Annotated in this window: 79 protein-coding genes, 3 tRNA genes and 1 pseudogene (1 of these 83 running past the window's edge); 33 read left to right on the plus strand and 50 right to left on the minus strand. The window is 65.4% G+C overall.

The annotated features are described in order from the left end of the window. Positions 1-688, plus strand: partial view of a DNA glycosylase AlkZ-like family protein gene (locus E3T47_RS05330; RefSeq protein ID WP_479684276.1) — the 3' portion only. It extends 26 nt beyond the left edge of the window; 688 of the gene's 714 nt are visible here — the last part of the coding sequence; the start codon falls outside the window, past its left edge; its stop codon occupies positions 686-688. 26 nt (positions 689-714) lie between these two features. After that, positions 715-1,758 carry an FUSC family protein gene (locus tag E3T47_RS05335; protein ID WP_134554931.1) on the plus strand — a complete coding sequence of 348 codons (1,044 nt, stop codon included), beginning with the start codon at positions 715-717 and terminating at the stop codon, positions 1,756-1,758. Between the two features lies 1 nt (position 1,759). On the opposite strand, the gene E3T47_RS05340 is transcribed toward E3T47_RS05335, so the two are convergent. The 4 genes from E3T47_RS05340 to E3T47_RS05355 all read right to left on the minus strand — a co-directional run bounded on the left by E3T47_RS05340 (position 1,760) and on the right by E3T47_RS05355 (position 6,769). Then, complete coding sequence (locus E3T47_RS05340; RefSeq protein ID WP_134554933.1) at positions 1,760-2,506, minus strand: amino acid ABC transporter ATP-binding protein; 747 nt, start codon at positions 2,504-2,506, stop codon at positions 1,760-1,762. Continuing rightward, positions 2,503-3,966, minus strand: a complete 1,464-nt coding sequence (locus E3T47_RS05345) for an amino acid ABC transporter substrate-binding protein/permease (RefSeq protein ID WP_134554935.1) — start codon at positions 3,964-3,966, stop codon at positions 2,503-2,505. The genes E3T47_RS05340 and E3T47_RS05345 overlap by 4 nt, the downstream gene beginning before the upstream one ends. 369 nt (positions 3,967-4,335) lie before the next feature. Further along, entirely contained in the window at positions 4,336-5,400 is a 1,065-nt protein-coding gene (locus tag E3T47_RS05350) for an NAD(P)H-dependent flavin oxidoreductase (protein ID WP_174844637.1), read from the minus strand. A gap of 808 nt (positions 5,401-6,208) precedes the next feature. Beyond that, positions 6,209-6,769, minus strand: coding sequence for a YceI family protein (locus tag E3T47_RS05355; protein WP_166805619.1), 561 nt, complete (start codon positions 6,767-6,769; stop codon positions 6,209-6,211). A gap of 194 nt (positions 6,770-6,963) precedes the next feature. Between E3T47_RS05355 and E3T47_RS05360 the strand changes: the two genes are divergently transcribed. From E3T47_RS05360 to E3T47_RS05380, 5 genes are all read left to right on the plus strand, one after another. After that, positions 6,964-7,764 (plus strand): oxygenase MpaB family protein, encoded by an 801-nt coding sequence (locus E3T47_RS05360; RefSeq protein WP_338419375.1) that lies wholly within the window; start codon positions 6,964-6,966, stop codon positions 7,762-7,764. Positions 7,765-7,774: 10 nt separating this feature from the next. Next, entirely contained in the window at positions 7,775-8,260 is a 486-nt protein-coding gene (locus E3T47_RS05365; RefSeq protein WP_134554937.1) for an Lrp/AsnC family transcriptional regulator, read from the plus strand. Between the two features lie 110 nt (positions 8,261-8,370). Next, positions 8,371-9,513 carry a pyruvate dehydrogenase (acetyl-transferring) E1 component subunit alpha gene (pdhA, locus tag E3T47_RS05370; protein ID WP_134554939.1) on the plus strand — a complete coding sequence of 381 codons (1,143 nt, stop codon included), beginning with the start codon at positions 8,371-8,373 and terminating at the stop codon, positions 9,511-9,513. Continuing rightward, positions 9,510-10,529: an alpha-ketoacid dehydrogenase subunit beta gene (locus E3T47_RS05375; RefSeq protein WP_134554940.1), complete on the plus strand. Its 1,020-nt coding sequence runs from the start codon at positions 9,510-9,512 to the stop codon at positions 10,527-10,529. The genes pdhA and E3T47_RS05375 overlap by 4 nt, the downstream gene beginning before the upstream one ends. Further along, positions 10,529-12,007, plus strand: coding sequence for a dihydrolipoamide acetyltransferase family protein (locus E3T47_RS05380; protein WP_134554942.1), 1,479 nt, complete (start codon positions 10,529-10,531; stop codon positions 12,005-12,007). The genes E3T47_RS05375 and E3T47_RS05380 overlap by 1 nt, the downstream gene beginning before the upstream one ends. 106 nt (positions 12,008-12,113) lie before the next feature. On the opposite strand, the gene E3T47_RS15795 is transcribed toward E3T47_RS05380, so the two are convergent. Then, a complete protein-coding gene (locus E3T47_RS15795) occupies positions 12,114-12,269 on the minus strand; it encodes a hypothetical protein (RefSeq protein ID WP_166805620.1) in 156 nt (51 codons plus the stop codon). Between the two features lie 125 nt (positions 12,270-12,394). Between E3T47_RS15795 and E3T47_RS05385 the strand changes: the two genes are divergently transcribed. Beyond that, positions 12,395-13,777 carry a DUF2079 domain-containing protein gene (locus E3T47_RS05385; RefSeq protein WP_134554944.1) on the plus strand — a complete coding sequence of 461 codons (1,383 nt, stop codon included), beginning with the start codon at positions 12,395-12,397 and terminating at the stop codon, positions 13,775-13,777. Positions 13,778-14,022: 245 nt separating this feature from the next. Next, positions 14,023-14,232: a PLDc N-terminal domain-containing protein gene (locus tag E3T47_RS15800; protein WP_166805621.1), complete on the plus strand. Its 210-nt coding sequence runs from the start codon at positions 14,023-14,025 to the stop codon at positions 14,230-14,232. 6 nt (positions 14,233-14,238) lie between these two features. Here the strand turns inward: E3T47_RS15800 and E3T47_RS05395 are convergent, their stop codons facing one another. From E3T47_RS05395 to glgX, 5 genes are read right to left on the minus strand one after another with little or no spacing between them, the layout of a single operon-like run. Then, positions 14,239-14,985: an enoyl-CoA hydratase/isomerase family protein gene (locus E3T47_RS05395; protein ID WP_134554948.1), complete on the minus strand. Its 747-nt coding sequence runs from the start codon at positions 14,983-14,985 to the stop codon at positions 14,239-14,241. Beyond that, the gene (locus tag E3T47_RS05400; RefSeq protein WP_134554950.1) at positions 14,982-15,497 is read right to left on the minus strand and encodes a hypothetical protein; all 516 of its coding nucleotides are present in this window, start codon (positions 15,495-15,497) and stop codon (positions 14,982-14,984) included. Before E3T47_RS05400 ends, E3T47_RS05395 begins: the two co-directional genes overlap by 4 nt. A 5-nt stretch (positions 15,498-15,502) precedes the next feature. Further along, positions 15,503-17,287, minus strand: coding sequence for a malto-oligosyltrehalose trehalohydrolase (gene treZ / locus E3T47_RS05405; protein ID WP_134554952.1), 1,785 nt, complete (start codon positions 17,285-17,287; stop codon positions 15,503-15,505). Next, positions 17,284-19,680, minus strand: a complete 2,397-nt coding sequence (gene treY / locus E3T47_RS05410) for a malto-oligosyltrehalose synthase (protein ID WP_134555128.1) — start codon at positions 19,678-19,680, stop codon at positions 17,284-17,286. The genes treZ and treY overlap by 4 nt, the downstream gene beginning before the upstream one ends. A 46-nt stretch (positions 19,681-19,726) precedes the next feature. Then, positions 19,727-21,913, minus strand: a complete 2,187-nt coding sequence (gene glgX, locus E3T47_RS05415) for a glycogen debranching protein GlgX (RefSeq protein ID WP_134554954.1) — start codon at positions 21,911-21,913, stop codon at positions 19,727-19,729. Positions 21,914-22,119: 206 nt separating this feature from the next. On the opposite strand from glgX, the gene E3T47_RS05420 reads away from it, so the two are divergent. Beyond that, positions 22,120-22,518, plus strand: coding sequence for a hypothetical protein (locus E3T47_RS05420; protein WP_134554956.1), 399 nt, complete (start codon positions 22,120-22,122; stop codon positions 22,516-22,518). 370 nt (positions 22,519-22,888) lie between these two features. Here E3T47_RS05420 and E3T47_RS05430 read toward each other — a convergent pair whose 3' ends face one another. The 13 genes from E3T47_RS05430 to rplU all read right to left on the minus strand — a co-directional run bounded on the left by E3T47_RS05430 (position 22,889) and on the right by rplU (position 32,135). Beyond that, positions 22,889-23,287, minus strand: a complete 399-nt coding sequence (locus E3T47_RS05430) for a YchJ family protein (RefSeq protein WP_134554958.1) — start codon at positions 23,285-23,287, stop codon at positions 22,889-22,891. A 45-nt stretch (positions 23,288-23,332) separates the two neighbouring features. Continuing rightward, positions 23,333-23,677 (minus strand): histone-like nucleoid-structuring protein Lsr2, encoded by a 345-nt coding sequence (locus E3T47_RS05435; protein WP_134554960.1) that lies wholly within the window; start codon positions 23,675-23,677, stop codon positions 23,333-23,335. A gap of 283 nt (positions 23,678-23,960) precedes the next feature. Then, positions 23,961-24,033, minus strand: a tRNA-Ala gene (locus E3T47_RS05440). A gap of 73 nt (positions 24,034-24,106) precedes the next feature. Further along, the gene (rsfS, locus tag E3T47_RS05445) at positions 24,107-24,520 is read right to left on the minus strand and encodes a ribosome silencing factor (RefSeq protein WP_134554962.1); all 414 of its coding nucleotides are present in this window, start codon (positions 24,518-24,520) and stop codon (positions 24,107-24,109) included. A gap of 124 nt (positions 24,521-24,644) precedes the next feature. Beyond that, positions 24,645-25,742 carry a hypothetical protein gene (locus E3T47_RS05450; RefSeq protein ID WP_134554964.1) on the minus strand — a complete coding sequence of 366 codons (1,098 nt, stop codon included), beginning with the start codon at positions 25,740-25,742 and terminating at the stop codon, positions 24,645-24,647. Continuing rightward, positions 25,739-26,332: a nicotinate-nucleotide adenylyltransferase gene (gene nadD, locus E3T47_RS05455; protein WP_134554966.1), complete on the minus strand. Its 594-nt coding sequence runs from the start codon at positions 26,330-26,332 to the stop codon at positions 25,739-25,741. Before nadD ends, E3T47_RS05450 begins: the two co-directional genes overlap by 4 nt. Positions 26,333-26,347: 15 nt before the next feature. Continuing rightward, positions 26,348-26,554 carry a hypothetical protein gene (locus E3T47_RS05460; RefSeq protein ID WP_134554968.1) on the minus strand — a complete coding sequence of 69 codons (207 nt, stop codon included), beginning with the start codon at positions 26,552-26,554 and terminating at the stop codon, positions 26,348-26,350. 119 nt (positions 26,555-26,673) lie between these two features. Further along, positions 26,674-27,942, minus strand: coding sequence for a glutamate-5-semialdehyde dehydrogenase (locus E3T47_RS05465; RefSeq protein WP_134554970.1), 1,269 nt, complete (start codon positions 27,940-27,942; stop codon positions 26,674-26,676). A gap of 47 nt (positions 27,943-27,989) precedes the next feature. Then, positions 27,990-28,796, minus strand: a complete 807-nt coding sequence (gene proB / locus E3T47_RS05470; RefSeq protein WP_134554972.1) for a glutamate 5-kinase — start codon at positions 28,794-28,796, stop codon at positions 27,990-27,992. A gap of 142 nt (positions 28,797-28,938) precedes the next feature. Continuing rightward, positions 28,939-29,745: a glutamate 5-kinase gene (gene proB, locus E3T47_RS05475; RefSeq protein WP_134554974.1), complete on the minus strand. Its 807-nt coding sequence runs from the start codon at positions 29,743-29,745 to the stop codon at positions 28,939-28,941. Further along, positions 29,742-31,388 carry a GTPase ObgE gene (gene obgE / locus E3T47_RS05480; RefSeq protein WP_134554976.1) on the minus strand — a complete coding sequence of 549 codons (1,647 nt, stop codon included), beginning with the start codon at positions 31,386-31,388 and terminating at the stop codon, positions 29,742-29,744. Before obgE ends, proB (E3T47_RS05475) begins: the two co-directional genes overlap by 4 nt. A 162-nt stretch (positions 31,389-31,550) precedes the next feature. Beyond that, positions 31,551-31,808, minus strand: a complete 258-nt coding sequence (rpmA, locus tag E3T47_RS05485; RefSeq protein WP_035836705.1) for a 50S ribosomal protein L27 — start codon at positions 31,806-31,808, stop codon at positions 31,551-31,553. An 18-nt stretch (positions 31,809-31,826) separates the two neighbouring features. Next, positions 31,827-32,135, minus strand: coding sequence for a 50S ribosomal protein L21 (gene rplU / locus E3T47_RS05490; RefSeq protein ID WP_092450786.1), 309 nt, complete (start codon positions 32,133-32,135; stop codon positions 31,827-31,829). Between the two features lie 260 nt (positions 32,136-32,395). Between rplU and E3T47_RS05495 the strand changes: the two genes are divergently transcribed. Next, the gene (locus tag E3T47_RS05495) at positions 32,396-32,668 is read left to right on the plus strand and encodes a DUF4031 domain-containing protein (protein ID WP_134554978.1); all 273 of its coding nucleotides are present in this window, start codon (positions 32,396-32,398) and stop codon (positions 32,666-32,668) included. Positions 32,669-32,687: 19 nt separating this feature from the next. On the opposite strand, the gene E3T47_RS05500 is transcribed toward E3T47_RS05495, so the two are convergent. The 4 genes from E3T47_RS05500 to E3T47_RS05515 are packed head-to-tail and all read right to left on the minus strand — an operon-like array spanning position 32,688 to position 39,028. Further along, positions 32,688-34,172, minus strand: coding sequence for a hypothetical protein (locus E3T47_RS05500; RefSeq protein ID WP_134554980.1), 1,485 nt, complete (start codon positions 34,170-34,172; stop codon positions 32,688-32,690). Further along, positions 34,162-34,941 (minus strand): TIGR03943 family putative permease subunit, encoded by a 780-nt coding sequence (locus tag E3T47_RS05505; protein WP_134554982.1) that lies wholly within the window; start codon positions 34,939-34,941, stop codon positions 34,162-34,164. Before E3T47_RS05505 ends, E3T47_RS05500 begins: the two co-directional genes overlap by 11 nt. Beyond that, a complete protein-coding gene (locus E3T47_RS05510; RefSeq protein WP_241981954.1) occupies positions 34,931-36,010 on the minus strand; it encodes a permease in 1,080 nt (359 codons plus the stop codon). Before E3T47_RS05510 ends, E3T47_RS05505 begins: the two co-directional genes overlap by 11 nt. A 15-nt stretch (positions 36,011-36,025) precedes the next feature. Further along, positions 36,026-39,028 (minus strand): Rne/Rng family ribonuclease, encoded by a 3,003-nt coding sequence (locus E3T47_RS05515; RefSeq protein WP_241981976.1) that lies wholly within the window; start codon positions 39,026-39,028, stop codon positions 36,026-36,028. Between the two features lie 330 nt (positions 39,029-39,358). Here E3T47_RS05515 and E3T47_RS05520 point away from each other — a divergent pair, with 330 nt between their 5' ends. Then, a complete protein-coding gene (locus tag E3T47_RS05520) occupies positions 39,359-39,958 on the plus strand; it encodes a vitamin K epoxide reductase family protein (protein WP_241981956.1) in 600 nt (199 codons plus the stop codon). Positions 39,959-40,041: 83 nt separating this feature from the next. On the opposite strand, the gene ndk is transcribed toward E3T47_RS05520, so the two are convergent. The 4 genes from ndk to ileS form a co-directional block, all read right to left on the minus strand. Further along, positions 40,042-40,464, minus strand: coding sequence for a nucleoside-diphosphate kinase (gene ndk / locus E3T47_RS05525; RefSeq protein WP_134554986.1), 423 nt, complete (start codon positions 40,462-40,464; stop codon positions 40,042-40,044). Next, entirely contained in the window at positions 40,461-40,823 is a 363-nt protein-coding gene (locus E3T47_RS05530; protein WP_166805622.1) for a DUF4233 domain-containing protein, read from the minus strand. Before E3T47_RS05530 ends, ndk begins: the two co-directional genes overlap by 4 nt. Next, a complete protein-coding gene (locus E3T47_RS05535) occupies positions 40,820-42,190 on the minus strand; it encodes a bifunctional folylpolyglutamate synthase/dihydrofolate synthase (RefSeq protein WP_134555133.1) in 1,371 nt (456 codons plus the stop codon). Before E3T47_RS05535 ends, E3T47_RS05530 begins: the two co-directional genes overlap by 4 nt. 85 nt (positions 42,191-42,275) lie before the next feature. Then, entirely contained in the window at positions 42,276-45,686 is a 3,411-nt protein-coding gene (gene ileS / locus E3T47_RS05540) for an isoleucine--tRNA ligase (RefSeq protein WP_241981977.1), read from the minus strand. A gap of 271 nt (positions 45,687-45,957) precedes the next feature. On the opposite strand from ileS, the gene E3T47_RS05545 reads away from it, so the two are divergent. The 7 genes from E3T47_RS05545 (at position 45,958) to E3T47_RS05575 (ending at position 54,536) form a co-directional block, all read left to right on the plus strand. Further along, entirely contained in the window at positions 45,958-47,622 is a 1,665-nt protein-coding gene (locus E3T47_RS05545; protein ID WP_422386468.1) for an ABC transporter substrate-binding protein, read from the plus strand. Then, a complete protein-coding gene (locus E3T47_RS05550; RefSeq protein WP_198416589.1) occupies positions 47,607-48,572 on the plus strand; it encodes an ABC transporter permease in 966 nt (321 codons plus the stop codon). The genes E3T47_RS05545 and E3T47_RS05550 overlap by 16 nt, the downstream gene beginning before the upstream one ends. Further along, positions 48,569-49,429, plus strand: coding sequence for an ABC transporter permease (locus E3T47_RS05555; protein WP_134554992.1), 861 nt, complete (start codon positions 48,569-48,571; stop codon positions 49,427-49,429). The genes E3T47_RS05550 and E3T47_RS05555 overlap by 4 nt, the downstream gene beginning before the upstream one ends. Further along, the gene (locus tag E3T47_RS05560; RefSeq protein WP_134554994.1) at positions 49,426-51,087 is read left to right on the plus strand and encodes a dipeptide ABC transporter ATP-binding protein; all 1,662 of its coding nucleotides are present in this window, start codon (positions 49,426-49,428) and stop codon (positions 51,085-51,087) included. Before E3T47_RS05555 ends, E3T47_RS05560 begins: the two co-directional genes overlap by 4 nt. A 126-nt stretch (positions 51,088-51,213) precedes the next feature. After that, the gene (valS, locus tag E3T47_RS05565; RefSeq protein ID WP_174844638.1) at positions 51,214-53,808 is read left to right on the plus strand and encodes a valine--tRNA ligase; all 2,595 of its coding nucleotides are present in this window, start codon (positions 51,214-51,216) and stop codon (positions 53,806-53,808) included. Between the two features lie 8 nt (positions 53,809-53,816). Continuing rightward, the gene (locus tag E3T47_RS05570; protein ID WP_134554998.1) at positions 53,817-54,263 is read left to right on the plus strand and encodes a GNAT family N-acetyltransferase; all 447 of its coding nucleotides are present in this window, start codon (positions 53,817-53,819) and stop codon (positions 54,261-54,263) included. A gap of 3 nt (positions 54,264-54,266) precedes the next feature. Beyond that, a complete protein-coding gene (locus E3T47_RS05575; RefSeq protein ID WP_134555000.1) occupies positions 54,267-54,536 on the plus strand; it encodes a hypothetical protein in 270 nt (89 codons plus the stop codon). Between the two features lie 39 nt (positions 54,537-54,575). Here the strand turns inward: E3T47_RS05575 and E3T47_RS05580 are convergent, their stop codons facing one another. Next, positions 54,576-55,409, minus strand: coding sequence for a class I SAM-dependent methyltransferase (locus tag E3T47_RS05580; RefSeq protein WP_134555002.1), 834 nt, complete (start codon positions 55,407-55,409; stop codon positions 54,576-54,578). A 59-nt stretch (positions 55,410-55,468) separates the two neighbouring features. Between E3T47_RS05580 and E3T47_RS05585 the strand changes: the two genes are divergently transcribed. Then, positions 55,469-57,532 carry a M3 family metallopeptidase gene (locus tag E3T47_RS05585; RefSeq protein ID WP_134555004.1) on the plus strand — a complete coding sequence of 688 codons (2,064 nt, stop codon included), beginning with the start codon at positions 55,469-55,471 and terminating at the stop codon, positions 57,530-57,532. 178 nt (positions 57,533-57,710) lie between these two features. Then, complete coding sequence (locus E3T47_RS05590; RefSeq protein ID WP_134555005.1) at positions 57,711-58,481, plus strand: hypothetical protein; 771 nt, start codon at positions 57,711-57,713, stop codon at positions 58,479-58,481. Positions 58,482-58,936: 455 nt separating this feature from the next. Here the strand turns inward: E3T47_RS05590 and clpX are convergent, their stop codons facing one another. The 5 genes from clpX to E3T47_RS05615 all read right to left on the minus strand — a co-directional run bounded on the left by clpX (position 58,937) and on the right by E3T47_RS05615 (position 63,349). Beyond that, complete coding sequence (clpX, locus tag E3T47_RS05595; RefSeq protein WP_134555007.1) at positions 58,937-60,214, minus strand: ATP-dependent Clp protease ATP-binding subunit ClpX; 1,278 nt, start codon at positions 60,212-60,214, stop codon at positions 58,937-58,939. 133 nt (positions 60,215-60,347) lie between these two features. Continuing rightward, positions 60,348-61,031: an ATP-dependent Clp protease proteolytic subunit gene (locus E3T47_RS05600; protein WP_134555009.1), complete on the minus strand. Its 684-nt coding sequence runs from the start codon at positions 61,029-61,031 to the stop codon at positions 60,348-60,350. Positions 61,032-61,058: 27 nt separating this feature from the next. Beyond that, complete coding sequence (locus tag E3T47_RS05605; RefSeq protein ID WP_134555011.1) at positions 61,059-61,661, minus strand: ATP-dependent Clp protease proteolytic subunit; 603 nt, start codon at positions 61,659-61,661, stop codon at positions 61,059-61,061. Between the two features lie 164 nt (positions 61,662-61,825). Beyond that, positions 61,826-63,232 (minus strand): trigger factor, encoded by a 1,407-nt coding sequence (tig, locus tag E3T47_RS05610; RefSeq protein ID WP_166805623.1) that lies wholly within the window; start codon positions 63,230-63,232, stop codon positions 61,826-61,828. Between the two features lie 43 nt (positions 63,233-63,275). Then, positions 63,276-63,349: transfer RNA gene (locus E3T47_RS05615), tRNA-Pro, on the minus strand. 184 nt (positions 63,350-63,533) lie between these two features. Between E3T47_RS05615 and E3T47_RS05620 the strand changes: the two genes are divergently transcribed. The 4 genes from E3T47_RS05620 to E3T47_RS05635 all read left to right on the plus strand — a co-directional run bounded on the left by E3T47_RS05620 (position 63,534) and on the right by E3T47_RS05635 (position 66,106). Beyond that, a tRNA-Gly gene (locus E3T47_RS05620) sits at positions 63,534-63,604 on the plus strand. 172 nt (positions 63,605-63,776) lie between these two features. Further along, positions 63,777-64,370 (plus strand): SipW-dependent-type signal peptide-containing protein, encoded by a 594-nt coding sequence (locus E3T47_RS05625; RefSeq protein WP_166805624.1) that lies wholly within the window; start codon positions 63,777-63,779, stop codon positions 64,368-64,370. Between the two features lie 34 nt (positions 64,371-64,404). Next, a complete protein-coding gene (locus tag E3T47_RS05630) occupies positions 64,405-65,043 on the plus strand; it encodes a hypothetical protein (RefSeq protein WP_134555015.1) in 639 nt (212 codons plus the stop codon). A gap of 4 nt (positions 65,044-65,047) precedes the next feature. Next, the gene (locus E3T47_RS05635) at positions 65,048-66,106 is read left to right on the plus strand and encodes a signal peptidase I (protein WP_134555017.1); all 1,059 of its coding nucleotides are present in this window, start codon (positions 65,048-65,050) and stop codon (positions 66,104-66,106) included. Here the strand turns inward: E3T47_RS05635 and E3T47_RS16760 are convergent. The 7 genes and pseudogenes from E3T47_RS16760 to E3T47_RS05660 form a co-directional block, all read right to left on the minus strand. After that, on the minus strand, positions 66,033-66,269 hold the full coding sequence (locus tag E3T47_RS16760; RefSeq protein ID WP_422386469.1) for a multicopper oxidase domain-containing protein: 237 nt from the start codon (positions 66,267-66,269) through the stop codon (positions 66,033-66,035). The genes E3T47_RS05635 and E3T47_RS16760 overlap by 74 nt on opposite strands. Next, the gene (locus E3T47_RS16290; protein ID WP_241981958.1) at positions 66,269-66,868 is read right to left on the minus strand and encodes a cupredoxin domain-containing protein; all 600 of its coding nucleotides are present in this window, start codon (positions 66,866-66,868) and stop codon (positions 66,269-66,271) included. The genes E3T47_RS16760 and E3T47_RS16290 overlap by 1 nt, the downstream gene beginning before the upstream one ends. Further along, positions 66,869-67,141, minus strand: a pseudogene (locus E3T47_RS16295) (multicopper oxidase domain-containing protein); the annotation flags it as partial. Between the two features lie 91 nt (positions 67,142-67,232). Further along, entirely contained in the window at positions 67,233-67,388 is a 156-nt protein-coding gene (locus E3T47_RS16300) for a hypothetical protein (protein WP_174844639.1), read from the minus strand. A gap of 61 nt (positions 67,389-67,449) precedes the next feature. Continuing rightward, positions 67,450-68,445, minus strand: coding sequence for an Fpg/Nei family DNA glycosylase (locus E3T47_RS05650; RefSeq protein WP_134555019.1), 996 nt, complete (start codon positions 68,443-68,445; stop codon positions 67,450-67,452). A 6-nt stretch (positions 68,446-68,451) separates the two neighbouring features. Then, a complete protein-coding gene (locus tag E3T47_RS05655) occupies positions 68,452-68,949 on the minus strand; it encodes a ribose-5-phosphate isomerase (protein ID WP_134555021.1) in 498 nt (165 codons plus the stop codon). A 13-nt stretch (positions 68,950-68,962) separates the two neighbouring features. Next, a complete protein-coding gene (locus E3T47_RS05660) occupies positions 68,963-69,592 on the minus strand; it encodes a mycothiol-dependent nitroreductase Rv2466c family protein (RefSeq protein ID WP_134555023.1) in 630 nt (209 codons plus the stop codon). 161 nt (positions 69,593-69,753) lie between these two features. Between E3T47_RS05660 and E3T47_RS05665 the strand changes: the two genes are divergently transcribed. Both E3T47_RS05665 and E3T47_RS05670 read left to right on the plus strand, forming a co-directional pair. Continuing rightward, the gene (locus E3T47_RS05665) at positions 69,754-71,328 is read left to right on the plus strand and encodes an MFS transporter (protein ID WP_134555025.1); all 1,575 of its coding nucleotides are present in this window, start codon (positions 69,754-69,756) and stop codon (positions 71,326-71,328) included. A 111-nt stretch (positions 71,329-71,439) separates the two neighbouring features. Next, positions 71,440-73,002 (plus strand): SDR family NAD(P)-dependent oxidoreductase, encoded by a 1,563-nt coding sequence (locus E3T47_RS05670; protein WP_134555027.1) that lies wholly within the window; start codon positions 71,440-71,442, stop codon positions 73,000-73,002. A gap of 81 nt (positions 73,003-73,083) precedes the next feature. Here the strand turns inward: E3T47_RS05670 and E3T47_RS15805 are convergent, their stop codons facing one another. Then, positions 73,084-73,254: a hypothetical protein gene (locus E3T47_RS15805; RefSeq protein ID WP_166805625.1), complete on the minus strand. Its 171-nt coding sequence runs from the start codon at positions 73,252-73,254 to the stop codon at positions 73,084-73,086. 113 nt (positions 73,255-73,367) lie between these two features. Between E3T47_RS15805 and E3T47_RS05675 the strand changes: the two genes are divergently transcribed. Next, a complete protein-coding gene (locus E3T47_RS05675) occupies positions 73,368-73,673 on the plus strand; it encodes a hypothetical protein (protein WP_134555029.1) in 306 nt (101 codons plus the stop codon). On the opposite strand, the gene E3T47_RS05680 is transcribed toward E3T47_RS05675, so the two are convergent. Next, positions 73,656-74,669: a DUF2332 domain-containing protein gene (locus E3T47_RS05680; protein ID WP_134555031.1), complete on the minus strand. Its 1,014-nt coding sequence runs from the start codon at positions 74,667-74,669 to the stop codon at positions 73,656-73,658. The genes E3T47_RS05675 and E3T47_RS05680 overlap by 18 nt on opposite strands. A gap of 135 nt (positions 74,670-74,804) precedes the next feature. On the opposite strand from E3T47_RS05680, the gene pepN reads away from it, so the two are divergent. The 5 genes from pepN (at position 74,805) to E3T47_RS05705 (ending at position 81,336) form a co-directional block, all read left to right on the plus strand. Continuing rightward, positions 74,805-77,351, plus strand: a complete 2,547-nt coding sequence (pepN, locus tag E3T47_RS05685; protein WP_134555033.1) for an aminopeptidase N — start codon at positions 74,805-74,807, stop codon at positions 77,349-77,351. Between the two features lie 215 nt (positions 77,352-77,566). Then, positions 77,567-78,691 carry a mechanosensitive ion channel family protein gene (locus E3T47_RS05690; protein ID WP_134555035.1) on the plus strand — a complete coding sequence of 375 codons (1,125 nt, stop codon included), beginning with the start codon at positions 77,567-77,569 and terminating at the stop codon, positions 78,689-78,691. A gap of 83 nt (positions 78,692-78,774) precedes the next feature. Next, entirely contained in the window at positions 78,775-79,182 is a 408-nt protein-coding gene (locus E3T47_RS05695; protein ID WP_277871809.1) for a globin, read from the plus strand. Between the two features lie 237 nt (positions 79,183-79,419). Then, positions 79,420-80,475 (plus strand): LLM class flavin-dependent oxidoreductase, encoded by a 1,056-nt coding sequence (locus E3T47_RS05700; protein WP_134555037.1) that lies wholly within the window; start codon positions 79,420-79,422, stop codon positions 80,473-80,475. A 147-nt stretch (positions 80,476-80,622) separates the two neighbouring features. Next, positions 80,623-81,336 carry a class I SAM-dependent methyltransferase gene (locus E3T47_RS05705; RefSeq protein WP_241981960.1) on the plus strand — a complete coding sequence of 238 codons (714 nt, stop codon included), beginning with the start codon at positions 80,623-80,625 and terminating at the stop codon, positions 81,334-81,336. 166 nt (positions 81,337-81,502) lie between these two features. Here the strand turns inward: E3T47_RS05705 and E3T47_RS05710 are convergent, their stop codons facing one another. From E3T47_RS05710 to E3T47_RS05725, 4 genes are all read right to left on the minus strand, one after another. Continuing rightward, positions 81,503-82,177 (minus strand): hypothetical protein, encoded by a 675-nt coding sequence (locus tag E3T47_RS05710; RefSeq protein WP_134555040.1) that lies wholly within the window; start codon positions 82,175-82,177, stop codon positions 81,503-81,505. A gap of 116 nt (positions 82,178-82,293) precedes the next feature. Continuing rightward, positions 82,294-82,941, minus strand: coding sequence for an FMN-dependent NADH-azoreductase (locus E3T47_RS05715; protein ID WP_134555042.1), 648 nt, complete (start codon positions 82,939-82,941; stop codon positions 82,294-82,296). 113 nt (positions 82,942-83,054) lie between these two features. Then, positions 83,055-84,605, minus strand: a complete 1,551-nt coding sequence (locus E3T47_RS05720; protein ID WP_134555044.1) for an APC family permease — start codon at positions 84,603-84,605, stop codon at positions 83,055-83,057. 5 nt (positions 84,606-84,610) lie between these two features. Continuing rightward, entirely contained in the window at positions 84,611-85,057 is a 447-nt protein-coding gene (locus tag E3T47_RS05725) for a universal stress protein (protein ID WP_134555046.1), read from the minus strand. Positions 85,058-85,214 lie beyond the last annotated feature (157 nt).

Below are 85,214 nucleotides of genomic sequence, written 5' to 3' on the forward strand. Positions count from 1 at the left end.
CCACACGATCGCCCACCTCGCCCTGACCGGCACCCTGTGCTGGGGCCGGCAGGTCGGCACTCAGCAGGGCCTGGTGTTGGTCGATAAATGGGTGCTGAACCCGCGCCGGCTCGAGCGCGACGACGCGCTCGGCGAGTTCGTGTACCGCTATTTTCGCGGCCACGGGCCAGCGACACTGGTCGATTTCGCCTGGTGGTCGCAGCTCACGGTCGCCGACGCGAAAATCGGGCTGGCCGTGGCCCGAAGCAGGCTCACCGAGGTGCGGGTCGATTGTGCGGCGTATTTCCTGGCCGCCGAAACAGCGGATGCCGCCCTGGTACCGACGAGGCCGCGCCAACGCACGCCCGTTCTCGCGCTGCCCGGGTTTGACGAGTACCTGCTTGGGTATCGCGATCGAAGCTTCGTGATCTCCGGCGTGGATATCGTGCGGGTCGCACCCGGGCTGAACGGCATATTCCTGCCCCTCGTGGTCACGAACGGCCGCATCGTCGGCACCTGGCGCAAGAAGACCACGGCGTCGGGAGTCACCGACGAGGCCGCACTGTTCGAAGACCCCACAACGGCGGCAGCCCGGACGCGAGCCGGGAAAGCCCGGCGCGGCTTCGATCGGGCCGTGCAGGACTACGCCCGGTTTGTCGGCGTGCCGTATCGACAGACGGAGAAACCGGCCGCGCCGGCATCCGTTTGACCCCCAGCGCGGGTTAGCCTTGACCAGTGATCCTAACCTCGGCCCTGCGCATCTCCACACGACTTCCGGTGCTGCACGTCGTCAAAATGGCCGTTGCCGTGGCCCTGGCCTGGCTGGCCTCACAGTTGCTGCTGCCGAGTGAGCTGCCGATCTTCGCCGCGATCGCCGCCCTGCTCGTCGTGCAGCCCAGCGTAAACCAGACCCTCGGGCGCGCGATCGAACGCACCGCGGGGGTCATCGGGGGTGTCCTTATTGCCTCGACGATCGGATTCTTCCTCGGCCAGTCCAGCTGGGTGGTGCTCGGCACGATCGTGGTGAGCATCCTCGTGGCGTGGGCGCTGCGCCTGTCCCCGGTGTCGGCGAGCCAGATTCCGATCAGCGCCATGCTCGTGCTCGCCCTCGGAGCCACGACGCCCGGGTACGCTCTCGACCGCATCTTCGAGACGTTCATCGGCGCGGGGATCGCCCTGGTCATCAACGCGCTCATCGTTCCCCCAGTGCTGATCGCGCCGGCGCGGGACGCAGTGGGCTTGCTGGCGCGTGAGTTGGCCGACACCTTCGACCGCATCGCACGGGCGCTGCGCACCCCGCAGAGCCCGATCGACCTGATGGAGCTCATGATCAAAGCCCGCCTGCTGCGCCCCATGCTCGCGTCGGTGGAGAAGGCCATCGTGCAGGCGGAGGAGAGCCTCATGCTCAACCCGCGCAAGGCCCGACTGCGCATGGCACTCGACGCCGACCACGACATGATCGAACGGCTGCCGACGCTCGTCACCCGCGCCATCGGCATGACCCGGGCCCTGCACGACCACTATGACGTGTCCCTGCAGTACGAGCCGAGCGTGCAGGCCTTCTCCCGGGAACTCGCCCGGGCCGCCCACGACCTGGCACTGCTGGCCCGCGAGGCGGGCGACCCCACGGTCGTCCCTGAGCCACCGGCCGCCGACGTATTAGCCCTGACCGCGCCGCTGCGCATCGTTACGCCGCACCCGGACCACTGGATTTTGATCGGCTCCCTCATGGAAGACCTGCGCCGGGTGCGCGAGGAAATCGTGGGCGACCGCGCCTGAGCTAGAGCACCTTGGAGAGGAAGTCCTGGGTGCGTTCCTGCTGTGGGTTGCCAAACAGCTCGGCCGGGGTGCCCTCTTCGACGATGAGCCCGTCGGCCATGAAGATGACCCGGTCGGCGACCTCGCGAGCGAAACCCATCTCGTGGGTGACGACGACCATGGTCATGCCATCGGCAGCGAGATCGCGAATGACCTGCAGCACTTCGCCGACCATCTCCGGATCGAGGGCGCTCGTGGCCTCGTCGAATAGCATGATGTCGGGGTTCACCGCCAGCGACCGGGCGATGGCGACGCGCTGCTTCTGACCGCCGGAGAGCTGGGCGGGGCGGGCATCCGCTTTGTCGGCGAGGCCCACCCGGTCGAGCAGTTTGACGGCGGTGGCGCGGGCATCCGCCTTGGATTCCTTCTTCAACTCAACCGGAGCCAACATGATGTTCTGCAACACCGTCATGTGCGGAAACAGGTTGAAGTGCTGAAAAACCATGCCGATGTGCTGCCGCACCTCGTTGAGGTCGACGGTCTTGTCGCCGAGGTTGAAGCCGTCGACGATGACCGTGCCGGCGCTGAGCTCGTCGAGCTTGTTCAGGCAGCGCAGAAAGGTGGACTTGCCTGAGCCGGACGGGCCGATGACACAGACGACCTCGCCCTCCATGATCTCGACATTGAGGCCTTTGAGTACCTCGTTGGAGCCGAACGACTTGCGTAACCCCTTGACGCTGACTTTACTGTCGACACTGGTCTTGCTCATTTGTTGAACCTCTTGTCAAGCTTGTTGGAGAGCATGGTGAGCAGGTTGATGACGATGAAGTACAGCGCGGCAACTATCAGCAGGGTCTCACCGGTGCGAAAGTTCGAGGCGTAAATCTGCTGGCCCTGATAGGTGAGCTCGGCGAAGCCGATCACGGCCAGCAGTGACGTGTCTTTCAGGGTCATCACAAATTGGTTGATGAACGATGGCGTCATGATTTTCACGGCCTGCGGCAGAACCACGCGGCGCATGGTCGTGGCGTAACCGAGGCCGAGGCTGCGGCCGGCCTCGGTCTGGCCCGGGTCGACCGACTGAATACCACCGCGCACGATCTCGGTCATGTAGGCACCGGCGTTGAGGCTCAGGGTGAGTACACCCGCAGTGAGCACGTCGATCGACTGCCCGGTGAGTTGTGGCAGCCCGAAGTAGAAGAAAAAGGCTTGCACGAGCAGCGGAGTTCCGCGAAAAATGCTGACGTAGGCGCTGGCTATGCCGCGCAGCACGCGGCTCTCGGAGACCTTGAAGAAGCCGAACATCACGCCGAGTACCAGGGCGATGAGAATCGACAGCCCGGTCGCCAGCAGAGTTAGGCCGAGACCCTTCATGAGCGCCGGCAGGCTGTCGCTCAGCAGGCCGAAGAAGCTCGTATCGTTGGACGTCGCTGGGGCATCGAGGTATTTGTCGAGAATGTCCTGGTATTCGCCGCCGCTCTTCAGCTCGGCCAGGCCAGTGTTGAACGCGGCGAGCAGTTCGGGGTTCTGGCCCTTGTTGACAGCGAAACCGTAGGAGCTGCCCTGTTCCTTCTCCGTCACGGACTTGAGGCCGTTGTTCTGGTTTATGCCGTAGGCGAGAACCGGATAGTCGTCGAAGACCGCGACGGAGTTGCCGGCCTTGACGTCGTCGTACATCGTGGCCGAATCGGCGAGGGCCTTGACGGTGAAGTGGTATTCGTCCTTGATCGAGTTGGCGAAGGTCTCTCCCTCACTGCCCCGTTTGGCGACGACGGTTTCGCCGTCCAGGTCGGAGTATCCGGTGATTTCGGTGTTGTCTTCGGCGACGGCCATCTGCACGCCGGAGTCGAAGTACGGGTCGGAGAAGTCGAAGATGAGCTCACGCTCATCGGTGATCGACATGCCGGCGATGACGCCGTCAACCTGGTTGGACTGCAGGGCTTGCAGCGCCGCGTCGAAGCCGAGGGACTTGATCTCCACGGAGAAACCCTGGTTCTCGGCTATATCGCGAATAAGGTCCATGTCGATGCCAGTCAGTTCACCGTCTTCGCGATACTCAAACGGCGCAAAGGTGGTGTCGGTGCCGATGACGTACGTTTCGCCGGTGACAGCGGCGCTGGGCTGCCTGGCTGCTGCGGCATTGACGCCGACAAAGCCTCCGGCGAGGGCCAGCAGCGCCGTGACGGCGACCGTGAATTTGCCCGCCCGGAACGTAACTATATTGCGCAAAAGAGAACCATTTCTTGTCGTGCGATCTGACCGGCTAGCCGGCCAGCGGGATGTTTCACGCCCATCGACGCTGGTCTACCGGAGAACGGATGCTGCACACCCTGTCGAAAGAGCCTACCTTGGGGTGCGCGCCCCGGTTGTGACACGGCAGACCCGATAGACACGCATGGCACCCATCGACAGCGATGTCCGCAATTTCATCGAAACGGTCGCTAGCCCGACGCGGCGACGTGACGCAGTCAAGCTCCTGCAGATCATGGCGCGGGTCACGGGAGAAGAACCGCGCATGTGGCGACCCTCGATCATCGGCTGCGGAGAATACCAGCACCAAGACGCGAGCGGTGTGCCCGACGACTCCGATACGGCTCGTTACGAGACGACGGCGGCGTGCGTGTCGGCCCAGAGGGCATTGAGCACGGTCGCGACCGGCCCCGAGCGCGCTTCTCGGAAGCCCGTGCCAGCCCACAGGGCCAGCGCGTCTGCATCGCCGCGGCGGGCGGCATCCGCTCGCAGCCCCTTGGTGAGGTGATGCACCTGCGGATACTCGTGGGGCACGCTGGCATCGTGGGCGGTGATGAAGGCGTTCCGCAGGCTGCGGGCCGGGCGGCCCGAGAAAGCCCGGGTGATAACCGTCTCGGTGAAGCGGGGGTCGACGAGGGCGCCTTGGTGGGCCGGGTTCGCGCCCGACTCGTCGGTGCGCAGCAGGGCAGTGCCAAGCTGTACGGCGTCGGTTCCGGCGGCGAGTAAGGAGGCGATCTGTCCGCCAGAGTGGATTCCGCCCGCCGCGATCAGCGGAAGCGTCACCGTCTCGCGAATCGCGATCAACAACTCACCCAGTGCCAGGGTGCCCGGCTCGCCCGTCGAGTTGAAGGTCGCGCGGTGCCCACCGGCTTCTGGCCCTTGCACGCAGAGCGCGTCCACGCCACGGTCGACCGCGGCCAATGCTTCGGGCACGGAGGTGACAGTGGCGATCAGGAACAACCCAGCGGCGTGCATACGCTGCACAGCGTCGTCCGAAGGCAGACCGAAGGTGAACGAGACCACCGGCACCCGGTGGTCGATGACGACGGCGACCTTCTCGACGAACCAGTCGTCGTCTGTTTCGTCGATCTCGCCGAACTCTGCGGCGGGGAACTCGCTGGCCAGCGTGCCGGCGTAGGTCTCGACTGCGGCGCGGTCGGTCAGGGCTGGCTGCGGAATAAACAGGTTGACGCCGAACGCGCGCTGGGTACGCCGCTGCACTTCGACGATCTGCTCGACCAAAGTTTGCGGAGACTTGTAACCGCCCGCCAAAAAACCCAGCCCTCCCGAATCACACACGGCTACCGCGAGGTTTGGCGTCGACGCACCGCCAGCCATCGGTGCCGCGATCATCGGAATGTCGAGGTCAGATAGGGAAAAGATAAGGACTCCTCGCGCCGATAATACGGTCATCTAATCGTTGTAGTCACGCTCTAATGGAGTGATTCTGCCCATTTGTGCGGTGAATCCTCACGGGTACCTCGGCCAGGCCAACGCCCTGTGCCGCCCCGCAATCGGTCACCCCACCACCTTAGGCGCTCGTCTTCACCGTCGTCAGGTAGCCAGCCTGGGTGGCTGTCACTGTGACCGTCATTCGATCGGTTCGGTTCGCCCCGGTGAGCACATAAGCCGCACTTGTCGCTCCCGACACGGATATTGCGCCGCGGAACCACTAGGAAAGCCAGGGCCGCATCGGGAGTCCACGAGCCGGGCACCGCGACCAGCTGCTGACCGACTCGTGCCACACCGCTAGTGGTCGGAGTCGGACCGATCAATTTGCCCGGCCCGACCAGTAGAGGTGCAACGCTAGTTTTGCTGACCGTGGCGTTGCCGACTTTCGTACCGGTTACCGTGACCGTGATCGTTGCGCCCAGGTGCGCCGCAGTCAGCACGTACGCGGGTGTGGACGCCGACGCGATCGGTGCAACGGTCGGGCCGAGGAAATGCCGTAGAGGAATGACCCGGCGCCTACGAAACGTCGTTCGGCTCCCCGCACCCGATGTGCCCCTGTGGGACTACTTCGCCGCGACAAAGGCCCACCCCCGGGTCGAAACCTAGGCGCCGAACTATCAGGATCCCGGTCGTACCGACCCGGACTGCTCCGAGCTGCGCCGACGCCTTACAGAGTCGATGCTCCTCATCCCGGTCACGGACCTTGAACAAGAGCAGGGCCCCACCGAAGTGGGGCCCTGCTCGTCAAGCCATGAAAGCGAACTGCGGGTTACGCGTTGAGCGCGGCCTGCAGTTCAAGGGTGATGGTGACCTTGTCGCCGAGCAGCATGCCGCCGGTTTCGAGGGCGGCGTTGTAGGTGAGGCCGAAGTCTTCGCGGTTGACCTCGGTCTTGGCCGTGGCACCGAACTTGTAGTTGCCGTAGGGGTCCTGGCCGAAGCCGCCGAATTCGAATTCGAAGGTGGCCGGCTTGGTGACGCCCTTGATGGTGATGTTGCCGTCGACGAGGTACTCGCCCTTGACTTCACGCGCACCGGTCGACGCGAAGTCGATTGTCGGGTAGGTCTCGGCGTCGAAGAAATCTCCGGTGCGAAGGTGACCGTCGCGGTTAGGCTCGTTGGTGTTGATCGAGACAACCTTGGCGGAGGCGGTGACAGACGTCTCGAGCGGGTTTTCGCCGGTCACGAAGGTGGCGTCGAAGTCTTCAAAAGTGCCCTTGACCTTGCTGATGACGATGTGACGAATGCTGAAGCTCACGGAACTGTGGGTCTTGTCGATGGTCCAGGTTCCGGCCTTGTAGCCCGGGATGCTCGTTGCGATGGTCTCGCTCATAGAAATACTCCTCAAGTGTGTGGGCCCAGGAATTGACGCCCTCGGATACATGCAAGCGCATAGAAGACCGTCGTATTCCCCAAAAACCCAATATTCATGTGCCCCTGTTCGGGCGTCGGGCCGCGGCCTAAACCCAGCCCAACCGAATAAGCTCAGATTGTCACGGAGTTCTGCATGTTCATTGGGAGGTAGCTGTGAGCGGATCCGGTTCGCGTGCACGCATGCAGGGGGTCGCGGGCGAGGGAATCCTCATCGCAGCCGGGGGTCGCGCTATCCTGCTTCAGCTGGCCAATCCGGCCATCGGACACGGCGTCGCCGACCACAGCCATTTCGCCGACAGGCCGCTCGACCGGCTGGACGGCACGCTCAGCTACGTCTACGCGACCGTGTTCGGGAACGCAGACCTGGCCGCCCGGATGGCCGCCCGCGTCAATCACGCACACGGTCCGGTGCATTCGGCCGGTACAACCCCCGAATACAACGCCTTCACCCCCGAACTGCAACTCTGGGTCGCCGCCACGCTCTACGAATCGGCCACCCACCTGCACGGACTGCTCTACGGCCCGCTCGACGACGAAACGGCCGATGCGGTCTACCGCGAGTATTCCCGCCTGGGCACGTCGCTGCAGGTTCCGCCGGAACTCTGGCCGGCCGACCGCAGCGCCTTTCGCCATTATTGGGACGAACAGCTCGCCCTTCTTCGAACGGATGCCGCTACTCGCGCCGTAGCGCACGACCTGCTGCACTCACGGACCGCACCGCTCTGGTATCGCGCCGCCCTGCCCCTGGCCCGCCTGATGACCGCCGGCCTGCTACCCCCACACGTTCGGGTGCTGTTCGACCTCCCCTGGTCGACGCTGCGCCAGCGGCGCTTCAACCGGGTGATGAGCGCCATCCGTTTGATCTATCCGCGCCTGCCGCGCCTGATCCGACACTGGCCCAAGAATCATTACCTGCGCGCCCTGAACGCTGCTGCCCCCGCGCCGGTAGTGTGAGAGTCCAATGATGCAGCCGCAGACTCCCCATCCCGGGCTCGACAGCACGGACCGCCAGATCATCGCCGAGCTCAGCCGCGATGGGCGGCTCTCGATGCGCCAACTGGCCCTGCAGGTGCATATCTCCCGCACCGCCGCCCATACCCGGGTGCAGAAACTGATCAGCCACGGCGTGATCACCGGCTTCGGCGCCCAGACCGACCATAAGGCTCTCGGGCTCAACGTGTCTGCGCTCGTCGTCGTGAAGATCGGCGATGTGGCCTGGGGCGAGATCGCCGCGCAGCTGGCCGAACTCCCCTTCGTCGAGAAGGCCCAGGCCGTCAGCGGTGACATCGACATCATCCTCACGGTGAGCGCCCCCGACCACGAACAGCTCAGCCAGGCCATTCTGCGCGATATCCACACCATGCCCGGGGTAATCTCGACCCGCTCGCACCTCATTCTCGACGAGATCAGCGGGCACGCACCCGGCGCCACCCCGGACGCCTGGCACTGACAGGCCATTCAAACCGGCTGTTTGGCCGCCGTCTGGCAACGGATCGGCCAATCGTTCACAACTGCGAAAAAGCGCGACGCGCGGCCTGAAAAGGGGCGCACCATTGCGTCATGAGCCTCAATGTCGAGAGCACGCCGCTGACCGCCGTGCTGGCACCCCCACCCCTGCGTTTGATCGACGACACCGGTCACGCGGTTGCCGAAAGCGAGGGCGGCGGCTTCACCATGCCGGCCGTGGATACGCTCCTCGACCTCTACCGCCAGATGTTTCTAGCCCGCCGGTTCGACGTGCAGGTCACCGCCCTCACCCGGCAGGGCCGCCTTGCCACCTACCCCTCCGCCCTCGGCCAGGAAGCCTGCGAGATCGCCGCCGTCGCTGCGCTCTCCCCGCAGGATTGGCTGTTTCCGACCTACCGCGACAGCATCGCGTTGCTGACCCGGGGCGTCGAGCCGAAGGATATCCTCGCCTCGTTCCGCGGCGACTGGCACAGCGGCTACGACTATCCCAAGCACCGCATCGCCCCGCAGGCCACGCCGCTCGCCACCCAGGCGCTTCACGCCGTGGGACTGGCCACAGCGTCGAAGCTTAAACGCGACGACACCGTGGCCCTCACTCTGCTCGGCGACGGCGCCACGAGCGAGGGCGACGCCCACGAGGCGTTCAACTTCGCGGCGGTGTGGCAGGCTCCCGTGGTCTTCGTGGTGCAGAACAACCAGTTTGCGATCAGTGTTCCGCTCGACAAACAGATGGCCTGCCGCACGATCGCCGACAAGGCGATCGGTTACGGCATGCCCGGCTACTACGTCGACGGCAACGACGTCGCCGCCATGTACGCCGTCATCTCCGCAGCCATGGATCGCGCCCGCAGCGGCGGCGGCCCCACCCTGATCGAGGGGCTCACCTACCGCATCGAAGCCCACACCAACTCGGATGACCCCACTCGCTACCGCAAGACCGCCGACGTCGACCTGTGGCGTAGCCGCGACCCCATCGAGCGCCTGGAGACGTATCTCGTGGCGCAGGGTGCCCTCTCCGACGAGATGCGCGCGTCCATCGCGGCTGCGGCCGAGAAACTCGCGGCGACCACCCGAGACTGCATGACCGAGCAGGCGGTCATCGATCCGCTCGAGCTGTTCGAGCACGTCTACGCCACCCCCCGAACCGCCCTGGCCGAGCAACGCGCCTTCCTGGCGGCCGAACTCGACGTCGACGCCGCGGCATCCGCTGGTGAGAGCGAAGGGAGCACCCGATGACCCGGCAGCAGACCCACGCGACCGACATCGTCGTGCGCGCGCCAGAAAGCCTCACGATCGCCGCCGCGCTCAACGCGGCCATCCGCGACGCGATGGTCGATGACCCGACCGTGGTTCTGTTCGGCGAAGACGTCGGACCGCTCGGCGGTGTGTTTCGCGTCACCGACGGGCTCTACGCCGAATTCGGCGAAACCCGGGTGAGCGACTCGCCGCTGGCCGAGGCGGGCATTGTGGGTACCGCGATCGGCATGGCCATGTACGGCCTGCGCCCGGTGGTCGAGATGCAGTTTGATGCGTTCAGTTACCCGGCATTCCAGCAGATCGTGTCCCATGTGGCGAAGATGCGCAACCGCACGCGCGGCAAGATCCCGCTGCCGATCGTCATTCGTATTCCCTACGCTGGCGACATCGGCGGGGTCGAACACCACTCCGATTCCTCCGAGGCCTACTGGACGGCGACGCCCGGACTGACCGTGGTAAGCCCGTCGAACCCGGCCGACGCCTATTCGATGCTGCGCGAGGCGATCGCGAGCGACGATCCGGTCATTTTCATGGAGCCCAAGAGCCGGTACTGGAGCAAGGCAGCCCTCACACTGCCGGTGCAGACCGAGCCACTCAATCGCGCTGTCGTGCTGCGGGACGGCACCGATGTCACGCTCATCGCCTACGGGCCGACCGTGAAGACCGCACTCTCCACGGCGGACCGGGCCACGGTCGAAGGACTCTCGATCGAGGTCGTCGACCTGCGTTCGCTCTCGCCGTTCGATGACGAGACGGTGGGGGCATCCGTTCGAAAGACCGGCCGGGCCGCGATCGTGCACGAGGCCGCCCAGTTCGGCGGCTACGGCGCCGAGGTCGCCGCCCGCCTCACCGAACGCAACTTCTTCTACCTGGCCGCACCCATCCTCCGCATCACCGGCTTCGACATTCCGTACCCGTCGCCCAAACTCGAGGAGTACTTCCTGCCGACCCCCGACCGCATTCTCACCGCGCTCGCCACCTGGGAGTGGTCCTGATGAGCCACGAATTTCTGCTGCCGGACCTCGGTGAAGGCCTGACCGAGGCCGAGATCGTGGCATGGCTGGTCGCTCCCGGTGACACGATCGCCATCGACCAGGCCGTGGTCGAGGTCGAATCGGCCAAGTCCATCGTGGAGTTGCCCTCGCCGTACGGTGGGGTCGTGGCGAGCCTGTTCGGTGAGCCCGGCCAGGTCATCCACGCCGGGCAGGTTCTGTTGACAGTGACCGATGCCGGATCAGAGGTCGCGCCCGCCGCTACGGACGTTCCGGTCGCCGCCGCGACCGCCGCCGCCCCGACTACCGCCGTCCCGACCGAAGGTTCCGGCGCCGTTCTCGTGGGCTACGGCACCACCGAGAGCACTCGACCGGAGCGCAAGGTGGCCGCCGGGCGGTTCGGCGGCGCGGGCGCTGGTGCTCCCGTCCAGCAAGCGGATGCGCCGGTTCGGCCAGCCTCTGTTCCAGTCAACCACCCCGCCGAGCCGGCGGCATCCGGTTCGAGGATCAGTCTCGACCCTGCCCGCCGCTCCCCCGTCGTGTCGCCGATCGTGCGTCGACTCGCGCGCGACAACGGCTTTGACGCGAGCACGCTGGTCGGCAGCGGCCTAAACGACCTGGTGCTGCGCAGCGACGTCGAGGGGCACATCCGTGCGCTGACCAGCTCAGCGCCAGTAGCCGCACCGCCGACCGCACCGCCGACCGCACTGCCGACCGCACTGCCGACCGCGACGACCGCCACGCCACCGGCCAGCACAGCGCCGGCTGCCAGGCAACCCGCCGACGTGAGCGCCGACATCCGCATTCCCATGACCGGGCTGCGCAAGGTCGTCTCCCAGCGGTTGATGACATCGCGGCGGGAGATTCCCGAGGCCACGATCTGGCTCGATGTCGACGCGACCGCGCTGTTCGCGGCCCGCGACCAGTTGTTGCGCACGACCGGCGAGCAGTTCGGCGTGACGGCCCTGATCGCGCGCTTCGTGGTGGCCGGTTTGCGGCTGTACCCGGTGCTCAACTCCTCAGTTGATACCGCGAGCCAGGAGATTCTGCAGCACGGGGCCGTAAACCTCGGCATTGCCGCGCAAACCTCGCGCGGTCTGATGGTGCCCGTCATCCACGGCGCGCACACGATGAGCACTCGCCAATTGCGTGATGCCCTCGCGGCCCTGGTGGCGCAGTCCCCCGACGGAACGTTCGCGCCGAGCGTGCTCACCGGCGGAACCTTCACCCTGAACAACTTCGGATCGCTCGGCGTCGACGGTTCGGCAGCGATCATCAACCACCCGGAGGTAGCGATCCTCGGCATCGGACGCATGATCGAACGGCCCTGGGTGGTCGATCACGAACTCGCGGTGCGCACCGTCGTGGAGCTGTCGATGGTGTTTGATCACCGCGTCTGCGACGGCGGAACCGCCGCCGGGTTCCTCACCTATGTGGCCCGCTGCATTGAAAACCCGGTCACCCTCCTGGCCGACCTCTAAGAGGCAGCGCAGAAAGCAAAACACCCTCGCCCTGGGCGGGATAGGAGGGTATTCAGCCCTCGCTGACATGGTTCGTGAAGATGATGGGACTGGTTGTGAGGTGCCGTCAGACGCCAGCGGCGGCGCCCGAGCCGACGCGCACACTGGTGTGGTCGCATCCGGAGCATTTGAGCAGGTAGACGGGAAGCGAGTTGCGCTCGGCGTGGGCCGGATTAGGGGTGAGTCGGGCTTGCGAACGGCAGAACGGGCAAGTGAGTGTCATGGGATCTCCGAGCGTGCAATTGTCAGTGGCATATATGTAGAGTGCACCGCTGCCAGTCGGCGAAACAGGGCCAAAGGTCCTGTACTGCTGCAGGATGAAGGCACCCCGTGCGTTAGCGTGGTCGCATGTGGGGATATGGCGGCGGGCAGCTACGGCCTCTCCTGCTGCCGGCCGGGGTCGGACTCCTCACGACCACTCTGTACACCGTTTTCTCTGCGCTGCAGTGGCGCAGTTTCGCCGCACCCTCGTGGGACCTCGGCATCTTCACCCAGCTCGCCCGGCAGTACGCGGCGCTCGAGGCGCCGATCGTCACGATCAAGGGCGAGGGGTTCAACCTGCTCGGTGACCACTTTCATCCGCTTCTGGTGGTGCTCGGGCCGGTTTTCATGGGGTTTCCGCACGCTTTCACCCTGCTCTCGGTACAGAACGCACTGTTCGGGCTCGCCGCGGCGGCCCTGACCTACGGTGCCATTCGGCTGCTCGGCCCGCTCACCGGCACGCTGTTCGGGCTTGCGTTCGCGTTCAGTTGGGGACTGCAGGGCGCGGTGGAGGCGCAGTTCCATGAGATCGCCTTCGCCGTGCCGCTGCTGGCTCTGTCGCTGACCGCTTTTCTGCTGCGCAAGTGGGTGGCCTGCCTGCTGTGGGCGATACCGCTCGTGTTCGTGAAGGAAGACCTCGGACTCACGGTGGCCGCCCTCGGCATCGTGCTGGCCGTGCGCAGCCGGCAGCCGCTCGGAGTGTGGCTGGCCGTCTGGGGCGTCGGCTGGTTCGCGCTGGCCAGCCTGATGATTCTGCCGCTGCTCAACCCGAACGGGGCCTGGGCCTATTCGAGCAGTATCGACCTTCTGGGTATTCTCACTGACCCGGTCGCGCTGCTGAAGCCGCAGAAGGGCATGACGCTGGCCCTGCTCCTCGTCGCCACCGGCGTCATCGCGGTGCGGTCGCCGCTCGCGCTCGTGCTGCTGCCGACGCTGGCCTGGCGGTTCCTGTCCGACAATTCCGGCTATTGGGGTCCCACCTGGCAGTACAGCGCCGTGCTCATGCCAATCGCTTTCGCCGCAGCCCTCGACGGCATCGCTCTCGTGCGCAGCAGTCAGCGGCGCTGGCTTCGCGACTACGGGCGGCAGGCGGCATCCGGTTCGATTGTCGCCGCGCTCGTGCTCGCCACGACGCTGCCGCTGTTCAAGCTGACGGATGTCCCGGCCAATTTTTCGACGGATCGCGCCGCTGCGGCGACCGCCGCCCTCGGGGTTGTGCCGGATGGTGCTTTAGTCGAGTCGGATATCGGGCTCATGAATTATCTCGTGGAACGAACGGATGTTTACTGGCTCGGCAACCAGAATCCACTCCCGGACTATCTGGTGATCGACCTAATGGCCGGCGGCCTGCCCAGCGAGTGGACCTCGGCCACGATCGTGGCGGAGGCGCTGCATCCCGGAGCCTCGTTCACGACGATCTACGCCGCCGGCGGCTACGAGGTGACTCGTCTGACCTCCTCGACTCGCTGACCCATTGCCCGTGCGTTCCAGGCCCGGAACGTGGGCCCATGATAGAAACCAGGCCCGCCTTCGTCAGGGGGGTCAGGGGGTCGCCGATTAGGACTCGTCGGTGGCTGGCTGTTCGACCTCGGTTGTCGGCGCTCGCGCAACCACTGGCTCCGCCTCGACGATCCATTTCTGGGCGAGCGAAAACGGCCCCACGTAGCACCGAGTCCCGGCGTCTGCGAGACTGGGCGCAACGTGGGGAAAAAATCATGGACTGGGCTTCAGTAGTCATTGGCGGCTTGATACTCGTACTCGTAGTGATCGTGGCCCTCTGGGTTCTGATGTCACTGTTCAGAGCACCACTCGAGGGCACCGAACGCGCCATCTGGCTGCTCATCATCCTGGCGTTCCCGGTGGTCGGCGCGTTCATCTGGTTGTCCTGGGGTCAGGACTCCGTGGCGCGACGCCCCCGGAGCTAAGCCGGCTCAGCGCTTGCGACGGGCGAGGAAGGCATCCATTCGGGTGAACTTGGCCTCGGATTCGAACAAAATCGACTGGGCCGTGTTGTCGACGAGCGGATGCGACGCGCGCGGCGCGTGGAACACTTCCTTGGCGAGACGGGTCGCGAGCGGGTCCTGCGCGGCGATGCGGTCGGCCAGGGCGTGCGCGGCGGCGAGCAGGTCGTCGGGGTCGTGTACCTCGGTGACCAGGTGCACGGCCAGGCACTCCGGGGCGCTCAGAATACGCCCGGCGAGGATGATCTCCTTGGCCACCGGCTCGCCGACGAGCTCGGCCAGGCGCCAGAGCGCGCCGGCGGCGGGCAGGATACCGAGCGCCGTCTCGGGATTTCCGAGCCGCGCGCTCGTCGACGCGATGCGAAAGTCGGCCGCGTAGGCGAGCTCGGCGCCGCCACCGAGCGCCCAGCCGTCGATTGCAGCGATGACCGGCATTGGCAGCTTCGCGATGCGGGAGAACAGCCCGGAGTTGATGCCGAGCAGTGCGTCATCGCGCCGACGTTCCCGCAACTGGGCGATGTCGGCACCCGAGGCGAAGACCCCGTTCGCGCCGCTGATGATGAGGATGCGCGGCTGCTGCTCGAGTTCGGCGCACACCGCGTGGAGCTCGTCGATCATGATCTGGTCGATCGCATTGCGCACGTCGGCTCGGTTGAGCTCAACGTGTACCCGGTCGGCGCGACGTTCGATCGTCAGGGTGGTGGGGGTCGTGGTCATTCTGGGCCGTCTCCGTTGAGGTCGAGGTCGGGTGGCGATCCGGGTATCCCCGCCGGGAACACTCGCTTGTAGCTGCGGCCATCAGGCAGGGTCACCGTTCGGCTGATCAGGTTACCGCGTCGTACCTGCAGGTAGATGGCCTGGGCGCTCACACCACGTGCGGCGGCCGCCTCAACAACCGACAATCCGGGAAGGTCGGTGGGCACGCTGCTCGGCCGCACCGATCGCTTGCGGCCCGCTTCCAGGCGGGCACTGATCTCCCCGTCGGTGCCACCCCAGCGCCATTTGGCCGCCGGCGCCTTGAGACCGGTGGCAGCGGCGATCTCGTCCCACGAATTCTTCGCTGCGACAGCGTCGCGCACGGCAGCGAGCGTGGCCGGATCCTGCTCGAGGGCCGCCTGCAGTGAGCGGATGCCGCGCAGCCGTTCCAGGGGCGGGCCGCCGGCATCCGCTTGCAGCGTAAGAAGCAGTTGGAGCGCGGCGATCGTCGTCGGCGACAGAAACGATTGCATGCGTGCTATCTTGCCAGACGCGATCCGGCGAGCACGACGACGGAATGCGGTGCCAACAGCACAGCATTCGGCAGCCGACCCTGCACGGCGTCGCCGCTGGCCGCGAAGGACAGCACGATCTCTCCACCGCCGGCCGGAATACGGGCCGACTGGGTACCCAGATTGATCAGGACCTGGGAGCTTCCTCGGTGCAACCGCAACCAGCCCTCGCCCGCGTCGAATTCCACGGCGATCTCGTCGAACCGGGGGTCGGTGAAGTCTGGATGACGTCGGCGCAACGCGGTCAAGTCGCGGTAGAACGCTAGCAGTCGGGCAGGGCCGGGCTCGGCCAGTTCACTCCAATCGAGTTTGGAGCGGGTGAACGTCTGCTCGTCCTGTGGGTCGGGAACCTGCGCCGGATCCCAGCCCATCCTGGCGAACTCGTTGATGCGGCCAATGGCAGTGGCAGCGCCGAGCTCAGGCTCCGGATGCGAGGTGAAGAACTGCCACGGCGTGTTGGCTCCCCACTCTTCGCCCATGAACAGCATCGGAGTGTATGGACCGAGCAGGGTCAACGCGGCAGCAATCGCCAGCTGGCCGATGTCGAGCTGGGCACTGAGCCGATCACCGACGGCGCGATTACCGATCTGGTCGTGATTCTGGGAGGCCACGACCAGCCGCCAGGTCGGCATCCGCTCGAGGTCGATTCGTCGCCCGTGGGTGCGTTCACGAAAGCTCGAATAGGTGCCGTCGTGGAAGAACCCGTGGGTGAGAACCTTGGCGAGGGCGTCAAGGGGCTCGAAATCGGCGTAGTAGCCGGTGGTTTCGCCGGTGAGCGCGACGTGCACGGCGTGGTGGAAGTCGTCACTCCACTGCGCGTCGAGGCCGTAGCCGTTGGCCTCGCGCGGCGTCACGAGCCGGGGGTCGTTAAGATCGGACTCGGCGATCAACGTGCGGTGCCGCCCGGTTTCCGCACTGAGCGCGGCGACCTCGGCGGCGAGCTGCTCGAGCAGGTGGGTGGCGCTCGTATCGCGCAGGGCGTGCACGGCGTCGAGGCGCAAGCCGTCGACATGATAGTCGCCGAGCCACATCAGCGCGTTGTCGAGGATATAACGCCGAACCGGGTCGGAGTGCGGACCGTCGAGATTGAGGGAGGAACCCCAGGTGTTTCCGACGGCCTCACTCAGGTAGGGGCCGAACTGTGGCAGGTAGTTGCCGCTCGGCCCCAAGTGGTTGTAGACCACGTCCTGAATAACACCAATGCCCCGCTCGTGGCAGGCATCGACGAAATCCTGGTAGGCGGCCGGGCCGCCATAGCCTTCGTGCACGGCATACCAGAGCACGCCGTCGTAGCCCCAGTTGTGCGTGCCGTTGAACGCGTTCACCGGCAGCAGTTCGACAAAATCGACGCCAATCGACTGCAGGTGGTCGAGCCGGCTGGCGGCCGCTTCGAGGGTACCCTCGGGCGTGAAGGTTCCCAAGTGCAGCTCGTAGATGATGGCGCCGGCCAGCTGGCGGCCGGTGAAGCCGCCGTCGCGCCAGACGTGAGCGGAGGCGTCGAAGGTACGTGAGAGAGCGTGCACCCCGGCCGGTTGACGGCGCGACCGGGGGTCGGCAAACGGCCCACGCCCGTCAACGATGAACCCGTAATCGACATCGGCGGTCCACCCGCCCGTACCGGCGGGGCGAGCGGATGCCGGCAGCTCCCACCACCCGTCATCTCGCGCCGCGAGGTCGAGCCGATCGTGGCCCAGCTGCAGCTGCACCTCGTGCGCGTCCGGCGCCCAGACGGCAAATTTCTGATCGTTCATGCGTGTCGTCCTCTGGGAGTCGAAAACGTGCGAATGGAATGTCGATCTTCGTCGTCAACAGCAACCAGCAGCGCCACCGGGTAGCGTGCCAGCACGTCGGCGACCCGCAGGCTCGGACCATCGAAACGATTCCGGGTGAGCACGTCGACATAGCCACGACCTGCAACACCGATCGTGGCGTCGCCCCAGCCGCTGCCGGCCAGCAGCCCGATTGGCAACCGGGTGGCCAGAGTGATCGCACCCCCGCGATCGAACGCCACCACGTGGCCCGCCGCGCCCCCAAAGGCGGGCACCGGTGCATACCGGGTGAAGAGGCCTGGCCGGTCGCGCCGCAGCCGCAGGGCCCGGGCGGTGACCAGCAGCTTGGCGGCGCCGGTCTCGTCGATGGGCGGGAGCCATCCGCTGTCAATGCGGGCGAGCAGGTCGCGGCGCTGCTCGTAGTCGACCGGACGACGGTTGTCCGGGTCGACGAGCGAGGTCTCCCACAGTTCGCTGCCCTGGTAGACGTCGGGAATACCCGGCATGGTCAGCTGCAATAGTTTCAGCGATAGTGAGTTGCTCCACCCGGCTTGCTGCACCCGGCGGATGAACCCGGTGATCAGGTCGTGGGTCGGCCCGGCTTCGACGGCGGCCGTGGCCAGCTGCTCGAGTCTGTACTCAAAATCGGCGTTCTGCTGGGTCCAGGTGGTGGAGGTGCCAGCCTCTCGGGCCGCCTTGAGCGCGTAGGCCGCGACCCTCTCTCGGCTGGCGGGCCCGGTGCCCACGATCGCCTGCCAGAGCAAGTTCTCGAACGGCGCATCGTCGAGCGGATGCCGTGCCCGCAGCTGCTCCAGCGTGCTCTCCCACTCGGCGGGGACCTCGGCCAGCACCGAGATGCGCGCGCGCACGTCTTCGCCACGCTTGGTGTCGTGGGTCGACAGGGTCGTCATGGACTGCGGAAACCCCGCCAGCCGAATGCGTTGTCGATCATGGAACTCGGCAACCGTCACCGCGAACTCGGCGGGATCGGCACCAACCTCGTTGAGCGAGGTCAGCCGGCTATACCGGTAGTAGGCGCGGTCCTCGACGCCCTTGGCCATGACCATGCCCGAGGTCTGTTGAAAGCGCACTGCGGCCGGATGCCCCGGGTCGCTCAGCAGGGGCAGCAGCCGGTCGATCTCAGCCGCAAGCTTCGGGCGGTTGGCGGCCGATCGGCGCGCCGCCTCCTGCAGCTGGTCGAGCCCCAACGGCAGGTAGGAGCGGTAGACCGGAAACCAGGCCAGCAGGTCGGAGAGGGCATCGACAGTGGCCTCTCCAATGGACTCGGAGCTCGTGGCGTTCTCCCCCGCACTATTCGGCACGAGCCGCGCGATGCGCCGTACCTCGGATTGCAGGATGCCTTCGGTCACGTCGCGTTTATTGCGATAGACCAGATTCGCCCAGGTGATTGCCGGGTCGCCGTGCAGCCGAGCCTCGAGGGCATCGAGGGCCCTCTGGCCGGACGGATCGACGAGAACCCTGTCGACGTCGCCGAGAGCGTCATAGCCGGTCGTGCCGGCGGTCGCCCAACTCGTCGGCAGCTGCTCCGGCCCCTCGAGAATCTTCTCGACCAGCACGTAAGCCCCGTTGGTGGCCCGGCGCAACGCGTCGAGGTAGCCGGCCGGGTCGGAGAGCCCGTCAGGATGGTCGACCCTCAGACCCTGCACGAGGCCGTCCTGCACCCAGCGCACGATTTCGCGGTGCGACTCATCGAACACCCAGGGCACCTCAACGCGAATGCCGGCGAGGCTGTTCACCGCGAAGAATCGGCGATAGTTCAACTCCGCGTCGGCCCGCCGCCAGTTGACGAGTTGATAGTACTGCCGCTCGTGCACCTCGGCTGGGCTTGCGCCGTCGTCGGCGGAGCCGGCGGCGATCGGAAACCGGTTGGAAAAGTAGCGCAACTCGCCGTCGATGAGTTTCAACCGGTCGAGCTCGCCGGGCCCGTCGCCGCCTTCATCGTCACCGAGTACGGGAATGCGAACCTTCCCCTGACCGAACGCCCAGTCCACGTCGAAGGCTTCGGCGTAGCGCGACTGCTGGCCGTTCTGCAGCAGGTCCCACCACCACGAGTTGTGCTGCGGTGTCGCTATACCCACGTGATTGGGCACGATGTCGACGAGCACACCGCGGCTGGCCCGGTGCGCCGCCGCGGCGAGCCGATCCAGGGCCTTTGCCCCGCCCCGTGCAGGGTCGACGAGGGAGTGGTCGACGACGTCGTACCCGTGATCCGATCCGGGTTCAGCCTTCAATAACGGCGACAGATAGACCCAGTCGGCACCGAGATCGCTAACGTAGCCGACGATGCCCGCGGCCGCATCGAGGTCGAAGCCTGCCGTGATCTGCAGGCGGTAGGTGGAAAGCGGCACGGCCACGGGCCCCGTCGCCGGTAGATCAATATCGAGAGTCACCGGCCGGGCCTCAGCTCATGCCCGGGAGGGTGATCAAGCCGGTGTTCCCCGCCAGGGAAGCTGCGACAGAGTGATCCGGCGCCGCTTCGGGTTCGTGATAAGCGCGCAACACGACGAGGGAACGACCAGCCACGGTCTGGATGGCTCCCGCCGGGCGCGCGATGGAATCAGCTCCCTCACCGGCGGTGTCGACCACGATCTCCCACGCCGGGGCATACTCGTCTGGCGGTAGGGAGAATTCGACGTCCTCGGGGTCGGCGTTGAACAGGAGCAGGAAGTTGACGTCTGTGACGTCCTGGCCTCGCGCGTCGCGCTCTCGAATTCCGTTGCCGTTGAGAAATTTGGCGACCGTGCGGGCGAGGCTTTCGTCCCAGTCATCCGACGCCATCGGTTCTCCATCGGTGTTGAGCCAAACGATGTCGGGCAACGACTCGCCGGCCACGCGTTTGCCGGGTCGGCCGTCGAAGAAACGACTTCGTCGAAACGTCGGGTGCTCACGGCGCAGGCGAGAGACTGCCGCCGTGAATTCGATCAGCGGTACATCGGCATCGTCCCAGTGCACCCAGGTCAGCTCGGAATCTTGCGCGTAGGTGTTGTTATTGCCAAGCTGGGTGCGTCCCAACTCGTCGCCGTGCAACAGCATCGGCACCCCCTGCGACAGCAGCAGGGTCGCAATGAAGTTGCGCGCCTGCCGGGCGCGCAGACCCCGAATCTTGGGGTCGTCGCTGTGCCCCTCAGCACCGGAGTTCCACGATCGGTTGTGGGACTCGCCGTCCTGATTATCTTCGCCGTTGGCATCGTTATGCTTTTCGTTATACGAGACGAGATCGGCAATGGTGAAGCCGTCGTGGGCGGTGACGAAGTTGATCGACGCCATCGGGCGGCGCCCAGAGTGTTCGTACAGGTCGGCCGATCCGGCCACGCGGGAGGCGAATTCGCCGAGGGTAGACGGCTCCCCCCGCCAGAAATCCCGCACGGTGTCGCGGTATTTACCGTTCCACTCCGACCACTGGGAGGGGAAATTCCCGACCTGGTACCCGCCGGGGCCGACGTCCCACGGCTCGGCGATGAGCTTGACCTGCGAGACGATGGGGTCTTGCTGCACGAGCTCGAAGAAGGTCGAGAGCTTGTCGACCTCGTAGAGGTCGCGGGCCAGGGCCGACGCGAGGTCGAACCGAAAGCCGTCGACGTGCATCTCGAGCACCCAGTAGCGCAGCGAGTCCATGATGAGCTGCAGCACGTGCGGGTGCCGCACGTTCAGAGTGTTACCGGTGCCCGTGTAGTCCATGTAGTAGCGCTTGTCGTCGTCCACCAGGCGGTAATAGGCCTCATTGTCGATGCCCTTGAACGATAGGGTCGGCCCCATGTGATTGCCCTCGGCGGTGTGGTTGTAGACCACGTCGAGAATGACTTCGATGCCGGCAGCGTGCAGGCTGCGCACCATGTTCTTGAATTCCTGCACCTGCTGGCCGAGGTCGCCGGTGGACGAATACGCGTTGTGCGGCGCGAAGAATCCGATGGTGTTGTAACCCCAATAGTTGTTGAGGCCCTGTTCCACGAGAGTGCCGTCGTTGACGAACTGGTGCACCGGCATCAGCTCGATGGCGGTCACGCCGAGCTTCTGCAGGTGGTCGATGACCGACGGATGCGCCAGACCCGCATAGGTGCCCCGCTGAGTCTCGGGCACGGATAGTTGCAGCTTGGTGAGGCCCTTGACGTGTGCCTCATAAATGAACGACTCGCTGTACGGCGTACGCAACGACCGGTCACCAGTCCAGTCGAAGAAGGGGTTGACGACCACGCCGAGCATCATGTGCGCGGCCGAGTCCTCGTCGTTCGGCGAGTCGGGGTCGTCGAAATCGTAGGAGAACAATGACGGATCCCAGTCGATGGCGCCGGTGGTCGCCTTGGCGTAGGGGTCGAGCAGCAGCTTGTTCGGGTTGAGCCGGTTGCCGACCGCCGGGTTGTAGTCGCCGTGCACCCGATAGCCGTAGCGCTGGCCCGGCTGCACGAGCGGCAGGTAGCAATGCCAGATATAAGCGGATGACTCTCGCACCTCGATGCGCGTCTCACTGCCGTCTTCGTCGATGAGACACAGCTCGACGCGGTGGGCGGCTTCGCTGAACAGGGCGAAGTTGGTTCCGCTCCCGTCGAACGTTGCGCCGAGGGGGTAGGCGGTTCCGGGCCAGGTTTCCATGAGACTCCTCGAGAAGAAGATGGGACACGGTCAGATGCGACGACAAGAGCACGCTGGGACGTATGACCGAATCGCGCTTGAGAATACGCTACAGGCATCCACCGCCAGTTCCGGTCACCGGGCATCCGCCCGGCCCGGCGAGATCGCCCGGCCCTGTAAGAATGGACCGAGGTGCCATCGGTGGTACCACGATGACAGGAGTCACCATGACAGAATCTGAGCTCATTGGCCACTGGGTCAAGGCGCGCGCACACATCATCGCGTCCCAGGCCGCCCCGACCTTTCTGCTGACCGCCATCGTTGGCTTCCTCGCTCTCGGCCTTCCCACCGCCGACCTGACCGTGCGCATCGCGGCGGCGGGGATCTTGCTGGCGTCGGGAATCTTCGGCGCGCTCGCACAAATTGCCGCCGCAAACGAGGGGCTCGCCGTCATCGCCGACCTGCACGCTCTGGAGGCACCCGGGTCACTCACCCGGTGCATCGTTGCCATGGCCCCGTGGGTGAACGTCGTACGCTACGTCACCCCCGCCATTTTCGTCATCGTCTACGTCGCCCTGCTGGCTTCGCTCTTCTTCAGCGCCCCGGCACCGCACTTCGGCCGCTGAGGCGGGCCTGACGGAAACGGGTCGCAACGGCGTCAGGCAGAGCTGGATACCCGGCCGTCGCGGCGAGCACGCCACCAGGCCCAGGCCCGCGTCACGATGCGCTTGAGGAATGCTCCCAGCCGCCGGGCAGACCGACACCCAGGTGGTAGGCGAAGAGCAGATATGGATGCCCGTCGACCCAAGTACGAGCACGACGGAGAACACGACGCACCGGATGCCGCGGGTCGCTGCCGCTGGCCATATCTCGGGACAGGTGCTCAGACCTGTCCCAGCATGTTTTCGGAGAGCTCGCCTCCCAGCGACACTGCTTACGACGGCATTGGTGGCGACTGACTCGGCCTAACCGGCCGCTGAGCAATACGCCCGAACCCTAAGCCGCCGAAGTATCCGGTGCAGCATCGAGGTAATACCACCGACGGTCGGCCTTGAGAAAGCGGCTGACTTCATGCTGCCATCCCGCGATACCGTCTTCACGATAATGCGCAATGAATTCCACGACGCCTTCCTTATCGAGTAAACCGCCGTGTTCGGTGCGCACGATATCGAGCCGGCGCCACATTATAGTCGTGTCCAGTTCGAGAGCCTTCGGCCTGGTGAGCGGATGCCACGTATTCAGCAGATACTGCCCGTCACCGCGGGCAAAAGCGCTATACCGAGACCGCATAAGCCACTCGGCCGTTGGCGGTAGGGCACTTCCGCTATGAAAGCGTCCGCAGCACGCAGAATAGGTGTCCCCGCCTAGGCAGGGACACCGTTGATCCTGATTCATCGTGCTAAGTGGCGCAGTGCGTGGAAGGCTGGAACGCGAAGGGCTCTACTTGGCCTGGGCGTTGGCATACGCTTCACGCACGGTGCCCGCGATGCGCCCGCGATCGGACACCTGGACGCCGTTGGCAGCGGCCCAAGCCCGGATAGCCTGCAGTTCGGCCCGGTCTGAACCGGCGGAACTGGCGGCACGCGGTTTAGTGGGGACATAACCCACTCGCCGGGAAACAGTTGTATACGGCTTCATTGCGGCCCGAAATTCAGCGAGATTCTCGGCCGACAGGTCAATCTCGTACGAGTCTCCCTCAAAAGCGTAGGAAACGGTTGCTCCTGACCCATTCTCGATAACGGCGCCGTCCAGGTCGTCCAGTAGTTGAACCGTGGTTTTCTTCATTCTGAGATTCTCCAATGAGGTGTCGAATACATTCGGGATGGATACATTCGCTGGTGGCATTAGCCACTAACGAATTATCGCTGGCCAAACCGCTTTCCGATACCCGCCACGCGGTATTTATTCTGCATTTACCCTCCGGCGCCGCTGGAGGCCGTGCCACGGCTCGTGCGCGGAACTCACCGATGTTTCTAAGGAAAGAACCGACGACCGATAAAAATACCTGGGAAACAGGTCGAGCACAAAAAAAATAACCCCGACATCGTCGGGGTTATTCTAGTTCTAGTGGATCCGAGGGGATTCGAACCCCTGACCCCCTGCATGCCATGCAGGTGCGCTACCAGCTGCGCCACGGACCCAGATTGTTGTTCCGAATCTCCCCGAAACAACTTTGTTAGCTTACAACACAGAATGTGATCTGCGAAACCGAAGCTACTCCGCTGCCTCGTCTGAGACGTCTTTCGGCGCAACTTCGGCCGTCACTTTGGACGGGATGCCGGTCGGGATCACCGGGCAGTCCTTCCACAAACGCTCGAGGGAGTAGTACTGACGCTCTTCCTCGTGGAAAACGTGTACGACGAGGTCACCGAAGTCCACGAGCACCCATCGGCCGGCAGCGCGTCCCTCACGGCGCAGCGGCTTGTAACCGGCCTCGATCAGCTTGTCTTCGATCTCACCAGCGATCGCGACGACGTTGCGCTCGGAGCGTCCCGTGACGATGAAAAAGATATCGGCCAGGGGAAGCGGGTTCGAGACGTCGAGGGCGACCAGGTCTTCTCCTCCCTTCGAGTCGGCGGCGGCGACGGCGATGGCGAGCAGATCGAGGGCGTGAGGCGAAGTGGTCATGAATGAATCCTTGAGATTGTGCCGTGGGGCGCTAGCGCACGTGCGGAGATGATCGGGGGAACAAGGGTAGGCGAGCCAAACGGGCCCGCGAAGTGAAAGTGCGTGGGGCAGATACCGGAAGCCACTAGTAAGCGCCCGACAGGTAGCCAATGACGAACAGCGCCAGAACGCTGACGGCCAGAGCAGCCGTTGCGATGACCAGGATCATCGGAAGCGACGCGCGTTGTTTCTTCGGCGGAGTCAACATGCCCCGCGTCGAAGCGTGGGTGCTCACCGCACGACTGGCGCTGACCGGAGCCGAGTCCCCGCCTAGCTGATCGGCGTCGAGCTGGTCCATCATGTGGTCCATTTCCGACGAATCAAACAGATTCGGGTGGGCACCGGTGGAACCTAGACTGCGCGGCAAGTCGAATGACCCGGTGATCATGATCTCGCCGGTGTTGGAGATGGGACTCGCGCTGCTGAGCTGGTGCGGGATGGATGGCAAAATCAGCGCGTTCGTGGTGGTGGGGATGCCACCGGCACCGATACCGCGATTGATCAGTTCATCGAGTGATTGGTCGGGCTGCGGTGCTTCGGCCCGAGGGGAATCCGAGTCGACCGACCAGTGCCCGATGGGCGGTGTCCAGGCGGCATTCCCACCGGTCGGCGCCGCGTCGGAGCGGGTCGGTTCGGCCGGGATCGGTTCGGCCGCGATCGGTTCGGCATACATCTGCTCGGATTCGACGATCGGAGCAGCGGCGGGCGTGCTGGGTTCGGGCTCGATCAGCTCCGCCTCGATCAGCTCGGCATCAGCAGTTGCGGCAGGTTCAATATCGGCGGGTTCAATATCAGCGGATCCAATATCAGCAGGTGCAGCCTCAGGCTCCGTTGATGGCTCGCGCGCTTGCAGGGCGCGCAGTTCCCGGCGGCTCAGGGTGTGGGGCGTCGACACGGACCCCGGCGAGGCAGGCTCCGCGGGCTCCGCCGCTTCGGGAGCCACGGACTCGGTCCGCTTCAGGGATGCGTCCGGCTCCGGAATCGTGTGGTGGCTGCTCGATCGTCGTGATGACGGGGTGTGTGCCGAGGTACCCAGGGATGCCGGACGCAGCGCTGCGGGCGCGAGCACCGGAACATCCAGGGTGGGAATTGCCTCGTGGGCGTCGGAAGCGTGTACGCCCTGGTCGCGGGCGAGTTCGCGCGCTTGACGTCGGCTGAGCGGCTGAGGGTCTCCCAACGTCATGCCACACTCCGATACAGATGGTGCTTTGAGATGTACTGGACGACCCCGTCGGGGACCAGATACCAGACCGGGAATCCCCGATTGACCCGTGCCCGGCAGTCAGTGGACGAAATGGCCAGTGCCGGGACTTCCAGTAAGCTTACGTCCTGGTTCGGCAAACCCGAAACGCTCAGCTCATGGCCCGGACGACTCACAGCGACGAAGTGCGCCAGCTGCCAGAGCTCGTGCACGTCTTTCCAGCCGAGAATCTGGGTGATCGCATCCGCTCCGGTGATGAAAAAGAGCTCAGCGTCCGGACGTTCCTCGTGCAGGTCACGCAGCGTATCGATCGTGTAGGTCGGACCGACCCGGTCGATATCAACCCGACTCACGGTGAACCGGGGATTGGACGCGGTCGCGATGACGGCCATCAGATAGCGATGTTCACCACGGGTCACGCCGCTCTTCTGCCACGGCTGCCCGGTCGGCACGAAGATGACCTCGTCGAGGTCAAAACTCTGGGCCACCTCACTGGCGGCGACGAGGTGCCCGTGATGAATGGGGTCGAACGTTCCACCCATCACGCCGATGCGAGGACGCCGAACTGTCACGTTGAGATCAGTTTTCTAGTGGCCACCGGTAGTGGAAGTGCCACCGTGCGCGGCGGCGTAGGCGTCGGCCTTGCCGCTGTGGCGGTTGGCGACGTCGCGAAAGCTCCACAGCACGGCACCGAGCGCGAGGAACAGCACGGCCGCGACCATCGGGTAGACGATGAGCGGCAATGGCAGGGCGATGTGCTCGACCTCGGTCAGCACGGCACTCAGAAAAGACATCGGTTCTCCATTCACGGGCCGCACCGGTCAGGGGCGGCTTGAGGTGGCTGCGACGGCTCGCGGGCCTAACGACTCACGCCGTAGCCTCAGTCTAGTCGGAGCCCGGCCGTTGACCGGACCTAGATCCGCACCTGTCCGGTGCCGCGCACGATCCATTTTGTGCTGGTCAGCTCTGGCAAACCCATCGGTCCGCGGGCGTGCAGCTTTTGGGTGGAGATACCCACTTCGGCGCCGAAACCGAATTCGCCGCCGTCGGTGAACCGGGTCGACGCATTGACCATGACCGCGGCCGAGTCAACCTCGTTCAAGAAACGCTCGGCGTTCTGCAGGTCGTTGGTGATGATCGACTCGGTGTGCCCGGTGGAATAGCGCCGAATATGGGCGATGGCCTCGTCGAGCGAATCCACGATCGCCACCGAGATGTCGAGGCTCATGTATTCCGTGCCCCAGTCTTCATCGGTCGCCGGGACAGCGGCCGGATAGAGCGCCCGCGTGCGAGCATCCGCATGAATCGTGACACCGGATGCCGCGAGCCGCGCCAGTACGTCGGGAAGCAGCCGTTCGGCGGCGCTCCGGTGCACGAGCAGGGTTTCGAGGGCGTTACAGACGCTCGGCCGGTGGGTCTTGGAGTTGTGCACGATATCGATCGCCCACTGTTTTGTCGCCGACTGATCGAGGAAGACATGCACGACGCCGGCACCGGTTTCGATGACCGGCACCGCAGACTCGGTTACGACGGTCTGGATGAGGTTGGCGCTTCCCCTGGGAATGAGCACGTCGACGTAGCCGCGAGCCTTCATGAGCTCGGTGGCTCCGGCACGGCCAAAGGGATCGATGGTCTGCACACAGTCGGGGTTGAGTCCGGCGTCGACGAGGGACGCCTGCACGAGATCGATGAGCACACGGTTGCTGTTCTCAGCAGCGGAGCCGCCGCGAAGCACAACGGCGTTGCCGCTCTTGAGCGCGAGCGCAGCGAGGTCGACGGTGACGTTAGGACGAGCCTCATAGATGACGCCGATGACACCGAAAGGAACACGCACCTGGCTGATCTTGATGCCATTGGGCAGGCTGCTGCCGCGCACGACCTGGCCCACCGGGTCGGTGAGCAGGGCGACCTGATCGACGGAGTCGGCGAGGGCGATAATGCGGGGCGCATCGAGCTTCAGACGGTCGAGCAGGCCGGCGGTGAGACCGTTGGTGGCGCCCGAAGTGAGGTCGACCTGGTTGGCCGCGACGATCTTGTCGATGTGGTCGCGCAGCGACTGGGCGATCAGTTTGAGTGCCTTGTTCTTCACCACGGTCGGTGCCGAGGCGAGCGACAGGGAGGCAGTACGAGCGGCCTCGAGGGTGGGTGTGAGCTGGGCGACATCGTTCAATGACTGCAACATGCCCTCCAGTTTACCGGAGAGCATGTCGCAGGACTATTTCGGCTTATTCAAGGCAGGCGAGGGGCCGATGGTGCGGTCGATGGTTCGAACCAGGTTCCGACCGGTTCGCCGCGTAGGGCTTCGGCGACCAATCCGGTGGCGGTCACGAGTACGGCCGTGCCGGCCTGGGCGGCGATCCGGGCAGCCGAAATCTTGGTGCTCGCTCCCCCGGTGCCGACACCATTGACCTTGGTCGCGCCGAACTCCATGCCGACCAGCGGATCACCTGAGACGACAAGGCTGATGCGCTCGGCGCCGGGCAGGTGCGGCGGGCGGGTGTAGAGGGCGTCGACGTCGCTCAGCAGCACGAGCAGGTCGGCGCCGATCAGGATGGCGACGAGCGCGGCCAACCGGTCGTTGTCACCGAAGCGAATCTCGTGCGTTGCCACCGTGTCGTTCTCGTTCACGATCGGCAGGATACGAAGCGCCATCAGGCGTTCCATTGCCCGTTGGGCGTTTCCGCGGTGGGTGGCGTTGTCGAGGTCACTCGCGGTGAGCAGCACCTGGCCGGCGACGATGTCATACCGGTCGAGGCTGTCCTGGTAGCGAAAGATCAGCAGATTCTGGCCGACGGATGCCGCCGCCTGCTGGGTGGCCAGGTCGGTCGGTCGTTCCTGCAGCTGCAGGTACGGCATGCCGATCGCGATCGCGCCCGATGACACCAGGATGACTTCGGTTCCGCGACCATGCGCTTGGGCGAGGGCGTCGACGAGCGGTGCGATCTGCCCGGCGTTCTCCCCGCTGATCGACGAGGAACCCACCTTGACGACGATGCGCGCCGCCGTCCGAACGACGTGCTGTGATTGCGCCCTCATCGGCGGATGCTTCTTCGGCTGACGACACTCATGCGAAAACAATTGACGACGTACAACCCCACAAGCAACTGGCCCTCCGGCACGAATTCTGGACGCTTACTGCGACCACCGGCAGTTTAGCGCAGCCCACCCGCACCGCCGATCAGAGCAGCGCGTGACGCTCTGCGCTGGCAGTCGGTTCGAACCAGGTACCCACGTGCTCGCCGCGGAGGGCGGCAGCAGCCAGTTCCGTCGACGTGACCAGAACGGCCGTGCCGGCCCTGGTGGCGAGACGAGCGGCGACGACTTTGGTGCTCGCTCCCCCGGTGCCGACACCGGTTGCTCCGCTGGAGCTGAATTCGAAACCATCGAGCGGGTCGTCGGCAGCGATGAAATCGAGTTTCTCCGCCCCCGGCAGGTGCGGCGGCTTGGTGTAGAGCGCATCAACGTCGCTGAGCATGATCAGCAGGTCCGCGTGGATGAGCGTCGCGACGAGGGCCGCGAGGCGATCGTTACTGCCAAAGCGCAAACCGTAGACGGCCACCGTGTCGTTCTCGTTGACGACGGGCAGGATGCGCAGGTCCAGCAGGCGTTCGAGCGCACGCCGGGTGTTACTGCGGTGCGGTTCATTGAGTGCGTCGCCCTCGGTCAACAGCACAGTACCGGCCGCGATGCCGTAACGGTCCAGGCTTTCCTGGTACCGAAAGATCAACACGTTCTGCCCGACAGCGGCAGCGGCCTGTTGGGTGGCGACGTCGCTGGGTCGTTCCTCCAGGTTGAGGAACGGCATGCCGGTGGCGACGGCACCCGAAGAAATCAGTACGACCTCGGTGCCGCGACCGTACGCCTCAGCCAGGGCATCAACGAGGGGGGTGATCTGGTCGGAGTTCTCGCCACTAATCGACGAGGAACCGACTTTCACGACGACGCGTTTCGCGCCAGCCACGTTGTCTCTGGCTAAGCCACTCACCTCTCTATTTCTTCCGTTGCGTCGTTGCCAGCTTCAGCTTCAGCTTCAGCTTCAGCTTCAGCGTCGCGCGCTGCGGCAGCAACTCCCCCATTGGCCGTCAGCTCCACGTCGGCGAGGCGCACGTCGTCGTTGTATTCTTCTTCACCGGTCTGCCACATGCCTGCTTCGCGCTCACGGATGAGCTCCGCTCGGGCGGAGGACTTGGCGTCCATCCGGCCGAAGTACTCTTCGCGGCGTTCGTTGCTGGTGCGGCGTTTGGGTTCGTCGAGGCGGGAGTCGGTGCCGCGCGGAGCGGTAATGAGCTCCGCGGTCGAGGTGAGGGTGGGCTCCCAATCGAACACGACACCGTGGCCGGGGCCGATGATGACGGTCGAGCCTGCAATGGCGCCCGACTTGTAGAGCGCGTTCTCGATACCGAGTTTGGCGAGGCGGTCGGCGAGGAAGCCGACGGCCTCGTCGTTGGTGAAGTCGGTCTGCTGAATCCAACGTTCCGGCTTCGTGCCCAGAATACGGTAAATGTTGCCGAAGGTGCCGCCCTCGACCTTGATCACGAATCCGCCCTCGTCAACGGCCTTGGGGCGGATGATGATACGCGGCTTCTTCGCTTCGGCTGCCGCAGTCTCGGCGCGGCCTCGTTCCACGACCTCGGCAAGGGCATAGTTGAGCTGCTTGAGGCCTTCGTGGGTGACGCTGGAGATCTCGAACACCCGATATCCGCGCGCTTCGAGGTCGGCCTTGACGAACGCGGCCAGGTCGCGCCCTTCGGGCACATCGATCTTGTTCAAGGCGATGAGCTGAGAGCGTTGCAGCAGCGGCTTCTGGCCATCGGGTACCGGGTAGGCGTCGAGTTCGCCGAGAATGACGTCGAGGTCGCTGATCGGGTCGCGGCCGGGCTCGAGCGTGGCGCAGTCCAAAACGTGCAGCAGGGCGGTGCAGCGTTCGACATGACGCAGGAATTCGAGACCGAGGCCTTTACCCTCACTCGCGCCCTCGATCAGGCCGGGCACGTCGGCTATGGTGTAGCGCGACTCACCCGACTCGACGACGCCGAGGTTGGGGTGCAGCGTAGTGAAGGGGTAATCGGCGATCTTGGGCCGGGCGGCGCTCATTGCGGCGATGAGGCTGGACTTGCCGGCGGAGGGATATCCCACGAGCGCGACATCCGCGACGGTCTTGAGCTCGAGGTAGACATCGCCTTCCCAGCCGAGCGTGCCGAGCAGAGCGAACCCTGGGGCCTTACGCTTGGTCGACGCGAGGGCGGCGTTGCCGAGGCCGCCCTGGCCGCCGGGAGCGACGATGAGACGCAAGCCGGGTTCGTCCATATCGAGGAGCTGGTTGCCCTCCACGTCTTTCACCACGGTACCGATGGGCACCATGAGCTCGCGCATCTCACCGTTGTGGCCGTTGCGGTGGTCGCCCATTCCCGGGCCGCCGTTGTCGGAGCTGCGGTGCGGTGAACGGTGGTAGCCGAGCAGGGTCGTCGTGCTCGGATCGGCGACGAGAACGAGGTCGCCGCCACCACCACCGTTACCGCCGTCGGGGCCGGCGAGGGGTTTGAACTTCTCGCGCTTGACCGAAACGCATCCGTTTCCTCCATTGCCCGCTCGTAAATGCAGCGTCACGTGGTCAACGAATGTGGCCATGGAGTGCCCCTTTCAGGTGGCGCAAAAAATGCTTCAAAACACGGTGCTATGAAACGAATGCGATAAAACAACTGGATCGTGCAGAAAACTTTCGACGGACAAACACGTCAGGGCGGACCGAAGCCCGCCCTGACGCTGCACGAAGTGCTGTGCTGTGGAAACCTACTCGGCAGCCACCACGATGTTGATGACCTTGCGGCCACCCTTGGCACCGAACTGCACTGAGCCGGCTTCGAGGGCGAAGAGCGTGTCGTCGCCGCCACGGCCGACGTTGACGCCGGGGTGGAAGTGCGTGCCGCGCTGACGAACGATGATCTCGCCCGCGCCGACAACCTGACCGCCGAAGCGCTTTACGCCGAGGCGCTGAGCGTTGGAGTCACGACCGTTGCGAGTGGAACTCGCACCTTTTTTGTGTGCCATCTGTCTATCTCCTCAGGCCTAGGCGATGCCGGTAACCTGAACGCGAGTGAGCTCCTGACGGTGCCCCTGACGCTTCTTGTACCCGGTCTTGTTCTTGAATTTCTGGATGACGATCTTCGGACCGCGAAGGTTGTTCAAAACCTCGGCCGTGACCTTGATCTTGGCCAGCGACGCACCGTCAGAGGTGATCTTGTCGCCGTCGACGAGAAGCACGGCGGCCAGCTCGACGTTGCCGTCCTTGTCAGCCTTGATTCGGTCCATCGTCACGATGGTACCGACCTCTACCTTCTCCTGCCGCCCTCCGGCGCGCACAACTGCGTAAACCACTTTACGTACCAATCTCTGGGGAGCCCCAAAGGCTCCGAATCTGGAAATTTGCTGCATGGCACGAACCGGTTGGTTCAGCGCACTCAGAAAATCATGGCATTTGCGTTGATTTTGCCTAACGCACACCAAGGGTTGACTTTACCTGATCTGCTACCCCCGGTCAAACCAACGGCACGGCGTGTCTGAACCGCTTATGGATGAATCACAGGGGAAAAAAGTCACCTGCGACTCAGCCACGGTGCGGCTCGTAGACTTCGATCATGGCGATACTTATCGATCAGCCTAGCTGGCTGGCGCACGGAACGGTGTGGTCCCACCTCGTGAGCGACTCAAATCTGGACGAATTGCACGCTTTCGCAATCGCCGCCGACATTCCTCGACGCGGTTTCGACCTCGACCACTACGACGTGCCTGAAGCCCGCTACGCCGACCTCGTCGCCGCCGGTGCCCTGCCAGTGAGCTTTCGCGAGATGATCGTGCGGCTACGCTCCAGCGGCCTGCGCGTGAGTGCTCGTGAACGGCGTGGGCGGTAGCGCTCCTGCGGGAACAGATTCATTGCCAGGTGGCGTTGAAACCGACCACACTGCGGCGCACCTCGCCGGTCGCCATGTTGACGAACAGCGTGGTGGCATCCGTTGACTGGGTATTGACGGGATAGCCATCGGAGCGTTCGGTCTCGCGGTTGGGCACGATCTGCACGGCCAGGAACTGGTTGTTCGGCGAGAGTTCGAAACCGACGATCGTTTCCACAGCGGATGCCGGCGCGTAGACGGTGCGCGCCGCACCGCCCTGCACGAGCGAGAGATACTGGCGCACGGTACCGGTGGCCGCGTCGAACTCGGCGACGCGCTGCACGTAGCTGTCGGTGTCCGTGCTGTCTGCTCCCCCGGCGAGGAATCGCAGTTCTGCGGTGTATCGGGTGGTGCCGGGCACACTCTGCGGCACAATGATGGACTCGGCACCCTGCGAGAGGTCGAGCACGTACTGACGGTCGCGGTCGGAGACGGCGACGCGAACCCCGTCGGGCGCGAACGCGGTGAGGTTGGCGAATTGCCCGAGCGGGACCAACGGATCGAACTGCGGTTCGTTTTCGAGCGGGTTGCCGCCGGACTGGTCGAGTGGATTGATCAGCACCAGGGTCGAGTCGTACTGCTGCGCGACAATGTCGGCGCCGCCGGCCAGAAAGCCCCAGGTCGTGACGCTGAGCGGATCGCCCTCGCGCGAGCGGACCGCCGTGGACACATTGGTACGCAGGTCGAGCACGAACAGTACGTTGTCATAGTGCGGGCCGGCGGCATCCGCTGCGCTGTCGAAGCGAAAGCCGAGCAGGGACTGGCCGGGCGCGGCCTGCAGGTCGTGCACGAGGCCGACGCCGGGCAGGTTGAGGGCTTCGGCGCTGCCGTCGGAGTCGACGCGGTAGAGCCCATTGGTGGGATCGGAGCTGCCCGGATCGGAGGTGACCGTGACGACGGCGAGTTCGCTGCCGATCGGCACGAAATCCTGAATGTTCGGGGTGGTGAACACCACGTCGGTTTCGGTGGAACCGGTTGTGGTGCGCAGAATGCGGTCGGCGGCGCGTGCACCGGCGTCCGTGGACGGTGCTGCCCGGCTGACGTAGTACAGCGAGGGCTCGCTCGTGCTGAATTTTGCGCTGAGGGTCGATTCTCGGTCGATGGCCGACCCGGTGATGCCCCGCACGGAGACGGAATAGTCGGTGTTGTAGGCGAGCGGCTGGGGAAAGACGATCACGACCGAGTTTGCGCTCGTTGTGACATGGAAGCTCGCGGCGGGCTCGATGCTGACCTGCTCGGGCGTGACATCCACGAGTTGACGGTTCGTCGCGAGCACCAGGCGCGCGTTGGCTGACGAGACCACGGCGGTCGTGTCGACGTCGACGGCGGTGAGCCGCGGGCCGCTGCCCAGGTTCACGGCGACGAGGGCGAGACACGCTGCGACCAGGGCGCCGATGAGGACCCACAGAGATCGGCGGAACGGTCGCAGGCCTGCCGGATCCTCCGCAACCCGCTCAGTAGACATACGGGTCATTCGGCTGGTCGACCGGAAGGATCTCGACCGGGGTGATCGCGAGCGGGTCGCTTGCCATGGCGCTCGCGCTCACATCGAACCGGCCGGTGACCTGCACCCAGTCGTCGACCTCATACTCGGATTGCCAGCCCGGCAGATAGACGGGAACGCCGATCGGCTGGGCGTCGACGGCGCAGCAGGTCACCACGAAGCGGGCGACGTAGAACACGTTCTCCGGGTCCTGGGCATCGGGCGTCACAAATCCGATCACCTGAGCGGTCTTGTCAGAGTAGAACGCGGGATCGGAGGATCGCTCGAGCAGGGATACCCACTCCCGCACGGTGAGCTGCTCGAAATCTCCCGTGCCGATGAGCGCCGCAGCCTGGTCGGCGTCATCGTCGGTGCCGAGTCCGCCGGAGTTTACCTCGCGCTGGGTGGCGGTCGCGCTGGTCAGAGTGGTAGGCGGAACGACGACCATGGCAACGCCCATGACCAGCAGCAGCAGCACGCCCACCCCCGTCAGAGTCGTCTCGACGGGTCCGGTGTGCTCGACCTCGAAATCGCGTCGACGGGCGAACCCTGCGCTCACGAGCACGAGCCCGATGACGGCCATGATGCTCGTGAAGACGAAGTAACGTGGGTGAATGTACAGGCCAAGCTGGCCGCTCAGGCCCAGCCAGAGGGTCGCCACGACGACCACGAGGCTGAGTACGACCCCCTGCCAGCGTTCGGCCCAATAGCGCAGGGCTACGGCCGGCCGCCCCTTTCGACTAAGCGACATAGTTCACCAGCAAACCGAGCGCCGCACTCATCAGGCCCACCACGACGGTGATCTGCAGGAGGGTGCGGCTCGTGAAGGTCGTGCGCATGAGGGCGAGCATCTTGACGTCGATCAGGGCGCCGAACACCAGGAACGCCACGATGCCGCCGGGCAGGAACGTGCTGCCGAAGGACAGCACGAAGAACGCGTCGACGTTGGAGCAGATCGCCACGATGAAGGCGAGGGCCATCATGGCGAGCACCGACCAGACCGGGTTGCTGCCGAGGGCGAGCAGCACCGACCGCGGTACGAACACCTGGGTGAGTGCGGCGACGGCGGAACCGATGAACAGGGCCGGCATGATGACGGACGTTTCGCGAATGAAGATCTCGGTGGTGCGGCTGGACCGGCTCTCGCCACCGTGCTGGTGGCTGTGCCCCTGCCCATCGTGGCCGCTCGTCGAACCTGTCGCGCAAGCCGCCGCGAACCTGGTCGCCAGCAGGTTCTGCGGGTCTGGGTGCTTGCTGAACAACCAGCCCACCACGTTGGCGATGAGGAAACCGCCGAGCAGGCGGGCCACCAGGATGTGGCCGTCCCATCCGAAGGCCTGGTGCGTGGTGATGATGGTGATCGGGTTCAGGATGGGCGCGGCGAGCAGGAAAGTGATCGATTCGGAGACGGTGAAGCCGCCGACCATGAATCCGCGAGCGAGCGGCACGTTGCCGCATTCACAAACCGGAAAGAACATGCCGAGTAGCGAGATCGAGGCGCGCCGCAGTAGCGGGTTGCGCGGTAGATGCCGGGCGAGCACGCCGTGTGGCAGCCAGACCTGTACGACCGCTGAGAGCAGGATGCCAAGAAAGACGAAGGGCACCGATTCGATGATGACGCTGATCGCGAGGGTGAGGGTGTCCTGCACGCGGTCCGGCAGCTGGAAATCGCCCAGCTGGTCGTCGACGAAAGCCGGCGAGAGGGCCCGCACGACGAAAACGCCGAGCACCACCGACACCCCTGCGGTGAGGCCGAGGGGCCACCGCCAAAGGAGAGGGTGCTGCCCGCCGATTGCGCTACCGTCTAACTTGCTTCTCACGCCTGGTCCGGAGCCCTAGTCGCCGTGCGGCGCCTGACTGGTTCCGGACGTGGCCGGCGCAGCTGATGACGTGCCGGTCGCGGTCAGGATGGGCTGGCCCGTGGACCCGCCGGCCGTCGTGACGCGGCGGCTGCGCGCGCGTCCCTGGCCGGGAAGTTTCGGTTCGGGCAGCGCGTCGAGCACGGAGTCCAACAGCTGGTCGGTCACCTGCTTGCTGGGGCGCCGTGCGGTGCGCGTCGACTTCTTCACCGGAATATCGAGGATATCGACGGACTCCGAGTTCCCGGTGGCCGGCACCGGTGTTATCTGTGTCGTCGGCGCCGCCTGCACTGCAGGCGCGCCCGCCGCGAGGGTGCTGCGCCCGCCGCGGGTGCGGGGCGCGGCATTCGCTTCTGCGCGGGCGAGGTGCTCGCCAGCCTGTTGGCTGCTGACAGCAGCGGATGCCGCTGGCGCGGCTTGTTCGGCGCTGGCCTGTTCCGTGCTGGCCTGTTCCGTGCTGGCCTGGCGGGCGCGCGCCTGTTCGGAACGCGACTGCTGGCCGCGACCGTTCTGGCCGCGTGAACGCGTCTGGCGGCCGCGAGAACGCTCGGTGCCGACCCGATCGATACTGACCGGCTCAGGACTGCCCTGATCGGTACTGCCCTGATTGGTACTGCCCAGATCGGGACTGACCGGATCGGTACTGACCGGTTCGATACTGACCGGATCGATACTGACCGGATCGGTACTGACCGGTTCGATGCTGCCCTGACCGGTACTGCCCAGATCGGTACTGTCGGGCTCAGGACTACCCTGATCGGCACTGACCGGCTCGGTGTTCGTGGGTGCGGCGGCAAACGGCGGGACCGGCGCGGCGTCGGAATCCGCTGCCCGGGTATCAGCAGCCGGAACGATTGCGATGGAACCGGTGCGGGTGATCGTGCGGGCGGCGATCAGTGCGAGGGCCTGCTTGGCGTCCTCGGTGATTCCGTGGGTGCCCTGGCCGGTTTTTGGTGCGTCGGACCCGCCGTTGCCGCCAAAGTGGGCGTCACGGTTGCCAGCATCACGCTGACCCGAGTTGTCGCGGGTATTGCCGAATCCGTTGCTGCCGGACCCGTTGCTACCGCTCTTGACGCGCGGGCGACGTTCCTGCGGCGGCTGCGCGGTCTGGCGGTGCTTCACGACCGGGTCGTGGTGCACGATGATGCCGCGGCCGGCGCAGGCCTCACAGTTCTCGCTGAACGATTCCAGCAGGCCCAGGCCGAGCTTCTTGCGGGTCATCTGCACGAGTCCGAGCGAGGTGACCTCCGCCACCTGGTGCTTGGTGCGATCGCGGCTGAGGCACTCGATCAGGCGCCGTGACACGAGGTCGCGGTTGCTCTCGAGCACCATGTCGATGAAGTCGACCACGATGATGCCGCCGATATCGCGCAGGCGTAGCTGGCGCACGATCTCTTCGGCCGCTTCAAGGTTGTTCTTGGTGACGGTCTCTTCGAGGTTTCCGCCGCTGCCGACGAATTTGCCCGTGTTGACGTCGACGACGGTCATGGCCTCGGTGCGGTCGATCACGAGGGATCCGCCGGACGGCAGCCAGACCTTGCGGTCGAGGGCCTTTTCGATCTGTTCCGAGATGCGGAACTCGTCGAAGGCATCGACCTCGCCCTCGTAGGTTTCCACCCGCTCCAGCAGGTCGGGAGCGACCTGGCTGAGATAGTTCTCAATGGTGGAGCGCACGTCGGGGCCGGCCACGACCATCCGCTGGAAATCTTCGTTGAAGACGTCGCGCACGATTTTGACCAGCAGGTCGGGCTCGCTGTGCACTTCGGCCGGCGCTTGGGCCGACTCGACCTGCTCGGCGATGTTCGCCCACTGCAGGCGCAGCCGGTTGACGTCGACGGCGAGTTGCTCGTCGGTGGCGCCCTCGGCGGCGGTGCGCACGATGACTCCCACGTTGTCGGGCAGAACCTCCTTGAGGATCTTCTTCAGGCGAGCACGCTCGGTGTCGGGGAGCTTGCGGCTGATGCCGTTCATCGATCCGTTGGGCACGTAGACCAGGTAGCGGCCGGGCAGGGAGACCTGGCTGGTGAGGCGGGCACCCTTGTGACCGATCGGGTCCTTGGTCACCTGCACGAGCACCTTGTCGCCGGGCTTGAGCGCGAGCTCGATGCGACGGGCCTGGTTGCTGCTGCCGGAGTTCTCGGCGGCGGCGTCCCAGTCGACCTCACCGGAGTAAAGCACAGCATTGCGGCCGCGTCCGATGTCGACGAAAGCGGCTTCCATGCTTGGGAGCACGTTCTGTACCCGGCCGAGGTAGACGTTGCCGATGAGCGAAGCGTCCTGGTTCTTGGCTACGTAGTGCTCGACCAGCACGCCGTCTTCGAGCACACCGATCTGGATCTTGTTGTGCTTGGCGCGCACGACCATGAGCCGGTCAACGGACTCACGGCGGGCGAGGAACTCGGCCTCCGTGATGACCGGGCGGCGGCGACCGGCGTCACGCCCGTCGCGGCGACGCTGCTTCTTCGCTTCGAGCCTCGTGGATCCCTTGATGCGCTGGGGTTCAGTGATCAGTTCGGGTTCACGCGGGGCGCGCACCTTGACGACCGTGTTGGCTGGGTCGTCGGTTCCCGATCGGTTCTCGTCGCCGGTGCGACGACGGGCGCGGCGACGAACGGTCGTCGCCTCCACGTCGTCGTCGTCGTCGAGAGGGTGCTGCTGCAACGAGCGGATGGCGGTGCGCGCCGGCATGGGCAGAATCTCCGGAGCCTGGAACAGCAGGGAGAACGACGGGCGCATCGGTGCTTCGGCCGGGTCAGTTCTCTGACCGCCGGGAGTGGCGTCGATCATCTGCTGGGCTCCGGTGACGTTGTTGTATTCCGCGATGGTCACCTTCGCGGGTGCCGACGGAGCATCGGCCACCGGCACAGCGGGCGCCTCGATCGCCGGTTGCACGGTCGGTACCGTGACCGGCGTCTTCCGAGTTGATTTGCGAGTGCCGAACAGGCTCTTGCGTTTCTTGTTTTCGTTGTCTTCCACCATCACTGGTGCGCTCCTTGACCGCTGTGGGTGACCGCGCCACCCACCGGTTACTCTCTCGTGCGAGGACTTCACCTTCGTGACAACCCCGCGAATTTTTTACTGCGGCAACCGGCTTTGTCCCCCGGCATCAGTCGAAACTGGTGCCAGTCGAAACTGTGCTCGGGGACTGTGCTCTGGCTGCAAATACTTCGGGTCGTGGGACCCTAATTCCGGGCGACTGTTGCCCGGGCAAGCTTGTTTGGCGTCTGCTTGAGCGCGGCTCAACGACTACGAATGATTATCGCATGTAATCGCACAGAGCCACGCCGACCGCGTGGCATAATCGCAAGAGTGCCACAGACAGAGCGTTCTCAGCGTATAACCGGCCTAGCTGTTTTTCTGATCGTCGCCGGAATTATCGCATTCGCAGCGGCCTTCGCCCTCACGCTGGACAAGATCCACCTGTTGGAAGACCCGAAGGCGCAATTGAGTTGCAGCTTCAGCGTACTGATCGGCTGCGCGACCAATCTCTCCTCCCCGCAGGGCGCCGTCTTCGGTTTTCCAAACCCGCTGATCGGCCTCGCCGCCTGGAGCGTGGTCATCACGATCGGCGTCGCCATACTGGCCGGGGCCCGATTCGCCCGCTGGTTCTGGGTCGGCCTCAACGTCGGCATGCTCGGCGCCATCGTCTTCGTGATCTGGCTCATCGGCCAGAGCATTTTCGTGCTCGACGTGCTCTGCCCATGGTGCATGGTGACCTGGGCGGTGACCATTCCGGCCTTTTTAGCGGTGACCTTCTTCAACTTCAAGGTCGGCAATCTGCCGGGTGGGGCATCCGTTCGCCGCCTGGCCGCTGGAGCCTATTCGTGGACGTTCGTCATCACGATCGTTTGCTACATCGTGTTCTTCATCGTGGCCCAGGTGAACATGGACGTACTGAACCGTCTCTAGCGCGTCGCGCAGGATTTGCGCCCATGCGCGGGAGTTGTGCGCCTCCCGCGCAGCGACGCGCCTCCCGCGCAGCCCAAAAACGCTCAGTCGAACCAGAGGGCAAGCTCTCGCGCGGCGGATTCGGGTGAGTCCGAGCCGTGCACGAGGTTCTGCTGCACCTTGGAACCCCAATCGCGACCGAGGTCGCCGCGGATGGTGCCGGGCGCGGCGGTCGTAGGGTCGGTGGTGCCGGCCAGGGCACGGAAGCCCTCGATGACCCGGTTGCCCGCAACGCGGAACGCGACGATGGGACCGCTCTCCATGAATTCGACGAGGGGCTCATAGAACGGCTTGCCCTCGTGCTCTGCGTAATGCGCTGCGAGCAACGAGCGGTCAGGTTCGACGAGCTTCACATCGACGAGGGAAAAGCCCTTGGCCTCGATGCGGCGCAGAATCTCACCGGTCAGGTTGCGGGCAACCCCGTCGGGCTTGACCAAGACGAGGGTTTCTTCGATCGGGGTGTTCATTCAATCTCCTTTTGATGATCTATTCGGGAGCCGGTGATCATGCAGTAGGTCCACATGGCGGCAAACAGGGCGCCGACAAAGAACATGGCCGGGGTGATGAACCCGGTAGCGATGATGACCGCCTGCAGCAGCCAGCCGATCGCATACGACCAGCGATAGCGGAGCAGGGGGATCAGGGCGACCATGGCGAGGCAGAGCAGCACGCCGCCGATGACCACGGCAAGCCGTGAGACCGGGCCGGGCTCGGTCGCCACGGACACGAGGCCCAGGGTGACGACGGCCCCTAGGAACACGACGATGGTCTCGAAGCCGAGCAGGATGGTGGCGAGGCTGCGTTTGACCGAGCGCGGGCCCCTCACTTTTCCATCCACTCGCCGGCGGCGGCAAGCGTGATCGCTTCGCCGACGAGCACGATGGACCCGGTGACCAGCACGGCACGCTTGGGTGCCTCGGCGGCCCACTCACGGGCGCTGTCGAGGGCGCCCGCCGTATCGTCGAAGCGGAAGGTGACCTGGTCGCTGGTCCACTCGGCGATATTGTCGGCGAGGTCGTCCATGCGCACGGCACGCTCGGAGTGGGGCTCGGTAACGTAGAACCGATCTACCTGGGGGGCGAGAGCGGCGATGATGCCCTGGGCGTCCTTATCGGCCAGGATTCCGACGACCACGGCGACTTCATCGAAATCGAAGTACGCTTCGAGCGCGGCGGCGAGGGCTGCGGCACCGTGCGGATTGTGCGCGGCGTCCACGAGCACCGTCGGCTCGATGCCGACGAGCTGCAGGCGACCGGGTGAGGTCGCCGTGCCGAGGCCCTCGGCAAGCAGGTCGCCGACCAGGGCCTGACTGCCCGCGCCGAGGAATGACTCGACGACGGCGATGGCCAGTGCTGCATTCTGGGCCTGGTGGGTACCGTACAGCGGCAGGAACAACTCGTTGTAGGTGCCGGCGAGGCCGCGCACCGAGATGACCTGGCCGCCGACCGCGACGGTGCTCGAGAGCAATTCGAAGCCCTCGTTCTCGCGGACGAGCGTCGACTCGCTCAGTTCGGCTGCACGGTCGAGTTCCGCCTGCACCTCCGGGCTCTGGGCTGCGGAGACCACGGATGCCGCCGGCTTGATGATGCCGCTCTTGGTGCGGGCGATCTCGGCGACGGTGTTGCCGAGGCGCAGAGTATGGTCGAGGGCGATCGGTGTGAACACGGCGACCTGCCCGTCAGCGACGTTGGTGGAATCCCACTCACCGCCCATGCCGACCTCGATCACGGCCACATCCACCGGCGCATCGGCGAAACACGCGAAGGCGAGCACGGTGAGGGCTTCGAAAAAGGTCAGGGGCACCTCGCCGGCGGCTTTGAGTTCTTCGTCGACGAGCCCCAGGTACGGTTGGATATCGGCCCAGTTGGCGGCCAAGATCTGGTCGCTGATCGGTTCGCCGTCAATGACGATGCGTTCGTTCAACCGCACGAGGTGCGGGCTGGTCAGCAGGCCGGTGCGCAGACCGTAGGCCCGCACGATGCTCTCAACCAGGCGGCTCGTGCTGGTCTTGCCGTTGGTGCCGGCCACGTGAATGATCGGGTACGAGCTCTGCGGGTCGCCGAGAAAGTCCAGCGCCCGGCGGGTGGGCGCGAGGCGTGGCTGCGGTTGGGCCTCCCCCACCCGCTGCAGCAGTTCGGCGAAGACGGCGTCCCCGGCCTCGCGAAATGCGTCGAGCGGGGCCGGCTGGTTCATCGGCTCCTCGTCGTCGCCGCGCCCGGTGATGTTCTTCCAGTCCGCCGTGTCGTCGGCGGAATTATCGTTCGTGGGGGTGTTGTTTTCAGACAAGGATGGCTCCGTTCACGCGTGCGACGGCCACGATGACGGCGCCCAGATTGACATAGTGGTCGGCTTCGAATCGGACGTAGTGTTCGACGGGGGCTCCGACGCGCGCTTCCAGCCACTCCGACGGCAATGCGGCGGCGAATTCGCCGGTCGACGGGCGGTGCGTGGTGAAACTCGTGGCGAGGGTCTCGGCCGCTACATCGACCCCTCGCGCGAGGTCGAAGGAATCGGCATCCGCTTCGCTTTGGAAGACCAGATCCAAGCGGATGCGGTCGCTCACCTGAAAGCCCGCCGATTTGCGGGTGTCCTGCACTGCTCGAATGAGGTCGCGGGCGAAGCCCTCGGCCTCGAGCTTGGGCGTGGTGTTCGTGGCGAGCAGCGCGAAACCGCCGGCGGGCAGCAGCGCGAGGGCGGCTGCCCCGCCGCCGGCGTCGCTGTTGGCTTCTAGGGTCAGCTCGAATTCACTCGGTTCGAGGGCGATACCCCCGGCCGTGACGATTCCGTCAATCTCACTCCAGTCGCCGGCGCGAGCGGCCATGATGACCTGCTGCACCTGCTTGCCGAGGCGAGGTCCGGCCGCTCGGGCGTTCACGACGAGCTTGCTCGTGACGCCGTAGGCCGACGCGCTGTCATCTTCGAGCTCGATCAGGGTCACCGTTTTCACGTTGAGCTCATCGCTGAGAATGCCAACGAACGATGCCAGAGTTGAGCTCTTGCCGGTGACGACGGTGAGGTTGGTCAGCGGCAGGCGCACACGCAGGCCGGCCTGCTTGCGGAGCGAGAGCACGGTGCTGCTGATCAGGCGCACCTGGTCCATCGCGGTGACGAGCTCGTCGTCGGCCGGGAAGAGGGTTGCATCTGGCCAGTCTTCGAGGTGCACACTGCGGCCGCCGGTGAGGCCTTGCCAGATGCGCTCTGTAACGAGTGGCAGCAGCGGAGCGGTGACCCGGCAGACGGTTTCGAGAACGGTGTAAAGGGTGTCGAACGCTTCGTGGGCGGTCGCCCCCTCGGCGGCGCCGCCCCAGAACCGGTCGCGTGACCGGCGCACGTACCAGTTGGTGAGTACGTCGGCGAAGTCACGCAGGCGCGCGGCGGCGACGGTACTGTCGAGGACTTCGAGGTCGTTCGTGACGCCGACGATGAGGTCGCGGGTCTTAGCGAGCAGGTAGCGGTCGAGTACGTCGGTGGAATCGGTGCGCCAAGTGGCGTCGTAGCCCGTCCCGCCGGTGGTGGAACCCGAGGCGTTGGCATAGAGCGAGAAGAAGTAGTACGTGCTCCATAGCGGCAGCATGACCTGCCGGGCGCTCTCGCGGATGCCCTCCTCCGTTACGACGAGGTTTCCGCCGCGCAGCACCGGAGAGCTCATCAGGAACCAGCGCATGGCATCGGCACCGTCGCGGTCGAACACCTCGTTGACGTCGGGGTAGTTGCGCAGCGATTTGCTCATCTTCTGGCCGTCATTGCCGAGCACGATGCCGTGGCTGACCACGTTCTTGAACGCCGGTCGGTCGAACAGGGCGGTGGAGAGCACGTGCAGCAGGTAGAACCAGCCGCGCGTCTGCCCGATATATTCCACGATGAAATCGGCCGGGTTGTGTGCTTCGAACCACTCCCGGTTCTCAAACGGATAATGCACCTGTGCGAACGGCATCGAGCCGGAGTCGAACCAGACGTCCAGCACGTCGGTGATGCGACGCATTGTGGACTGGCCGGTGGGGTCGTCAGGGTTCGGGCGGGTGAGTTCGTCGATGTACGGGCGGTGCAGATCGGTCGGGCGCACTCCGAAGTCGGCGGCCAACTCGTCGAGCGAGCCGTAGACATCGGTTCGAGGATAATCGGGGTTGTCGCTCTTCCAGACCGGGATGGGGGAACCCCAGTAGCGGTTGCGGCTGATGGACCAGTCGCGGGCATTGCCGATCCACTTGCCGAACTGGCCGTCTTTCACGTTCTCCGGAACCCAGTTCACCTCCTGGTTGAGTTCGACCATGCGCGGGCGAAAGTCGGTGACTCGCACGAACCAGCTCGATACGGCCTTGTAGATGAGCGGGTTGCGGCAGCGCCAGCAGTGCGGATAGGAGTGCTCGTAACTGGCCTGGCGAATGAGGCGACCGTTGGCCTTGAGCAGCGCGGTGAGCGGCTTGTTGGCATCACTCCAGAGTTGGCCGGCCACTTCGGGAATGTCGCTGAGAAACTTTCCGCCGTCGTCGAGCGAGAGGATGACCGGGATTCCGGCGGCCTCACACACCTTCTGGTCCTCCTCGCCGTAGGCGGGAGCCTGGTGCACGATGCCGGTACCGTCGCTCGTGGTGACGTAGTCGGCCACAAGGATGCGCCAGGCGTTCTGGGTGCCCCAGACCGCTTCGTCGGCGTAGTGGTCGAACAGGCGGTCGTAGCTGACTCCCTCGAGTTCGCTGCCGAGAATGGTGCGCGACACGGCAGCGGATGCCTCGGCTGCGCTCTCGTAACCCAGGTCCTTGGCGTAGTTGCCGACCAGGTCGATTGCGAGGAGGTATTCGGCTCCGAGTACTTCAGCAGACGCCGAGGTTCCCTCGCGCAGTACTTCGGCGTCCGGGGTGCCGTTCGGGCCGGCCGGCACGACGGCGTAAACGATCTCGGGGCCCACGGCGAGCGCGAAGTTCGTCGGAAGGGTCCACGGGGTCGTGGTCCAGGCGAGGGCGCGCACGGCGGTGAGTCCGAGCGCTTCGGCCCTGGTGCCGATCAGCGGAAAGGTGACCGTGACGGTCTGGTCCTGGCGCATCTTGTAGACGTCGTCGTCCATGCGCAGTTCGTGGTTGGAGAGCGGGGTCTGGTCGCGCCAGCAGTAGGGCAGCACCCGGTAGCCCTCATAGGCGAGGCCCTTGGTGTGCAACTGCTTGAACGCCCAGATCACCGACTCCATGAAGGTGATGTCGAGGGTCTTGTAATCGTCCTCGAAGTCGACCCAGCGGGCTTGGCGGGTGACGTACTCTTCCCAGTCCTTGGTGTATTCGAGCACCGACTCGCGGGCGACCGCGTTGAACGCCGCGAGGCCCATCTCTTCGATCTGGCTCTTATCGGTGATACCGAGCTTGCGTTCGGCTTCGAGCTCAGCCGGCAGGCCGTGAGTGTCCCAGCCGAACCTGCGGTGCACCTGCTTGCCGCGCATGGTCTGAAACCTCGGGAACAGGTCTTTGGCGTAGCCGGTGAGCAGGTGGCCGTAGTGCGGGAGTCCGTTGGCGAACGGCGGCCCGTCGTAGAAGGTCCATTCCTCGGCGCCGTCACGCTGGTCGATCGACGCCTGAAAGGTGTCGTCGTTCTTCCAGAACTCGAGTACCTCGGATTCGAGGGCGGGAAAGTTCGGGGACGGAACGATGGCCGCGTCGGGCGCGCCGTGGGGGGTCGTGTTGCGGCTCTTGGGGTACAAAATGCTTCTCCTGCCGGGACGGGTCACTGGGGCCCTGCTCCACGAGGACGAACGATTCTGTGGAAATCGCCGCGGTACCACCTCGCTTGCCGCCCGAAACCGCCAGGCGACCGCTTGTTCAAAGGCTGTGACGGGCCCGACCCGTTCGGTTCTACTGGAATGTCCACCCGAGGACAGACATTCGTTCTTCCGAAGACTTCCCGGTGATGGCCGGGTCACTGTCATTCCATCTAATCGTACCGGATGAATGCGCGCCGTAGCCTAACGTTGAGGGGTGAAGAATCAACTGCCGCTCCCACACCCTGTCCGCCGCGTGCTCGCCGCCACGACCGGAATCATCGCCGTCGGCCTGCTCGTGGCCGGCTGCACCCAGGCCGGTCCGAACGAACCAGTCGGCGAGCCCCGGAGCGGCGGCACGCTCACCTACGCCTCGGGCGACGCCGAACCGAGCTGCCTCGACCCGCACGTCGGCGGAAACTTTCCTCAGGCGCTGGTCAGTGCCCAGTACCTCGAATCACTCGTCTCCCGCGACTCCGGCGGCCGGATCATTCCCTGGCTGGCCGAGTCCTGGACCCCGAGCGATGATGGCCTGACCTGGGACTTCACCCTGCGGGACGACGTGACCTTTACCGACGGCACCGTGTTCGACGCCGAAGCCGTGCGGGCCAACATCGCGCACCTGCAGGACCCGACGACGCTTTCGTCGACCGGATACCTCGCGCTAGGCAAGGTCGCCGGCGTCGAGGCGGTCTCCTCCACCGTCGTGCGCTTCACCCTGAGCGAACCGGACAGCGCGCTGCTCGAGTCGCTGTCCCAGCCCTGGCTCGCGATGGAATCACCGACGGCCCTTCTACGCAGTCAGGACGAGAACTGCGCGAGCCCCGTTGGCACCGGCCCCTTCATCGTGGAGAGCTGGGTGAAGCAGAACGCCGTCACCCTGGTGCGGAACGACGACTACGTGTCCCCGCCGGCGGATGCCGGGCACTCCGGCCCCGCCTACCTCGACGAGGTCATTTGGCGGTTCATCCCCGACTCGGCGTCCCGCTATGCGGCCCTGCAGGCCGGTGAGGTCGACGTGATCGACAATGCCCAGCCCGACACGATCATGCAGGCCGAGCAGAGCGATGCTATCGAACAGCTCGACTCGCCTCGGCCTGGCGCCGCCAACCGTATCGAACTGAACTCGGGGCAGGCCCCCTTCGACGATGTGCGCGTTCGGGAAGCGTTCATCCGCTCGGCGAACGTCGACGACGCCGTGTCGAGCCTGTTCCAGGGCACGGCCACCCGGTCGTACTCGGCGCTGTCGAGCGTTGAGGCCACCGCCGTCTCGAACGCCGCACTGTTCGACTATGACCCAGCTGCCGCCGCAACACTGCTCGACGAAGCCGGCTGGACTGAATCGGATGCCGACGGTTACCGTGTCAAGAACGGCGTGCGGCTGTCAGTGGAGTTTCCGGTGAGCACCAACCAGTCCATCCCGGCCGAGCAGAGCGTGTTCGAACAGATCCAGGCCACCGCGAAGGAGACCGGGTTCGAGGTGAAGCTGGCTCCGCTGGACCTCTCGAGCTGGTATGCCGCCCTCGCCGCCAACGACTACGACGCGGTAAGCGCGCCGTATACCAAGGTCGGCCCCGACGTGCTGCGCATCCTCTACCACTCCGACAGCATCGTGCCGGCTCCGAGCGGATACTTCGCCAATCTCGCCCAGGTCAGTGACCCCGACATCGATGAGTTGCTCACGACGGCGGCGCGCACGACGGATGCCGACGAGCGTCGCGACCTCTATTCCGACGCCCAGGACCGCATCCTGGAAGGCTTCTACGTTTTGCCGCTCTACGACCAGCAGAATCATTTTCTGCTGCGCAGCGACGTGGTGGGTCTCCGCACCCTGCCGACCGTGGCCGTGCCCACGCTGTACGACGCGTGGCTGAATCGGTAGTCCGACGCCGGGCCGCGCTGCGCGTGCTCGGACGTCTGGCGGGCCGCCTTGGCGGAGCGCTCTTCGTGTTGTGGGCGGTGGCTTCGATCACCTTCTTCGCGGTACGCCTCATACCGGGAGACCCCGCCCAAGCTGTACTCGGCGGCCCCGGATCGCAGGCCTCACCTGAAGCCCTCGCAGCGGTCACGGCAGAGTACGGCTTCGATCAGCCCGTCATCGTGCAGTATTTCGCCCAGCTCGGTCGGCTCGCCACAGGCGACCTCGGCCGGTCGTATGCACTCAACATGGACGTCGGCCCGCTCGTGCTCAGCCAACTCGGCGGCACCCTGGTGCTGGCCGTTCTCTCCCTCGCCCTGGCCTGGCTGCTCGCGCTCGCCCTGGCCACCTGGTCGACCCGTGGCGGCCTGGTCGCCGCCCGGGTGGCGACGAGCCTGGAGATCGTCGCGGCCGCACTGCCGCATTTCTGGCTCGCGACCTCGTTGATCGTCGTGCTCAGCATCTGGCTCGGTCTGCTGCCGCCGATCAGCACCGGCGGCGTCGCCGGACTAGTGCTGCCCGTGCTCACCCTGGCCATTCCCCTGGCGGGTTTTCTCGGCCAGATCATGCGCGAATCCCTGCTCACTGCTTTGGAGAGCCCGTTCGTGCTTTCGGCTCGCGCGCGCGGCGAAAGCGAACGAGGGGCACTTTGGATCCACGCGCTGCGCCACGCCTCGCTGCCCGCGATCAGCCTCTCCGGGTGGGCGTTCGGCTCGCTGATCAGCGGCGCAGTCGTCGTCGAGACCATTTTCGCTCGCCCCGGCCTCGGCCGCACCCTCCTCGGCGCTGTCACCCTCCGGGACGTTCCCGTCGTCATCGGCGTGGTCATGATCGTCGCGGTCGCCTACATTCTGATGACCCTGCTGACGGATGCCGCCAGCCGCCTGGTCGATCCCCGATTGCGGCTGTCATGAGCGACCTGGAGGTGCGGGCAAGGCTCGCGACTCGCGCCGACCGGTTGGGTCAGCCGCGGCGCCTCGGTGTCGCCGAAAGTGTCGCAGGCATGCTTGCGCTGCTCCTGCTGGTCTCGGCTCTAGCGCCACAGCTTCTCGCTCCCGGAGACCCGCTCGGCATCGACCCGCTCTCGGCGTTTGAGCCGCCGAACCTCGCGCACGGTTTCGGCACCGACGAATCGGGCCGGGACATCTACACCCGGGTCGTGCACGGCACACAGTCCTCGCTCCTGATCGGTGCGGCCGCGACGGCGATCGGTTTGGGGCTCGGCATCGTACTGGGCACCCTCGCCGGAATGCTCGGCCGTGTCGTGGACTTCACCGTGAACCGGTTTCTTGAAGTGTTGTTCGCTTTTCCCGGGCTGCTGTTGGCGCTGCTGTTCATCGTTATCTTCGGCCCCGGTGTGGCGACCGCCACGATCGCCGTGGGGCTGTCGACCGCGCCCGGGTATGCCCGCATCATTCGAGCGCAGCTGATCTCGGTACGATCGACGGCGTTCGTCGAAGCAGCGACCGTGCTCGGCCGCACCCGCTGGCAGATCCTGCGACGCCACATCCTGCCGAACACCCTCGCGCCGCTGTTCGTGCTCGCGACCCTCGGCATCGGTCAGGCCATCGTCTGGGCCGCAACCCTCAGCTACCTCGGCCTCGGTGCCGAACCGCCGACCGCGGAGTGGGGCGCCATGCTCTCGGCCGGGCGCACCTACATCACCTCGGCCTGGTGGATGAGCTTCTTTCCCGGCCTGTTCATCGTGCTGACCGCTGTGACCGCCACGGTGCTCGGCCGCGGCATCGACCGGCGAATGAGGCATCTGTGAGTACCGGGGCACCCAAGAATTCACCAACGGCCGCCCTCATCGTGCGCAACCTGCGGGTCGGCTTCGGCGCGGTTGACCCGGTCGTTCGCGGGGTGTCATTCGAGATCGCCAGGGGTGAGTGCCTCGCCATCGTCGGCGAATCCGGCTCGGGCAAGAGCGTGACCGCGCGCAGCCTGCTCGGGCTCGCCGGGGCCAACGCGCGGGTCAGCGCTGACCGGCTCGAACTCGACGGGCAGAACGTGCTCGGCCTGACCGACCGTGCCTGGCGGGCACGCCGGGGCAAAACCGTTGGCCTGGTGCTGCAGGACGCTCTGGTCTCGCTCGACCCGTTGCGGCCGATCGGTCGGGAGATCGCCGACTCGCTGCGCCTGCACACCACCCTCGGCGCCGCAGCCCGCGCACGTAGGGTGCTTGAACTTCTCGACGCCGTCGGGCTGCCCGACCCCGCCCGGCAGGTGCAGAAACTCTCCGGGCAGCTCTCCGGCGGGGAACGCCAGCGGGCGCTCATCGCCGCGGCGATCGCGCTGGACCCGCCGCTGCTCATCGCCGACGAGCCGACGACGGCGCTCGACGTGACCGTGCAGGCCCAGATTTTGGCGCTGCTGGAGCAGATCACCCTGGCCGGCACCGCCGTGCTGCTGATCAGTCACGACCTGGCCGTGGTGAGCCACGTCGCGCACCGCGTCGCCGTGATGCACGATGGCCTGCTCGTGGAAACCGGCAGCACCGCGCAGGTGCTGGGCTCACCCGCGCATGTGCAGACCCGGCGCATGGTCGCGGCGATCCCGGCCGACAAGCCACGCGGCACCCGGCTGTCGCTAAACCTTCGTGCAGCGGATGCCCCGCCGCGCATAGCTACCACCGACAGCACGGTTGCCTGCGACAGCACCGTCGTGCTCGAGGCAAGCGGCCTGTCGAAGAGCTTTCGCCGACCGGACGGCAGCCGATTTCTCGCCGTCGACGACGTGTCGTTCGTGCTGCATCGCGGAAGCACGCTTGGAATCGTGGGTGAGTCGGGTTCCGGCAAAACCACGACCGCGCGCCTGCTGCTCGCGCTGCTGCAACCCGATCAGGGCGAGGTGCGGGTGTTTGGCGAACCGTGGAGCGCGGCGAGCGAGAAAACCCGCCGCGGTCTGCGTGTCGGCGTTGGGGCCATCTACCAGGATTCCCTCGGTTCATTCGATCCGCGCTGGAGCGTCGCCGAGATCCTCCGGGACGCACTGGGCCACCGCCAACAGCGCCGCGCACCGCAGACGACGGCTCGGCTGCGCTCCCTGCTCGACGAGGTCGGCCTCGCCGCCACCGTTCTGCCCCGCCGCCCGCTCGAACTCTCCGGCGGGCAACGCCAGCGGATCGGAATTGCCCGGGCTTTGGCCGCGAGGCCCGAAATTCTCATCTGCGACGAACCGGTGTCGTCACTCGATGTGAGCGTGCAGGCCCAGGTGCTCGACCTCCTCGACGACGTGCAGCGGGACCGCGGGCTCAGCCTGATCTTCATCTCGCACGACCTCGGTGTCGTGCAGCACGTCAGCGACCAGATCGCGGTCATGCGGGCCGGGCGCATCATGGAGAGCGGGCCGGCGGCGCGCGTATTCACCGCGCCACAGCATCCGTACTCGGTGCAGTTGCTCGCCGCCGTACCCCGACTGTCGATCTGAAAAAACACGCCAAGAAGCGTTGGGGAAGCCCCCGTTCGGGGAAAAAGAGCCGATCGGGTAGATTGGACGGGCACACTCAGGCACCTCACCATCGACACGGTGCCGAATATACCGAACCGGAGAATGATGACCCACGCTGACCGCGTCCCTGAAAAGCCCGCCCTCGAAGGGCTCGAAGCCAAATGGGAGACCCGCTGGGAGAGCGACGGCACCTACCGTTTCGCACGGGAGAACGCCACCCGGGAGACGATCTACTCGATCGACACTCCCCCGCCGACCGCGTCGGGCTCGCTGCATATCGGGCATGTTTTTTCGTATACCCACACAGACGTCATCGCTCGTTTTCAGCGGATGCGCGGCAAGAACGTGTTCTATCCGATGGGGTGGGACGACAACGGCCTGCCGACCGAGCGTCGGGTGCAGAACTACTACGGGGTGCGCTGCGACCCCTCGCTCGGCTACACCGAGAACTTTGTTCCACCGTTCGAGGGCGGCGACGGCAAGAGCTCAAAGGCCGCCGACCAGCTGCCGATCAGCCGGCGCAACTTCATCGAATTGTGCGAAACCCTCACCAAAGAAGATGAGAAGCAGTTCGAAGCGCTCTGGCGCACCCTCGGCTTGAGCGTCGACTGGAACCAGACCTACCGCACCATCGGCCAGGAAGCCCTGTTCACCTCCCAGCTCGCCTTTCTCGGCAACGTCGAACGCGGCGAGGCCTACCAGGCCATGGCGCCCACACTGTGGGACGTCACCTTCCGCACCGCCGTTGCCCAGGCCGAGCTCGAAGACAAGGACATGCCGGCCGCGTACCACCGGGTGTCGTTCCTGAAGCCCGACGGCAGCACGATCGAGATCGAGACGACCCGGCCCGAACTGCTGCCGGCCTGCGTGGCCCTCGTCGCGCATCCCGAGGACGAACGCTACAAGCACCTCTTCGGCACCACGGTGACGACCCCGGTCTTCGGCGTCGAGGTTCCCGTTCTCGCCCACCACCTCGCCCAGAAAGACAAGGGCTCCGGAATCGCCATGATCTGCACCTTCGGCGATGTGACCGACGTGGTCTGGTGGCGCGAACTCGACCTGCCCAACCGCGCCATAATGGGTTTCGACGGCCGCATCATCGCCGAAGTTCCTGACGCCATCACCTCCGAATTTGGCCGGGCCGCCTACGCGCAGCTCGCCGGCAAAACCGTCTTTTCCGCCAAGCAGGCCGTGGTGGAGCTACTCACGGCCAGCGGCGACCTGATCGGCGACCCGAAGCCGATCGTGCACGCCGTCAAATTCTTCGAAAAGGGCGACAAACCGCTTGAAATCGTCTCCACCCGGCAGTGGTACATCCGCAACGGCGCGCGCGACGAGAAGCTACGTGCCCGACTGCTCGAGCACGGCACCGAGCTGGCCTGGCACCCCGAATTCATGAAGGTTCGCTACGAGAACTGGGTCAACGGGCTCACCGGCGACTGGCTCGTCTCCCGCCAGCGTTTCTTCGGTGTGCCGCTGCCGGTCTGGTACCCGCTCGACGCCGATGCCAATCCGGTCTTCGACCAGCCGATCCTGGCCACCCGCGACCTGCTGCCGGTCGACCCTTCGTCGGATACCGCGCCCGGCTACACCGAAAACCAGCGTGGCCAGGTCGACGGCTTCATCGGTGAGGTCGACGTCATGGACACCTGGGCGACGTCCTCGCTCACCCCGCAGCTCGCCGGCGGCTGGGAGCGCGACCCGGAGCTGTTCAACCTGGTCTTCCCGTACTCGCTGCGCCCTCAGGGCCAGGACATCATTCGCACCTGGCTGTTCTCGACGCTGCTGCGTGCAGAGCAGCAGCACGGCACGTCGCCGTGGCAGCACGCCGCGCTGAGCGGCTTCATCGTGGACCCCGACCGCAAGAAGATGTCAAAGTCCAAGGGCAACGTGGTCACCCCTGCCGACATGCTCGAGCTGCACGGTTCCGACGCTGTGCGCTACTGGGCGGCATCCTCTCGCCTCGGCACCGACGCGGCCTTCGACCCGAAGAACCCGACCCAGATCAAAATCGGCCGTCGCCTCGCCATCAAAATCCTCAACGCGAGCAAGTTCGTCTCCATGTCGCAGGGCAGCAGTACAGCCCCGATCACCGAGCCGGTCGACCAGAGCATGCTGGCCGGCCTCACCGCGGTGGTCGCACAGGCCACGACCGCGTTCGAGAACTACGACCACGCTCGTGCGCTGGAATCCACCGAAAGCTTCTTCTGGACCTTCTGCGACGACTACCTCGAATTGGTGAAGGAACGCGCCTACGGCGAGCCGGGCCCGGAGCAGGCCTCGGCCGTTGCCGCGCTGCGCACCGCGCTGGCCACCCTGCTGCGCCTGTTCGCACCGTTTGTTCCGTTCGCGACCGAGGAGGCCTGGTCCTGGTCGAACGACGGCTCGGTGCACACCGCGCCGTGGCCGGTCGCGGCCGACCTGCTCGGCAGCGACGAGGTGGCCACCGGCAACATCGCCCTGCTCGACCTGGCCAGTCGCGCGCTCACCGGCATCCGTCGTGCCAAGACGGACGCGAAGGCGTCGCAAAAATCCGAGGTGGTTTCCGCAGTAATATGCGGTGCACCCGCCGAGATCGCACTACTCACCCTGGCCGCCGCCGATCTCAAAGCGGTCGGTCGGATTCACGAATTGACCTTTGTCGACGGCAGCGAACTCGCTGTGACCGACATCGTGTTTGCCACCGTGTTGGAAAGTTAGGAGACCAGATGTCAGTAACCGTGCGCCCGCTGGGCGACAAGGACTTTTTCGCCTGGCTGGGCCTGTTCGAGGGCTACAGCGCGTTCTACGAGAGCGAACTGACCGACCAGAAAGCCCTGCAGGTCTGGAGCTGGATCATCGACGCGAACAACTCTCTCAATGGTGCCGTCGCGGTCGACGAAGCGGGTGATTTCGTTGGCTTCGCGCACTACCGCACCGTACCGCGCACCCTCAGCGGCGACCTCGCCCTGTTCCTCGACGACCTGTACGTCGCTGAGGACTCCCGCGGTAGGGGCGTCGGCGCGCTGTTGATGGAATTTACCAAGGCCTACGCGCGTCAGCACAAGCTGACCCAGGTGCAGCTCGTGACCGCGGCCGACAACGCGACCGCGCAGGTACTCTACGACCAGCTCGGCACCCGCACCGACTGGGTCACCTACGAGATCGACGCCTAGACCATGCAGCTGGGAACCCGATGGCCCATTGGCGGCACCCTGCCGACCGGACTTCCGCACGTCGTCGAAATCGCCGTGCGGGCCGTTGAAGAAGACCTCACGGCCATTGCCGTCGACACCAGCACCTGGCGCTGGACTCTGACCTGGCTGGAGTCCAAGCCGGTGATCGAGCTCGACGACGGCACCGTCATCCGCTTCAACCCGGTGGACGATAGTGCGACTATCACGCAGCCGTCCACCAGCACGGATGATGACGACGAGGACTGGATTTGAGCCGTATCGGCGGTCGCGCGGCCTGACCGCCCCGCATGCTCAGGCGCGGGCCAGAATCTCACCGTGTGGCATGCCAAACCAGCCGTTGGGGTCACGCAGCCACTCTCGCCAGGCTGCGGCCATCCGCTTGAGGTCGGCCAGGTCGGCCACGCCGGACTCGATAGCGTGGGCCGCGAAGCTGGATTCGGTCACCCGCACCGCCCAGGATTCCCCCCACCACTCGCGCTCCGCGTCTGACGCGAAACACCAGACGGATGCGCTGCTGGTCACCTCGGTGAACCCTGCCCGCCGGGCCCAAGTCTTGAGCGAACGGCCGGCATCGGGGTCACCGCCGTTCCAGTAGTGCACCTCGCGGTAGACCCGCATCCAGTCGACCAGGCCGTCGATGGTGGGTGCGATCATGACGCCCCCGTAGTCCACGTCGCGGGCGCCAAACACACCGCCCGGGCGCAATACCCGGCGAATCTCGGCCATCGCCGCGACCGGATCAGCCAGGTGCTGCAGCACCTGATGGGCGTGCACGATGTCAAAGGTCGCGTCGGCGAAGTCGAGCGCATAGACGTCACCGACCTGAAAACTCGCATTGTGTACCCCCTCGTCGGCGGCCAGGCCGGCCGCCCGCTCAATGATCTCGGTCGACGCGTCGAGGCCGACGACCCGTCCGGGCGTGAGCCGTCGGGCCAGGTCGACCGTGATCGTGCCGGGGCCGCAGCCGACATCGAGCAGAACACCCCCGGTGCGCAACTCCGCAATCAAGTAGGCGGCCGAATTCGCGACCGTGCGCCAGGTGTGGGAGCGGAGCACACTCTCGTGGTGACCGTGGATGTATTCGTCGCGTGGCGCGGACTCAGAATTGCCGGTCAGGTCTGTCATGGTGCGATCCTACGCGCCGCCGAAGTAGTCGCGTCGGTGGTCTTGGCTAGTGTGGAGGTATGGATTTTACCGCGACCAATCCGTTTTTCGCCCGCAGCACTCTGCCGTACCAGCTACCGCCCTTCGCTGTCATTGTCGACGAGCACTACCGGCCCGCCTTTCTTCAGGGCATGACCGAACAGCTCGCCGAGGTCGACGCCATCACCGCCACAGCGGATGCCCCAACCTTCGACAACACGCTCGTCGCCCTTGAGCGCAGCGGGCAGACGCTCGCCAGAGTCGCAGAGGTCTTCTTCAACAAGAGCTCCTCCGACTCGGGTGATTTCACCACCGACCTCGAAGAAGAACTCGCGCCCCTGCTCGCCGCCCACGCCGACGCCATCCGGCTCGATCCCCGTCTCTACGCGCGCATCGAAGCCCTGCACGAGCAACGCTCGAGCCTCGCACTCGACGCGGAATCGCTCTACCTGCTCGACCGGTACTTCACCGAGTTCACGCTGGCCGGGGCCGGCCTGAGCGACGACGACAAGCAGGCGCTGCGTGAGTTCAACGCGCGGCTGTCGACGCTAACCACGCGGTTCGAAAAGAATCTGCTGGCCGATACGAATGAACTCGCGCTCGTCCTTGACGACGTGGCCGAGCTCGACGGCCTGACCGGCGGCGAGATATCCGCTGCGGCCGAGGCGGCCCGGGAACACGGCTTCGCCGGGAGGTACTTGATCAGTCTCGTCCTTCCCACCTCGCACCCCTACCTCGCGAGCCTGACCAACCGGGGGGTGCGCGAGCGGTTGCTTGCGGCAAGCAGGGCCCGCGGCATCCGCTCGGATGCGGCCGGCGCGGCCAACGACAACCGGCCGCTCGTAATCGAAATCACGCATCTGCGCGCCCAGCGGGCACGCCTACTCGGGTTCGACAATCATGCCGCCTTTGTGACCGCCGACGAAACCGCGAAAACGCCCGACGCCGTGTGGGATCTGCTCGGCCGCCTCGCGCCGGCCGCTGCCCGCAATGCCCGGGTGGAGCAGGCCGATCTGCAGGCCGTGATCGACGCCGAGGGCGGCGGCTTCGAGCTGGCCGCGTGGGACTGGGCCTTCTACACCGAGAAGGTACGCCGGGCCAAATATGACGTCGACACCGCCGCCATGCGCCCCTACTTCGAGCTTGAAAGTGTGCTGCAGAACGGAGTGTTCTTTGCAGCCAACCGGCTGTACGGCCTCACCTTCACTGCCCGGCCCGACCTGGTCGGCTGGCACCCTGAAGCGCGCGTCTTCGAGGTCACCGCCGAGGACGGCGCTGCCCTCGGGCTGTATATCGGCGACTACTACACCCGTGATTCCAAGCGCGGCGGAGCCTGGATGAACGCCCTCGTCTCACAGTCCGAGCTGCTCGGCACCGACACAACCGTGGTCTGCAACAACCTCAACGTGTCTAAACCGGCCACCGGCCAGCCGACGCTGCTCACCTACGACGAGGTCACCACCCTGTTCCACGAGTTCGGTCACGCCCTGCACGGTTTGCTCGCCCGCGCCACCTATCCCAAGTTCTCCGGCACCAACGTGTACCGCGACTTCGTGGAGTTCCCCAGCCAGGTCAACGAGATGTGGATGCTTTGGCCCGACGTTCTCGCCAATTATGCCCGCCACTACGAGACGGGCGAGGCGATGCCAAAGCCGCTCGTCGACCGCATCCAGGCTTCGTCTGCCTTCAATGAGGGCTTCCTGACCAGCGAATACCTCGCCGCCGCGCTCCTCGACCAGGCCTGGCACCGCATCGACGCCGACACGACGGTCACCGACGTGGCCCAGTTCGAAGCGGATGCCCTCGCTTCCGTCGACCTCGCCAACACGTCCGTTCCCACCCGCTACGCGAGCACCTACTTCGCGCACACGTTTTCGGGCGGATACGACGCCGGCTACTACTCCTACATCTGGAGCGAGGTTCTCGACGCCGACACCGTCGAATGGTTCAAGGAGAACGGCGGCCTGACCCGTGCCAACGGCGATTGTTTTCGCGACCGCCTGCTCGGAGTCGGCGGCACCAGGGATCCGCTGGAGGCTTACCGCCAATGGCGAGGCCGCGACGCTGATCTGCAGCCACTGCTCGATCGACGCGGCCTCAACTAGACCTCCCGCCTACTGCGTCGCACTGGAACTGCGCCAACGCGCGGGTTCCGCCTGCAGCGCAGCGGCGCGGGTTCCGCCTGCAGCGCAGCGGCGTGACTCCCGCGCACCGTGACGGGCTCGCCCGCACCCTCAGCATTGAGGATGCGCGGACGATGTGCCCGTCGTAGGATACTAGGTCATGGACATTCCGACGGGTCTCTCACAGGGCACGGTGCGGCGGCGGCTTCTCTGGATCGCCGCAGGCATTCTTGCCGTCATGCTGCTGGGCGGTCTCGTCTCGCACTACCTGCGCGAGAACATCGCCATCACGACCCCGGGCTGGCCCGGCCTCAGCGCACTGGCGAGCCTGCTCTACGCCGACGGCGAAGCGAACCTGTGGGCCTGGGCGTCGGGGCTCCTCCTGGCCAGCATCGCGCTGTGCCTGGCCGCCGTCGGTTTCGCTGCTCGAAATGAGGGAGAGATCAGTGCACCCTACTTCGTGCTCGCCGTCGTGGCCGTCGAGTTGTCGGCCGATGAGATCGCCCAGTTGCACGAGAAACTCGCGCGCTTTGATCTCGGCAACCGCTTCACATTCGCCTGGCTCACCGTCGGCGTGCCCCTGGCGGTTCTGGTCGGCCTGATCGTTCTGTGGATCGCTCGCCGACTTGAACGAAGGCTCCGGCTCCGCCTCATCTTCGCCGGGGCCATCTATCTGTTCGGCGCCGTCGGTTTCGAGGCCATCGGCGGAATGGTCGTCGGAGGGCGTCTTGACGACCTCTCCCGGGCTAGTTGGCCATACCATCTGCTGGTCGGTATCGAAGAGGGGCTCGAGGTGACGGGTGCGCTGCTGGCTTTGGCTGCTGTGCTGTCAGCGCTGATCATCGAGCGCACGGCGGCTGGAGTACTCGTGCGAACGAGGTTCGGTCGGGCGGGCAACGACGCCACCAACCGTGCGATTGCGGCGCCGTGAGCACAGCTCAACCCAGTCGTGACGGAGCCTGCGCCAACCCAGCCAGAGCATAAACACTCCCCCGACGACCAGGCCCCAGAACGCGGACCCGCACCCCACGATGATAATGCCGGAGGCCGTGACCAGAATGCCACGGCAGTGCAGTGCACACTACGGCGACGAGAAGGCACAGCGGCAGCAGTCCCGGATGAGACTAGCGCTTCTGACGCGCCAACGGCCCGCAGCCCGGCGATGACCAGCACGAACGAACTCGCGAACCCCGTGATCGCAGCGATGATGCCGGTAGAAAATGGTGTACGACACCCGGGGCTGCCCTGTGCCGCTCGTCACTCCTGGTCGCACCCCCGCGAATCTGACCTGACACCTGCTCTGGCGTGACAGCGCAGGAAATCACGTCAAACGGATCCGACTGCCACGCACCCGGTGGAATGCGCACGCGCGAGGGTGTGCACGACTCAGGCTGACTTCACCTGTCGGGACTTCTGGAGCACCATCTCGGCCGGCGCATTGTTCAGTACGGTCTCCCGGGTGATGATGACGCGCTCCACGTCAGTGCTCGAAGGAACCTCGAACATGACCGGGCCAAGAACTTCTTCGAGGATGGCTCGCAGCCCGCGGGCTCCGGTCTTGCGCAGCACGGCGAGGTCGGCGATCGCTTCGAGCGCCGGCTGCTCGAACTCAAGTTCTACGCCGTCGAGCTCGAACATGCGCTGGTACTGACGCACCAGTGCATTCTTGGGAACGGTCAGAATCTGCATGAGGGCTACCTGATCGAGCTGGGTGACCGTCGTGACCACGGGAAGACGACCGATGAACTCGGGTATCAACCCGAATTTGTGCAGGTCTTCGGGCAGAACCTCGCTGAACAGGTTGATGTCATCGCCCTTGATATGCAGGGGTGCCCCGAAGCCGATGCCCTTCTTGCCGGCGCGGGACGAGATGATGTCTTCGAGCCCGGCGAAGGCGCCGGCCACGATGAACAGCACGTTCGTGGTGTCGATCTGAATGAATTCCTGGTGCGGATGCTTGCGCCCGCCCTGCGGCGGTACCGATGCGATGGTGCCCTCGAGAATTTTCAACAGCGCTTGCTGCACGCCCTCGCCGGAGACATCGCGGGTGATTGACGGGTTCTCGGCCTTGCGGGCGATCTTGTCGATCTCGTCGATGTAGATGATGCCGGTCTCGGCCCGCTTCACGTCGTAGTCTGCAGCCTGAATAAGCTTGAGTAGAATGTTTTCGACGTCTTCGCCGACGTAACCCGCTTCGGTGAGGGCCGTCGCATCCGCTACGGCGAAGGGAACGTTGAGACGCTTCGCGAGCGTTTGGGCCAGATAGGTCTTGCCGCAGCCGGTGGGGCCGATGAGCAGAATGTTGGACTTGGCGATCTCGACATCGTCGTGGATGGCCTCGGCTGCGGTGAGGGTGGCCCGCGACCGCACACGCTTGTAGTGGTTGTACACCGCTACGGCCAGGGCACGCTTGGCGGGTTCCTGGCCAATGACGTATTCTTCGAGGAAGCCGAAGATTTCTTTGGGCTTGGGGAGGTCGAATTCACCGGCGGTGGCTTCAGAGCCGGCTTCCGCCAAGCGCTCTTCGATGATTTCGTTGCACAGCTCTACGCATTCGTCGCAGATATACACGCCGGGGCCGGCGATGAGCTGTTGTACCTGCTTTTGGCTCTTTCCGCAGAAGGAACACTTGAGCAGGTCGGCACTTTCACCGATTCGGGCCATGTCAGCCTCCTCCATTGGTCTCGCTGCAATTGAGCCTAGCCTGTGCGTGTGACAGTTACGTGCAGCGCGCCATAAACCGAAACGGCGCGCCGCCCACAGGCGACGCGCCGGTGCGACCGGTTCAGGTCACAAGCTATTTGACCAGCATCGGAAGGTTCTTGCGGCTGGTCAGAACCTGGTCGATGAGGCCGTATTCGAGGGCATCGGCGGCGCTCATTATCTTGTCGCGGTCGATGTCCTTGTTGACCTGCTCGACGCTGCGGTTGGAGTGGTGCGCGAGGGTCTCTTCGAGCCAGACCCGCATACGCAGAATCTCGGCAGCCTGAATCTCGATGTCCGAAGCCTGGCCGCCGCCCTGGCCGCCAACCGAAGGCTGGTGAATCAGGATGCGCGCGTTCGGCAGAGCAAGACGCTTGCCCGCGGTGCCACCGGCCAGCAGCACGGCAGCAGCGGATGCCGCCTGCCCGAGGCAAACCGTCATCACGTGCGGGCGGATGTACTGCATGGTGTCGTAGATCGCCGTCATGGCGGTGAACGATCCGCCGGGCGAGTTGATATACATCGTGATATCGCGGTCGGGATCCTGGCTTTCGAGCACGAGAAGCTGGGCCATCACGTCATCGGCCGAGGCGTCGTCGACCTGCACGCCGAGAAAAATGATGCGGTCTTCGAACAGCTTGGCGTAAGGGTCCTGGCGCTTGTAGCCGTATGCGGTGCGCTCTTCGAAGGTGGGGAGGATGTAGCGAGATTCAGGCGAGTTCGTGGTCGAGCCGCCCATCGAGCTGTAGGCCGTTCCACCGAATGTGGGGATAGTCATGTTTTCTTCCTGTTCAGTTTCGGCGGGCTACTTGGTGACGTCGGCGTCGGGATCGGTACCGCCGCCGCCGATGACATCCGAAGCGGATGCGCGAAGGTGGTCGACGAAGCCGTATTCGAGGGCTTCCTGCGCGCTGAACCAGTTGTCACGATCACCGTCGGCGTTGATCTGCTCCGGGGTCTTGCCGGTCTGCGCGGCCGTGATCTCGGAGAGACGCTGCTTCATATCGAGGATGAGTCGGGCCTGGGTCTGGATGTCAGCGGACGTGCCACCGAACCCGCCCGACGGCTGGTGCAGGAGCACGCGCGCGTTAGGGGTGATGTACCGCTTGCCCTTGGTGCCCGAGGTGAGCAGGAACTGGCCCATCGAGGCCGCCATGCCGATGCCGACGGTGACGATGTCGTTGGGTACGAACTGCATCGTGTCGTAGATCGCCATGCCGGCGGTGATCGATCCGCCGGGAGAGTTGATATAGAGGTAGATGTCGCGTTTGGAGTCTTCCGCTGCCAGCAAGAGGATCTTCGCGCAGATCTCGTTCGCGTTTTCGTCACGGACCTCTGAGCCGAGCCAGATGATTCGGTCCTTCAGCAGTCGGTCAAATACACCGTTGGTGGGTGTCGGGTCCGCCATGTCGTGCTCCGTTTCAGTTGTCGCTTCTCAATGAATCTATCGGAGCGCGTGAGCGAAAACGGCTCTGTTCGCCCTCGGCAGATTACCGGGCTCCACACACATCCTCTGCAGCATGCCAAAGGCCGGCTGGAAGGATCCAGCCGGCCCGTACACGCACAGAGGCGCTACTTCTTGGCAGCAGCCTTCTTCTTCTTCTTGGGCTTGTCGTCGGCGTCAACCTCGGCGGCCGGATCGGCCGGGACGTCGCTGGGGGCGGTATCCGCTTCGGCAGCGATGTCAGCGTCGACGTCAGCGTCGACCGGGCCGGTGAACTCGCTTAGGTCGACCGACTTGCCGTTGGAGTCAACGACCTCAGCCTTGCCCAGGGCAATGGCAAGGGCCTTGTTGCGGGCAACTTCGGCGACCATCGAGGGAATCTGGCCGTTGGAGTTGAGCGTCTGCACGAACTCGCTCGGGTCCATTCCGTACTGGCTGGCACCCTGGATGAGGTACTGGGTGAGCTCATCTTGGCTGACCTTCACCCGCTCGGCTTCGGCGATCGTATCGAGCAGAATCTGCTGACGGAACGTCTTCTCGCTGGCTTCGGTGACCTCGGCGCGGTGCGTATCGTCTTCGAGGCGGCTTTCGCCTTCGAGGTGACGGTTGACCTCGTCGAGAATGATCGCGGCGGGAATCGGAACCTCGACCGAGCCGAGGAGCGTCTCGATGAGGCGCTCGCGGGCCTGGCTGCCCTGGCCGAAGGCCTTGGACTTCTCCACCTGAACCTTGAGGCTCTCGGTCAGCTCGGCGATGGTGTCGAACTCGCTCGAGATCTGGGCGAAGTCGTCGTCGGCGGCGGGAAGCTCGCGCTCCTTGACAGCGATGACCGTGATCGTGATCTCGGCCGTCTCACCCTCGTGGTCGCCACCCATGAGGTTGGAGTTGAAGGTGGTGGTCTCGCCGGCGCTGAGTGAATCGAGCGCCTCGTCGATGCCCTCGATGAGGTCGCCGGAGCCCACCTCATAGGAGATTCCACTCGCGGTGTCGACCTCTTCGCCGGCGATCGCGGCGTTCAGGTCGATCTGGGCGAAGTCGCCGGTCTTGGCCGGGCGATCGACGGTGATGAGCGTGCCGAAACGGCTGCGCAGCTTGTCGAGTTCTTCAGCGACTTCTTCGTCGGACACCTCGACGGCGTCGACGGTGAGCTTGACGCCGGCATAGTCGGGCAGGTCGATCTCGGGGCGCACGTCAACCTCGATAGCGAGGAGGAGGTCACCGGAGAAGTCGGTGTTGCTCGGCCATTCCACGATGTCAGCCTCGGGGCGACCCAGCGGGCGCAGCTTGTTCTCTTCGACGGCCGCACGGTAGAACCCGTCGAGACCCTCGTTGACGGCGTGTTCCAGAACGGCAGCCTTGCCGACGCGCTGGTCAATGATCGCCGGCGGGATCTTTCCCTTACGGAAACCGGGGATGTTGATGTCTTCGGCAATGTGGCCGTAGGCGTGGGTGATGGCTGGCTTCAGCTCGTCGGGGCTCACCGTGATGGTGAGCTTGGCGCGCGTGGGGCTCAGTTTTTCGACCGTGGACTTCACTCGGGACTCTCCTGTGTATTGAAACGGTGTGCTGCGGGTAATGTCGGGGCGACAGGAATTGAACCTGCGACTTCTCGCCCCCAAAACGAGCGCTCTACCAAGCTGAGCTACGCCCCGGATCTACTTCGACCCGTTGGTACTACTTTGTTGGGGAACCAATCCGGTGGCGCAGGCGAGAGCTCACGTCAGGCGGATTGACCTCCGCCAGTCTAATGCACGGCTTTCGAACGGATGCGCCCGCCCTGGCAAACGCCCCCCGGTTTGCTGTACTAAGATGTTTGAGTGCCCGAATGTTGGGCCTGGGGACGTAGCTCAATGGTAGAGCCTGAGTTTTCCAAACTTATGACGCGGGTTCGATTCCCGTCGTCCCCTCCCTTGCCAGGCCGGTTCGTCCGGCCACGATCACTGCGCTCCACCGCGCTGTCTTCCCCTGCCTTGGGGGTTTAGACCCCCTGTTGCTGGCGTGCGCCACCTGTCAGTGTCCTCGTTAAGGGGGACCGACCAATTCGGTTTTGCGTGTCTCCCGCTACGAGAGGCGCAACCCGTGATAAAGCACCTTAGTTTTCTGCCTGCCAGGTCACCCGTGCGGGTGCGAGCCGTTCTTGCGGCCGGCGCCGCGCTGGGGCTGAGCACCGTGATGACATTCGCGTTGTTCACCGATGACGGCCACGTGGAATCGACGTTCAGCACCGGTACGGTCAATCTGACTTTCGACAGCAACCAGCAGGGAGCGCTGGCGGCGCCGTACGCGCTGACCAGTCTCGCCATCGCGAACGGCAAGATCGGCTCGACCACCATCTCGCCGCTGACGGTCCATAACGCGGGCTCCCTGGCGTTCAACTATTCGACGACCACCACCTCGACCGGCAGCGCCGCACTGTCATCCGCCCTACTGGTGAGCATCGTCTCGCTCGGCTCCTCGGGCACCTGCGATGCGACGACCTCGTTCACCGGCTCCCTCTCTACCGGTTCCGGCCTGAACGCCGCGAGCATCCCCGCTCGCTCGCTCGCGGCCGGAGCGTCAGAGGTGCTCTGCTTCAAAGTGACTCTGCCGACCACCGGCAGCGACGCCACGGACAACGCGCTGCAGGCAGCGACGACCACGGCGAAGTTCGCGTTCGCCGCCGTCCAGTCGTAGTCATCTCGTGACCCGCCACGCTTCAGGAGTCGCCGTGCCCCGCGTGAATTACCCCACCGCGCGGCACCCGGCGGCCCTGGTGCGTGTGTGGGTGCGGCTTATCCTGGCTTTCGGCGCTCTCGTCGGCATCGGCGCGTACGGCACGAGCGCGTCGTTCACCGATGCGTCCTACGTCGCGGCGTCCTTCGCAACGGGCACCATCGACCTGACCGTCGCCGGCTCGTCCGGTGTTTTTGCGCAGGGCCGTCCCGCCGAGCTCGGCCTCACCCAGCTGACCGCAGTGGGGATGTATCCCGGCGGTCCGGCAGGCATCGCCGAACTGAGGCTGCACAACAACGGCCAGATCGCCATGAACCTGTCCACGATCGTATTCACGACGACCAATTCCGGCGGTGTCGCCAACGATGCCGGCACGACCGCGCTCGGCCAGATAGCTCGACTGAAAGTCGTACAGTATTCCGGCGCGCAGGTGTGCGATGACGCACTCGTGGCCGGGGACGGCACGCTTCCCCTGAGCGCCACCATCTCAACGGGTCTTCCCACCCTTGCCGCCGGTACCACGGTGACGTATTGCCTGAAGGTAAACATTCCCGGCACGGTCACCGATGCCCCCCGCGCAGCACTCAACGTCGACATGCGGCTCCACGTTCTCGTGACGTCAGTACAGGTTTGAGGCCATGATCAAAATTACCCGAATCTCCCAGGAGATCGTTCTCACCCTCGGCGCCATTCTCGGCGTCATCTGCATCCTCGCGGCCCTGGCCGCCGTGTTCTTTGGGGTGACTCCCCTGATCTTTCGATCGGGGTCGATGTCCCCCGAAATTCACACCGGTGCCCTCGCCCTGGCCCTGAAGGTACCAGCGAGTGAGATTCGCGTTTCCGATGTCGTCAGCGCGGTCAACCCACAGGGCACCAGGGTCACGCACCGCGTGACCGCCGTCTCCCCCGAGGCCAACGGCACGGTCGCCCTCACCATGCAGGGCGACGCAAACGAAGTCGTTGATCCGGAACCGTATCTGGTCGCTCAGGCCGATCGCGTCATCTGGCACCTCGATGGCCTGGGATTCGTCGTGCAGGAGGTTCAGAAGCCGCCCTACGTGTTCGCGATAGGCCTGCTGGCCGGCGCCCTGCTGGTCATGTCGGTGCGCAGCAGCCGCGTTGCGCGGCCGGCTGCTGATCAGGATACCGAGACCGACAGAGCGGATGCCGGCGTTCGCGTCATCGACGAACCGCCCGCTAATTCACTGGATGACACCGAGACCGATACTGCACCCGGTCGCCGGCGCAAGCGTGCGGTGGTGGCGTCGACGGCGCTCGTCCTGGCCGCGGCGGTCGCGGCGGGAACACTCGTCGGTGGGCATCCGCTCGACACGATGGCGTTGTTCACCGACCAGACCGGAGCGGTATCGGCGAGCCTGGCGTCGTCACTCGGCGTTCCGTTCCAACCGACGAACGTGACGTGCTCCGGTACCGGTACCGGCGGCAAGGACATGACTATCTCGTGGACGGTCGCTGCCACGACTCCCAACGCGGGGTATTCGATCGAGGGCGGCCCGACTGCCAACCCGACTCAAACCACGAGTGCCGGCGTCGTGACCGTCGTGTTTCCATCCTCAGCGATGACGGCTACCACCTATACGTTGATCGTTTCAGCCATTCACTTCACGAACTGGCCAGCGTCGGCCAGTTCCAAGACCGTGAGCGTGACCCAGCCCAAAGGCAAGGTGCACTGCTGATCCACTGGCGCACCGGAACCGACGGAGGCTCAGAACCGACCCGCAGCACCTGGAACTGCATGGCGTGCACGTGAAAGTTGTGTGGCAACGGCATGGCGTTGTCGATGGTCCACACCCCGGTGGCGCCCGCCTCGACGGTCTCGTCGATGCGAGTCATGTCCATCAGCCGGTTGTTGATCGTGTACCCGTTGAGGGTGAAGGAGCGGTCGGTGGAGGCATCCGCTTTCTGCAGCGGCTCAATGGAGGCGAGGGCGGTCGGCGTCGAGCCGATGCTGCTGAGCGTTGCGGCGGCGCGCAGCTCGAGCAGGTCGAGCAGGTCGAGCAGGTCGAGCAGGTCGAGCAGGTCGAGCAGGTCGAGCAGGTCGAGCAGGTCGAGCGTGTCGAGCGTGTCGTCGCCGGCGTTGCGGCTTGCGGCGCTGGCCGAGGTGCCGCCTCCGCCAGTAGTCCCCCGTCGGTCGCGATGAGGTCGAAGTGCCGGCCGTCGCTGAACCCGAAGTCGTACAGGCGGGACGTGGAGCCGTTGACGATGCGCAGGCGCACCACCTCGGAAATGACGTCAAGGTAGGGCGCGAGGGCACCGTTGACGAGCAGCTGGTCGCCTACGGGTCCGATGTAGCCGCGTACGTCGGTGACGAACTGGCCGTTCTCGTCGAAACGACGGTCCTGCACCACCACCGGAATATCGTCGACCCCGTAGCTGCGCGGCAGATTGAGGGCCGCTTCCTCGTCGTCCTGCACGAGAAAGAGACCGGCCAGGCCCATTTAAACCTGGTGTTCGGTGGTGCCGTCGGGGTGCGGGTGGTACCACAGGGTCGCTGCGGGCTGGTCGATCGTGAAGTTCGGGCTCCACGTGGCACCCGGCTCGACCATCTGGTGCGGGCCGCCGTCCATTTCGGCGGGCAGGCTCAATCCGTGCCAGTGCACGGTCGAGGCTTCGTCGAGCTCATTGCCGACGTTGATGCGCACGTCTTCGCCACGCCCGGCGACGATGGTCGGGCCGAGAAAACTGCCGTTGTAGCCCCAGGTGTCGGTCGCAACGCCGGTACGAACTCGGCCGTGAGATCGAAGACCCGTTCCCCGGCGGCAATCACGGTCGACTCAGCCAGCGGCAAAATAGCCAGCGGGTTCACGAATCGATCGTGCCGACGGTGTCGATGACGCCGGCACCGGCGTCGCTCGAGCAGGCGGTCAGGCCCACGGCCAGCACGACCGAGCCAATTACCGCGCCGCTGACAATGGTGGCAATGCCACGACGGGGGCGGGCAAATCGAGACGGGAGCATGATTCTATTTTGCAGCCTGCCCGACGCTCTCACACCACGAGCATGCCGCACGGGGAGCCGTTCAGGCCTGGCAGCGCGGGCACCAGTACAGCTTGCGAGCGGCCATCTCTTCGAGCACGATATGGGTGCCGCACACCCGACACGGCAGGCCTTCGCGTTTGTAGACCCAGTGCCGGTCGGCACGATTCTTCATGGCACGTCGGTATCCGGCACCCTCGAGCTTGTCCATGGTCATCATCTGGCCAGTGGCGATTCCTACGTGCAGAAGGCGGGCCCAGTCCTGCCAGAGCGCGCGCACCGTCTCGTCGCCCAGCGATTTGCCGGGAGCGTGCGGGTTGAGGCCGGCGCGAAAGAGCAGCTCGGCCCGGTAGACGTTGCCGATGCCACTGACCACGCTCTGGTCCATCAGCAGCCGGCCGATCGGCGTGGGCTTCTTGCGCACAACGCTCACAAAGCGTTCCTCGGCCTCTGGCGTGTTGTCGAGCTCCGGGTCTGGCCCGAGCCTGGCGATAACGGCGTCAACCTGGGCCGCGTCCAGCACCTCACACGCGGTCGGGCCGCGGAGGTCGGCGCACACCGTGTCGCTGAGCAGGCGCACCCGAACCTGGCCGATCGGCTCCGGCGGAAAAGTCTCCGCGAGGTCGATCTCCTTCTCCTGCTCCGACATGCGCACGCGGGTGCGGCGCGGCGCCCCGATACTCAAAATCGAGTTCTCCCCCGCCTCGTCGAACGTCGGGGCACCGGCGGGCAGGTCAGTACCGTGCTGGTTGGTCTGGCCCATCCGACCGTTGGCCGACGCCATCGTGGCATCCATCTGAATCCCTCCGCTGAAATCCCAGGCGCCGTACAGTCCCAAGTGGACGCGTAACCACAGTCCGTGGTCGAACTCCAGGAACATCTGCTTACCGACGGCGCGGGCATCCGTCACGGTGTGCCCGCTGAGCTGCGCGGCACCGGTCACGAACCGGCCCTGCGGCGACGAGACGGTGACGCGGTGGCCGACGAGGTTGCGTCGGAATTGCCGGGTGATGCGGTGAACGGAATGGCCTTCGGGCACGAATGCTCACTTACCGTCGGTGTCGACGTTTTTGCCGGCGATTGTTCCGGTGCGCTCGTACTCGCCGAGCTGACGAATGCGCCGCACGTGCCGCTCCTCGTCGCTGAACGGCTCGGCGATGAACGCGTCGATGAAGCCGGTGGCCTCTGCGATGGTGTGCTCACGGGCGCCAATTGAGATGACGTTGGCATCGTTGTGCTCGCGGGCGAGCCGTGCGGTGCTCAGGTTCCAAACCAGGGCCGCACGGGCGCCGGACACCTTGTTGGCGGCCATCTGCTCGCCGTTCCCCGACCCGCCGAACACGATGCCGAGCGCTTCGATGCCACCTTCCCGGTCGTCGACGGTAGCCTGCGCGGCGTTGATGCAGAACGCCGGGTAGTCGTCGAGCGCGTCGTACGCCTGGGGCCCGTGGTCGATGACCTCGTGGCCGGCGGCACGCAGGTGCGTGATCAGGTGGTGGCTGAGGTCGAGACCGGCATGGTCCGTGGCGATGTGGATGCGCATGTGAGCAGTCTATTTAATGCTGACCGACGGACTGGCCGATTGGCGCGAAAATCGGCTCGCGGGTGCGGCTGCGCTTGAGCTCGAAGAACCCGTCGTAGCTGGCCAGGGCCACGACACCGTCCCACAGCGCGAGGGCGGCATCGCCCATGGGGGCTGGAGAGATCACGGGGCCGAAGAAGGCGACGCCGTTGACCGCGATCACCGGGGTGCCGACGTTCTGGCCGACGCGGTTGATGCCGTCGAAGTGGCTCGCGCGCATTTGCCGGTCGTACTCGTCACTGTCGGCGAAGAAGGCGAAGCTCGCGGGCAAGCCGACCTCGGCGAGCGCGGCAGGGATGACCTCGTCGGGATTGCTGTTACCGCCCGGGTGAATCTGGGTGCCGAGGGCGTCGTAGAGCGCCTTGACCATCGACTGGCCATGCATCTCGCCGGCGGCCGTCACTAACCGGGTGTACTTGAGCGCCCGCGGAAAGAACGCCGCGTACTTCTCGCTCACGTCTTGATCTTCGTTGAGAACGGCGAGGCTCATCACGTGCCAGGTGACCTCGAAATCACGCAGGCGAGCCACTTCGTCGACCCAGCGCGACGTCATCCAGGCCCAGGGGCACGAGGGGTCAAACCAGAAATCAACGGACTCAGTCATACCCCCAGCCTAGGCAGAACTCGCTGGGTCCTCCCCGAACCCGAGAGTCGCCATTTGGGAGATACCCCCCGTGAGGGGGTATTCTAGAGGGGTTGAAAAAATCTGCACCACGCAGTACAGCTTTGTCTTCGCAGCACAATATCTCCCCGGGAGAAATTAACATGCCCACTGACCGAAGCACGTCCAACCCTAATTTCGCAGCCACGAGCGCCGCGGCTGCACGCGCCAAGCCCGCGAAAGCCCTTCGGCGCCGCCGCATCGCGGTTTCCGACGTCAACGTCGTCGACAAACCCATCATGAAGCGTGCCCTCGGCGGCACCATCGTGGGAAACACCATGGAATGGTACGACGTCGGTATCTTCGGCTACCTCATCACCACCATGGGTCCCGTCTTCCTGCCGGAAGCGGATGCATCCGTTCAAACGCTGTTTCTGCTCGGTACCTTCGCCGCGACCTTCTTCGCCCGCCCGCTCGGCGGGGTGTTCTTCGGTTGGCTGGGCGACCGCATCGGCCGCCAGAAGGTGCTCGCCACCACCCTGATCCTTATGGCGGCCTCGACGTTTGCGGTCGGAGTGTTGCCCGGCTACGCGCAGATCGGTGTCTGGGCCGCGGTGTTGCTCGTATTCGTCAAACTGGTACAGGGTTTCTCCACCGGTGGTGAGTACGCCGGCGCGACGACCTTCGTGAGCGAGCACGCGCCCGACAACCAGCGCGGTTACTTCGCGAGCTTTCTCGACATGGGCAGCTACCTCGGTTTCGCCATCGGCGCCTCGCTCGTGTCGGTCCTGCAGCTCACGCTCGGGCAGGAGATCATGGAGGCCTGGGGTTGGCGCGTCCCGTTCCTCATCGCCGGTCCCCTTGGCCTGATCGCCATCTACTTCCGCATGAAGATAGACGAGTCACCCGCCTTCCAAGCCACCCTCGACGCGCAGGAGGACGCTCAGAAGAACCCCGTCGGCGCCACTGCTGACACGCCCAAGGGCCCGATTGCCATTTTCAAGGCGTATTGGCGCAACATCATCATTGCGATGATCCTGGTCGCCGCCGCGAACACGGTCGGCTACGCACTGACCTCGTACATGCCGACGTACCTCACCGAGAACAAGGGGTACGACGAGCTGCATGGTACAGCGTTGACGATTCCGATTCTCGTGGTCATGGCACTGTGCATCCCGCTGGCCGGCCGCCTGTCTGACCGCATCGGGCGACGCCCGGTCCTGTGGATCGGCGCAGTCAGCACGGTCGTGTTGTCGTACCCGGCGTTCCTGCTGATCGGGATCGGTGAGATCTGGTCGACGCTGCTCGGCCTGGCACTCATCGCGTTCCCGGTCACGTTCTACGTCTCGAACCTAGCGTCCGCCCTGCCGGCCCTGTTCCCGACGGCGAGCCGTTACGGCGCAATGGGTATCTCGTACAACTTCGCCGTGGCCATCTTCGGTGGAACTACGCCGTTCATCATCGCGGCGCTCATCGTAGGCACCGGGAACGACCTGATGCCGGCGTTCTACCTGATGGGCACCTCGTTCATCGGGGCGATCGCCATCTTCTTCCTCAAGGAGTCGGCCAACCGCCCGCTGCCCGGTTCGATGCCGAGCGTGAACACCCACGAAGAAGCACACGAACTGGTCAAGACGCAGGACGACAACCCCCTGCTCGACACCGACGAAATGCCGTTCGACCACACCTTCGATCCGCCAACGAGCGCCTTCCCCATTCAGGAACCGGCCAAGCTGTAATTCAGCAAATCGATGCGGGTGTGTTCGACTTCGGTCGTGCACACCCGCACGTCGGCAGCGACAGGAACTCGGAGAACGGATGCTCACAGTCGCCCCGCGTAGAATTCTCGGATGATCACCGCGCCCGCCACCACTGCGCCCACCAGCACCAGGACCGCCAGCACCGATCCCGGCGCAGCAGAATCCAGCGAGCCGGCCACCGAGCCGCCTTTCACCGAGTGCATCGGAATCGACCCGCACGACCTCGAGGTCACTCTGCGGGTGCTCGCCTCGCTCAGCGACATCGACCCGGACAGCGCCGACTTCGTCACCGTGCGCCAGGCCACCGCCAAGATGTTCAAGTCGGTCAAGATGTCGCGGCGATTGGAGAAACGCGCGCTCATCGCCGATGCCGACCGCAGCGTCATCGCCGCCACGGCGACCGGAGCGCCGACCCGCATCGACGACGAAACCCGCGGCGCCCAGCTCTCGCTCGGCACGAGTGCGGCCTCGGCCGGCGAACTGCTCGTTCCCCGCGCCTGCTACATCTGCAAGCAGAAGTACACCGTCGTCGACGCGTTCTACCACCAGCTCTGCCCGAGCTGCGCCCTGTCGAGCCACGCCAAACGCGATGCCCGCACCGACCTCACCGGCAAGCGCGCCCTGCTCACCGGCGGCCGTGCCAAGATCGGCATGTACATCGCCCTGCGCCTGCTGCGCGACGGAGCCCACACGACCGTCACTACCCGATTCCCCCGCGACGCGGTACGCCGCTTTGCCGCGATGCCCGACTCGAAGTACTGGCTGCACCGCCTGCGCATCGTCGGCATCGACCTGCGCGACCCGGCCCAGGTGATCGCGCTGGCCGATTCCGTCGCTGCTCAGGGCCCGCTCGATATCCTGATCAACAACGCCGCGCAGACCGTGCGCCGCTCACGCGGCTCGTACTCTCCGCTGGTCGAGGCCGAGGACTCTCCCCTGCCGGACGGTCCGCTGCCCGAGATCGTGTCGTTCGGGCATACCAACGATGCGCATCCGCTCGCCCTCGCCGCGTCGGTCTCCGGTCATCCGCTGCTCGCGGCTGCGTCCGGTGCCGGTGCCCTGACAGCGGATGACCTCACTCGCCTCGCCCTCGCCGCCGGGTCGTCGTCGCTCGAACGCCTCGCTGCCGGCACCGCGATCGACGCCGGCGGGCTCGTGCCCGACCTGCACGGAGTAAACAGCTGGACCGCGAACGTCGAAGACGTCGACCCCCTCGAGATGCTCGAGGTTCAGCTGTGCAACACGACGGCACCATTTCTGCTGGTGAGCCGTCTGCGGGCCTCGCTCACGGCATCCGCTGCCCGTCGCACCTACATCGTCAACGTGTCGGCAATGGAGGGCGTCTTCGGTCGCGGTTACAAGGGGCCTGGCCACCCGCACACCAATATGGCCAAGGCCGCCCTCAATATGCTCACCCGCACGAGCGCGAAGGAAATGCTCGACGATGGCATTCTCATGACGAGCGTTGACACCGGCTGGATCACCGACGAACGCCCGCACCCCACCAAGGTGCGTCTGGCCGAGGAGGGCTTTCACGCCCCACTCGACCTCGTCGACGGCGCCGCCCGGGTGTACGACCCGATCGTGCGCGGCGAGGCCGGCGAGGACCTGTACGGGGTCTTCCTCAAGGACTATCAGCCCGGCGCCTGGTAACTCCCAGTCGAGATCGAACGCGTCAGGCGAGGTTCGACGGCATGATCGCGGCGCAGCGAGCGAGCGAGTTCGTCCAGGTCGTCAGCTGCCGTGGGTTGCTCGGTCGGGATGCGCACATCGCGCACCGCGATCTCGCGACTGCCGGTCGTCTCCGAGACCCTCGCCGATCATCGTCTCGTCGACGCCGACATCGCCCTGACCACCCTGGCCGCCCCCGATCGGGCCAACCTCCACGGCGTCTCTGGCGGACAACAGCGGTTTCATTCGACCCTGTCCGGGCTGGTCGCCAACCCATTCCTCATCTTCGGTTCCGGACCGGTGGACTATTCGGTGAGGGTTACCGGACCGACATCGACCTGCTCGCAATGCAGCGCAACGCGACTCCGCAGCCGCTCTTGTGCGAGGTGCTGGACGCCCTCGACGACCTGTTGTCGGCGGGTGAGGCCCTGACCCGGCGGCTCCTCGGCACCAGCAGCGGCGAATCTCCGCGCTGGCAGCCCGACGAGGAACCGACCGATGGACCGAACGGTGGCAGCTACCATCCGATGCACGATCCGGCGGCCGTGGTGATTCGCCAATGCGCCTCCTTCGGATGGGCGACCGACGGCGCTGCGCCATTGTCAGCGCAGCCGGCGCCCGAGCCCTCCGCAGATTCACCCGAGCCAGTGTAATGACCGGCCGTGCGGCTGAGTCAATGCGATCGGCTCGCCGTCGAGCGCCAGAATGAAAGCGGATGCCGGAAGTGAATGTGATGGTGCCGGCGTCTCCGCAAGCCGCTCCAGTACCCCGGGCACCACACTCTGACCCTCGTTCGACAGCCAGCGCACCGGCAACTCGGCCATCTGCGCGGCGAATCGGTGGCGATCCGGCTCGTTCAGGTAGGCGAGCACTGCGGTGTGGAACACGACGACGGTCGCCCCGGCCGGTGCCCGGGCCACGAGCGCCGCGATCTCGTCGTTGAGATCGCCCCGCACGATCTCGACCGGCTGCTCCCGTGCCACCGCCACCGCGGCCTGCAGCCGGGAGCGCCGGTCGTCGTGCTCCGGCCAGATCAGTGCGTCGAGCCAGGCCATGTTTTCATCGCTCTGCACGTCGAGCGGGCCCAGGTCGATGCCGGCGCGCCAGACGATCTCGGGCATCCGCTCGGGGAGAGACACCGGACCACTTACGGTGCACTCGAGCACCACCGGGCTGGGCCCATCGAATGGGTGCAGCATCCGCTCGCCATCACTGTCTGCGATCCGATACCGGTAGCTGTACCGGTCGGGGTGCAGGCAGAGACCAGCGGATGCCCCCACCTCGATAAGAGCGAGCGGCCCGGCGAGCGCCGCCAGGGCAGGCAGCAGCACGGCGCACCGCCCAGGCTCGTTGGTTTGGGTCGCATGGGTCAGGCAGGTCGCCGCTACCGCGGCCCAGTGCTCCCGCAACCAGTCCGCGAACACCGGATACTCCCCCACCGCTGCACCGTGCAACCGGGCCGCGCTGAACACCAGGTTCGGTTGTCGCTTCACTGCCGGCAGCCGATCGATCAACGCCACGATCCCGGGATCGTCCGCGACACCGGCCGCCCATCCTTCGTAGCAGGCGCTCATGCCGCGGGCTTCGACCTCGGCGAAGGCTCGGTAGCGCGCGCTCGTAGCGACCAGCGGATCGGTGCTTGCTCCCATGAGCACATCGTAATCATGGTTAGGCTTGCGGGGTGCGATGGCGCCACGAGTGCCAAAGTCTCACCGTCCCAAATGGAATCCGTCGCGAATCGAATCCGTCGCGAATCGAATCGTGAATCGAATTGGAGAACTAAGTTGCCTGGAGAAAACCTCACCCGCATCGAAGCGACGGAGCGCGCAGCGCTTGTCACGGTCGCGAGCTACAACGTCGTGCTCGACCTCACCACCGGCCCCACCACGTTCGGCAGCACCACGACTGTTCGTTTCACCGCCACCCCCGGCGCCTCGACCTTCATCGACGCCATCACCGCCAAGGTGTTCTCGGTGACGCTCAACGGTGCCGCGCTCGACCCGGCCGGGGTGAGCGACGGCATCCGCATTCAGCTCGACGGCCTGCAGGCCGAGAACGAGCTCGTCGTCGTCGCCGACGCGCTCTACACCAACACCGGTGAGGGCCTGCACCGCTTCGTCGACCCGGTCGACGACGAGGTCTACCTGTACAGCCAGTTCGAGGTCCCCGACTCCCGGCGCGTGTTTGCGGTGTTCGAGCAGCCCGACCTCAAAGCGAAGTTCTCCTTCACCGTCACCGCGCCGAGCGAGTGGCAGGTCGTCTCCAACTCCACCACCCCCGAACCCATCCTCGCCGGCGATGGTGCCAGCACCTGGGCGTTCGAACCCACCCACACGATTTCGAGCTACATCACCGCCCTCATAGCCGGTCCGTACGCCGTCGTGCGCAGTGAACTCACCTCGAGCGACGGACGCACCATTCCGCTCGGTGTGTTCAGCCGCAAGAGCCTCAGTGAATACCTCGACGCCGACTACATCCTCGAGAAGACCCGCCAGGGCTTCGCCTACTACGAGGAAAAGTTCGGCTACGCCTATCCCTTCGACAAGTACGACCAGTTGTTCGTGCCGGAGTTCAACGCCGGCGCCATGGAGAACGCCGGCGCCGTCACCTTCACCGAAACGTACATTTTTCGCTCCAAGGTGACCGACGCTATCAAGGAACGCCGCGTCGTGACCATCCTGCACGAGCTCGCCCACATGTGGTTCGGGGACCTCGTCACGATGACCTGGTGGAACGACCTCTGGCTGAACGAGAGTTTCGCCGAGTGGGCGTCGACCATCGCCACCGCCGAGGCCACCGAGTGGCACGAAGCCTGGACCACCTTCGCCGTGATGGAGAAGAGCTGGGCCTACAAGCAGGACCAACTGCCGTCGACCCACCCGGTCGTCGCCACCATCCGCGACCTCGACGATGTGCTCGTGAACTTCGACGGCATCACCTACGCCAAGGGCGGCTCAGTGCTCAAGCAGCTCGCCGCCTGGGTGGGCATCGAGGCGTTCTTCACCGGCGTCGGCTCCTACTTTCAGAAGCACCAGTGGGGCAACACCGAGCTGCGCGACCTGCTCGTCGAGCTCGAGTCGGCGAGCGGCCGCGACCTCAGCGGCTGGGCGAAGCTGTGGCTCGAAACCGCGGGCGTGAACACCCTGCGCCCCGAGATCACCGTGGACGAAGCGGGTGTCATCACCGGCTTCGCGGTATTGCAGAGCGCCGCAGCCGAGTACCCCACCATTCGACCGCACCGCCTGGCGATCGGCTTCTACACCTTCAACGACGCCCACAAGCTCGTGCGCACACACCGGGTCGAGCTCGACGTCGACGGCGCCCGAACGGATGTCCCCGCCCTCGTCGGCCGCGAACGCGCCGACTTGATTTTGCTCAACGACGACGACCTCAGCTACGCCAAGGTACGCCTCGACCCGGGCTCGCAGGCGGTGGCCCTCGAACACCTCGCCGCCATCGAGAGCCCGCTCGCCCGCGCCCTGGTCTGGGGTTCGGTCTGGGACGCCACCCGAGACGCCGAGACCTCGGCGCGCGACTTCGTGCGCCTGGTGCTGAACAATGTGGCCACCGAAACCGAGTCGACCACGCTGCGCACCGTGCTCGGCCAGGTCATGCTCACCGCGAGCTACTACGTGGCCGAGCCGCACCGCACCGCGGTGACGATCGAGGTCACCGACACACTGTGGACGCTCGCCCAGGAGGCGACTGCCGGCGGCGACGCCCAGTTCCAGTTCGTGAAGTTCTTCGCTTCCGTCGCGGCCACCCCGGCGCAGCTCGAGAACGTGGCCGCCCTGCGGTCGGGAGACACCGTGCTGGAGGGCCTCAAGATCGATACCGATCTCGCCTGGGAGCTACTCACCGCCCTCGTGGCCGGTGGCCGCGCCGACGCCGGCGAGATCGACGCGGCTCTCGCGGCCGACAACACGGCCACCGGCGCCCAGTCGGCCGCCCTGGCCCGGGCCGCACTGCCCACCAGCGCGGGCAAGCAGGCCGCCTGGTCGTCGCTCATCGACGTCGACACGGCCGCAACGACCATCGTGCGCACGACGGCCGCCGGGTTCCTGCGCGTGAACGACGAGGCCCTGCTCGAACCGTTCGTGGCTGCCTACTTCGAGATGCTGCAGCGGGTCTGGGAGGCGCGCAGCTTCTCCATCGGCGAGAAGCTCGTGATCGGTCTCTACCCGGCACCACTGAACGACCAGGCCCTTGCCGACGCAACGCAGGCCTGGCTCGACGCTAACCCGGAACCCGCCGCGCTGCGCCGCCTCGTGGTCGAGAACCTGGCCGGCGTCGAACGTTCGCTGCAGGTGCAGGCGCGCGACGCCGACTAGCTTCCGGCTGCACAGGGCCCCGCGACCGGCCCCAAGCCGGTCGCGGGGTTTTCGCTTGCAGCCGCACGTTCACAGCAAACTCCACGCAAACCGCGAGGATGCCGCTGCCGGCGCGGCATGGGCCGCTTCACGCATGCCGAGTGCCGGCGCCCCACCAGCAGGGCCGGGGCGACTTCCCCGGGTGCTGCCGAGGCCCTCGGTAGACTGATCCTGATATGAACTGGGAAACATTTTGGGCCGATCTCGGTACCTACTTCACCGAAATTCCGTGGACCGACTTTCTAGAGAGAATTTTTGCCGTCGCGATGATCATCGTCGTCGCCTTCGCCCTACGCTGGGCCCTGCAGTTCGTCATTCGCCGGGTGGTGCAGCAGATTGTCTCCGGCGTCAAGAAGAATCAGAAGGTCGAAGACACCCAGGCACTGAACGTGTCGCCATTGGCCGCAGTGCGCGTCGTTCAGCGTTCGCGCACACTCGGTGCCGTGCTGGCGAACATCGTCAACGTCTTCATTTTGATCACCGCACTTCTGCTCATCGTCACCACCCTCAGCCCCGACATTCTTGGGTCCTTCGCGCTGCTGACCGCGGCGATCGGTGCCGGCCTCGGCTTCGGCGCTCAGAACATCGTCAAGGACATTCTCAACGGCCTGTTCATGGTCGTCGAGGATCAGATCGGCGTGGGCGATATCGTCGACGTGGGATTCGCATCCGGTGTCGTCGAAACGGTCGGAATTCGCATCACCCAGGTGCGCGATGTCGACGGCACGCTCTGGTTCGTACGCAACGGTGAAATTCTGCGGGTCGGCAACATGTCACAGGGCTGGGCCCGCGTCATCATCGACCTCGCCATTCCCTACAGTTCAGACGTCGAAGCCGTACAGGATGAACTGCTGCGGGTGGCGACCGCCCTCGCCTCGAGCCGCAAGTGGCGTGCGTTCATTCTCGAGAAGCCCGAGATCTGGGGCCTCGAGTCGATCAGTGCCGAGGCCCTCGTCACCCGGCTCGTGGTCAAGACCCGAGTATCGGCCAAGTGGGACTTCGCCCGTGACCTGCGCCTGCACATGAAGAAGGCCCTCGACGGTATGGGCGTGCCGCTCACCCCGCTCAACAGTGTGGTCATGACCACTGGCGACGGCACCATCGACGGATCCGCCATTGAACCAGTCGAGGGCGCCCTCGACGCCGCTGAAGAGGCCGCCGCCGCCGTGCCCGACGTCGTGGGTGGCGTGCGCACCGGGCCCGTCTCCGTGCGGAAACCGCGCGGGCCGCGCAAGGCCAAGAACGTTCCAGCTCCGCTCAAGACGCCCGACCCCGAAGTTCGGGGCGACGGCATTGCCTAACCCTGTACTCGAAGAGAAAGCCGCACCTCGTGACCTCTGAAAGACACCCCTCCGACCAGCCGAGCGTCCCCGCGGCCGTACACCTGCGCGAGAACGAGAACGGTCAAGCCGCGGTGCCCACCTTCTTCGACGAAGTCGGCGGAACGCCGTTCTTCGAGAAACTCGTGCACGACTTCTACGTGGGGGTGGCCACCGACCCGGTGCTCAAGCCAATGTATCCCGAGGACGACCTCGGCCCAGCCGAGCACCGTCTGGTCATGTTCCTCGAGCAGTTCTGGGGCGGACCAGGCACCTACAGCGAGCAGCGCGGTCACCCGCGTCTGCGCCAGCGCCACGTGCCTTTCAAGGTCAATCCGGATGCCCGCGACCGGTGGCTCGGCCACATGAAAGTTGCCGTGGACGCGGCCGACCTGCCGCCGCTACAGCAGGGCATCCTCTGGGATTATCTCGAACGCGCCGCCTTCGCGATGGTGAACAGCTTCGACGAATAATTCTGGCCTGCGCGGCACCGTCCCCGCTATGCTGACCGAGCTGGCTGGCCCAGCTGGTGCAGGAGACGGTCCGGCGCGACGACCACGCCGGCAGGCCGTGAAAGCCGGCTACCAGCTGCGGATAGCGACCACTCAGCCCGCGGCCGAGATCTTCACCGGCAGCCACACCGCCAACCAGCTGGTCGCCCTCAGTCAGAAGGTCCGTCCACTCGCGGGCGCCGCCGAAACCACACGCAAATGGAGAACACCTTGGAAATCGGTGCCTACAGCTTCGGCGACACCCAGCTCAACCCCGATGGCACCTCGCGCTCCACTGCCGAGGCGATCAAGAACCTATTCGACGCCATCGTGCTCGCCGATAAGGTCGGGCTCGACTATTTCGGCATCGGTGAACACCACACCGTGTCGATGCCCGCGTCGGCGCCCGGCGCGATCATCGCCGCAGCCGCGGCCGCGACGACACGCATCAAACTGGGCAGCGCGGCGAGCATCATCGGAACGGACGACCCGGTGCGAGTGTTCCAGCAGTTCGCCACCGCCGATGCGATTTCGGGCGGCGGTCGCATCGAAATCACCGCCGGTCGCGGCTCCTCGGTCGAGACCTTTCCCCTGTTCGGCTACAGGCTCGACGACTACGACGAGCTCTACTCCCAGAAGCTCGACCTGTTGCTGACCCTCAATAACAGCATTGCTGAGAACGTGACCTGGTCGGGTACTGCACGGCCGCCGATCCCCCAGCTCGACGTCGTTCCCCGCCCGGTGCAGGGCTCACTCCCCATCTGGATCGCGACCGGCGGCAGCGCGCCGTCATCAGCCCGCGCCGGACGGCTCGGCCTGCCCCTCGCCTACGCCATCATCGGCGGACAGCCGCACCGGTTCGCGCCGCTCGCCGACCTCTACCGGCAGTCAGCTGCGCAGGCCGGCCACACCGGCGACAACGTCAAGGTCTCGGTCGCGACCTTCGGCCTGGTGGCCCCGACCAAGAAGGAAGCTGTCGAGCGGATGTATCCGGGGTGGGTCAACCTCAACGTCGAGATGGGTCGGTTGCGGGGCTGGCCCGCGCCGCAGCGCAGTTCCTACCTGGCTCAGGTCGATGCCCCGAGTGCCTACTTCGTGGGCGACCCCGACGACGTCGCTGAACGCATCGTCGCCCTGCACGGGCACCTCGGCCACATGCGTCACTTTCTGCAGGGCGACCACGGCGGGCTCCCTCAGGAGCACCTGCTCGAGTCCATCACCCTGCTCGCGACCGAGGTGAAGCCCCGCGTAGAGCGTCTCCTCGGCGCGAAGTAGCGGTCCTGATGCACGTGGCGGCCAGCCGCTGGTGCGGCGCTGGGCCAAGCGAGCAAGAGAATACGTTTTCCCTACATACTGAAGATGGCGGGATGTCGCCCAGTCAACGCGTATAACAACGCACGGCCCCGAAACGAAGGTTGCCCAGTGGATGAGTCAGCACCCACCCCGGCCGAATACTGGGAGAACCGATACCGCGAGAACGGCAAGTCCTGGAGCGGGAATGTCAACGCCGCGCTCGAACACGAAGTTGCCGGAGTTACCCCGGGGACCGCACTCGACATCGGCAGCGGTGAGGGCGGGGACGCACTGTGGCTGGCCCATAACGGCTGGGTCGTGACCGCAGTCGATATCTCACCAACGGCCTTGGCCATCGGCGCTGCGGCCCAGAGCCCCGAAGACCACGTGACCTGGGTGGCCGCGGACCTCGCCGAATGGACGCCACCCGGCGTCTACGACCTGGTCACCTGCTGCTTTCTGCACTCTTTTGTCGAGCTTGCCCGCGAGGCGATCCTGCGCCGGGCTGCCGCCGCTGTCGCGCCCGGAGGGCTGCTCCTCATCGTCGGCCACTCGGGCGCCCCGCACTGGCTGACCGCGCACGATGACGACCAGCCGCACGCCAACGAGCACCAGACCAAGCACAAGCACGATGACACCGACCTGCCAACAGCGGAGGACGTACTCACTGCACTCTTCCACGACAGCGAGCGTCTCGATCGAGCCGATTGGACCGTGCTCACGAAGGGCCCGGTCGAACGCCCGATCACCGCTCCCGATGGGTCAGCGTCAAGCAGCGTCGACAGCGTACTGAAGCTGCGACGCGCCGCGGCCTGGCGGAGCGATACGCCGCGTCACGATTGACCCGGCACTGGCTGCCACGTTGGAGGCCACGTGCCCCTCGCCGACCTCGACGAACTGACTCGCGCCCGATTGCGCCTGCCTCTTCCCGCCGGTCTTTCGAAATTCAGCCGGGGTCCACTCGCTCTGTTGCGAGACCTCACGAATGGCGCCGAAAACGATGCCCCGCCTATCTCGCCGGGCCGTAGGGCAAACGGGAGACGTCGTCGGCAGACCTGATGTGCGCGCCTCGTGCTCGATCCGCGAGCACGATCGCCAGCACTCCGAGCAGCACCGTGCCGCCAACGCGCACCAGGGCATCCACGCTCAACACCGCCACGGCCCCGAGTCCGTAGCCCTGCCTAATTCCCACGCTCAGGACCGCCATCAGCAACCATGAAACGGATGCTGCCCCCACGACCACCGCCGGCACCCACTTCCACGGCGCGGGCACGACACCGGCACGGGCGATCTGCATTACCGCTATGAACGCCAATGCGAATCGCACAAACGAGTCGACGTAGCCGAACGCCATGAGAGAGGACGGCAGGGGGTCATTCGAAAAGCTGGAGGCAATGACGTTCTCCAGCACCGAACCCAGAAGCATCCAGACGGCCAGCAAGATCAGGGCGATGGTTCCGAGGGGGCGGCGGGCCGTGACACTGCCCGAGCCGCGAATGCCGAGAGCGAACACCAGCAGTGCGGCGGCGAACAGCGCCGGCCTGATGTTGCCCCCGAGGGGAATCAGCGACAGCGCGGGCTGGGCGACGCCGATGACCACCGTGGCGAGCAACAATGCTCCACCAAGCAGCCACGCGCGCGCCGGATCCGTCTCTGGGCGATGTGACTTCGTTGACTCGACCATGGTCCTCATGGTACCCAGCGAGTACGCAGAGTCCAGTTCTGTAACAGCACCAATACGGTTCCCAGCCCTCCAGGTGAAGAAGCTGCCCAACATTTATGGCGAAAAGGCGACGCCGGTCAGCCGACGCGACGAGCCGCCAGCACGGCGGACTCGTGCGCTGCGGCCAGCTCTTCGTGTTGCTTGGCGACCTCATCGGCAGGAGCGCCGAACCGTTCACTCAGAGTGCGGGTGGCGACGATGGTTTCGACGGTCATTCCCAGGGCATTCGCCAAGATCAGGGTGAGCGCGGGAAGCGCGTGGTCGTCGAACTCCGTGGAAGCGCCCGGGTCGTAGACCCCCCCGCGGGTCGAGACGAGCACGGCCGGGCGACCGGCCAGGGGCTGCTGACTGGCGGGATCGTCGAAGGGTGCTGTCACTGTCGGCACGTGGATGTAGTCCACCCAGGCTTTCAAGGTCGACGGCATCGAGTAGTTGTACAGTGGAACCCCGATCAGCAACACGTCTGCCGCGATGAGTTCTGCGATGAGCTGCTGCTGAAGCGCTTCCTGCTCCACGCTCGGGCTCGCATCCGCCGGGCGGAGCCGTGGCGGAAAGTGCAGCGCGGCATCCGTCAGGTGCGGCAACGGTTCACGGTGCAGGTCACGGTGAACCACCGTGTGGTCGTCGCCAAGGCTACGCCAGGTGTCCGCGAAGGTCGCCGTGATCGCACGCGAACGTGAGGTCACGAGGTCTGCGGACGAGTCGATTTGCAACAGGATGGGCATGCCCACAGCTTAGGTGCCGTGAGCTCCCGGGCTCCGATCCGACTGGGTCGGCACGGGACGGGCGCGGCATCCGCGTTCATTGAGCGGATGCCGCGCCCACCCAAAACCCTCGACTAGTCCTCGTGCTCCCCGTACCGCGGTGCGGCCAGGCTGAGCGTCTTGCCGAGGAAGAACGCCGGGCGCACCCGCGACTGCACGAGCATGATAACCACGCCGATCAGCAGGATGGCCATGCCTAGCACGAAGACCAGGCCCAGCCCGAAGATCTCGGAGCCGCTGCCGTAGTTCGGGTCCATGCTGTCGATGAGGGTGGTGCAGAACAGCACCGACAGGATGATGCCGCCGACCAGCGGAAACAAGAAAGTGAAGAAGGCGTTCCGCACGGTGGCGAACCACTGGCGCCGAAAGTACCAGACGCAGGCGAATGCGGTCAGGCCGTAGTAGAAGCAGATCATCATGCCGAGGGTCGTGATGGTGTCCCAGAGCACGTCTTCGCTGACGAATCTCATGATCGTGTAGAACCCGGCCGCGACGATCGCGGAGGCGATGGTCGCATACCCGGGGGTGAAGAATCGCGGGCTGACCTTGGCGTAGGCCGGCGGCAGGGCGCCGTAGTGGCCCATCGCGAGCAGGGTGCGGGCCGGTGACACGAACGTGGACTGCAGCGACGCGGCCGAGCTAGAGAGCACGGCGATCGACATGAGCACCGCGAACGGGCCGAGCGCCGGGCCGGCCAGGGCGAAGAACACGTTGCCCTGAATCTCGGGGTTACCGAGGCCCACTCCGACGCCGCCGACGCCGGCGAAGGAGACGGCCGCGATGGCGACGAACAGGTAGAGCACCATCACGATGATCACGGTGAGGGTCGCGGCCCGGCCGGGAGTGGAGCGGGAGCCCCTGGTCTCTTCCGACATGGTCAGGGTGACGTCCCAGCCCCAGAAGATGAAGATCGACAGGCTCAGCCCGGCCGCGAAGGCCGGGAACGAGGTCACGGCAAAGGGGTCGAACCACTCCAGCGAGACCGGTGTCGGGTCGAACGCTGAGCCGTTAGCGATGTGTACGAAGGCCATCATGCCGAAGCCGACCAGCACGATCAGTTGAAAACCGACCAGCCAGTACTGCACCTTCTGGGTGGTCTGCATGTCCCGATAGCTGATCCAGGTGGCGATCAGAATGAACACCAGGCAGGTGCCGACATTGACGAACGGGTTGCCGGCGAGCCCGGCGATTTCGGCGCTGTTGCCGAAGATCTGCGAGAGCATCAGATAGAAGAAGTCGACGGCTATGCCGGCGAGGTTGCTCAGCACCACGACCGTCGCCGCGATGAGGCCCCAACCCGCCATCCAGCCGATCCACGGCCCGAAAGCGCGGGTTGCCCAGGTGAAGCTCGTGCCGCTGTCGGGCATGGCCTTGTTCAGTTCGCGGTAGCCGAGCGCCACGAGCAACATGGGGATGAATCCCGCCACAAAGATCGCCGGGAGTTGCAAACCCACCTCCGCGACCGTCGGGCCGAGGGCGCCGGTGAGCGTGTAGGCCGGCGCGATGCAGGAGATGCCAATGATGACTGCCCCGACCAGGCCGACGGAGCCGGCACTGAGGCCCTTCTTGGAGATCCCACCGGCCGTCTGGTCAACGGCTGCACTGGCGTTGATTTGTTGAGTCATTGTTCCTATACCTCTACTGTCGCGGTGAAATCTCGCGGTACCACGATGAGCGGCACCGGCAGTTCGCGCAGCATCTTGGCCGCGATCGAACCCAGAAAAAGTCGGTGCGGCTGAGCCAGTCGGCTCGAACCGACCAGGCATACCTCGGAACTCTCCCAGTGCAGGCCGCGCACGGCATGCTCGATGCTGCCGCCCGAGGCGACGCTCGCGGTGACATCGAGTCCGTCCATCAGGTGTTCGGTGGCGTAGTCGAGCACCGACCGGGCGTGGTCGGCCGCCAGCTGGGTGGTCTGCGCGTCGGCGCCGGGACGGTCGATCGCGACAAGGGAGACCAGCCGGAGCGGGGCATCCACTGTGCGTGCCAAGAGGATGCCGGCCGTCAGCAGTCCGTCGGCTCCCGGTTTGGTGCCGACCGCGCAGGTGACCCGCCCGATCGGTTCATCGGTGCCCATGACCCTGGTACCTTCGGGCGCGAGCGCCACCGGTACCGGGGGGGTGCCCCTATGTTTTTGTCAAGCGGCGAGTTGGTGTTCAGTTTCGTAGAGGGTGCCGTCTCGCAGCATGGCGAATAGAACATCACAGCGGCGTCGGGCGAGTGCGATGAGGGCT

The organism is Cryobacterium ruanii (assembly GCF_004404055.1).
Classification (GTDB): domain Bacteria; phylum Actinomycetota; class Actinomycetes; order Actinomycetales; family Microbacteriaceae; genus Cryobacterium; species Cryobacterium ruanii.

Coding starts and splice junctions, on each gene's coding strand:
- E3T47_RS05635 (WP_134555017.1), top strand. CDS start 65,048: ATGATCAAAATTACCCGAATCTCCCAGGAGATCGTTCTCACCCTCGGC.
- clpX (WP_134555007.1), bottom strand. CDS start 60,214: ATGGCCCGAATCGGTGAAAGTGCCGACCTGCTCAAGTGTTCCTTCTGC.
- glgX (WP_134554954.1), bottom strand. CDS start 21,913: ATGGAAACCTGGCCCGGAACCGCCTACCCCCTCGGCGCAACGTTCGAC.
- E3T47_RS05355 (WP_166805619.1), bottom strand. CDS start 6,769: ATGAGCGAGACCATCGCAACGAGCATCCCGGGCTACAAGGCCGGAACC.
- E3T47_RS05535 (WP_134555133.1), bottom strand. CDS start 42,190: ATGAACCAGCCGGCCCCGCTCGACGCATTTCGCGAGGCCGGGGACGCC.
- E3T47_RS05420 (WP_134554956.1), top strand. CDS start 22,120: ATGACAGAATCTGAGCTCATTGGCCACTGGGTCAAGGCGCGCGCACAC.
- E3T47_RS05340 (WP_134554933.1), bottom strand. CDS start 2,506: ATGAGCAAGACCAGTGTCGACAGTAAAGTCAGCGTCAAGGGGTTACGC.
- E3T47_RS05580 (WP_134555002.1), bottom strand. CDS start 55,409: ATGACAGACCTGACCGGCAATTCTGAGTCCGCGCCACGCGACGAATAC.
- E3T47_RS05515 (WP_241981976.1), bottom strand. CDS start 39,028: ATGGTGGAAGACAACGAAAACAAGAAACGCAAGAGCCTGTTCGGCACT.
- E3T47_RS05450 (WP_134554964.1), bottom strand. CDS start 25,742: ATGACGTTGGGAGACCCTCAGCCGCTCAGCCGACGTCAAGCGCGCGAA.
- E3T47_RS16300 (WP_174844639.1), bottom strand. CDS start 67,388: ATGCTCCCGTCTCGATTTGCCCGCCCCCGTCGTGGCATTGCCACCATT.
- E3T47_RS05465 (WP_134554970.1), bottom strand. CDS start 27,942: ATGTTGCAGTCATTGAACGATGTCGCCCAGCTCACACCCACCCTCGAG.
- E3T47_RS05725 (WP_134555046.1), bottom strand. CDS start 85,057: ATGGGCACCGATGAACCGATCGGGCGGGTCACCTGCGCGGTCGGCACC.
- E3T47_RS05505 (WP_134554982.1), bottom strand. CDS start 34,941: ATGTCGCTTAGTCGAAAGGGGCGGCCGGCCGTAGCCCTGCGCTATTGG.
- E3T47_RS05385 (WP_134554944.1), top strand. CDS start 12,395: ATGTGGGGATATGGCGGCGGGCAGCTACGGCCTCTCCTGCTGCCGGCC.
- E3T47_RS05400 (WP_134554950.1), bottom strand. CDS start 15,497: ATGCAATCGTTTCTGTCGCCGACGACGATCGCCGCGCTCCAACTGCTT.
- valS (WP_174844638.1), top strand. CDS start 51,214: ATGACCCACGCTGACCGCGTCCCTGAAAAGCCCGCCCTCGAAGGGCTC.
- pdhA (WP_134554939.1), top strand. CDS start 8,371: ATGAGCCTCAATGTCGAGAGCACGCCGCTGACCGCCGTGCTGGCACCC.
- rpmA (WP_035836705.1), bottom strand. CDS start 31,808: ATGGCACACAAAAAAGGTGCGAGTTCCACTCGCAACGGTCGTGACTCC.
- E3T47_RS05715 (WP_134555042.1), bottom strand. CDS start 82,941: ATGCCCATCCTGTTGCAAATCGACTCGTCCGCAGACCTCGTGACCTCA.
- E3T47_RS05660 (WP_134555023.1), bottom strand. CDS start 69,592: ATGACTGAGTCCGTTGATTTCTGGTTTGACCCCTCGTGCCCCTGGGCC.
- E3T47_RS05655 (WP_134555021.1), bottom strand. CDS start 68,949: ATGCGCATCCACATCGCCACGGACCATGCCGGTCTCGACCTCAGCCAC.
- E3T47_RS05555 (WP_134554992.1), top strand. CDS start 48,569: ATGAGCGACCTGGAGGTGCGGGCAAGGCTCGCGACTCGCGCCGACCGG.
- proB (WP_134554972.1), bottom strand. CDS start 28,796: ATGAGGGCGCAATCACAGCACGTCGTTCGGACGGCGGCGCGCATCGTC.
- E3T47_RS16760 (WP_422386469.1), bottom strand. CDS start 66,269: ATGGACATGACTCGCATCGACGAGACCGTCGAGGCGGGCGCCACCGGG.
- E3T47_RS05720 (WP_134555044.1), bottom strand. CDS start 84,605: ATGACTCAACAAATCAACGCCAGTGCAGCCGTTGACCAGACGGCCGGT.
- E3T47_RS05500 (WP_134554980.1), bottom strand. CDS start 34,172: ATGTCTACTGAGCGGGTTGCGGAGGATCCGGCAGGCCTGCGACCGTTC.
- E3T47_RS05690 (WP_134555035.1), top strand. CDS start 77,567: ATGAACTGGGAAACATTTTGGGCCGATCTCGGTACCTACTTCACCGAA.
- E3T47_RS05495 (WP_134554978.1), top strand. CDS start 32,396: ATGGCGATACTTATCGATCAGCCTAGCTGGCTGGCGCACGGAACGGTG.
- E3T47_RS05460 (WP_134554968.1), bottom strand. CDS start 26,554: ATGTCTTTTCTGAGTGCCGTGCTGACCGAGGTCGAGCACATCGCCCTG.
- ndk (WP_134554986.1), bottom strand. CDS start 40,464: ATGAACACCCCGATCGAAGAAACCCTCGTCTTGGTCAAGCCCGACGGG.
- obgE (WP_134554976.1), bottom strand. CDS start 31,388: ATGGCCACATTCGTTGACCACGTGACGCTGCATTTACGAGCGGGCAAT.
- E3T47_RS05430 (WP_134554958.1), bottom strand. CDS start 23,287: ATGAATCAGGATCAACGGTGTCCCTGCCTAGGCGGGGACACCTATTCT.
- E3T47_RS05570 (WP_134554998.1), top strand. CDS start 53,817: ATGTCAGTAACCGTGCGCCCGCTGGGCGACAAGGACTTTTTCGCCTGG.
- E3T47_RS05380 (WP_134554942.1), top strand. CDS start 10,529: ATGAGCCACGAATTTCTGCTGCCGGACCTCGGTGAAGGCCTGACCGAG.
- E3T47_RS05670 (WP_134555027.1), top strand. CDS start 71,440: ATGATCACCGCGCCCGCCACCACTGCGCCCACCAGCACCAGGACCGCC.
- rsfS (WP_134554962.1), bottom strand. CDS start 24,520: ATGACCACTTCGCCTCACGCCCTCGATCTGCTCGCCATCGCCGTCGCC.
- E3T47_RS15795 (WP_166805620.1), bottom strand. CDS start 12,269: ATGACACTCACTTGCCCGTTCTGCCGTTCGCAAGCCCGACTCACCCCT.
- E3T47_RS05350 (WP_174844637.1), bottom strand. CDS start 5,400: ATGACCGTATTATCGGCGCGAGGAGTCCTTATCTTTTCCCTATCTGAC.
- E3T47_RS05665 (WP_134555025.1), top strand. CDS start 69,754: ATGCCCACTGACCGAAGCACGTCCAACCCTAATTTCGCAGCCACGAGC.
- E3T47_RS05600 (WP_134555009.1), bottom strand. CDS start 61,031: ATGACTATCCCCACATTCGGTGGAACGGCCTACAGCTCGATGGGCGGC.
- E3T47_RS05590 (WP_134555005.1), top strand. CDS start 57,711: ATGGACATTCCGACGGGTCTCTCACAGGGCACGGTGCGGCGGCGGCTT.
- E3T47_RS05395 (WP_134554948.1), bottom strand. CDS start 14,985: ATGACCACGACCCCCACCACCCTGACGATCGAACGTCGCGCCGACCGG.
- E3T47_RS05680 (WP_134555031.1), bottom strand. CDS start 74,669: ATGGGAGCAAGCACCGATCCGCTGGTCGCTACGAGCGCGCGCTACCGA.
- E3T47_RS05365 (WP_134554937.1), top strand. CDS start 7,775: ATGCAGCCGCAGACTCCCCATCCCGGGCTCGACAGCACGGACCGCCAG.
- E3T47_RS05700 (WP_134555037.1), top strand. CDS start 79,420: ATGGAGAACACCTTGGAAATCGGTGCCTACAGCTTCGGCGACACCCAG.
- E3T47_RS05575 (WP_134555000.1), top strand. CDS start 54,267: ATGCAGCTGGGAACCCGATGGCCCATTGGCGGCACCCTGCCGACCGGA.
- E3T47_RS16290 (WP_241981958.1), bottom strand. CDS start 66,868: ATGGGCCTGGCCGGTCTCTTTCTCGTGCAGGACGACGAGGAAGCGGCC.
- E3T47_RS05585 (WP_134555004.1), top strand. CDS start 55,469: ATGGATTTTACCGCGACCAATCCGTTTTTCGCCCGCAGCACTCTGCCG.
- E3T47_RS15800 (WP_166805621.1), top strand. CDS start 14,023: ATGGACTGGGCTTCAGTAGTCATTGGCGGCTTGATACTCGTACTCGTA.
- treZ (WP_134554952.1), bottom strand. CDS start 17,287: ATGAACGATCAGAAATTTGCCGTCTGGGCGCCGGACGCGCACGAGGTG.
- E3T47_RS05605 (WP_134555011.1), bottom strand. CDS start 61,661: ATGGCGGACCCGACACCCACCAACGGTGTATTTGACCGACTGCTGAAG.
- E3T47_RS05675 (WP_134555029.1), top strand. CDS start 73,368: ATGCAGCGCAACGCGACTCCGCAGCCGCTCTTGTGCGAGGTGCTGGAC.
- E3T47_RS05375 (WP_134554940.1), top strand. CDS start 9,510: ATGACCCGGCAGCAGACCCACGCGACCGACATCGTCGTGCGCGCGCCA.
- E3T47_RS05710 (WP_134555040.1), bottom strand. CDS start 82,177: ATGGTCGAGTCAACGAAGTCACATCGCCCAGAGACGGATCCGGCGCGC.
- E3T47_RS05435 (WP_134554960.1), bottom strand. CDS start 23,677: ATGAAGAAAACCACGGTTCAACTACTGGACGACCTGGACGGCGCCGTT.